The sequence below is a fragment of the Mesorhizobium sp. WSM4833 genome, from assembly GCF_055811095.1.
This window is the reverse complement of record NZ_JBVVQG010000004.1, coordinates 230,851-341,104: the sequence shown is the minus strand read 5'-3', so window position 1 is coordinate 341,104 and position 110,254 is coordinate 230,851. Positions and strand designations below refer to the sequence as shown.

Annotated in this window: 110 protein-coding genes (2 of these 110 running past the window's edge); 56 read left to right on the top strand and 54 right to left on the bottom strand. The window is 63.5% G+C overall.

Going from position 1 to position 110,254, the window contains the following annotated elements:
- The 6 genes in view from AC0L2D_RS10045 to deoA are tightly spaced (at most 55 nt apart) and all read left to right on the top strand, a layout consistent with a single transcriptional unit that may run on beyond the window.
- Window positions 1-187: the 3' end of an ABC transporter ATP-binding protein gene (locus AC0L2D_RS10045; RefSeq protein WP_473540938.1), read on the top strand. It extends 1,346 nt beyond the left edge of the window; the window shows 187 of its 1,533 coding nt (coding positions 1,347-1,533); the start codon falls outside the window, past its left edge; it ends in the stop codon at window positions 185-187.
- The gene (locus tag AC0L2D_RS10040) at window positions 184-1,323 is read left to right on the top strand and encodes an ABC transporter permease (protein WP_024502793.1); all 1,140 of its coding nucleotides are present in this window, start codon (window positions 184-186) and stop codon (window positions 1,321-1,323) included. Before AC0L2D_RS10045 ends, AC0L2D_RS10040 begins: the two co-directional genes overlap by 4 nt.
- Before the next feature lies 1 nt (window position 1,324).
- Window positions 1,325-2,296, top strand: a complete 972-nt coding sequence (locus AC0L2D_RS10035) for an ABC transporter permease (protein ID WP_013529631.1) — start codon at window positions 1,325-1,327, stop codon at window positions 2,294-2,296.
- A gap of 55 nt (window positions 2,297-2,351) precedes the next feature.
- Window positions 2,352-2,744 (top strand): cytidine deaminase, encoded by a 393-nt coding sequence (gene cdd, locus AC0L2D_RS10030; protein ID WP_013529630.1) that lies wholly within the window; start codon window positions 2,352-2,354, stop codon window positions 2,742-2,744.
- 30 nt (window positions 2,745-2,774) lie between these two features.
- Window positions 2,775-3,584, top strand: a complete 810-nt coding sequence (locus AC0L2D_RS10025; RefSeq protein WP_024502795.1) for a purine-nucleoside phosphorylase — start codon at window positions 2,775-2,777, stop codon at window positions 3,582-3,584.
- The gene (deoA, locus tag AC0L2D_RS10020; protein WP_275954499.1) at window positions 3,584-4,903 is read left to right on the top strand and encodes a thymidine phosphorylase; all 1,320 of its coding nucleotides are present in this window, start codon (window positions 3,584-3,586) and stop codon (window positions 4,901-4,903) included. The genes AC0L2D_RS10025 and deoA overlap by 1 nt, the downstream gene beginning before the upstream one ends.
- Before the next feature lie 84 nt (window positions 4,904-4,987).
- On the opposite strand, the gene AC0L2D_RS10015 is transcribed toward deoA, so the two are convergent.
- From AC0L2D_RS10015 to AC0L2D_RS10005, 3 genes are all read right to left on the bottom strand, one after another.
- Window positions 4,988-5,551, bottom strand: a complete 564-nt coding sequence (locus AC0L2D_RS10015) for a TIGR02281 family clan AA aspartic protease (RefSeq protein ID WP_024502797.1) — start codon at window positions 5,549-5,551, stop codon at window positions 4,988-4,990.
- 224 nt (window positions 5,552-5,775) lie between these two features.
- Window positions 5,776-6,405 carry a uracil phosphoribosyltransferase gene (upp, locus tag AC0L2D_RS10010; RefSeq protein ID WP_013529626.1) on the bottom strand — a complete coding sequence of 210 codons (630 nt, stop codon included), beginning with the start codon at window positions 6,403-6,405 and terminating at the stop codon, window positions 5,776-5,778.
- 146 nt (window positions 6,406-6,551) lie between these two features.
- Window positions 6,552-7,526: an adenosine deaminase gene (locus AC0L2D_RS10005; protein ID WP_064995582.1), complete on the bottom strand. Its 975-nt coding sequence runs from the start codon at window positions 7,524-7,526 to the stop codon at window positions 6,552-6,554.
- Window positions 7,527-7,660: 134 nt separating this feature from the next.
- Between AC0L2D_RS10005 and ubiE the strand changes: the two genes are divergently transcribed.
- From ubiE to coaBC, 4 genes are all read left to right on the top strand, one after another.
- Window positions 7,661-8,437 carry a bifunctional demethylmenaquinone methyltransferase/2-methoxy-6-polyprenyl-1,4-benzoquinol methylase UbiE gene (ubiE, locus tag AC0L2D_RS10000; protein ID WP_013529624.1) on the top strand — a complete coding sequence of 259 codons (777 nt, stop codon included), beginning with the start codon at window positions 7,661-7,663 and terminating at the stop codon, window positions 8,435-8,437.
- Window positions 8,438-8,507: 70 nt separating this feature from the next.
- Window positions 8,508-10,082 (top strand): 2-polyprenylphenol 6-hydroxylase, encoded by a 1,575-nt coding sequence (ubiB, locus tag AC0L2D_RS09995; RefSeq protein ID WP_473540934.1) that lies wholly within the window; start codon window positions 8,508-8,510, stop codon window positions 10,080-10,082.
- 81 nt (window positions 10,083-10,163) lie between these two features.
- Entirely contained in the window at window positions 10,164-10,421 is a 258-nt protein-coding gene (locus AC0L2D_RS09990) for a FitA-like ribbon-helix-helix domain-containing protein (protein ID WP_013529622.1), read from the top strand.
- Window positions 10,422-10,841: 420 nt separating this feature from the next.
- Window positions 10,842-12,074 (top strand): bifunctional phosphopantothenoylcysteine decarboxylase/phosphopantothenate--cysteine ligase CoaBC, encoded by a 1,233-nt coding sequence (gene coaBC, locus AC0L2D_RS09985; RefSeq protein ID WP_473540933.1) that lies wholly within the window; start codon window positions 10,842-10,844, stop codon window positions 12,072-12,074.
- A gap of 85 nt (window positions 12,075-12,159) precedes the next feature.
- On the opposite strand, the gene AC0L2D_RS09980 is transcribed toward coaBC, so the two are convergent.
- From AC0L2D_RS09980 to AC0L2D_RS09970, 3 genes are read right to left on the bottom strand one after another with little or no spacing between them, the layout of a single operon-like run.
- Entirely contained in the window at window positions 12,160-12,738 is a 579-nt protein-coding gene (locus AC0L2D_RS09980; RefSeq protein WP_024502803.1) for an invasion associated locus B family protein, read from the bottom strand.
- 35 nt (window positions 12,739-12,773) lie between these two features.
- Window positions 12,774-14,552: an autotransporter outer membrane beta-barrel domain-containing protein gene (locus AC0L2D_RS09975; RefSeq protein ID WP_473540932.1), complete on the bottom strand. Its 1,779-nt coding sequence runs from the start codon at window positions 14,550-14,552 to the stop codon at window positions 12,774-12,776.
- The gene (locus AC0L2D_RS09970) at window positions 14,461-20,403 is read right to left on the bottom strand and encodes a beta strand repeat-containing protein (RefSeq protein WP_473540930.1); all 5,943 of its coding nucleotides are present in this window, start codon (window positions 20,401-20,403) and stop codon (window positions 14,461-14,463) included. The genes AC0L2D_RS09975 and AC0L2D_RS09970 overlap by 92 nt, the downstream gene beginning before the upstream one ends.
- Here AC0L2D_RS09970 and AC0L2D_RS09965 point away from each other — a divergent pair.
- The 3 genes from AC0L2D_RS09965 (at window position 20,368) to AC0L2D_RS09955 (ending at window position 22,382) form a co-directional block, all read left to right on the top strand.
- Window positions 20,368-21,021: a hypothetical protein gene (locus AC0L2D_RS09965; protein ID WP_473540929.1), complete on the top strand. Its 654-nt coding sequence runs from the start codon at window positions 20,368-20,370 to the stop codon at window positions 21,019-21,021. The two genes, AC0L2D_RS09970 and AC0L2D_RS09965, sit on opposite strands and share 36 nt — an antisense overlap.
- A 455-nt stretch (window positions 21,022-21,476) precedes the next feature.
- On the top strand, window positions 21,477-21,785 hold the full coding sequence (locus AC0L2D_RS09960) for a hypothetical protein (RefSeq protein ID WP_013529617.1): 309 nt from the start codon (window positions 21,477-21,479) through the stop codon (window positions 21,783-21,785).
- Window positions 21,786-21,911: 126 nt separating this feature from the next.
- Complete coding sequence (locus tag AC0L2D_RS09955; protein ID WP_013529616.1) at window positions 21,912-22,382, top strand: NUDIX hydrolase; 471 nt, start codon at window positions 21,912-21,914, stop codon at window positions 22,380-22,382.
- A gap of 4 nt (window positions 22,383-22,386) precedes the next feature.
- Here the strand turns inward: AC0L2D_RS09955 and AC0L2D_RS09950 are convergent, their stop codons facing one another.
- The 5 genes from AC0L2D_RS09950 to AC0L2D_RS09930 all read right to left on the bottom strand — a co-directional run bounded on the left by AC0L2D_RS09950 (window position 22,387) and on the right by AC0L2D_RS09930 (window position 27,613).
- On the bottom strand, window positions 22,387-23,238 hold the full coding sequence (locus AC0L2D_RS09950; RefSeq protein ID WP_473540927.1) for a citryl-CoA lyase: 852 nt from the start codon (window positions 23,236-23,238) through the stop codon (window positions 22,387-22,389).
- Window positions 23,235-24,419, bottom strand: coding sequence for a CaiB/BaiF CoA transferase family protein (locus tag AC0L2D_RS09945; protein ID WP_224621328.1), 1,185 nt, complete (start codon window positions 24,417-24,419; stop codon window positions 23,235-23,237). Before AC0L2D_RS09945 ends, AC0L2D_RS09950 begins: the two co-directional genes overlap by 4 nt.
- 15 nt (window positions 24,420-24,434) lie before the next feature.
- Window positions 24,435-25,958: a tripartite tricarboxylate transporter permease gene (locus AC0L2D_RS09940; protein WP_013529613.1), complete on the bottom strand. Its 1,524-nt coding sequence runs from the start codon at window positions 25,956-25,958 to the stop codon at window positions 24,435-24,437.
- Window positions 25,959-25,962: 4 nt separating this feature from the next.
- A complete protein-coding gene (locus AC0L2D_RS09935) occupies window positions 25,963-26,499 on the bottom strand; it encodes a tripartite tricarboxylate transporter TctB family protein (RefSeq protein WP_064995576.1) in 537 nt (178 codons plus the stop codon).
- Between the two features lie 139 nt (window positions 26,500-26,638).
- Window positions 26,639-27,613: a Bug family tripartite tricarboxylate transporter substrate binding protein gene (locus tag AC0L2D_RS09930; protein ID WP_013529611.1), complete on the bottom strand. Its 975-nt coding sequence runs from the start codon at window positions 27,611-27,613 to the stop codon at window positions 26,639-26,641.
- Between the two features lie 183 nt (window positions 27,614-27,796).
- Between AC0L2D_RS09930 and AC0L2D_RS09925 the strand changes: the two genes are divergently transcribed.
- Window positions 27,797-28,561: an IclR family transcriptional regulator gene (locus tag AC0L2D_RS09925; RefSeq protein WP_013529610.1), complete on the top strand. Its 765-nt coding sequence runs from the start codon at window positions 27,797-27,799 to the stop codon at window positions 28,559-28,561.
- Between the two features lie 141 nt (window positions 28,562-28,702).
- Here AC0L2D_RS09925 and AC0L2D_RS09920 read toward each other — a convergent pair whose 3' ends face one another.
- Window positions 28,703-29,236: a GNAT family N-acetyltransferase gene (locus AC0L2D_RS09920; RefSeq protein ID WP_063173086.1), complete on the bottom strand. Its 534-nt coding sequence runs from the start codon at window positions 29,234-29,236 to the stop codon at window positions 28,703-28,705.
- A 202-nt stretch (window positions 29,237-29,438) separates the two neighbouring features.
- Here AC0L2D_RS09920 and AC0L2D_RS09915 point away from each other — a divergent pair, with 202 nt between their 5' ends.
- The 4 genes from AC0L2D_RS09915 (at window position 29,439) to AC0L2D_RS09900 (ending at window position 33,114) form a co-directional block, all read left to right on the top strand.
- The gene (locus tag AC0L2D_RS09915) at window positions 29,439-29,894 is read left to right on the top strand and encodes a DUF2214 family protein (RefSeq protein WP_024502811.1); all 456 of its coding nucleotides are present in this window, start codon (window positions 29,439-29,441) and stop codon (window positions 29,892-29,894) included.
- Window positions 29,895-30,069: 175 nt separating this feature from the next.
- Window positions 30,070-31,047: a tripartite tricarboxylate transporter substrate-binding protein gene (locus AC0L2D_RS09910; protein WP_013529607.1), complete on the top strand. Its 978-nt coding sequence runs from the start codon at window positions 30,070-30,072 to the stop codon at window positions 31,045-31,047.
- A gap of 74 nt (window positions 31,048-31,121) precedes the next feature.
- Window positions 31,122-31,595, top strand: a complete 474-nt coding sequence (locus AC0L2D_RS09905; RefSeq protein ID WP_473540925.1) for a tripartite tricarboxylate transporter TctB family protein — start codon at window positions 31,122-31,124, stop codon at window positions 31,593-31,595.
- A 10-nt stretch (window positions 31,596-31,605) separates the two neighbouring features.
- The gene (locus tag AC0L2D_RS09900) at window positions 31,606-33,114 is read left to right on the top strand and encodes a tripartite tricarboxylate transporter permease (RefSeq protein WP_473540923.1); all 1,509 of its coding nucleotides are present in this window, start codon (window positions 31,606-31,608) and stop codon (window positions 33,112-33,114) included.
- A gap of 1 nt (window position 33,115) precedes the next feature.
- On the opposite strand, the gene nth is transcribed toward AC0L2D_RS09900, so the two are convergent.
- On the bottom strand, window positions 33,116-33,940 hold the full coding sequence (gene nth, locus AC0L2D_RS09895; RefSeq protein WP_473540922.1) for an endonuclease III: 825 nt from the start codon (window positions 33,938-33,940) through the stop codon (window positions 33,116-33,118).
- Between the two features lie 22 nt (window positions 33,941-33,962).
- On the opposite strand from nth, the gene AC0L2D_RS09890 reads away from it, so the two are divergent.
- The 11 genes from AC0L2D_RS09890 to AC0L2D_RS09840 all read left to right on the top strand — a co-directional run bounded on the left by AC0L2D_RS09890 (window position 33,963) and on the right by AC0L2D_RS09840 (window position 41,536).
- Complete coding sequence (locus AC0L2D_RS09890; RefSeq protein ID WP_013529603.1) at window positions 33,963-34,457, top strand: DUF2244 domain-containing protein; 495 nt, start codon at window positions 33,963-33,965, stop codon at window positions 34,455-34,457.
- 124 nt (window positions 34,458-34,581) lie between these two features.
- Window positions 34,582-35,457 (top strand): methylated-DNA--[protein]-cysteine S-methyltransferase, encoded by an 876-nt coding sequence (locus AC0L2D_RS09885; protein ID WP_127365990.1) that lies wholly within the window; start codon window positions 34,582-34,584, stop codon window positions 35,455-35,457.
- A 220-nt stretch (window positions 35,458-35,677) separates the two neighbouring features.
- Window positions 35,678-36,148 carry a hypothetical protein gene (locus AC0L2D_RS09880; RefSeq protein WP_027161336.1) on the top strand — a complete coding sequence of 157 codons (471 nt, stop codon included), beginning with the start codon at window positions 35,678-35,680 and terminating at the stop codon, window positions 36,146-36,148.
- Window positions 36,149-36,167: 19 nt separating this feature from the next.
- Window positions 36,168-36,560: a hypothetical protein gene (locus AC0L2D_RS09875; RefSeq protein WP_027161335.1), complete on the top strand. Its 393-nt coding sequence runs from the start codon at window positions 36,168-36,170 to the stop codon at window positions 36,558-36,560.
- Window positions 36,527-37,039 carry a hypothetical protein gene (locus tag AC0L2D_RS09870; RefSeq protein ID WP_027161334.1) on the top strand — a complete coding sequence of 171 codons (513 nt, stop codon included), beginning with the start codon at window positions 36,527-36,529 and terminating at the stop codon, window positions 37,037-37,039. The genes AC0L2D_RS09875 and AC0L2D_RS09870 overlap by 34 nt, the downstream gene beginning before the upstream one ends.
- Window positions 37,014-37,496, top strand: a complete 483-nt coding sequence (locus tag AC0L2D_RS09865) for a hypothetical protein (RefSeq protein ID WP_027161333.1) — start codon at window positions 37,014-37,016, stop codon at window positions 37,494-37,496. Before AC0L2D_RS09870 ends, AC0L2D_RS09865 begins: the two co-directional genes overlap by 26 nt.
- 153 nt (window positions 37,497-37,649) lie before the next feature.
- The gene (locus tag AC0L2D_RS09860; protein WP_027161332.1) at window positions 37,650-38,555 is read left to right on the top strand and encodes a ribokinase; all 906 of its coding nucleotides are present in this window, start codon (window positions 37,650-37,652) and stop codon (window positions 38,553-38,555) included.
- A 1-nt stretch (window position 38,556) separates the two neighbouring features.
- Window positions 38,557-40,005: an amidase gene (locus AC0L2D_RS09855; protein WP_027161331.1), complete on the top strand. Its 1,449-nt coding sequence runs from the start codon at window positions 38,557-38,559 to the stop codon at window positions 40,003-40,005.
- A gap of 113 nt (window positions 40,006-40,118) precedes the next feature.
- Window positions 40,119-40,733 (top strand): LysE family translocator, encoded by a 615-nt coding sequence (locus AC0L2D_RS09850; protein WP_013529595.1) that lies wholly within the window; start codon window positions 40,119-40,121, stop codon window positions 40,731-40,733.
- A gap of 101 nt (window positions 40,734-40,834) precedes the next feature.
- The gene (locus AC0L2D_RS09845) at window positions 40,835-41,155 is read left to right on the top strand and encodes a hypothetical protein (RefSeq protein WP_013529594.1); all 321 of its coding nucleotides are present in this window, start codon (window positions 40,835-40,837) and stop codon (window positions 41,153-41,155) included.
- A 3-nt stretch (window positions 41,156-41,158) separates the two neighbouring features.
- Complete coding sequence (locus AC0L2D_RS09840; protein WP_063169006.1) at window positions 41,159-41,536, top strand: hypothetical protein; 378 nt, start codon at window positions 41,159-41,161, stop codon at window positions 41,534-41,536.
- A 36-nt stretch (window positions 41,537-41,572) separates the two neighbouring features.
- Here the strand turns inward: AC0L2D_RS09840 and AC0L2D_RS09835 are convergent, their stop codons facing one another.
- Window positions 41,573-42,517, bottom strand: coding sequence for a nucleoside hydrolase (locus AC0L2D_RS09835; protein ID WP_024502823.1), 945 nt, complete (start codon window positions 42,515-42,517; stop codon window positions 41,573-41,575).
- A 315-nt stretch (window positions 42,518-42,832) separates the two neighbouring features.
- Here AC0L2D_RS09835 and AC0L2D_RS09830 point away from each other — a divergent pair, with 315 nt between their 5' ends.
- Complete coding sequence (locus AC0L2D_RS09830) at window positions 42,833-43,258, top strand: Hsp20 family protein (protein WP_013529591.1); 426 nt, start codon at window positions 42,833-42,835, stop codon at window positions 43,256-43,258.
- A gap of 65 nt (window positions 43,259-43,323) precedes the next feature.
- Window positions 43,324-43,578 carry a BQ00720 family protein gene (locus AC0L2D_RS09825; protein WP_023760740.1) on the top strand — a complete coding sequence of 85 codons (255 nt, stop codon included), beginning with the start codon at window positions 43,324-43,326 and terminating at the stop codon, window positions 43,576-43,578.
- Between the two features lie 92 nt (window positions 43,579-43,670).
- Here the strand turns inward: AC0L2D_RS09825 and ptsN are convergent, their stop codons facing one another.
- From ptsN to lptC, 6 genes are all read right to left on the bottom strand, one after another.
- Window positions 43,671-44,135: a PTS IIA-like nitrogen regulatory protein PtsN gene (ptsN, locus tag AC0L2D_RS09820; RefSeq protein WP_013529589.1), complete on the bottom strand. Its 465-nt coding sequence runs from the start codon at window positions 44,133-44,135 to the stop codon at window positions 43,671-43,673.
- A gap of 121 nt (window positions 44,136-44,256) precedes the next feature.
- Window positions 44,257-44,841: a ribosome hibernation-promoting factor, HPF/YfiA family gene (gene hpf / locus AC0L2D_RS09815; RefSeq protein WP_013529588.1), complete on the bottom strand. Its 585-nt coding sequence runs from the start codon at window positions 44,839-44,841 to the stop codon at window positions 44,257-44,259.
- A gap of 265 nt (window positions 44,842-45,106) precedes the next feature.
- The gene (rpoN, locus tag AC0L2D_RS09810) at window positions 45,107-46,633 is read right to left on the bottom strand and encodes an RNA polymerase factor sigma-54 (protein WP_473540921.1); all 1,527 of its coding nucleotides are present in this window, start codon (window positions 46,631-46,633) and stop codon (window positions 45,107-45,109) included.
- A gap of 199 nt (window positions 46,634-46,832) precedes the next feature.
- Complete coding sequence (gene lptB / locus AC0L2D_RS09805; protein WP_013529586.1) at window positions 46,833-47,651, bottom strand: LPS export ABC transporter ATP-binding protein; 819 nt, start codon at window positions 47,649-47,651, stop codon at window positions 46,833-46,835.
- The gene (locus tag AC0L2D_RS09800) at window positions 47,651-48,232 is read right to left on the bottom strand and encodes an LptA/OstA family protein (RefSeq protein ID WP_013529585.1); all 582 of its coding nucleotides are present in this window, start codon (window positions 48,230-48,232) and stop codon (window positions 47,651-47,653) included. Before AC0L2D_RS09800 ends, lptB begins: the two co-directional genes overlap by 1 nt.
- Complete coding sequence (lptC, locus tag AC0L2D_RS09795; RefSeq protein WP_064995567.1) at window positions 48,219-48,932, bottom strand: LPS export ABC transporter periplasmic protein LptC; 714 nt, start codon at window positions 48,930-48,932, stop codon at window positions 48,219-48,221. The genes AC0L2D_RS09800 and lptC overlap by 14 nt, the downstream gene beginning before the upstream one ends.
- Window positions 48,933-49,336: 404 nt before the next feature.
- Here lptC and sppA point away from each other — a divergent pair, with 404 nt between their 5' ends.
- The 4 genes from sppA to lhpI all read left to right on the top strand — a co-directional run bounded on the left by sppA (window position 49,337) and on the right by lhpI (window position 52,077).
- On the top strand, window positions 49,337-50,293 hold the full coding sequence (sppA, locus tag AC0L2D_RS09790; protein WP_027161328.1) for a signal peptide peptidase SppA: 957 nt from the start codon (window positions 49,337-49,339) through the stop codon (window positions 50,291-50,293).
- A gap of 82 nt (window positions 50,294-50,375) precedes the next feature.
- Window positions 50,376-50,660 carry an integration host factor subunit beta gene (locus AC0L2D_RS09785; RefSeq protein WP_006200394.1) on the top strand — a complete coding sequence of 95 codons (285 nt, stop codon included), beginning with the start codon at window positions 50,376-50,378 and terminating at the stop codon, window positions 50,658-50,660.
- A 57-nt stretch (window positions 50,661-50,717) separates the two neighbouring features.
- Complete coding sequence (locus AC0L2D_RS09780) at window positions 50,718-51,074, top strand: DUF1049 domain-containing protein (RefSeq protein ID WP_064995565.1); 357 nt, start codon at window positions 50,718-50,720, stop codon at window positions 51,072-51,074.
- Window positions 51,075-51,111: 37 nt separating this feature from the next.
- Window positions 51,112-52,077, top strand: coding sequence for a bifunctional Delta(1)-pyrroline-2-carboxylate/Delta(1)-piperideine-2-carboxylate reductase (gene lhpI, locus AC0L2D_RS09775; RefSeq protein ID WP_275954514.1), 966 nt, complete (start codon window positions 51,112-51,114; stop codon window positions 52,075-52,077).
- On the opposite strand, the gene AC0L2D_RS09770 is transcribed toward lhpI, so the two are convergent.
- The 3 genes from AC0L2D_RS09770 to AC0L2D_RS09760 form a co-directional block, all read right to left on the bottom strand.
- A complete protein-coding gene (locus AC0L2D_RS09770) occupies window positions 52,074-52,511 on the bottom strand; it encodes an EVE domain-containing protein (RefSeq protein ID WP_013529580.1) in 438 nt (145 codons plus the stop codon). The genes lhpI and AC0L2D_RS09770 overlap by 4 nt on opposite strands.
- Window positions 52,508-52,903, bottom strand: coding sequence for a VOC family protein (locus AC0L2D_RS09765; RefSeq protein WP_013529579.1), 396 nt, complete (start codon window positions 52,901-52,903; stop codon window positions 52,508-52,510). The genes AC0L2D_RS09770 and AC0L2D_RS09765 overlap by 4 nt, the downstream gene beginning before the upstream one ends.
- Before the next feature lie 71 nt (window positions 52,904-52,974).
- Window positions 52,975-53,667: a helix-turn-helix transcriptional regulator gene (locus AC0L2D_RS09760; RefSeq protein ID WP_473540920.1), complete on the bottom strand. Its 693-nt coding sequence runs from the start codon at window positions 53,665-53,667 to the stop codon at window positions 52,975-52,977.
- Between the two features lie 136 nt (window positions 53,668-53,803).
- Here AC0L2D_RS09760 and AC0L2D_RS09755 point away from each other — a divergent pair, with 136 nt between their 5' ends.
- The 6 genes from AC0L2D_RS09755 (at window position 53,804) to olsB (ending at window position 60,788) form a co-directional block, all read left to right on the top strand.
- Entirely contained in the window at window positions 53,804-54,898 is a 1,095-nt protein-coding gene (locus tag AC0L2D_RS09755) for an RsmD family RNA methyltransferase (RefSeq protein WP_063169011.1), read from the top strand.
- Window positions 54,895-55,752, top strand: a complete 858-nt coding sequence (locus AC0L2D_RS09750) for a TrmH family RNA methyltransferase (RefSeq protein ID WP_013529576.1) — start codon at window positions 54,895-54,897, stop codon at window positions 55,750-55,752. Before AC0L2D_RS09755 ends, AC0L2D_RS09750 begins: the two co-directional genes overlap by 4 nt.
- A 13-nt stretch (window positions 55,753-55,765) precedes the next feature.
- The gene (lspA, locus tag AC0L2D_RS09745) at window positions 55,766-56,254 is read left to right on the top strand and encodes a signal peptidase II (protein WP_013529575.1); all 489 of its coding nucleotides are present in this window, start codon (window positions 55,766-55,768) and stop codon (window positions 56,252-56,254) included.
- A 53-nt stretch (window positions 56,255-56,307) separates the two neighbouring features.
- Window positions 56,308-57,297, top strand: coding sequence for an acrylyl-CoA reductase (NADPH) (gene acuI / locus AC0L2D_RS09740; RefSeq protein ID WP_473540918.1), 990 nt, complete (start codon window positions 56,308-56,310; stop codon window positions 57,295-57,297).
- 141 nt (window positions 57,298-57,438) lie between these two features.
- A complete protein-coding gene (locus AC0L2D_RS09735; RefSeq protein ID WP_027161326.1) occupies window positions 57,439-59,730 on the top strand; it encodes a PAS domain-containing hybrid sensor histidine kinase/response regulator in 2,292 nt (763 codons plus the stop codon).
- Window positions 59,731-59,912: 182 nt separating this feature from the next.
- On the top strand, window positions 59,913-60,788 hold the full coding sequence (gene olsB / locus AC0L2D_RS09730; protein WP_023812526.1) for a l-ornithine N(alpha)-acyltransferase: 876 nt from the start codon (window positions 59,913-59,915) through the stop codon (window positions 60,786-60,788).
- Window positions 60,789-60,852: 64 nt separating this feature from the next.
- Here the strand turns inward: olsB and AC0L2D_RS09725 are convergent, their stop codons facing one another.
- Both AC0L2D_RS09725 and grpE read right to left on the bottom strand, forming a co-directional pair.
- Window positions 60,853-61,485, bottom strand: coding sequence for a trimeric intracellular cation channel family protein (locus tag AC0L2D_RS09725; RefSeq protein WP_275954517.1), 633 nt, complete (start codon window positions 61,483-61,485; stop codon window positions 60,853-60,855).
- A gap of 120 nt (window positions 61,486-61,605) precedes the next feature.
- Complete coding sequence (grpE, locus tag AC0L2D_RS09720; RefSeq protein ID WP_013529570.1) at window positions 61,606-62,241, bottom strand: nucleotide exchange factor GrpE; 636 nt, start codon at window positions 62,239-62,241, stop codon at window positions 61,606-61,608.
- A 239-nt stretch (window positions 62,242-62,480) separates the two neighbouring features.
- Here grpE and AC0L2D_RS09715 point away from each other — a divergent pair, with 239 nt between their 5' ends.
- The 3 genes from AC0L2D_RS09715 to AC0L2D_RS09705 all read left to right on the top strand — a co-directional run bounded on the left by AC0L2D_RS09715 (window position 62,481) and on the right by AC0L2D_RS09705 (window position 64,334).
- Complete coding sequence (locus tag AC0L2D_RS09715; RefSeq protein WP_473540916.1) at window positions 62,481-62,681, top strand: hypothetical protein; 201 nt, start codon at window positions 62,481-62,483, stop codon at window positions 62,679-62,681.
- Window positions 62,656-63,159 (top strand): hypothetical protein, encoded by a 504-nt coding sequence (locus AC0L2D_RS09710; RefSeq protein WP_318014183.1) that lies wholly within the window; start codon window positions 62,656-62,658, stop codon window positions 63,157-63,159. Before AC0L2D_RS09715 ends, AC0L2D_RS09710 begins: the two co-directional genes overlap by 26 nt.
- Before the next feature lie 152 nt (window positions 63,160-63,311).
- A complete protein-coding gene (locus AC0L2D_RS09705; RefSeq protein ID WP_013529567.1) occupies window positions 63,312-64,334 on the top strand; it encodes a fatty acid desaturase in 1,023 nt (340 codons plus the stop codon).
- Window positions 64,335-64,459: 125 nt separating this feature from the next.
- Here AC0L2D_RS09705 and AC0L2D_RS09700 read toward each other — a convergent pair whose 3' ends face one another.
- The 6 genes from AC0L2D_RS09700 to cysG all read right to left on the bottom strand — a co-directional run bounded on the left by AC0L2D_RS09700 (window position 64,460) and on the right by cysG (window position 71,061).
- Complete coding sequence (locus AC0L2D_RS09700; RefSeq protein WP_473540914.1) at window positions 64,460-66,064, bottom strand: GMC family oxidoreductase; 1,605 nt, start codon at window positions 66,062-66,064, stop codon at window positions 64,460-64,462.
- A gap of 97 nt (window positions 66,065-66,161) precedes the next feature.
- Window positions 66,162-66,695: a DUF934 domain-containing protein gene (locus AC0L2D_RS09695; RefSeq protein ID WP_473540913.1), complete on the bottom strand. Its 534-nt coding sequence runs from the start codon at window positions 66,693-66,695 to the stop codon at window positions 66,162-66,164.
- 171 nt (window positions 66,696-66,866) lie between these two features.
- Window positions 66,867-67,631, bottom strand: coding sequence for a phosphoadenylyl-sulfate reductase (locus AC0L2D_RS09690; RefSeq protein ID WP_013529564.1), 765 nt, complete (start codon window positions 67,629-67,631; stop codon window positions 66,867-66,869).
- The gene (locus tag AC0L2D_RS09685) at window positions 67,606-69,276 is read right to left on the bottom strand and encodes a nitrite/sulfite reductase (protein ID WP_013529563.1); all 1,671 of its coding nucleotides are present in this window, start codon (window positions 69,274-69,276) and stop codon (window positions 67,606-67,608) included. Before AC0L2D_RS09685 ends, AC0L2D_RS09690 begins: the two co-directional genes overlap by 26 nt.
- 43 nt (window positions 69,277-69,319) lie before the next feature.
- The gene (locus AC0L2D_RS09680; RefSeq protein ID WP_473540912.1) at window positions 69,320-69,613 is read right to left on the bottom strand and encodes a DUF2849 domain-containing protein; all 294 of its coding nucleotides are present in this window, start codon (window positions 69,611-69,613) and stop codon (window positions 69,320-69,322) included.
- Window positions 69,610-71,061: a siroheme synthase CysG gene (gene cysG / locus AC0L2D_RS09675; protein WP_473540911.1), complete on the bottom strand. Its 1,452-nt coding sequence runs from the start codon at window positions 71,059-71,061 to the stop codon at window positions 69,610-69,612. Before cysG ends, AC0L2D_RS09680 begins: the two co-directional genes overlap by 4 nt.
- A gap of 421 nt (window positions 71,062-71,482) precedes the next feature.
- On the opposite strand from cysG, the gene AC0L2D_RS09670 reads away from it, so the two are divergent.
- The gene (locus tag AC0L2D_RS09670) at window positions 71,483-71,932 is read left to right on the top strand and encodes a baeRF12 domain-containing protein (protein WP_013529560.1); all 450 of its coding nucleotides are present in this window, start codon (window positions 71,483-71,485) and stop codon (window positions 71,930-71,932) included.
- Window positions 71,933-72,151: 219 nt separating this feature from the next.
- Window positions 72,152-73,948 carry a cation:proton antiporter domain-containing protein gene (locus AC0L2D_RS09665; protein ID WP_063169018.1) on the top strand — a complete coding sequence of 599 codons (1,797 nt, stop codon included), beginning with the start codon at window positions 72,152-72,154 and terminating at the stop codon, window positions 73,946-73,948.
- Between the two features lie 70 nt (window positions 73,949-74,018).
- Here AC0L2D_RS09665 and AC0L2D_RS09660 read toward each other — a convergent pair whose 3' ends face one another.
- Window positions 74,019-74,828 (bottom strand): AraC family transcriptional regulator, encoded by an 810-nt coding sequence (locus AC0L2D_RS09660; RefSeq protein WP_224621316.1) that lies wholly within the window; start codon window positions 74,826-74,828, stop codon window positions 74,019-74,021.
- A gap of 137 nt (window positions 74,829-74,965) precedes the next feature.
- Here AC0L2D_RS09660 and AC0L2D_RS09655 point away from each other — a divergent pair, with 137 nt between their 5' ends.
- The gene (locus AC0L2D_RS09655; protein ID WP_473540910.1) at window positions 74,966-75,886 is read left to right on the top strand and encodes a zinc-binding dehydrogenase; all 921 of its coding nucleotides are present in this window, start codon (window positions 74,966-74,968) and stop codon (window positions 75,884-75,886) included.
- A gap of 13 nt (window positions 75,887-75,899) precedes the next feature.
- On the opposite strand, the gene AC0L2D_RS09650 is transcribed toward AC0L2D_RS09655, so the two are convergent.
- Window positions 75,900-76,652, bottom strand: a complete 753-nt coding sequence (locus tag AC0L2D_RS09650; protein WP_013529556.1) for an SDR family NAD(P)-dependent oxidoreductase — start codon at window positions 76,650-76,652, stop codon at window positions 75,900-75,902.
- A 161-nt stretch (window positions 76,653-76,813) separates the two neighbouring features.
- On the opposite strand from AC0L2D_RS09650, the gene AC0L2D_RS09645 reads away from it, so the two are divergent.
- Window positions 76,814-77,179 carry a nuclear transport factor 2 family protein gene (locus AC0L2D_RS09645; protein WP_027161316.1) on the top strand — a complete coding sequence of 122 codons (366 nt, stop codon included), beginning with the start codon at window positions 76,814-76,816 and terminating at the stop codon, window positions 77,177-77,179.
- 9 nt (window positions 77,180-77,188) lie between these two features.
- On the opposite strand, the gene AC0L2D_RS09640 is transcribed toward AC0L2D_RS09645, so the two are convergent.
- The 7 genes from AC0L2D_RS09640 to AC0L2D_RS09610 all read right to left on the bottom strand — a co-directional run bounded on the left by AC0L2D_RS09640 (window position 77,189) and on the right by AC0L2D_RS09610 (window position 83,529).
- Window positions 77,189-79,456, bottom strand: coding sequence for a transglycosylase domain-containing protein (locus AC0L2D_RS09640; RefSeq protein WP_127368519.1), 2,268 nt, complete (start codon window positions 79,454-79,456; stop codon window positions 77,189-77,191).
- Between the two features lie 169 nt (window positions 79,457-79,625).
- Window positions 79,626-80,540 carry a hypothetical protein gene (locus tag AC0L2D_RS09635; RefSeq protein ID WP_473540908.1) on the bottom strand — a complete coding sequence of 305 codons (915 nt, stop codon included), beginning with the start codon at window positions 80,538-80,540 and terminating at the stop codon, window positions 79,626-79,628.
- 18 nt (window positions 80,541-80,558) lie between these two features.
- The gene (locus AC0L2D_RS09630) at window positions 80,559-80,705 is read right to left on the bottom strand and encodes a hypothetical protein (protein WP_013529552.1); all 147 of its coding nucleotides are present in this window, start codon (window positions 80,703-80,705) and stop codon (window positions 80,559-80,561) included.
- Window positions 80,706-80,730: 25 nt separating this feature from the next.
- Window positions 80,731-80,985 (bottom strand): GlsB/YeaQ/YmgE family stress response membrane protein, encoded by a 255-nt coding sequence (locus AC0L2D_RS09625; RefSeq protein ID WP_013529551.1) that lies wholly within the window; start codon window positions 80,983-80,985, stop codon window positions 80,731-80,733.
- Window positions 80,986-81,095: 110 nt separating this feature from the next.
- Window positions 81,096-81,299, bottom strand: a complete 204-nt coding sequence (locus tag AC0L2D_RS09620; RefSeq protein WP_013529550.1) for a hypothetical protein — start codon at window positions 81,297-81,299, stop codon at window positions 81,096-81,098.
- A gap of 100 nt (window positions 81,300-81,399) precedes the next feature.
- Window positions 81,400-82,020 (bottom strand): ribonuclease D, encoded by a 621-nt coding sequence (locus AC0L2D_RS09615; protein WP_013529549.1) that lies wholly within the window; start codon window positions 82,018-82,020, stop codon window positions 81,400-81,402.
- A gap of 123 nt (window positions 82,021-82,143) precedes the next feature.
- Window positions 82,144-83,529 (bottom strand): M20/M25/M40 family metallo-hydrolase, encoded by a 1,386-nt coding sequence (locus AC0L2D_RS09610; RefSeq protein WP_473540907.1) that lies wholly within the window; start codon window positions 83,527-83,529, stop codon window positions 82,144-82,146.
- 416 nt (window positions 83,530-83,945) lie between these two features.
- On the opposite strand from AC0L2D_RS09610, the gene polA reads away from it, so the two are divergent.
- Window positions 83,946-86,897 carry a DNA polymerase I gene (gene polA, locus AC0L2D_RS09605; protein WP_164767692.1) on the top strand — a complete coding sequence of 984 codons (2,952 nt, stop codon included), beginning with the start codon at window positions 83,946-83,948 and terminating at the stop codon, window positions 86,895-86,897.
- A 151-nt stretch (window positions 86,898-87,048) separates the two neighbouring features.
- On the opposite strand, the gene AC0L2D_RS09600 is transcribed toward polA, so the two are convergent.
- The 8 genes from AC0L2D_RS09600 to AC0L2D_RS09565 all read right to left on the bottom strand — a co-directional run bounded on the left by AC0L2D_RS09600 (window position 87,049) and on the right by AC0L2D_RS09565 (window position 95,013).
- Window positions 87,049-87,453 (bottom strand): Fur family transcriptional regulator, encoded by a 405-nt coding sequence (locus AC0L2D_RS09600; protein WP_109658718.1) that lies wholly within the window; start codon window positions 87,451-87,453, stop codon window positions 87,049-87,051.
- 193 nt (window positions 87,454-87,646) lie between these two features.
- Complete coding sequence (gene mgrA, locus AC0L2D_RS09595; RefSeq protein ID WP_473540905.1) at window positions 87,647-88,693, bottom strand: L-glyceraldehyde 3-phosphate reductase; 1,047 nt, start codon at window positions 88,691-88,693, stop codon at window positions 87,647-87,649.
- Between the two features lie 120 nt (window positions 88,694-88,813).
- Window positions 88,814-89,956, bottom strand: a complete 1,143-nt coding sequence (locus tag AC0L2D_RS09590) for a Gfo/Idh/MocA family protein (RefSeq protein ID WP_473540904.1) — start codon at window positions 89,954-89,956, stop codon at window positions 88,814-88,816.
- 11 nt (window positions 89,957-89,967) lie between these two features.
- Window positions 89,968-90,714, bottom strand: a complete 747-nt coding sequence (locus AC0L2D_RS09585; RefSeq protein WP_473540902.1) for a sugar phosphate isomerase/epimerase family protein — start codon at window positions 90,712-90,714, stop codon at window positions 89,968-89,970.
- 53 nt (window positions 90,715-90,767) lie between these two features.
- Window positions 90,768-91,865, bottom strand: coding sequence for an ABC transporter ATP-binding protein (locus AC0L2D_RS09580; RefSeq protein WP_224675239.1), 1,098 nt, complete (start codon window positions 91,863-91,865; stop codon window positions 90,768-90,770).
- Between the two features lie 5 nt (window positions 91,866-91,870).
- A complete protein-coding gene (locus AC0L2D_RS09575) occupies window positions 91,871-92,809 on the bottom strand; it encodes a carbohydrate ABC transporter permease (protein ID WP_473540900.1) in 939 nt (312 codons plus the stop codon).
- Window positions 92,806-93,693: a carbohydrate ABC transporter permease gene (locus AC0L2D_RS09570; RefSeq protein WP_127322195.1), complete on the bottom strand. Its 888-nt coding sequence runs from the start codon at window positions 93,691-93,693 to the stop codon at window positions 92,806-92,808. Before AC0L2D_RS09570 ends, AC0L2D_RS09575 begins: the two co-directional genes overlap by 4 nt.
- A gap of 81 nt (window positions 93,694-93,774) precedes the next feature.
- Entirely contained in the window at window positions 93,775-95,013 is a 1,239-nt protein-coding gene (locus AC0L2D_RS09565) for an ABC transporter substrate-binding protein (RefSeq protein WP_473540899.1), read from the bottom strand.
- 404 nt (window positions 95,014-95,417) lie between these two features.
- Between AC0L2D_RS09565 and AC0L2D_RS09560 the strand changes: the two genes are divergently transcribed.
- Window positions 95,418-96,473, top strand: coding sequence for a LacI family DNA-binding transcriptional regulator (locus AC0L2D_RS09560; protein ID WP_473540898.1), 1,056 nt, complete (start codon window positions 95,418-95,420; stop codon window positions 96,471-96,473).
- Between the two features lie 9 nt (window positions 96,474-96,482).
- Here the strand turns inward: AC0L2D_RS09560 and gndA are convergent, their stop codons facing one another.
- From gndA to AC0L2D_RS09530, 6 genes are all read right to left on the bottom strand, one after another.
- Window positions 96,483-97,910 carry an NADP-dependent phosphogluconate dehydrogenase gene (gene gndA / locus AC0L2D_RS09555; protein WP_473540896.1) on the bottom strand — a complete coding sequence of 476 codons (1,428 nt, stop codon included), beginning with the start codon at window positions 97,908-97,910 and terminating at the stop codon, window positions 96,483-96,485.
- 139 nt (window positions 97,911-98,049) lie between these two features.
- Window positions 98,050-99,687, bottom strand: coding sequence for a copper resistance CopC/CopD family protein (locus AC0L2D_RS09550; protein WP_473540895.1), 1,638 nt, complete (start codon window positions 99,685-99,687; stop codon window positions 98,050-98,052).
- Between the two features lie 53 nt (window positions 99,688-99,740).
- A complete protein-coding gene (locus AC0L2D_RS09545; protein WP_013529535.1) occupies window positions 99,741-100,259 on the bottom strand; it encodes a YcnI family copper-binding membrane protein in 519 nt (172 codons plus the stop codon).
- 41 nt (window positions 100,260-100,300) lie between these two features.
- Window positions 100,301-100,840, bottom strand: coding sequence for a copper chaperone PCu(A)C (locus AC0L2D_RS09540; RefSeq protein WP_224675235.1), 540 nt, complete (start codon window positions 100,838-100,840; stop codon window positions 100,301-100,303).
- 97 nt (window positions 100,841-100,937) lie between these two features.
- Window positions 100,938-101,294 (bottom strand): DUF2946 family protein, encoded by a 357-nt coding sequence (locus AC0L2D_RS09535; RefSeq protein ID WP_063169028.1) that lies wholly within the window; start codon window positions 101,292-101,294, stop codon window positions 100,938-100,940.
- A 197-nt stretch (window positions 101,295-101,491) separates the two neighbouring features.
- Window positions 101,492-102,394: a GntR family transcriptional regulator gene (locus AC0L2D_RS09530; protein WP_013529532.1), complete on the bottom strand. Its 903-nt coding sequence runs from the start codon at window positions 102,392-102,394 to the stop codon at window positions 101,492-101,494.
- Window positions 102,395-102,623: 229 nt separating this feature from the next.
- Here AC0L2D_RS09530 and AC0L2D_RS09525 point away from each other — a divergent pair, with 229 nt between their 5' ends.
- From AC0L2D_RS09525 to AC0L2D_RS09500, 6 genes are all read left to right on the top strand, one after another.
- On the top strand, window positions 102,624-104,129 hold the full coding sequence (locus tag AC0L2D_RS09525) for a UxaA family hydrolase (protein ID WP_473540893.1): 1,506 nt from the start codon (window positions 102,624-102,626) through the stop codon (window positions 104,127-104,129).
- A gap of 60 nt (window positions 104,130-104,189) precedes the next feature.
- A complete protein-coding gene (locus AC0L2D_RS09520; RefSeq protein WP_473540892.1) occupies window positions 104,190-105,188 on the top strand; it encodes an aldo/keto reductase in 999 nt (332 codons plus the stop codon).
- 300 nt (window positions 105,189-105,488) lie between these two features.
- Window positions 105,489-106,481, top strand: coding sequence for a substrate-binding domain-containing protein (locus AC0L2D_RS09515; RefSeq protein WP_473540891.1), 993 nt, complete (start codon window positions 105,489-105,491; stop codon window positions 106,479-106,481).
- 196 nt (window positions 106,482-106,677) lie between these two features.
- Window positions 106,678-108,231 carry a sugar ABC transporter ATP-binding protein gene (locus AC0L2D_RS09510; RefSeq protein WP_473540890.1) on the top strand — a complete coding sequence of 518 codons (1,554 nt, stop codon included), beginning with the start codon at window positions 106,678-106,680 and terminating at the stop codon, window positions 108,229-108,231.
- On the top strand, window positions 108,228-109,193 hold the full coding sequence (locus AC0L2D_RS09505; protein WP_013529527.1) for an ABC transporter permease: 966 nt from the start codon (window positions 108,228-108,230) through the stop codon (window positions 109,191-109,193). The genes AC0L2D_RS09510 and AC0L2D_RS09505 overlap by 4 nt, the downstream gene beginning before the upstream one ends.
- 66 nt (window positions 109,194-109,259) lie before the next feature.
- Window positions 109,260-110,254, top strand: partial view of a zinc-binding alcohol dehydrogenase family protein gene (locus tag AC0L2D_RS09500; RefSeq protein WP_127368882.1) — the 5' portion only. It continues 25 nt past the right edge of the window; 995 of the gene's 1,020 nt are visible here — the first part of the coding sequence; its start codon is at window positions 109,260-109,262; its stop codon lies off the right edge, out of view.

Here is a 110,254-nt window from a genome sequence, read left to right as displayed (position 1 = left end):
CGCCATGCGCGATCAGGGCAAGGCGGTGCTGGTGGTGTCGGTCGAGCTGGACGAGATCCGTTCGCTGTCCGACCGTATCCTGGTGATGTTTGCCGGCCGCATCGTCGGCGAGCGCGGTCCGGAAGCCACCGAAGGCGAGCTCGGCCTGCTGATGGCCGGCGTCGAGCACCAGGAGGCAGCACTTTGAGCACGCCTTACGCCAAACTGCCGGCCTGGGCCGACTATGGCCTGATCCCGCTGATCAATCTGTTCGTCGCCTTCGTCGTCGCCGGCTTCGTCGTGCTTCTGGTCGGCGAGAATCCGTTGCGCGCCGCCGTCATCCTGGTCGAAGGCGCCTTCGGCAAAGGCACAGGCATCGCCTTCACCCTGTTTTATGCCACCACCTTCATCTTCACCGGGCTTTCGGTGGCGGTTGCCGCGCATTGCGGCCTGTTCAACATCGGCACCGAGGGGCAGGCCTACATCGCCGGCCTTGGCATCGCCATCGTCTGCCTGAGCTTCGACAGTACACTGCCATGGTGGCTGACCTTCCCGCTGGCGATCATTGCGGCGGCGGCGGTGGGCGCATTGTGGGCGCTTATCCCGGCCTATCTGCAGGCCAAGCGTGGCTCGCACATCGTCATCACCACCATCATGTTCAACTTCATCGCCGCCTCGATCATGGTTTACCTGCTGGTCGGCCCGTTGAAGCCAGCCGCCTCGCAAGCGCCGCAGACGCGCAACTTCCTCGCCGGCGCGGAACTGCCCAAACTCAACTGGATCATCGAGCTGTTCGGCGCCAAGATCCGTTCGGCGCCGCTCAACGTCACCTTCCTGCTGGCGCTGGTCATGGCCTTCCTGGTCTGGCTGCTGATCTGGCGCACCAAGCTCGGCTACGAGATGCGCACCTACGGTCACAGCCCGAAGGCGGCACGCTATGCCGGCATTTCCGAGACCCGCATCATCATCACCGCCATGATGATCTCGGGCGCACTGGCCGGCATGATGGCGCTCAATCCGGTGATGGGCGATCAGCACAATGTCGCCATCGACTTCGTTTCCGGCGCCGGCTTCGTCGGCATCGCCGTGGCGCTGATGGGCCGCCTGCACCCTGTCGGCATCGTATTGGCGGCGGTCCTGTTCGGCATGCTCTACCAGGGCGGCGCCGAACTCGCCTTCGAGATGCCGGCAATCAGCCGCGACATGATCGTCATCATTCAAGGCCTGGTGATCCTGTTTGCCGGTGCCCTCGAGCACATGTTCCGGCCCTACATCCAGGCGCTGTTTGCCTCGTTCAGTCCGCGATCGGTCGGCATGGAAGCGGTCAAGGGGAAAGGTGCCTGAGATGGATGTGTTCAACGCGATCATCCAGACACTGGACTCCACCATCCGCCTCTCGGTGCCGCTGCTGCTTGCTTGCCTCGCCGGGCTCTATTCGGAACGCGCCGGCATCTTCGACATCGGCCTCGAAGGCAAGATGCTTGTCGGCGCCTTCGCCGGAGCGGCCGCAGCTTCCGTGTTCCATTCGGCCTTTCTCGGCCTCGGCATGGCGGTCGTGATCTCGGTCGCCTTCGCCATGATCCACGGCTTTGCCTCGATCACTCATCGCGGCAACCAGATCGTCTCCGGCGTGGCGATCAATTTCATCGCCGCCGGCTCAACCATCATCCTCGGCCAGGCCTGGTTCCAGCAGGGCGGGCGCACGCCGGCGCTGCAACCGGGCGAGCGCTTCGAGGCCATCACCCTGCCGGGCGCCGAGGCCATCCGCGACGTGCCGATCATCGGACCGATCTATGCCGAACTCCTGTCGGGCCACTCGATCCTGGTCTATCTTGCCTTCCTGATGGTGCCGTTCACCTGGTGGGTGCTGTTTCGCACCCGCTTCGGCCTGCGCCTTCGCGCCGTCGGCGAGAACCCGGCCGCCGTCGACACCGCCGGCATCTCGGTCGCCTGGCTGCGCTACCGGGCGCTGATCTGCACCGGCATCCTCACCGGCATTGCCGGCGCCTACCTGTCGATGGTGCAAAATGGCGGCTTCGTGAAGGACATGACTGCCGGCAAGGGCTATATCGCGCTGGCAGCCTTGATCTTCGCCAAGTGGAAGCCGGTCAACGCCATGTTCGCCTGCCTGCTGTTTGGCTTCCTGGACGCGGCGTCGATCCGCCTGCAGGGATCCCCGCTGCCCATCATCGGCAAGGTGCCGGCGCAGTTCATGCAGGCGCTGCCCTACATCCTCACCGTCATCCTTCTCGCCGGCTTCATCGGCAAGGCAATCCCGCCACGCGCCGGCGGCGTGCCTTATGTCAAGGAACGTTGAGCGACGGGTCGGCTTTGCGCCGGGTTTTGAACACGATCATCGGAGAAAACGCTGAATGTCGCATGATCTGTTCGAGGCCGCCAAGGCCGCCATGGCCAAGGCCTACGCGCCCTATTCTAAGTTTCCGGTCGGCGCTGCCCTGCGCACCGAGGACGGTCGCGTCTTTACCGGCGCCAACATCGAAGTCGCCTCCTATCCGGAAGGCTGGTGCGCCGAGACCACGGCGCTCGGCCACTACATCATGGGCGGCGGCGGCAAGATCGTGGAAATCGCCGTGCTTGCCGAACGCATGGCCAAATGCTCGCCTTGCGGCGGCTGCCGCCAGCGGCTTGCCGAATTCTGCCGGCCGGAAACAAAGCTCTATCTCTGCGACAATGCGGGTGTGGCCGAAACCGTGACCATGGGCGACATGCTGCCTTACGGCTTCCGCGGCGATATTTTGAAATGAGCAACAGGCTCAAATGAACAGCTGGCAACGATGACGGAAAAAGCCCTGGATCATCTCGTCGAAAGGCTGGACGGCCTGGCGCCGGCCACGGCACTGGTGCTCGGCTCGGGCCTCGGCGGTCTGGTCGACCAGATCGAGGACCCGATCCGCATCTCCTATGCCGACCTGCCCGGCTTTCCCAGAAGCGGTGTCACCGGGCACGCCGGCGAAGTGGTGGCAGGGCTGTTTGCCGGCGTGCCGGTGCTGCTGCTGTCGGGCCGTGCCCATTACTATGAGCACGGCAACGCCGCGGCGATGCGGCCGGTGCTGGAAGTGCTTGCCGGCATCGGCATCACGAAACTGATCCTCACCAATGCCGCCGGCTCGGTCGATCCGGACATGCCGCCGGGCTCGGTGATGCTGATATCGGACCACATCAATTTCTCGGGCACCAATCCGCTGATCGGCGAACCAAGCGACCGGCGTTTCGTCGGCCTGACCGAAGCCTATGATGCCGGCATCCGCCAGGCCATCGAGCGGGCGGCAAAAGCGACCGGCACCACCCTGCACAAGGGCGTATATATGTGGTTCTCCGGCCCATGCTTCGAAACGCCGGCCGAAATCCGCATGGCGCGCATCATGGGCGCCAATGCGGTCGGCATGTCGACCGTACCGGAGGTCATTCTCGCCCGCTTCCTCGGACTGCGCGTCGCCGCCTGTTCGGTCATCACCAATCTGGCGGCCGGCATGACCGGGGCCGAGCTTTCGCACCAGGAGACCAAGGACATGGCGCCGGTCGGCGGCGCGCGGCTGGCGACGATCCTGCAGCGCGTGTTCCGCGACGGACTGCTGGAGATCTGATGCTTCCCCAGGAAATCATCCGCCGCAAGCGCGATGGCCTCAGGCTGTCGGAGGAGGAGATCGCCGGCTTCGTCGCGGGCGTGACGTCAGGCGCCGTTACCGACGGCCAGGCCGGCGCCTTCGCCATGGCGGTGTTCTTCAACGGCATGAACCGCGACGAGGCCGTGGCGCTGACGCTGGCGATGCGCGATTCCGGCGATGTGCTCGACTGGTCGGACCTGCCAGGCCCGGTCACCGACAAGCATTCGACCGGCGGCGTCGGTGACAATGTCTCGCTGATGCTGGCGCCGATCGTCGCCGCCTGCGGCGCCTATGTGCCGATGATCTCAGGCCGTGGCCTTGGCCACACCGGCGGTACGCTGGACAAGATGGATGCCATCCCGGGCTACATCAGCCAGCCCGATGTCGCGCTGTTTCGCAAGGCGGTGCTCGAAACAGGCTGTGCCATCATCGGCCAGACCGCCGACCTCGCGCCCGCCGATCGACGACTCTATGCGATCCGCGACGTCTCCGGCACGGTCGAATCGGTGCCGCTGATCACCGCTTCGATCCTGTCGAAGAAGCTGGCGGCCGGGCTGCAATCGCTGGTGCTCGACGTCAAGGTCGGCAACGGCGCCTTCATGGAAAAATCGCGCGACGCCACCGCACTCGCCAACAGCCTGGTTGAGATCGCCAACGGCGCCGGACTGAAGGCCTCGGCGTTGATCACCGGCATGAACGAGCCGCTGGCGTCGGCCGCCGGCAACGCAGTCGAGGTGCGCAACGCCGTCGATTTCCTCACCGGCCGGTATCGTGACCGTCGGCTTGAAGATGTGACGCTGGCGCTGGCCGCCGAAATGCTGCAGTCGGCCGGGCTGGTGTCGTCCAACCAGGATGGCATGCGGCGCGCCACCGAGACGCTCGCCAGCGGCCGCGCCGCCGCCACTTTCGCACGCATGGTGGCCGCGCTTGGCGGCCCCGCCGATTTCATCGAGAAACCGGAAAAATATCTGCCTGCGGCGGCGATCGAACTTGCCGTCAAGGCGACCGCAAATGGCTTCGTCACCGGCATCGCCACCCGCGATATCGGGCTCGCCGTGGTCGGCCTGGGAGGTGGACGCACGCGGCCGGACGACCAGATCGACCCTGCGGTCGGCATCACCAGACTATTGCCGGTCGGTGCGGAGGTTGGGATCGGCGAGCCGCTGGCGCTGATCCATGCCCGCTCATCGGCCGATGCCGAGGCCGCCGCGGCAACCGTGCTTTCGGCCTATATGGTCGGCGCCTCGAAGCCGCCCGCCGACAAGTCGGTCATCCGGCGGATTCTGCCGCGCGGCTAGAGCAATTCCAGGAAAAGTGTGAAACGGTTCTCCCCGGGAAAGCGCATAGCGCTTTCCCTTGGGAATTTGGGAAAACGAATAGCCTTACTGGACGAGCAGCAGCGTGCCGTTCTCGACCTGGTATTTGTCGAGCCGGTTGAGGAAGCTCATGCCGATCAGATTGGTGCGCAGCGCCCTGTCGTCGAGCACGATGGTCTGGACGTCATTGACGGTGATGCTGCCGATCTGCAGGCGGTCGATCATGGCCACGGCCGCCTTGATGGTGCCGTTGGCGGTGTTGACCTCGCGGTTGAAGTCGGAAGCGTTCAGCGACAGGCCGATCCTGCGTGCCGTCGAAATGTTGATGGCGACCAATGTAGCGCCAGTGTCGATCATGCCGTCGACCTGACGTCCGTTGAGCTTGAAGGGTGACGAGAAATGCCCGCGTTCGTCTGCCGCGACGAGGACCTTGCGGCCCATCGGCAGCGGTGCCGCGGGCTTGTTGGGCACCGATGCCAGATTGACGTTCGGCTGGGCTTCGACCGCTTGTTTGCCCGGCACCGCCGACCTCAGCAGGTTTTCGACGAGTTGCGGATTCGACTGATACACAATCGGTATCGATGCCGATGTACCGGCGAAAACGGCGAGGATCAGAAGTTTGCGCAGCATGGATCGGCCTCGCCGCATGACCCCGAAAATCGGGAACGATTTTCGGAAAGGCTCATGCACAAAATCAAAGTGCTACAGCGTCCTTTGCGCGTCCGAAACGGACGCGCGGCGCTGTAGTGACAGCCGATCGTTAAGCCCGGATGGTGTTTGCCGCTTTAACGCGCGCCAAAACCGCGCCTTTGCGTAAATATTTGGTAAATCGTACCAGGCGACTTGGTCTGATATTACTTGGTCCCATACATGCGGTCGCCGGCGTCGCCGAGGCCGGGCATGATGTAGCCCTTCTCGTTGAGCTGGCGGTCGATCGAAGCGGTGAAGACGGGAACGTCCGGATGCGCCTTGATGAAGCGCTCGATGCCTTCGGGCGCCGCCAGCAGGCAAAGGAAACGGATGTTGGTGGCGCCGCGCTCTTTCAGCTTGTCGATCGCCGCGATCGCCGAATTGGCGGTGGCCAGCATCGGATCGACGACGATCACCAGCCGGTCGGCGAGGTCGCTCGGCGCCTTGAAGAAATATTCGACCGCTTCCAGCGTTTCGTGATCGCGGTAGAGACCGACATGGGCGACGCGCGCCGCCGGCACCAGGTCGAGCAGGCCTTCCAGCAAGCCGTTGCCGGCGCGCAGCACCGAGGCAAAGACCAGTTTCTTGCCCTCGAGCGTCGGCGCTTCCATCGTTTCCATCGGCGTTTCGATGGTCGTCGTCGTCAGTTCGAGATTGCGGGTGACCTCGTAGCCGAGCAGCAGCGAGATTTCGCGCAGCAGCCGGCGGAAGCCCGCCGTCGAGGTTTCCTTCTTGCGCATGATGGTCAGCTTGTGCTGGACAAGCGGGTGGTCGACGACGGTGACGCCCTGCATGGTGTTCTCCTGATGCCTGCGCCCGAAAATGCGCGCATCGCCCTTTCGGACGCGCCGCGCTTCAAGCTGCCTGGGCGAACCCTAGCGGCAATGCGCCGGCCAAGGAACCGCTTGGCCCGCACCGACCACAGCTTTGTCGGCGGAAATCAGCGTGCCGCGCTGTTCAACCGGGCAAGAAGTGCCGTCTTTGTCTTTCTATCGACGAAAGCGGCCTCGATGGCCGTTCTGGTGACGGCGGTCAGCGCCTTGTCGTTCATCGAGAAATGCTCGGCAGCGATGTCGTATTCACGCTTGAGCGAGGTCCAGAAATAGGGCGGATCGTCGGAATTGAGCGTCACCTTGCAGCCTGCCGCCTGCAGGGCCGGAAACGGATGATCGGCGAAACTGTCGAACACCTTGAGCGCGATGTTGGAACCGGGGCAGCATTCCAGCACGATGCCCTCGTCGGCGATGCGCCGGACGAGGTCCAGGTTCTCGATGGCGCGCACGCCATGGCCGATGCGGGACGGACGGATATGATCGAGCGCCGCCTGGACGGTCTCCCAGCCCGTCAGTTCGCCGGCATGGATGGTGATGCCGAGCCCGGCTTCGCGAGCGATCTCGAAAGCCCTGACATAGTCCTCCATATCACCGATCCGCTCATCGCCGGCAACGCCGAAACCGGTGACCAGCGGATGCCCGCAGCGCGCCGCGAAGCGCGCCGCCTGCTCGATCGACTCGACGCCGACATGGCGCACGCCGGTGACGATCATGCGGCCCTCGATGCCGGTCTTGGCCTTGGCGCGCGCCATGCCCTCGCCGAGCGCGTCGGTATAGGCCTTGGGCGACAGACCGGCCTTTTTAGCGTGGTCCGGCGAGGTGAACACCTCGGAATAGATGGCGCCATCGCGGGCAAGGCTGGTCAGATAGTGGTCGGCCAGCCGCGCATAGTCCTCCTCGGTCCGGAACAGATCGGCGGAAAAATCATAAGCCGCCAGGAAGGAGGTGAAATCGTGCCAGACGAAGGAACCGTTCTGGATATAGGGCGAGGTGTCCTTGCCGTATTTCTGCGCCTGGCGGATGACGAGTTCGGGCGCCGCTGCCCCTTCGATGTGGCAGTGCAGTTCCGCTTTCAAAGGCATTCAATCATCCCGTCGGTCCGTCCAGGTCTCGAAAACCCGCCACCTGGAAGCGCGGCTGAACACCGCGCCTTAAACAATAGCGCCCGCACCATCGATCGGCTATGGTCCCGCCGGTTTTATGACGGATCAAAAAAATGTCAGTTGAGAGAACCACGGCCGCGGGCGGCATGGAAACCTCCTATGGTTTCAAGCGTGTAGGGGCTGGCGACAAGCAGTCCCTGGTCAACGATGTTTTCCACAAGGTCGCCAACCGCTACGACCTGATGAACGATCTGATGTCGGCCGGCCTGCACCGGCTGTGGAAGGACGCCATGGTCACCTGGCTCAATCCGCCTAAACGGGCGGGCTGGAAGGTGCTCGACGTTGCCGGAGGCACCGGCGACATTGCCTTTCGCATCGTCGATGCCAGCCACGGCAATGCCCATGCCACCGTGCTCGACATCAATGGCTCGATGCTGGCTGTCGGCCGCGACCGGGCCGAAAAGAAGGGCCTGTCCGGCAACACCGATTTCGTCGAGGCCAATGCCGAGGAACTGCCCTTCCCTGATGCCACATTCGATGCCTATACCATCGCTTTCGGCATCCGCAACGTACCGCGCATCGAGGTGGCCTTGGGCGAAGCGTTTCGCGTGCTGAAGCCCGGTGGGCGCTTCCTGTGCCTGGAATTTTCCGAGGTCGAGATGCCGCTGCTCGACAAGGCTTATGAAGCCTGGTCGTTCAACGCCATTCCAAAGATCGGCAAGATGGTCACCGGCGACGGCGAGCCCTATTCCTATCTGGTCGAATCGATCGCCAGGTTTCCCAACCAGCAGAATTTCGCGACGATGATTTCCCGCGCCGGCTTCGACCGCGTTTCCTTCCGCAACTATTCCGGCGGTATTGCAGCACTTCATTCGGGCTGGAAGCTTTGAGGCCGGACCGCATTTCTCACAATCGACGCGTGCTATGCCGGTTCAAAGAGCCGGCAGGGTTGGCGCTGCCATGAGCAATGTCAGTGCAGGATTCCGGCTCGTAAGGGCCGGCTGGGTGCTGGTCCGCGAGGGTGTCGTCGCCGCTCTGCCGGGTGAGGAACTGTCCGGCCTGCCGAAGTTCGGCTGGCGGATGGCACGGCTGTTCACGCGCCGCCGCGCGCTGGACTATGAGCGCAGCGACCGGCTGGCCAAGGCGGTCGTCCGGCTCGGTCCCTCCTATGTAAAGCTCGGCCAGTTCCTGGCGACACGGCCCGACGTCGTCGGCAACGACATGGCGCTCGATCTCGCCATGTTGCAGGACAAGATGCACACCTTTCCGAAGGCCGAAGCCATAGCGGCCATCGAAGCCTCGCTCGGGCGCAAAGTCGGCGATCTCTACGCGCAATTCGGCGATCCGGTCGCCGCCGCCTCCATCGCCCAGGTCCATGCCGCCGATGCCATGCATGACGGCGTTGCCACCAAGGTGGCGGTCAAGGTGATCCGGCCCGGCGTGCGCCGCCGCTTCTTCCAGGATCTCGAAAGCTATTTCCTTGCCGCTCGCCTGCAGGAGAAATACATCCCCTCGTCCCGCCGGCTGCGGCCGGTCGAGGTCACCCAGACGCTGGCGCAGACCACCAAGATCGAGATGGATCTTCGCCTCGAGGCGGCGGCCCTCTCGGAGCTCGGCGAAAGCACCAGGCACGACCCCGGCTTTCGCGTGCCGTCCGTCGACTGGGAGCGTACCGGCCGCGACGTGTTGACCATGGAATGGGTCGACGGCGTCAAGATGAACGACATTGCCGGACTGGTCGCGGCGGGCCACGATCTGAAAACCATCGCCACCAACCTGATCCAGTCGTTCCTGCGCCACACGCTGCGCGACGGATTTTTCCACGCCGACATGCATCCGGGCAATTTGTTCGTCGAGGCGAACGGCACCATCGTCGCCGTCGATCTCGGCATTGCCGGCCGGCTCGGCAAGAAGGAGCGCCGCTTCCTCGCCGAAATCCTCTACGGCTTCATCACGCGCGACTATCTGCGCGTCGCTGAGGTCCATTTCGAGGCCGGCTATGTGCCGCGCCAGCACAATGTCGCGGCCTTCGCGCAGGCGATCCGGGCGATCGGCGAGCCGATCCATGGCCAGCCGGCCGAGACCATCTCGATGGCCAAGCTTCTGACGCTGCTGTTCGAGGTTACCGAGCTCTTCGACATGGCGACGCGGCCCGAACTGATCCTGCTGCAGAAGACCATGGTGGTGGTCGAGGGCGTGGCGCGCACGCTCGACCCGGCCTTCAACATGTGGAAGACTGCCGAGCCGGTGGTCGGCGACTGGATATCAGGCAATCTTGGGCCGCGTGGCATGATGATGGATGCGCGCGATGGCGCCAAGGCGCTGCTGACGCTGGCCCGCCAGGTGCCCGAGCTTGCGGCGCGCACTGACCGGCTGTCGCGCGAGATCGACCTGATGGCCGAGCATGGCCTGCGCTTCGACGAGACCACTGCCCACGCCATCGGCAAGGCCGAAGCGCGCTACAGCCGCTCCGGCCGCTGGGCACTCTGGGTGATCGCGCTGACGCTGGTCTATATCGCCTGGAAGATGATCTGAGTTCTCGGTGACAGCAGTGCCGGCATTGCTATCATTGAAAGCAACGCTTTCATGGACTAGGTTGAGGTAAGGAGCAAAAACATGAGCACACTTACCATCCGCAATCTCGACACCAACGTGAAGCAGAAACTGCGTGAGCGAGCTGCCGTGAGGGGAGTCTCCATGGAAGAGGAAGCGCGTAGCGTTCTTGCCAAGAGTGTTCTTTCGGACGGTGTGGACCAAGACCCTCGGGGAGAGTCACTCTATGCCGCGATTCGTAGGCTGGTTGAGCCCCATGGCGGTTTCGATGTCGAGTTGCCGGAGCGCGGCCCTACGCGCGAGCCACTGAAATTTGACTAACCATGTTCGTGCTGGATACGAATGTTATCTCGGAAACCTTCAAACCACGGCCGGATGCAGGGGTGGCTACCTGGATGGATAGCTCGCTCGCAACCCGCTCATATGTCACGGCGATGACTAAGGCAGAGCTGCTCGTTGGGCTTGCGAACATGCCGGACGGAACGCGTAAGGCTGCACTGGGTAGTGTCATCGGGGCCTTTTCACCAAATGGCTCAAGACCCCAGTGCTCGCGTTCGGTGACCGCGAAGCCGAAGCATACGCGGAGATTGTTTCGAACAGACGATTTCTGGGACGTCCTATACGCGAATTTGACGCACAGATCGCCTCGGTTGCTCGCTCGCGGGGCTTTGCGATGGTGACTAGAAATGTTGCTGACTTTTCCGATTGCGGTATCAGCATAGTCAATCCTTGGGAGGGTGCATGAGCCTCTCCGGCAAGCGCATCCTGCTCATCATCGGCGGCGGCATCGCCGCCTACAAAGCGCTGGATCTGATCCGCCGGCTGCGCGAGCGCGGGGCCGCGGTTCGGGTGGTCATGACATCGGCCGCGCAGGAATTCGTCACCACGCTGTCGGTCGGCGCGCTCTCCGCCGACCATGTTTTCACCGAGTTGTTCGACCGCAATGACGAACACGATGTCGGCCATATCAGGCTGTCGCGCGAGGCCGATCTGCTGGTGGTGGCGCCCGCCACCGCCGACCTGATGGCGAAGCTCGCAAACGGCCACGCCAACGATCTGGCCTCCACCGTGCTTGTCGCCACCGACAAGCCGGTGCTGATGGCGCCGGCCATGAACCCCAGAATGTGGGCGCATCCGGCCACCCGCCGCAACCGCGCGACGCTGCAGAAGGACGGCGTCACCTTCGTCGGTCCGGCCAGGGGCGAGATGGCCGAAAGCAATGAGGCGGGCGAAGGCCGCATGGCCGAGCCGCTGGAGATCGTTGCCGCGGTCGAGGCGCTGCTCGATGTCGGCCCGAAGCCGCTGTCGGGGCGCAAGATCATCGTCACCTCCGGCCCGACCCATGAGCCGATCGACCCGGTGCGCTACATCGCCAACCGCTCGTCCGGCAAGCAGGGCCATGCCATCGCGGCAGCACTGGCCAGGCTCGGCGCCGATGTGCGCCTCGTCTCCGGCCCTGTCGGCATCGCCGATCCCCCCGGAGTGAAGACCATTCACGTCGAGCGGGCGCAGGAGATGCGCGACGCGGTGGAACGGCTCTTGCCCGCAGATGCGGCGGTGTTCGTCGCCGCCGTGGCCGACTGGCGCACCGAGAACTCGGCCGGTGAGAAGATCAAGAAGGTCGCGGGCGAAGGGCCGCCGGTGCTGCGCATGGTCGAGAATCCCGACATCCTCGCCGGCGTCGGCCATCACAGCCAGCGACCCGACCTGGTTATCGGCTTCGCCGCCGAGACACAGGATCTCCTGCGCAACGCCGAGGCCAAGCTCAAGAAGAAAGGCGCCGATCTCATCGTTGCCAACGACGTGTCGCAGGGAAGCGGCGTCGGCTCTTCGGGCGTGATGGGCGGCGATCGCAACCGGGTGCGGATCGTGTCAAAGGCCGGTGTCGAGGAATGGCCGGAGATGAGCAAGGACGAAGTGGCGGCTCGGCTTGCCGCCCTGATCGCCGAACGGCTTAAAACAATCGTCGTTTGACTGAAAAATGTTCTGCTGCAGTGACGCACCGCCCTGCCGCGAGACTGCGTTCAGGCGGCGCGCGCTTTAAGTCCTGCGGCTCACATCAATTGGTCAAAAGCTCCGCGGTTCGGGCAAGTGCGCCGGCGAAGCCGTTGAGCGGAATGGAAAAGCTCACCGCTTGTCCGGTGTCTGCCGCGAAAGCGTCGATCTTCAGCGTGGTGCCTGATTTCAGCAGCGGCGTGACAGTCGCATCGAACACCACCGGCACCAGACAGCCGACGACCTGGCAGGTGTTGAACGCCAGGCTGCCGTCCAGCTTCTGATCGTCGATGGTCAGGCTCACCCCCTTGGCCAGCGCCAGGCCGAACGGCAGCGCAAGCGTTCCCGTGGCATCCTCGCCGGTCTTGCTCGACAGCTCGATCGCCAGCAGGCGCTGATTGTTTTGCTTGTTGAATTGCTGATGCGACAGGCTGCAGGTTTTGGTCGCGCCTGATATCTGGCAATTGACCGTCCAGTCGCCGTGGGTTTCGGACAGTGCCGACGCGCCACCGGGCAACTGCGGCGCATCGGCGGCAGCCGGTGCCGCGACCGCCTTGTCGCTCTTGGTTTGCGCCGCCACGGCCGGCACACCGACGGTGCAGGCAACACCCAGCATCGCCACGAAATACGCGAACTTCCTCATCAAGATCCCTCCCGCCCGGCTCCGCCTCGGGCCAGCTAGAAGCTAACCTTGAGAGACGCGCTGATCGCGTTCTGTTTAACCGTTTCGCCGAAGGCGCCATTATATCTGACGGACATGCCGACGCCATTGACGCCATTCAGTTCAAGGCCGGCGCCGACCCGATAGAGCGGCGAATCGACGGCCTCCGTCAAGTGCAATGCGGGGTTGCCGAGCAGATTCTCCGCCGCCGCGAAGCGACCTTCGATTTCCCACTCCTTGTTGGAAAACTCCGCCCCGGCCTTGCCGTAGACGCGAAGGCTGGCAATGTCGCTGAGCGCGATGTCGGTGCCGATCTCGATTGCAGGGGTTGCAGAATAGTAGGTGTTGGCCGAGCCATCGAAGTTGAAGGCGGCGACCGAACCCTCCTCCGTGCCTGAGACACGCAGCCAGCGCGCGTCGAACTGCACTGTCGGCTGCAGATAGAAGGCGCCCATCTCCCGGGTGAAACCCAACCGCGCCGAGCCGCCGAACATCGCGGTCTTCTGTGTGTAGGTGACGCTGCTGCCGATGCCAGGCAGCATTACCTCGTCGAGATAATCACCCGCCAACGTTTCGCCCGGAATGTAGAATGCCGGGTCGATATGGGTGTCGCGTTCGCCCTTGAACGAGCCCGTGCCGCCACCGAGTGCAAAGTCCACGAAGTAATTCTTGTTGGTATATTTGGCCAGCGCATAGGCCTGCCAGGCCTCACCGGTGGTCTCCGACAGCAGGTCTCCATTGAAGCCGATCTTGGAATCGAACTCTGTGCGGCCGATCGTGGCACCAAGCGACCAGTTCTGGCCGATCTCGCCAATGCCGCCAAGCGACATCGTCTTCAGGACGTCGTCGCGGCTTGTAGTGCCAGCACCCGCGTCGCGGCCGTACTCGGCCTGCGGGCTGATCGTTGCCCAGACGCAGCGGCCGTCGGGATTCTTGTAGGCAGGCACGCCAGTACACTCACGCCCCGCTTCCAGCATCATGTCGGCTTCGCGGTTGATCATGTCGAACGTATGCACGGCATAATGCGGTGTGAGCCGGGTCAATGCTGCACCCAGTTCCTCTTCATTGGGCAGGAAGCGCAGCATGTTGATCAGCCTGGCCATCGGGTTGTCCGGGGTCGATGCTGCCTCGACATCGTCAAGGTACTGCGCCATCTGGAACACGCCGGGATCGGTGGTGCCGGATCCCGGATCCTGCGCCAGTTCCAGGAATGTCGGGTTGTCGGCGTAAAGAACGAGATCGGTGCCGCCATCCACCCGGAACTGGAAGTTGAAGCCCACTGCCGGATGCAAGGTCTTCGCTGCTATGCCGGAGTCGGTCATCCCCGAGCCATTGGCGACCACATATTCCGTGAACAGCTTATCGATCGACAGGAAATTCAGCGGCGCTTCGCCGTTGAAGTCACCGGCCGCCGTTAGTGCCAGGGCATCCGTGATCTGGTTGTTGAGATCCACATCGGTGACGAAATCGCCGGAGAGGTTTTGTTTGAAGCCGCCGCCGACATCCACCTTCGCCACCACGCCGATGCCCTGGTTGGTATAAATCCCGTCATTGGTGAACAGCCCGCCGCCGAGATCGATGGTTTTCAGTCCGACCATCGAGGCATCCGCAAAATTGTGGAAGCTGTTGTTGCCGCCGCCGAGATCGATGTTGCCGATGACGCGTCCCAGCGTGTCGCCCAGCGGCGAATTGTCGACATGGTCATCACCCGACGTGCCGGTAATGGCCAGCGGACTGAAATCGTCGAGCAGCGATTCCAGGATCGCATTGGTCGGCACGACGGGACCGGGCGCCAACAGGAAGGTCTGGAATGCCTGGATATCCGCTCTGGATCTCGAATGTCGGCGTCGCTCCCATTGCGTAGAGCAGGCTGTGGTTGGTCAGCGCGTTGTTGGCGCCGCCGACGAGCATGGCGGCAACGCCGGTTCCGGCGCCGCCAATCGTGTAATGACCGTTGAGATTGATGGTGATGTTGCCTTTCGCGCCGTTGGCTGTGCTTTCGCCGTAGGCGGCCACGGAACCAGCACCCTGCGCGAACAGGCTGTCGCCCGCGGTCAGCGTAACCGCGTGCGCGTCGCCGATGCCGGTCGCGCTCTGTCCGAACATGGCATACGAGCTCGCACCCTTGACCCAGACCTGGCTCATGGCCGTCGCCGTCGCCGCCGCGGCATCGCCGATGCCACCGCCGGAACCGGCAGCGCCGGTGGAGAGCGTGCCGGCCAGGCCGCCGCCGCCGCCCACCGCCTGGGCCACGATGCCGTGCGCCCGCTCGCCATCGGTGACGATCTCGCCGTCCTGCTGGATGGTCACCGTGCCGCCATTGCCCTTGGCACCCGCAAATGTGTTGAAGCCGATGGTGTTGTTGTCGATGCCGCTGCCGCCATCGGCCGTGGCGCCGAAGCGCCCGAAGCCGGCGCCGCCGATGCCGCCGCCGCCGCCGACCGACTGAGCGATGATGGCGACCGCATCGACACCATGCGTGGTGATGGTGCCGGTGCGGATCACGGTCACGTCGCCGCCATCGCCGCCATTGCCGCCAAGGCCGCCGATGCCGAGCGCGTTCGAGGTTTTACCTTTTGCGTCGCCGCCGACACCGCCGCCGCCGCCCACCGACTGCGCCACGACGCCATGCGCGCGGGCGCCGAAGGTTTCGATCGATCCGGAAACCTCAACCCTCACATCTCCGCCATCGCCGCCGTTGCCGCCCTTGCCGCCCAGGCTGAGAGCAAAGGAATCGGACCCGGCGAAGTCGGACGAAACCGTGCCGCCATATCCTCCACCGCCGCCGATGGACTGGGCGAAGATGCCGTATGACCCATCCTTGTGTGTGATGATCTCGCCATCGTTGGTGACGGTGACCTTGCCACCATCGGCCTCGTTGTCGGGGTCGTTGGGGTCGCCGACCACCGGGATCGGAATCCCGTTGGGTATGCTGGCACCGCCACCGATTGTCATGTCTGCTTCCGATGCGCCGGTCGCGGCACCCGAGGCACCACCGCCACCGCCGATCGACTGCGCAAAAATGCCGTGCGAGATATAGCCCAGTGTTTCAATCTTGCCGAAGTTGTTGACCTCGACCTCACCGCCGATGCTGCCACTGCCGCCTTGGCCGCCAATATACATGGTAACCGCCGTCTCGGCCTTACCGGTCTCCGTCGAGCCAGCGCCACCCGCACCACCGCCGCCGCCCACCGACTGTGCGAAGATGCCGTGCGAGTTGTCGTCCTGCGTCAGGATCGAACCGCTCTGGAAGTTCTGGACGTGAACCTTGTCGCTGATACCGCCAGCGCCGCCGGCGCCGCCGAGGCTCAGCGTGATGGCGATCTTCGAGTCGGTGGATGACGTGCCGGACGCCCCGCCGACGCCACCGGAGCCGCCGATCGACTGCGCCAGGATGCCGTGGGAATTGGCCTTGTCGGTCTGGACTATGCCGCTGTTTTCGACATTGACCTTGCCGCCGTTGCCGCCGACCTCACCCGAGCCGCCAAGCGACAGGTTTACCGCGACTTCACCGCCATCGCTCTTGCCCTTGCTTTCGCCGGCACCACCTGCGCCGCCGCCGCCACCGACCGACTGCGCGAAGATGCCTATCGAGCGCTCCTGCTTGGTCCATATCGTTGCGCCGGCCATATTGACGACATCGACCTGGTTGCCATTGCCGCCCTTGCCACCCGCACCGCCAAGCGAGCCGCCGATTGCGTAAGTGCCAAGCACGCCAGAGCTGGACGAGCCGCCGACACCGCCGCCGCCACCGATCGAATTGGCGCTGATGCCATAGGAATCGGCGCCGTCCGTGACGATCAGATTGCGGTTGGTCACCGAAACCGTGCCGCCATTGCCGGCGCCGCCGGCACCGAGGGCGATCGCCGCGCCGATACCGACCGAAGTCTCGCCAGCATCGCCTGGGCCGACGATATCCTCTTTGGTCGAAGCCGAGCCGCCGCCGCCGCCACCGCCGCCGATGGACATGGCGAGGATGCCGACCGAGTTGAACCCGCTTGTGCGGATCTCGCCCGAATTATCGACTGCGACACCGACCTTGCCATCGAAACAAGTGGCATTGCCACCTGCGTCCGCGGCACAGGCGGCATCGTTGCCTTCGCCGCCATTGCCGCCGATGCTGACATTTGCGGTAACGCTCGTGCCGGCGGTGCCGCCGACATGGAAGGCCTGCGTGTTTGTCGCACCGCCCATGCCGCCACCGCCGCCGATCGATTGGGCAACAATGCCGGACGAATAGTCGCCGTCGGTGGTCAAATTGGCGGAATTCGTAACATCCACGGCACCGGACTTGTTGCCTGTGCCACCCGCCCCGCCAACACCAACGTTGACGGCGACGTTGACGCCGTTTTCTGTACCGAGATCGGCCGTCGCGCCATTGGTCGCTCCGCCGTTGCCGCCGCCGCCGCCGATCGACTGGGCAACGATCGCGGCGCTCATGTCCCCACCCGTCTTGATCGTCATGGCGTTGTGAACGGCGACATCGCCGCTGATGTTGCCCTTGCCGCCGCCGCCACCGATGGTGACCGTCGCATTGATGCTGGCGTTGACCCCGAAGCCGCCTGCAGCTCCCCAGGAATCGCCGCCATTGCCGCCGCTACCGGCCACCGATTGCGCGAGGATGCCGATCGCGTTGGCGCCTTTGGTAACGATGCTGCCGCCGCCATTCATGCCGCTGTCGACGATGACGAGGTCGCTCTTGCCACCGTCGCCACCCCAGCCACCAACAGTGACACCGAGTGAAACGCTGACTCCCGTGCTGGCTGCACCCGAAATCGTGACAGCGCGGCCGCCATTGCCGCCGCCGCCGCCGATGGACTGGGCAACGATGCCGCCGGAACCGGCTGCGTCGGTGTCGGCAATCAGGTTGCCATCAGCCCGAACCGTTACCTTTCCACCATTGCCTCCGTTGCCGCCCTCGCCACCCACGGCAACCCCGACCGAAGCGGACACGTAGAGACCAGCGCTGACCGCGCCTGAATAAGCCGAACCGCCGTTGCCGCCACTGCCACCGACCGATTGCGCAAGGATGGCCTTCGAGCCCATGCCGCCGACATGAATGTCACCTTTGTGGGTGACCGTGACCTGGTTGCTGAGATTGCCATCGCCGCCACCGCCGCCGATCGCCACGGAAGCGGCGCCGAACAGACCGACGGCAAACGTTCCGACAGATCCGCCATTGCCGCCACCGCCGCCGACCGACTGGGCGAGAATGCCGTGTGAGAGGGAGCCCACCGTCGTGATGTTGGTGGTGTTCTTGACCTCTACCTCGCCGGCCGCGCCGCCGGCCCCGCCTTTGCCACCGATGCCGACCGCGGCAAAGGCGCCGGCCGCCATCGCAAACCCGCCGTCGCCGCCCGAGCCGCCGACCGACTGCGCGAAGATGCCGATCGACATATCCTTGTCCGTGCTGATCAGGCCTGTGTTTTCGACATAGACCTTCTTGCTCCCGCCGCCCGACGCGCCATCGCCGCCAAGCGAGAAGGACGGCCCGCCAACCGAGACGGCAAATCCGCCTGAGCCGCCACCGCCGCCGATCGACTGCGCCAGGATGCCATGAGACTGGACACCTTCGGTGTGTACCGCCGCGCCATTGGTGACATCGACGGTCCAGCCCGTGCCGCCGCCACCTCCCTTGCCACCGATTGTGACGTTGGCGCCGAGGCCGGCGGAAGCCGTGCCGCCGCCATTGCCGCCGCCGATCGACTGGGCGATGATACCCGTGGAGCGGTCGCCAAGCGTGTGAATCAGCCCTGAATTGATGCCGACCGTCACTGCCTTGGCGTCGCTGGCAGTGCCGGCCTTGCCGCCGATGCTGACAGCAGCCACAAGACCCGCGCCGTTCAACGAGAAGCCGCCGTTGCCACCGCCGCCGCCGACCGACTGCACGATGACGCCGGCCGAGTCCGACTGATGGGTCGTGACGTCAAGTGTTGTCGTCGAGAAGAACTTTGCCGTCCCGGCTTCGCCGCCCCCCGCGCCCGAACCACCGATGCCCACGCTTGCGTTGACGCTCAGGCCGAACTGGCCGCCGCCATTTCCGCCACCGCCACCGATTGATTGCACGATGATACCGGCCGACCTTTCGCGGAAAGTCTCGACCGAACCATTATAGGTGGCTTCCGTCGCCACGCCCTTGCCGGCCGCGCCGCCTCTTCCCCCCATACCGAAGCCGGCAATCGCCGACAGTGTACCGGAAAAGCCGCCATTGCCGCCGCCGCCGCCGACCGACTGCACGATCAGGCCGGCCGAATCCGCGCCGTCCGTGGTGATCGATTGCATCGCGCCATCAGCCGTGCGCAGCGTGACGGCATCGGCATCGCCGCCGCCTGCGCCACTGCCGCCGACACCCACACTGGCGCCGAAGCTGGCAGCGCCGGAAAAGCCGCCATTGCCGCCGCCGCCGCCGATCGATTGGGCAACGATGCCGGTCGACCGATCCCCGGAGGTGTTGACGGTGCCGCCGACGGTCGCGTCGACCACGCCGCCTTTACCCGCCTTGCCGCCACTGCCGCCGACGCCCACTGCTGCGACGGTCGAGCCGGAAAGTGCAAACCCGCCATTGCCGCCGCCGCCGCCCACCGACTGCATAAGCACGCCGATGGAATCGTCCCCGAGCGTGGTGACCTTGGCGTTCGCAACGTTGTAATTCACCTTGTCGCCGTCACCCGCCGCATCGCCTGATCCGCCTACCGACACACCCACCAGGCCGCCAATGGCAATGGCGCCGCCGCCATTGCCGCCGCCGCCGCCGACCGACTGTGCGATGATGCCGCTAGCGGAACGGCCGTTCGTCTCGACGGTCACACCGTTGCCGGCCTGATTGACGTTGACCACGCCACCCTTGCCGCCAGTGCCGCCGCCACCGCCGATGGCGACCGAAATTGCAGGCGCTACGCCGATGGCGTAGCCGCCATTGCCGCCGCCACCGCCGACCGACTGGATCAGAATGCCATGCGCGCCGTCGCCGCCGTTTCCATCGACGCCGGTCTTGATCACGCCGCCAATATTGCCGGTCGCCGTATCGCCCTGGCCGCCACCGCTTGCCTTGCCACCGATCGACACGAGACCTATAGCGCCGCCGCCATCGCCGCCGCCGCCGCCCACCGACTCGACCAGCATGCCGATGGCGCCCAGGCCACTGGTGGTGATGTTGCCGGTGTTGGTCCCCGTGGCTGCCCGGCCGTCATTGCCATCCGTACCCGCGCCGCCACCGCCGAACAGACCTAGACCGCCACCGCCGTCGCCGCCGCCACCGCCCACCGACTGCACGACCATGCCGCTGGCAAAATCTCCCCGAGTTGTGATGGTCCCGGAATTTATCCCCTCGGCATTGCCGCCGATTGTCGGCACGCCCCCATTGCCGCCGTTACCCACGATACCGAAACCACTTGCACCATCACCGGCAACGCCGCCCGCCGACCGCACAAGCATACCCTTCGAGAAAGCCCCGTCCGTGGAAATGGAGCCGGCATTATCGCCTTTCGCGTCACCGCCGAAACCGCCATTGCCGCCATTGCCACCCTTGCCGGCACCGATCGCAGCGCCCAAGCCGCCATTGCCGCCGCGCCCTCCGCTGGAATTGACGGTGATGCCGTTCGAATTGACCCCGTGCGTGATGATATTGCTTTCGATCGTAGTGGTCACGGTCGCCGTGCCGCCATCGCCACCCCGCCCGCCAACGCCGCCCTTACCGCCTACCGCGATGGCGAATGCCCATGCGCCGTTACCACCATCCCCACCGCCGGCGTCGCCCGATATGCCGGGAGCATTGTCCCCCGATGTTTCGAGGGCGCCAGATGCGTTGTTTGTTATATCGACGGTTCCGCCTTTGGCGCCATCGCCGCCTTTACCACCCTTGATCTCCACAAAAGGCGGGACGGCTGTTGCATGGACAGCCGAGCCGCCATCGCCGCCGCGCCCACCCCGGGCGCTGCCAACGAAAGCGGCCTCCCCGGAGGTCGTGCGGCCGACACTATTCGTTCCCGTAGCCGGCGCCACCGGCGAATGGCCATCTCCGGCGTCAGCAGTACCGATTCCGTCATCACCATTGTCGCCCGGTGCACCATCCGTATTGATGGACAATTGCTGCGCATGGGCCGGAGATTGAGCGTAAGGAAAGACCAGCCCCACCAGTGCCGTAGCGCAAAGCAATCGAGCTATCCGTTTGGGCAGAGTGGCGAGACATTGATTCGGCCGGCCGGGCAAACCCTTCTGAGTCGCCGCGGCATCACGAAGAACTTCCTCAGAACATGCCTTGGCTGAACCGTCGTCGGCCGATGCGCACGACAATACGGCAACGCGCTCTGTGAACAAAGCCATGCACTTACCCCCCATTTTACGGGGGCGCGCCTCAATGCCTGCTTGAGTCCGACGCCACCGCTATGCTCTGCTCATGCAATTGCAATAAGGATGCCGGCACTGTGCAATAAGGTTCAATGCATTAAAACAGGGCATCCGTATTCCCACTTGCGGAGCTCTGACTCAATTAGAATACATTAACTTATGCCGGATGAAACCAAAAATTTACGTGGGGAACACTGACCAAAGCAACCGACGTTTCATAGTCATCATATGATGACTATCTGCCGTTTCGCGGCCGAAATCGCAGAACAAAGCGATTGGACCGCCCGATTTCGTGATACTCGACCCGCTGGCCATGGCATCGACGCGCAAACGCCCTATATCAAAGGACAGAGTTTTTGCGCGGGAATGAACGGATGTCGGCACTTCGGCCATCAACGATCTTCACAGTGGCAATGCTGGCCACGGCAGTGCTGGCGGGCGTTTGCCTGCCGGCTTCCGCGCAAGCGCTCAATCCCGCTACCGGCAACAATGCGCTGATCCGGCAGAACGACCTGCAAATCCTGCAAAACAGGATACAGCGGCAGCAATATCAACAGCAACAGCAGCAGAATCGCGCCCAGGACCGCCAGATCTTTCAGCAACCGCCACCGGTCGTGCAGCAGCTCAAGCCAAGCTGCCAGACCCAGATAATCGGCACCACCGCCGTGAGCAATTGCCGCTGACATCAAGGCCTTTTTCGTTTATTTAGCCGACTTATGTATTTCCAGTGTCGTTGGCACATGCGAAAGTTTTGGTTTTGCAACGACGCCTTGTCGCGCTATGCGGCATTGCATCGACTGGATTGACGAATGGCAGCCACCAAGAAAAAGGCCGTACGCAAGGCAAAGAAGGGCGAGAGAATCCGCCAGGTGGCGGCTATTCCCTTCCGGCTGACCGCGCGTGGCGATATCGAGGTGATGCTGGTCACGTCGCGTACCACCAGGCGCTTCATCGTCCCCAAGGGCTGGCCGATGAAGGGCAAGAGCGGACGCAAGGCGGCCACCATCGAGGCGCAGGAGGAAGCCGGCGTGCTCGGCAAGACGCTGAAGCAGCCGGCGGGCACCTATTCCTACTGGAAGCGGCTGGCCAATCGCTTTGTCCGCGTCGACGTCATCGTCTACCTGCTCGAGGTGAGCGAGGAACTGGCCGACTGGCAGGAAGCCAAACGACGCCAGCGGGCCTGGCTGGCGCCAGCCGATGCGGCCATGCTCATCGACGAGCCGGATCTTTCAACGTTGGTGAAGACGCTGAAGATCCCTGTGCAGGTGGACCAGGCGTAGAGCCTCACTCGCCGGGGTCATCGCTTTCGGGAAACGGCCGCACCGGCGTGCCGGTATAGGCCCACAGCCACTCGCGCGGCAGCGGCCCCTTGTTTCGCTCGGCCTGCTGCGACTGCTCCCAGGCATGCGCCAGGATGCCGACCGAGCGTGACAGCACGAAAAGCCCTCGCGTCAGCGGCGGCGGAAAACCGAGTTCGCCATAGATGACGGCGGTGGCGCCATCGATGTTGAGGGGTATTTTTTTCCCCTTGCGGCGTTCGACATCCGCCTCGACCGCTTCGGCGATATCGGCGAAACGCCCATTGACGGCACCGCGTGCGGCAAATTCGCGGGTCAGTTCCAGCAAGCGCGGCGCGCGCGGGTCGACGGGATGGAAGCGATGCCCGAGCCCCGGCACATAGCCATTCTCCTCGGCGAAGAACCGGTCGAGCCGCGCCGAGACCGCCTCATTCAGCGTCATCCCGGCATCGATCGCCACGGCAATGTCACCATAGAAGGAAAGCGCCTGCTCGCCGGCGCCTCCATGCACGTCGCCGAGAACGTTGATGGCCGAGGCCATGGCGCTGTTGAAACCGACGCCGCAGGTTGCAGCCATGCGCGCGATGGCGATCGATGGCGCCTGAGGTCCATGGTCGACGGCGGCAGCCAAGGCAATGCCGAGCAATTCTGCCTGGTCCTCGCTGGGCAGTTCGCCGCGCAGCATCAGCCAGATGACAGCCGGAAAGCTGACGCGGCCGATCAGATCCTGGATCTCGTAGCCGCGCAGCCGGATGACACCAGGCCGCATCTCGATGATATCGGTCTGCCACCATTCCTCGCCGCGCTCACGGCCCGTCTTCTTCTCCGTGCCGCTCATGCGCGTGCCTTTGTCCTGGCGTGGGGCGGCAGGTCGGCGAACACCTCACCCATATGTTCGCCGAGCGCCGGCGGCGGCTTTGTCGGCAAGGGCGCCTCGCCATCGACCATGAAGCCGCCGCGCAAAACGGTCAGCGGCTTGTCCATGCCAGCCACATCGTCGAAATGCGCGGTCACCTGGCGCTCGAGGACTTGGGGCTCGGCCAGCACTTGCGGGATCGTCAGCACCCTGCCGGCAGGCACGCCGGCGCGATTGAGCGTCTCTTCCCAGGCCGCCGCCGAGGCGCCCGCCAGGGCGTCCTCGATCTCGACTTTAAGCGCCGCACGGTTGCGCTTGCGCGTCTCGCGCTCTGCATAGCGGACATCGGAAGCCAATTCCGGCCGGCCGATCAGCCGGCACAGCGCCACGAACTGCTCCTGCTTGTTAGCGGCGATGTTGATGAGCCCGTCGCCGGTGCGAAACGCACCGGAGGGTGCCGCCGTCATGTTCTCGTTGCCCATCGGCATGGGGTCGATACCTGCGGTCAGATAGTTGGAAACCGGCCAGCCAAGTGCGGAAAGTGTGCATTCGAGCATCGAAACGTCGAGAAAGGCACCCTCGCCGCTCGTCTTCTGCCGCACCAGCGCCGAGGCGATGGCGAACGCGCCGACCAGTCCGCCAAGCGTATCGGCGACGGGATAGCCGACCCGCAGCGGCGCCGTTTCCGGTGTGCCGGTGATGCTCATGATCCCAGACAGGCCCTGGATGATCTGGTCATAGGCGGGATTATCGCGCATTGGCCCGGTCTGGCCGAAACCCGATATCGCGCAATAGACGAGGCCCGGACGGACCGTCTTCAGTGCCTCGTAGCCAAGCCCCAGCCGATCCATCACGCCGGGGCGGAAATTCTCCACCAGTGCGTCGGCGCTGGCCACCAGATCGAAAAAGCGCTCGCGATCGGCTTGCTTCTTGAGGTCGAGCACAACCGACCGTTTGCCGGCGTTCTGAGCCAGGAACGAGGCGCCCATGCCGGCGCTGTTCAGCTTCGGCGAGCCGCCGAGCTGGCGGGCGAGGTCGCCGCCTTGCGGCGCCTCGACCTTGATCACGTCGGCGCCCAGCAGCGCCAGCTGATAGGCACAGTAGGGACCGGCCAGGACATTGGTCAGGTCGAGGACGCGAATACCGGAAAGCAGTTCTGTCATGGCATCATGGATCGATCAGGCATCGCCGGGCACATGCTCCGGTCCGCGCCGACGACGATGCTCGATGAAGGCCCAGATATGCGGGCCGGCGAGGCCGATGAAGGCGAGCGTCAGCAGTGTCAGCGACAGTTTGTGGGTGTAGAACACGGACCAGTCGCCATTCGAGATGGTCATCGCCCGGCGGAACTGGGTTTCGGCGAGCGGCCCAAGGATCATGCCGATGATGACAGGCGCGGTCGGAAAATCGAACCGCCGCATCAGGAAACCGGCGGCCCCCAGCAGATAGAGGATGACGAGGTCGATGGGCGATTGCGAAATGCCATAGGTGCCGACCGTGGCGAACACCAGGATGCCGGCATAGAGCTGCGGCGCCGGGATTTTCAGCAGCCGCACCCACAGCCCGATCAGCGGCAGGTTGAGGATGACCAGGATGACGTTGGCGATGAACAGGCTGGCGATCAGCCCCCAGACGAGGTCGCCCTGGGTCGTCAAAAGCAGTGGTCCGGGATTGATGCCGTAGCTCTGGAACGCCGACAGCATGATCGCCGCCGTCGCCGAGGTCGGCAGGCCAAGCGTCAGCATCGGCACCAGCACGCCGGCTGCGGACGCATTGTTGGCGGCCTCGGGGCCGGCAACGCCTTCGATGGCCCCGACCGTGCCGAACTCCTGCTTGTGCTTCGACAGCTTCTTTTCGATGGCATAGGACAGGAAAGTCGGGATTTCGGCGCCGCCGGCCGGCATGGCGCCGATCGGGAAGCCGATCGCGGCGCCGCGTAGCCAGGGTTTCCACGAACGCCCCCACTCGGCCGCCGTCATGTAGAGCGAGCCCTTCAGCGGCACGATCTCGTCCTTGCCGGCATAGCGGCGCGAGGCCATGTACAGCGTCTCGCCGACGGCAAACAGGCCAACGGCGGCGATGATGACGTCGACGCCGTCGAGCAGTTCGGTCATGCCGAAGGTGAAGCGCGGCTGGCCGGTCTGCAGGTCGACGCCGATCATGCCGATGACGAAGCCTGCGAACAGGCTGGTCAGGCCGCGAACGGAAGACGAGCCGAGCACCGCCGAGACGGTGATGAAGGCCAGCACCATCAGCGAGAAATATTCGGCCGGACCGAAGGCCAGCGCGAATTTGACCACCACCGGCGCCAGGAAAGCGACGCCCATCGTGCCGATCGTGCCGGCTACGAATGAGCCGATCGCCGAAGTGGCGAGGGCTGCACCGCCGCGGCCGGAACGCGCCATCCTGTTGCCTTCCAGCGCGGTGACGATGGTGGCGCTTTCGCCGGGCGTGTTGAGCAGGATCGACGTCGTCGAGCCGCCGTACATGGCGCCGTAATAGATGCCGGCAAACAGGATGAAGGATGCCTCCGGCGCCACCTGATAGGTGATCGGCAAAAGCAGCGCGATGGTCAGCGCCGGCCCAAGACCGGGCAGCACACCGATGGCGGTGCCAAGCGTGGTGCCGAGCAGGCACCACAGAAGGTTGACCGGGGTGAAGGCGACCGAGAAGCCGTGTGCGAGATGTCCGAGCGTTTCCATGGCGTCAGCCCCTCAACATGGTGATGAACGCATCGATGACCGCGTTCAGCTGGTTCTCGATGAAACCGGCACCGATGTTGACGCCGAGCGCCCTGGCGAAGCCGAAATAGGCGGCCAGCGCCAGGATAAGGCCGAGCACGACGTCCCGCAGCGTACGCTTGCTGCCGAAGCCGTAGCAGACGAGCACGAACATGATGACGGATGCCGCCGTGAAGCCGAGCGGTTGGATGAGCAGCAGATTGGCGATCAGGCCGATGACGACGAAGCCCATTGCCTTCCAGTCGGTCGGCGTCTCCTTTTCCTCCTCCGGCTGCCAGCCGCCGCGAAGCGCGGCAAGGATGAGCAACAGCGAAAGTACCACCAGGCCAACCATGGTAAGGTAGGGAAAGACGGTCGGGCCGACCTTGGAGTAGAGCGGCGACACCGGGATCGCCAGCGTCTGCCAGGCAACGGCGCCGGCGCAGGCCAGGAGCCCGATGCCTATCAACAATTCCGGCACGGCAAGCCGCGACGGCGCCGGCTGCTGGTCGCTGGTGCTCATGATTGTCCTCCCCAGGAGAGCTGGCCAAGTATGGTTGGCGAAAATGCCCGGCGCCGCATGCTTGCTCCCCACCGCAGGGTCATGCCGGCTTGCATTTCATGCGAGAAGGGGCGACCTGCGCCGCCCCTATGACGATGGATCAGGCGAGCCCGAGATCCTTCAGGATCGCCTCGATGCGGGCTGAATCCTCGGTGACGAACTTCGCATAGTCGTCGCCGGTGAGCAGGATCGGCGTCCAGTTGCGGTTCTTGCATTCGGTCGCCCACGCGTCGCTCTTGGCCATGGTCTCGATCAGGGTGATCATCGCTGCCTTGTCGGCGTCGGAAATACCCGGCGGTGCGAAGACGCCGCGCCAGTTGAACAGTTCGACATCGATGCCGGCCTCCTTCAGCGTCGGCGCATCGATGCCGTCCTGGCGCTTGTCTGCCGAGATGGCGAGCAGCCGCAGCGCGCCCGCCTTGACCTGCTCGGAGAACTCGCCAAAGCCGGAGATGCCGGCCGCGACCTGGTTGCCGAGCAGCGCCGACAACGCCTCACCGCCGCCGGCGAACGGCACGTAGGACAGGTTTGTCGCCGGCACGCCGACGGTCTTGGCAATCAGGCCGAACAGGATGTGATCGGAACCGCCTGCGGAGCCGCCGGCGACAGGAACCTTTGTCGGATCGGCCTTGAGCGCGGCGACGAAATCAGCGGCCGTCTTGAACGGCGACTCCGCCGGCACGACCAAGGCCTCGAACTCGCCGGTAAGGCGGGCGATCGGGGTGACCTGCGTCAGATTGTTGGCGGCCTTGTTGGCAATGATGGCGCCAACCATGACCATGCCGGCAACCATCAGGGAATTGCCTTTGCCGTTCCACTGGCTGATGAATTGCGGCAGCCCGACAGTCCCGCCGGCGCCGCCGACATTGGTGATCTGCGAACCCGAGATGAGCTTTTCACTGCGCAGCACCTGGTCGATCGTGCGCGCCGTCTGGTCCCAGCCGCCACCCGGTGCGGCAGGCACGAAGAGCTGTATCTGGGGCGCGCCTTCGGCCAAAGCGGGAGAAAGATGCGACGTCATCAGCCCGGCACCCACGGCTGCGGTGCTCATCAAAAATCTGCGTCTGTCCAGCATGGGATTCCTCCAAATCACGACACCTCCTCCGGTGCCCGCCAAAACGCGCCTGCATCCAGACCCGTCATCGATTTCAAGCAGATGTTACGGAGTTCTGTCAACGGAAACGATATTCTGCTGGACAGAACGATTTGGCGGCGCGACACAGTCGCGTCACTCGGCTTTCTTCAAACTGGAACCGCCATGGACTCGCCAAGCAAATCGGCAGATGCGGAAATCGACCGCGCCGAAGGTGTTGCAGCACTCGATCGGGCGATTGCCATCCTCGATGCCTTCAGCACGGAGGACCGGTCGCTCAGCCTGGCCGAAATCGCGGCGCGCACCGGCCTCTACAAGAGCACCATCCTGCGGCTTGCGAATTCCCTTTTGCGCGGGCGATTGCTCGAGCGCCTCGACAATGGGCGCTACCGCGTCGGACCCGCGACGTTTCGGCTCGGTGCGCTCTACCAGCGTTCGGTCGTGGCGGTCGACATCCTGCTGCCGATCATGCGCGATCTTTCCGAGCGAAGCTGGGAAAGCGTTGCCTTCTACGTTCGCTCGGGCGATGTCCGCACCTGTCTTTACCGCGTCGAATCCAAGCACCCGATCCGCTACACGATACGCGAAGGCGACGTATTGCCTTTGCTGCTCGGCTCGGGCGGCCGCGTGCTCGCAGCGTTTTCGGGCCAGCAGGGCGAACCCTACGAGACCATCCGCAAGACCTGCAACTGTCTCGCCGTCGGCGACCGCGACCCCGAGACCGGGGGCGTGTCGGCGCCGGTATTCGGGCCAGGGGGCGTCCTGCTCGGCGCCTTGACCCTGGCTGGACCAAGCACGCGCGTCGACGCGGCCTTTCTGCAGCGCATGAAGCGTCCGCTGCTCGAGGCAGCGGCCCGCGCCACCCGCGCCTTCGGCGAGGACGCCTCCATGCTCGAGCAGGCAAGCCTGGCAGCGGACGCCCTGCCGTAGAATGCGGCCTGATTGGAAGGCTCGCCCAGTTCAACTTGACCAGAACCACACGGCGGTTCTTGGCGCGGCCCGTTTCGTCATCGTTGCTGGCGACAGGTGCCATCATGCCGGCGCCCGCAGCGGTCAGCCGCGCCGCTCAGGTCACCGCGCCAGCAGGATGGTCGGAGCGTCGTGATAGGTGGTCTTTACCACTTCCCGGTAACCGCACTTGGCAGCCACCCTCAGCGAAGCGCCATTTTCCGGATCGATGATACAGACGGTCTTCTCGCGCCCGAAAATCACTTCGCCCCATGCCAGGACGCGGCCAACCACCTCGGTGGCGAAGCCCGCCCCGTGCACGGCCGGAACCAGCGCCCACCCGGCCTCGGGAATGCCTTCGATCGATGGTTCCATGTCGCGCTTCAGATCGTGAAACCCGGCCTCGCCGATGAAGCGCCCGGTCGCCTTCTCCTCGATCGCCCAGAAGCCATAGCCAAGCAACGACCACAGGCCGGCGTGACGCAGGAAGCGCATCCAGCTTTCTTCGCGCGTGCGCGGCTTGCCGCCGATGAAGCGGGTGACGAGGGGATCGGTCCACATCGCGGCATAGGTGTCGAAATCATCCAGGCGGTGTGCCCGCAGGATGGTTCGCTTCGTTTCGATGACAGGAGCACTGGTCGCTTGCGGATTGTTCATGGGATCTGCCTCGCACGGATCGCCAGCGCTTAGCAAATCGCCGGTGCTGCGCAAGGGGCCAGGGCAACACGGCCCATCATCCAGGCGCCGCTATGGGAATTTTGCGCGACGATGTTATTTTTCACCGCAGGCTGATTCAACACCCGCCAGCGCGACCTTTTTTCAGGCGCGCATTGGTGGCGTCAAACCCAGGGAAAAGAGCATGGATACCACCGATCTTGTGCTTGCGATCTTCCATCATCTGCTGGTGTTTTCGCTGGCGGGGATCATCGGCGCCGAATTCGTCCTGATCCGCGGCGATCTGGGTGCTGCGACGCTCAAGAGGCTCGCCGGCATCGACCGCCATTACGGCGTCATCGCCGCGCTGATCATCGTCGTCGGCATCGGCCGCGTCTTCTATGGCCTCAAGGGCTGGGAATTCTACGTCTACAACTGGGTGTTCTGGGCCAAGATAGCGGCGTTCGGCGCTGTCGGCCTGCTGTCGATCATCCCGACCGTCCGCTTCATATCCTGGAACAGGCAGGCGAGCGGCAATGCCTCGTTCCAGGTGCCGGCGACCGAACTTGCGTCCGTGAAGACCTATATCCGCGCCGAAGCTTTCATCTTCCTGCTCATCCCGGTCTTCGCCGCGGCGATGGCGCGCGGCTACGGCTACTAGGGTGGCGATCACCCTCCGACATTATCCACCCATCGAGTGCGGATGTTTGCGGATATCGGCAGTTTGCCGCCCAGTTGCTATTTGCTAGCTTGCCCTAGTTGTTGCTTCATGCGCAGCCGGTGTTGAGAGGAGTTCCGCGCGGCGTTGGAGATTCATATCCCGGGAGGAGATCACGATGAGAAGATTTGTCGCCACTCTGGCTGCTGCCGCGGCCGTCACGCTTTATGGGTTCGCGGCCAGCGCGCAGACCTATCCTGAACGCACCATCACCGTTGTGGTGCCGTTTGCGGCCGGCGGGCCGACCGACACGGTCACGCGCCTCGTCGCCGAAGCGATGTCGAAGGATCTCGGCCAGCAGGTCATCGTCGAGAATGTCGGCGGCGCCGGCGGCACGCTGGGTGCCGGCCGCGTCGCCAACGCCGAGCCTGACGGCTATACGCTGCTGCTCCATCATATCGGCATGGCGACAAGTGCGACGCTGTACAGAAAGCTCGCCTACGACACGCTGAACGCCTTCGAATATGTCGGCCTCGTCACCGAGGTGCCGATGACCATCGTCGGCCGCAAGGACCTGGAGCCGGCCGATCTCAAGGGATTGGTGGAGTACGCCAAGGCCAACAAGGATTCCATAACCGTCGCCAATGCCGGCATCGGTGCGGCCTCGCATCTGTGCGGCATGCTGTTCATGAGCGCCATCAAGACGCCGCTGGTCACCGTGCCCTACAAGGGCACCGGCCCGGCCATGACCGATCTCCTCGGCGGTCAGGTCGACATCATGTGCGACCAGACGACCAACACCACCAAGCAGATCCAGGGCGGCACCATCAAGGCCTATGCCGTCACCTCGCCGGAGCGCCTCGATGTGCTGAAAGACGTGCCGACGACGGTGGAAGGCGGCCTTCCCGAAGTGCAGGTCGGCATCTGGCACGGTCTCTATGCACCCAAGGGCACACCGGCCGGGATCACCGAACGCCTGTCGAAATCGCTTCAGGTCGCGCTGAAGGACCAGAACGTCGCGGCTCGCTTCGCCGAACTCGGCACCAAGCCATCGCCCGAGGCCGATGCGACGCCCGCCGCACTGAAGGCCAAGCTGGAAAGTGAGATCGCGCGCTGGAAGCCGATCATCGAAGCCGCCGGCCAGTATGCCGACTGAGGTTTGAACAGGGGCGCCACCGGCGCCCCTGTTCGCTCGGCATCCGCTACCCACTCGGGCTTGGGAGAACCACCATGAAACCTTTCGCGATCGACAGGGCCAACGGCCTGTGCGCCGCCCTGTTCATCGGCTTCGGCGCATGGTTCGCGCTGCAATCGGTCGGCCTCGAAATCGGCACAGCGTTGCGCATGGGGCCAGGCTATTTTCCGCTGGTCCTGGCGATCGTGCTGGTCCTGCTTGGCGCCGTCATTCTCGTCCAGGCTGTACGCGTCGAGGGCGAAGCGGTCGGGCATATTGCGTGGCGCGGCATGCTGCTCATCCTGCCTGCTCCGATCTTCTTCGGCCTGACGGTGCGCGGCCTCGGATTCATCCCGTCGATCTTCCTGACGGCGCTGATCGCGTCGTTTGCCAGCCGCCGCATGAAGCCGTTGACCGCGCTCGTGCTGTCGGCCGGCCTGACATTGTTTGCATTCCTTGTCTTCAGCTACGCGCTCGGCCTGCCGTTCCGCCGCTTCGGCCCGTGGCTGGCCCCGTGGTTGGTATCGTAAGGCGATGAGCATGGATCTGCTCGACAACCTTGCGCTCGGCTTTTCGACGGCGACGTCGCTGACCAACCTCGGTTTCTGCCTGATCGGCGTCCTTCTCGGCACGCTGATCGGCGTCCTGCCCGGCATCGGCGCCACCGCGACCATCGCCATGCTTTTGCCCATCACCTTCCAGATCGGCGACCCGGTTTCCTCCCTCATCATGCTCGCCGGCATCTATTACGGTGCGCAATATGGCGGCTCGACTACCGCCATTCTCATCAACATGCCCGGCGAATCCTCGTCCGCCGTCACCGCGATCGACGGCTACCAGATGGCTAGGAACGGCCGCGCCGGGGCGGCCCTCGCGATCGCGGCCATCGGCTCGTTCTTTGCCGGAACCGTGTCGACGTTCCTCGTCGCCATCTTTGCCCCGCCGCTGACGGCGATCGCGCTGAAATTCGGCGCGGCCGAGTATTTTTCGCTGATGATCGTCGGCTTGGTTTCGTCCGTCGCGCTCGCCCACGGATCGATCGTCAAGGCGCTGGCCATGGTCGTGCTCGGCCTGCTGCTCGGCATTGTCGGCACCGACATTTACACCGGCACGCCGCGCTTCACGCTTGGAATCCGGGAATATGCCGACGGGTTGAATTTCGTTGCGGTGGCGGTCGGCGTCTTTGGCATCGCCGAGATCCTGCGCAACCTCGAAAACGAGGATGAGCGCTCCGTGATGATCCGCAAGGTCACCGGCCTTATGCCGACCCGCGAGGACTTTCGGCGCATGGCAGCGCCCATCGTGCGCGGAACGATCATCGGTTCGGCGCTCGGCATCCTGCCGGGAGGCGGCGCGATCCTGGCAGCCTTTGCCTCCTACACGGTCGAAAAACGCGTCTCGAAAAACCCGAAGGAGTTCGGCAAGGGCGCCATCGAAGGCGTCGCCGGACCGGAATCGGCCAACAATGCCGGTGCGCAGACTTCCTTCATCCCGATGCTGACGCTGGGCATTCCGGCCAACCCGGTCATGGCTCTGATGATCGGCGCCATGATCATCCAGGGCATCGTGCCCGGCCCCAATGTCGCGACCGAACAGCCGGCGCTGTTCTGGGGCATCATCGCCTCGATGTGGATCGGCAATCTGATGCTGATCATCCTCAACCTGCCGCTGATCGGGCTTTGGGTGAAGCTGCTGACGATCCCCTATTACGTGCTTTTCCCGATCATCATGGCGTTCTGCTCGATCGGCGTCTACAGCGTCAACAGCAACGTCTACGACCTCCACGCCGTCGCCTTTTTCGGCTTCCTCGGCTACCTCCTGACCAAGCTGCGCTGCGAACCGGCACCGCTGCTGCTCGGCTTCGTGCTCGGCCCGCTGCTCGAGGAAAACCTGCGCCGCGCCATGATCCTCTCGCGCGGCGACCCGAGCACCTTCGTGACCAGACCGATCAGCGCCGGCCTGCTGCTCATAGCGCTCGCCGTGCTCGCCGTCGTCTTCCTGCCGGCGGTCAAGAAAAAGCGCGAAGAGGTGTTTGTGGAGGAGAGTTGAATTACGCCGCCGTTCCGCCTCGGTCCTGAACCTCTTCGACCGGGTCGAGCGGTGCGATCGGCACCAGCGGTGCCGGCACATCGGTCGTCTTGACCTCGGCCTTGCAGATGTCGGCGATGACACAGGCCGGGCAATCCGGCTTGCGCGCCTTGCAGACGTAGCGGCCATGCAGGATCAGCCAGTGATGTGCATGGCGCATATATTCGTCCGGAATGATCTTCAACAATCCCTGCTCGACCTGTTCCGGCGTCTTGCCGGGCGCCAGCCCGAGCCGGTTGCCGATGCGCAGAATGTGCGTGTCGACCGCCATCGTGTGCTGGCCGAAGGCCATGTTGAGCACGACATTGGCGGTCTTGCGCCCGACCCCGGGCAGCTTGACCAATTCATCACGATTATCGGGTACCTCGCCGCCATGGTCGCGGATCAGCGCCTGCGACAGCGCAATCACATTCTTCGCCTTGTTGCGCCACAGCCCGATGGTGCGGATATATTCGCCGACCCTTGCTTCCCCCAGCGCCAGCATCTTGTGCGGCGTATCGGCGGCCCTGAACAGCGCCCGCGTCGCCTTGTTGACGCCTACATCCGTCGCTTGCGCCGACAGCACCACCGCGACCAGCAGCGTGAAGGCGTTGACATGTTCGAGTTCGCCTTTCGGCTCAGGCCGCTGGACGGAAAAGCGCCGGAATATCTCGTTAACTTCGGCCGGGCTGTAGCGTAACGCGCGTCGCACCGGCCGCGGGCGCGGCTTTGCGTTCGAACCATCGCGTCGTGCGGGCAACAGCTCTTTTTTGGACAGGGAAGAATCTTTGGACTTGGGGCTTGCCATTTCCCTCCTATAATATCCCCTCATGAGCGACACAAACGCCTCGTTTCAGGCCGACGAGCCATTCTTTCAGGCGCTACTGACCCCGCACCGGTCTCTGGGCCGGACAGGCTTCTTCGTCCTGATGGGCGCGCTGCTGTTCGGCTGGCTGGTGACAGGCGCGTTTTTCCTGTCGCGCGGCGCCTGGCCGGTGTTCGGCTTCTTCGGCCTCGACGTGGCCGCCGTCTACATCGCCTTTCGCATCAACTATCGTGCCGCTCGCGCACGCGAAGAAGTCTCGGTCTCGCGCACCAGCCTCGACATCCGCAAGACAGCCCCCTCGGGGAAATCGGAAGCGCATCGCTTCAATCCGTTCTGGGCGCGGTTTTCGGTGGCCCGTCACGCCGAGATCGGCATCACAGGCATGACGGTGCAAGGTGAAGGCCAGAACGTGCCGATCGGATCGTTCCTGGACCCCGATTCCCGCGAGAGTTTTGCCACCGCCTTTTCGCGCGCGCTGGCGACCGCCAAGACACGCTGAGGCAGCCGCGAGCGATTCCTGGACTCGAATCCGGTGCCTATCTGGGTATGCGCCGCAAGAAGGCAAGTTTCGGGTGGCGATCGACGCCCCGAGGGGCGATATTCCGGCTCAAGGAGACAGTTCCATGAGCACACACACCGCAGTCCTCAAAAAGGACATCACGCCTGAAGGCAGCGATTATGAGATCGTGCGCCGTGCCATCGAGAAGATCAGTCTCGACTATCGCGACCAGCCTTCCCTCGAAGAGCTGGCCGAGGAGGTCGGCGAGACGCCGACCGGCCTGCAAAAACTCTTCACCCGCTGGGCCGGCCTGTCGCCCAAGGCCTTCCTGCAGGCGGTGACACTGGACCATGCGCGCAGGCTGCTCGATTCCGGCATGCCGCTGCTCGAGACCTCATTCGAACTGGGCATGTCCGGCCCCGGCCGGCTGCATGACCTGTTCGTCACGCACGAGGCGATGTCGCCGGGCGACTACAAGACACGCGGCGCCGGGCTCACCATCCGCTACGGCTTCCATTCCTCGCCGTTCGGCACCGCCCTGATCATGGCCACCGAGCGCGGGCTCGCCGGCCTCGCCTTCAGCGACCCCGGCGAGGAACGCGCCGCCTTCGCCGACATGTCCAGCCGCTGGCCGAACGCCATCTACGTCGAGGACATGACTGCCACCGGCCCCTATGCCGCCCGTATCTTCGACCCGACGCTGTGGCGCCCCGACCAGCCGCTGCATGTCGTCATGATCGGCACCGACTTCCAGGTTCGCGTCTGGGAGGCGCTGCTCAAGATCCCGATGGGCAAGGCCCGCACCTATTCCTCGATTGCGGCCAGCATCGGCGCTCCGTCCGCCAGCCGTGCGGTCGGTGCGGCCAACGGCGCCAATCCGCTCTCTTTCGTGGTGCCTTGTCACCGCGCCATCGGCAAATCAGGCGACCTCACCGGTTATCATTGGGGCCTGACCCGCAAGCGCGCCATTCTGGGTTGGGAAGCCGGGCAGATATCGTAATATCGATTTTTCTCGATATTGCGAAGAAAAACATGGTTATATCGGCGCTATCAAGTATAAGCGCTATTTACGCTGTGGTTCCGCTTTTGCAACCGAGGGCAACCTCCGGTTCCTGTAGTTGTTATTTTGAGGCGTTATTTTAGGTAACTCTAAATTAACCACGATAAAGTGATGATGCTCTCATATTAATCCGGACGATCCGGCTTGATAGGAGGTCTCGATGACATTGTTTCGCGCCGCCTGCGGCGCAGCTCTGCTGGTTGCCAGCGTCGACGAGGCCGCGTTGGCCACGACGCAGAATGTCATCTTCAACGGCACGATCGCGCCCACCTGCACGCTGGTCGTTGCCACCAACGGTACGATGACGGCCAGTCCCGATCTCCAGTCCCTGAGCTCCCACAACAGCGGCGGCTCGGCTGGAACCGTGACGCTGACGACGACCGGAGGTGTGTCGCTGAGCGTCGACCCGGTCACCACCATGACGGTGCCATCCGCCGACAGCACGTCGACGACCTGGACACCCACCTACTCCGCCGCCGGCGCGCATTCCATCGTCGAGACCGGCTCGACAACCAGCATCACCACCCCCGGCGCAGATCTCGTCTCGGTTCACCTTGCCGGAACCAAGGGCGGCAGCAATCGCTTCGCCAACGGCAATTATCAGGCAACGGTAACGCTGCGCTGCGAATGACGCGAGCGAAGGAGGGGTCGTGAAACATGCTCGAATCCTGGCGACGGCGTTGGCCGTCGGATTGGCGCCCGTTGCCGCCAAGGCTCAGTCGATGTCGCCGATGCGTGGCGAGATCAACAGCTTCACCGACGTCTTTGCGGTTCGCGTCTTCCCCGCCAATCCCTACGACCGCAACATCCGGGTCGAAATTCACGTCTACGATCAGGATTTCCAGCCGGTAGATGCCAGGGTCTCTCCAAATGTCTTCCAACTGGCCTCCCAGGCCTCCCGTTCTGTCCTTGTGGTTGTGCCTTTCGGCGGCGCTGCCGAGCGTAAAGTGCGTATCTGTACCGAAAGCATCCCCTTTCCCAATCAACAGACGCAGATAAGGGCACAGATATGCGGAAAGTTTTTTGGGCGCCGCAAGTCCTGACACTGGCGCTCGCGGCTGTTTGGGCGGGTGCCTCGCCGGCCGGGGCCGAGGACGTCTACAACCTCAACCAGAACGAAAGCGGCTTCAACCTGCCCGGCGTCACCTTGCCCCAGGGCCAGGACGAGGTCCATGCCGCGGATGGCACCACTTGCCGTTCCGCCGTCTCCGGCTCCGGCGCCTATGTCGATCTCGGCGTCATCAGAGGCAACAGCCAGTCCGACAATGATGTCGCCACTTACGGCCGGGTGGTGATCCCCATCGGGCGTACGCCCAAGCGCGTCGATTGCAGCCGTCTCTACGAGCTTGAGGTCGAGCGCCTTCAGCTGGAGCTGAAGCTCCTCAAAATGGGCCTCGGCACCGACGGCCAGACGGCGAGTATTGCCGCCACCGCTCCCGCGACCGCATCACCGGGGTGGGCCAACGAAGGCTGGAGCATCAGAACCGGAAATGGCGATGGCAAGAAAAAGAAGAAGCAGTAGCCGCGCGCTGTTTGCGATGGCGGCACTTGCCGGTTCCTGCCTTCCGATGCAGGCGGCGATCATCGGCACCTGCACCATCATGGTCGGGGCGTCCGGAACGATGAAGGCCAGTCCCGCCATCAGCATACTGGGCTCCAAACAGGCAGGCGGATCGAGCGCCAGCGCCACCGTGGTGGCAAGCTCCCTGTTATGCTCAATACTCAACCTGCTTGACTGCTATTCGGTTTCGGCGCCGGCGCCTGCCGCATTCTCGTCCGCGCCGAGCGGCGGTGGCACCAACGTGACGTTCGCTTCGGTCTTCCGCCTCGATGGCTCGGGGGCCGATGTCAACGGAAGTGTGCCGCAGAGGGTTGCCAACGGCACCCACGCCATGCAGGTCGACCTCACCGCCACCAAGTCGAGCGGTATCTTTCCCGCCGGCAACTATCAGGGCACGGTCACCGTGCGCTGCGAATAAGGCCGCGACAACTCAAATCGGGCTGGACCATGCGCGTGGTCTGGCAAGCCGCGGCCTTACAGGTTAGCTTCCACGCAATCGGAACGATCTGCGTTCGCCCGGACGCACGAAGACGCTCCGGCATTTTGAATTTGCGTTGCCAGGAGGCCCTGCTTGATTATCGTCATCGGCTCGATCAACCTCGACCTTATCGCCAAGGTCGACCGCTTGCCGAGCCCCGGCGAGACGGTGGGCGGCTCGGCCTTCACCACCGCGCCTGGTGGCAAGGGCGCCAACCAGGCCCTGGCCGCCGCACGCGCCGGCGCCTCGGTGCGCATGGTCGGCGCCGTCGGCAGGGACAGCTTCGCCGCCGAGGCACTGGCATTGCTGCGCGACGGCAAGGTCGACCTGTCCGGCGTTGCCGAGACTCACGCCTCGACCGGCACGGCACTGATCATGGTCGCCGACGACGGCGAGAACATCATCGCCGTGGTGCCGGGCGCCAACGCTTCCGTGGTGCCCGGCGATCTCTCCAAGGCCTTTCTGAAAAAAGGCGACGTCGTGCTGCTGCAAAATGAGATTCCGCTGGCCACCGTCGATGCCGCCCTCGACCAGGCAAGGGCGGCCGGCGCCATCGCGGTGCTCAACACAGCACCTTTCCAAGCGCAAGCAGCCGGCTTTCTCGGCAAGGCCGACTATGTCGTCGCCAACGAAACCGAGTTCGACCTGTATGGCGAAGCGCTGTCGCTGCAAGGCCGCGATCGGGCGGCGCGCATGCGGGACTTTGCCGGAAAGACCGGCCGCACCGTCGTCGTCACGCTCGGCGGCGATGGCGTGATGGCGGCGACACCGACCGAGTTCCTGGCCGTTGCTGCGCGCAAGATCGTCCCCGTCGACACGGTCGGCGCCGGCGATACGTTCTGCGGCTATTTCGCCGCCAGCCTGTCGTCGGGCCTCACGCTCGAACAGGCGCTGGCGCGCGCCGGCGCGGCCGGCTCGCTGGCCTGCCTGAAGCCTGGCGCCCAACCGGCGATCCCGCTCGCCAAAGACGTCGATCAGGCGCTGCAGGAAACCCGTTAAAATGCTGCGTCCTCAAACAAAACATGCCGTGCCGCCGGCAGGCGACATCTGCCGCCTGTCCGCAGTCGAACTCGCCGGCGCGATCCGGGAGAGAGAGCTTTCCGTGCACGAGGTGGTGGCGGCATTCCTCGACCGCATCGAGGCGGTCAATCCGCTGGTGAACGCCATCGTCTCCTTGCGCGATCGCGCCGATATCCTGCGCGAAGCCGATGCGGCCGATGCCAGCCCGACGCGAGCCAAAACCAACCCGCTCTTCGGCCTGCCGATGGCCATCAAGGACCTCGCCTCGACCACGGGCCTCAGGACCTCTTTCGGCTCGCCGATCTTCGCCGATTTCGTGCCGCAGGAGGACGATTTCTTCGTCGAGCGCATCCGCAATGCCGGCGCCATTATCATCGGCAAGACCAACGTCCCCGAATTCGGGCTTGGTTCCAACACCTACAACGCCGTGTTCGGGCCGACGCTGAACGCCTTCGATCCGGCCCTGACCGCCGGAGGCTCGAGCGGCGGCGCGGCCGTTGCCCTGGCGCTCGACATGGTGCCCGTCGCCGATGGCAGCGACTTTGGCGGCTCGCTGCGCAACCCGGCCGCCTGGAACAATGTTTTTGGCTTCCGCCCGTCGCAAGGACTTGTTCCCGGTGGACCCGATTTCGAAGTCTTCCATGCGCAGATGGGCGTCGACGGGCCGATGGGCCGCAACGTCCGTGACATGGCGCTGCTGCTCGATGTGCAGGCCGGTTACCACCCGCACGCGCCATTGTCCTACGACAAACCCGGCTCGTTCCTCGAAGGGCTTGGAATACCCGCAACTGGTGGCCGCATCGCCTGGCTCGGTGACCTCGGCGGTCATCTGCCGGTTGAAACAGGCATTCTCGGCCTGTGCGAGGCGGCACTTGGCCGCTTTGCGGAGGCGTCCTTCGCGACCGAGCCCCTGCTGCCGGATTTCGATTTCGAAGCGCTGTGGCAGGCCTTCGTGACGCTGCGCCAGGCCAGCAGCGGCTGCGCGCTCAAAACCCACTATGACGATCCCGCAAAGCGCCGCCTGCTCAAGCCGGAAGCCATCTGGGAAGTGGAGAACGCAACGCGGCTGACGGCGCCGCAGATCCGCGCCGCTTCGGTCATCCGCACGTCCTGGCATCGCACGCTTCTGTCGATCTTCGCCCGCTATGATCTGATTGCGCTGCCGACAGCACAGGTCTTCCCCTTCGACATCGATACGCATTGGCCGCGTGAGGTCGCCGGACGCACAATGGACAGCTATCACCGCTGGATGCAGGTTTCCGCCTTCGCGACCTTGGGCGGCTGCCCGGCGGCCAATGTGCCGGTCGGCTTCGACGATAGAGGGCGGCCGATGGGCATGCAGCTGATCGGCCGGCCACGCGGCGACCTTGCCGTGCTCAAGGCGGCGGCCGCCTATGAGGCAACGCTGCCCTGGCCGGTCGGCGCCTGAATCGCACGCGTTGGCGTGCCGCGGCGCTTCGCGCACCGGCTTGCATCGCTATCGCCGCCATGCATTGATTATCCTCAGCCGCGCCGCCTCGGCGGTATTCCTGGGGAAAAAGCATGTCGCTCGAACTCTACGCCGCCTATGTCCTCGCTTGCATCGTCATTATCCTGGTGCCCGGTCCGACGGTCACGCTGATCATTGCCAACAGCATCCGCCATGGCTCGCGCGCCGGCCTCGCCAACGTCGCCGGCACGCAGGCCGGGCTTGCCGTGATGATCGCCATCGTCGGCATCGGCCTCAACACGCTGATCGCAGGCATGGGCCACTGGTTCGAATGGGTACGGCTGATCGGTGCCGCCTATCTGATCTGGATGGGTGTGCAGATGTTCCGTTCCAAGGGCACGTTGAATGCCGATGGAACAGCGAGAAAGCCGCGCGGCGGCTTCTTCCTGCAGGGCCTGCTGGTGGCGCTGAGCAACCCCAAGACGCTGATTTTCTTCGGCGCCTTCTTTCCGCAGTTCATTTCGCCGCAAGGCAACTACTCGCTGCAGATCGCCGTCATGGGTCTGACCGCCATGATCTTCGCCGCCTTCTCGGATTCGACTTACGCGCTGGCCGCCGGCCGCGCCGGGCGCCTGCTGTCGGCCGGCCGCATCAAGCTTTTGTCGAGGATCAGCGGCAGCTTCATGGTCGGCGGCGGCCTGTGGCTGGCGTTTTCGCGGTCGAAGTAAAGGCGGCCGAGCCGGCGCCGCAAGGAGTTGCAGCACCCTGGAATGGCAACAGATTGAAAGTGTGCTGTCCCACCACCACATGAATCTGGCTTGAGGGATTCATGTCTGTCTTTTGGACTTGGGATGGTTTGAAGAGGAACGCGCCTGGCGTGATCCTCTTTATTGGTGCGTTTGCGGTTATGATCATGTTGGCGGCAAACAAATGGATCAACGACGCCAGCCCGATCCGATCGGTCGACACAGTCGAGGCAAACGTCGAAAGTGTCCGGTTGGACCATGGCCGCGGCATATATCTGGTTTCTATCGAGAACGGTTCGTCTGTCCTTATCGATGACGATCACCCGCATCTGATCGGCTCGCGCACAAACATCGAACGCGTCACGCGCGACAATGGCTTCGTCTTCTACCGATTCGTGAATTGAATCATGGCAACAGTATCTTCTCTCAGAAACCGCCTGCTTCTGTTTCAGGCAGAATACCGAGACGCAGTCATTGGTGTCGTATTCTTCTGCGCACTGCCCCTGGCGGCGCTGATCCCGATTGCGATGAACCAGGACAATCCGGTTGTGGCAACTCAGAGTGTGATGGGCACTATCGAGTATGTGAGGTTAATGCCCATCAATCCGAAGATGGCTGCCGGGCGCGGGCTGTATTACACATACGATGTCCGCCTTGATGGCAACAGCGCGGTGACATCCATCGATGATGAAGTGGGGATGCCGCACCTTGTCGGTTCGGTCATCCCCATCGAGCGGCAACATCATAAGCGCGGCGGAGACACCTATCGGTTTCTCAATGAGTGAAGACGCGTGCTCACAAGTTCAGTTCTGTTCTGACGGTCAGTTAAGCCGCCCCAGCCTCTCCACCAGCAAGGCGAAAAACGCATCATGGTCGATGTCGCGCATCACCATGGCGTTCTTCGGCCGTTTGGTGACGCCCCACCAGTCGATCACGGTCATGCCCATGGTCAGTTCCGAGGCGGTTTCCACGCTGACGTTGCAGTTGCGGCCCTTGAACAGGTCCGGCTTCAACAGATAGGCGATGACGCAAGGATCGTGCAGCGGGCCACCGTCGGTGCCGTATTTCTCTTCATCGAAGCGCTCGAAGAACTCCAGCATCTCCGCGGTGGCGGTGCCGACCCTGGTGCCCAGCGCGCGGAAGGCCTGCGTGCGCTTGGCGGTGGTCAGCGCCTTGTGGGTGACGTCGAGAGGCATCATGACGATCGGAATGCCGGATTTGAGCACGACATCTGCGGCCTGCGGGTCGACATAGATGTTGAATTCGGCGGTCGGGGTGACATTGCCGCCTTCGAAGAAGCCGCCGCCCATCAGCACGATTTCCTTGATGCGCGGTGCAATGCGCGGCTCGCGGATCAGCGCCAGCGCAATGTTGGTGAGCGGGCCGAGCGCGCAAAGCGTGATCGTGCCGCTTTCTTCGCTCATCAGCGTCTGGACGATGAAATCGACCGCGTACTGGTCCTGCAGCTTCATCGTCGGTTCGGGCAATTGCGGACCGTTGAGGCCGGTCTTGCCATGCACTTCCTCGGCGGTGACCAGTTCGCGCGTCAGGGGCCGGATGGCACCGGCATAGACCTTGATGTCCGGGCGGCCGGCCAGCTCGCAGATCTTGCGGGCATTCTTTTCGGTAAGCTTCAGCGGCACGTTGCCGGCAACGGCTGATATGCCGACGATCTCCAGTTCGGAGCTGCCGAGCGCCAGCAATATGGCGACGGCATCATCCTGGCCGGGATCCGTGTCGATGATGATCTTGCGTGACTGGGGCATTTCAATTCCTTGTTTGGCGAGGTCGTGGACTTGCGTCGATCCGATCGGAACATCCAAATGACGCCGAAGCGGCCGCGAGCTGCCAGGCCGAACCGCTCGACCAGGGAAGACAATCCCGACCCGCGCGCTTTTCCTTGCATCTGCTCGCCGTTTCAAGCGCCATGTCTGTCATTCCTGTGAGTCCACGGCCTGGTCTTTCTGGGCGGGTCTGTTGACGGCTTGAACTTGGTCGCGGGGCGGACCATATCAAGGCCATCGGGAAAAATGCCATCTGGGTTTTTCCACTTTATGTCGCTCTTGAGAGGACAGTGTAACATGAGCCGAATGACGCCCTTTTCCAGCCCGCTTCTGCTTGGTTTCGACGCCATGGAAAAGACCCTGGAACGCCTGGCGAAGTCCGGTGACAGCTATCCTCCCTACAACATCGAACGCCTCAGCGGCGCCGACGGCAAAACCGAAAGGTTGCGCATCACATTGGCGGTCGCCGGTTTCGCCGAAAGCGATCTCGATGTCACCACGGAGGAAAACCAGTTGGTCGTGCGCGGCCGTCAGACCGACGACACCGAGCGCGAATTTCTTCATCGCGGCATCGCCGCGCGCCAGTTCCAGCGCTGTTTCGTGCTGGCCGACGGCATGCGGGTGATCGCAGCGGAGTTGAAGAACGGCCTTTTGGCGATCGACCTCGATCGGCCGGAGTCCGAACGGCTGGTACGGAAAATAAACATATCGGTGAAAGACTGATCTTTACCGATGGCTCTCATGCGGGATGGCCTTGAGCGGCGTCCTCGCGCGAAGGAGGCTTTGAAATGACCAGAACTGAAAATATCACCATGACCAATGGCGAATTCGCTCATCTCGGCGAGGGCTCGGTCGCTTATCTCAGAAAGGTCTCGAGCGACGAATTGCTCGGCCGTTTCCCCAATCTCGGCGAAATCGCTCCCGGCATGGAACTGTGGGCGCTGTTTGCCGCCAATGGCCAGCCGATCCTGCTTTCCGACGCGCGTGACCGCGCACTGGCCGGTGCCATGGAAAACGACCTGACCACGGTCGCCATCCACTAAGACCCAGCGCGCCGCCCTGTTAGGCGCGACCAGCAGGCTCAAACGCGTAGGGCCGCCCGTGGCGGCCCTTGAATGTCGTCTCACCAGAAAAATCAGGCCGCGTGCGAGGCCTGGGTGTCCGATAAAAGCGCGTGGATAGCCGCGGCGTCGCGCGTACCCCTGATCTTGGCCACCGTGTCGGCGTCACGCAGCACTCGCGCGATGCGCGACAGTGCCTTGAGGTGATCGGCGCCCGCCCCTTCCGGCGCCAGCAGCAGAAACACCAGATCGACGGGCTGATCGTCCAGCGATTCGAAATCGACAGGCGTCTCCAGCCGGGCGAAAACACCTGCGATGCGCTTCACGCCGGCTAGCTTGCCGTGCGGGATGGCGATGCCGTTGCCGACGCCGGTCGAACCCAGCCGCTCACGCTGCAGGATGGTGTCGAACACCTCCCGCTCCGGAATGCCGGAAATCGCCGCGGCCCGTTCGGACAGCAATTGCAGCAGCTGCTTCTTGGAGTTCGCCTTCAACGCCGGCAATATCGCCGGAACGTTGATAAGATCGCTCAGATCCATGCTTGAAAATCCCTTGTTCGCCTGCCGTCACCAGTCCTCACCCCTCGTGCGGCCGGCTCTTATCCCAGTGCGACCTCGTCGTCACCGTGCGACCCTTGTCGTCACCGTGCGACCGTTGTCGTCACGCTTGTGCGACCTTGGTCGTCGACGGGTCGATCCAACCGATATTTCCATCGGGTCGGCGATAGACGATGTTGAGATGGTCGGTTCCCGCGTTGCGGAAGACGAAGACCGGGCTGTCCTTGGTGTCGAGCTCGATGACCGCCGACGCCACCGACATGGTCTTCAGCGTCATGGTTGATTCGGCGACGATGGCCGGCGCGAAATTCTCCGGAATGTCCTCGTCGTCATCGGCAAGCGGCGCCATCACCGTGTAGGCTATGTCGGTCGGCTGGCCGTTGGCGGCGCCCGAATTGTGCGATTTCAGCCGGCGCTTGTAGCGCCTCAGGCGGGTTTCCAGACGGTCCGCCGCCGCCTCGAAGGCAAGCGTCGGATCCTGGGCATCGCCGGTGGCCTGCAGCGAAGCGCCGGAATCCAGTCGGATCATGCAATCCGCCGAATAGCGCGAACCCGATTTGATGACCGTGACATGTCCGGCAAAGCCGCGATCGAAATATTTGCCGATCGCTTCGCCGACACGATCGTTGATGCGTGTCCGAAACGCATCGCCGATGTCCATGTGTTTTCCCGATATGCGCAGATTCATCTGAAAACTGACCTTCCTTGCTCAGGCTTCAAACTGGCCCGAGTTTATACTCGTGATCCGTGCGCACAAGCTTTGCGGCGTCACTTGCGCCGATTTTAAATCCAGACTTTCCGGTTGATCACAAGCCGCCCTTTGACCGTCCCGAGGCCAACGTCGTGACGGACCATCCGCATGCGGGCATCTAGCCCGTCTCATGCGGGCGGGCTTCTAGCCAGTTCACCGCGGCTTGTCAATGAAGTGCTGGCTTGTGGAAAATCGACCCGCCTCAGCGCCCGGCGCTGGCCATCGCACGTTTCTCGCGCCGGCGCTGCACCGAGGAGGGGATATTCATGCCTTCCCGGTACTTGGCGACCGTACGCCTTGCAATGTCGACGCCACTTTCGCGCAACATGTCGACGATTGCATCGTCGGAAAGCACGTCGACGGGCTTCTCCTCGTCGATCAACTGCTTGATGCGGTCACGCACGGCTTCCGAGGAGTGCGCATCGCCGCCGCCCGATGCGGCGATCGAGGCGGTGAAGAAGTAGCGAAGCTCGAACACGCCGCGCGGCGTCAGCATGTATTTATTGGCTGTGACCCGGCTGACGGTCGATTCGTGCATGCCGATGGCGTCGGCCACCGTGCGCAGATTGAGCGGCTTCAGCTGCCGCACGCCATGGACGAGGAAGGCGTCCTGCTGACGAACGATTTCCGAGGCGACCTTGAGGATGGTCTTTGCCCGCTGGTCGAGGCTGCGCGTCAGCCAGTTGGCGTTCTGCAGGCATTCGGCCAGAAAATCCTTTTCCGCCTGGTTCTTGGCCTGCGGAGAGACCTGGGCGAAATAGATATGGTCGACCAACACCCGCGGCAGCGTTTCGGCATTGAGTTCGACCAACCAGCTGCCGTCATTGGCCGCGCGCACCTCGACATCGGCGACGATCGCGTCGCTGGCGCCGCCCGAAAACGCCATGCCCGGCCGGGGATCGAGCGCCCGGATTTCGGCCAGCATGTCGAGCAGATCCTCCTCGTCGACACCGCAGATCCGTTTCAATGCGTGAAAATCGCGCCGTGCCAGGAGTTCGAGATTGGCGACCAGCGCCTTCATCGCCGGATCGAGCCGGCTCCGCACGGCAAGCTGCAGCGACAGGCATTCGGCCAGGTCGCGGGCAAACAGGCCCGCCGGCTCGAAGGTCTGACACACCGCCAGCACCTTCGCCACGGCGACGGCATCCGCACCGAGACGAGCGGCGATCTCGGCCAGATCGGCACGCAGATAGCCGGTCTCGTCAAGGCCGTCGGCGAGGTCGGCGGCGATCAGACGTGCAGCCGGATCGGCGAAGGTTAGCGCTACCTGTTCACCGACATGGTCGCGCAGCGTGATCGCAGCAGTCGCCATATCGCCGGCGTCAAACCACTCGGATGAGGAACCCGCGCCATTGCCGGAAGCCGATTTCCATTGTGCCGTCAGGTCGGGACCGAGCCGCTCGCTGGTGCCCGGGTCGTCGGGAAACAGGTTTTCCAGCGACGTGTCGAGCTTGTCCGAGATCGCCTCGGCGCTCCACTGCGTCTCGTTTTCGAACCAGTCGCCTTCGGTGGCGGCTTGCGGCTCCGCCTCGATCTTCTGCGCCTGGTCGCTGGCGGCATCGTCCTGCGGCTCGGCGCGCTCCAGCAGTGGATTGCGCTCGATTTCCTCGTCGATGAAATGCCCGAGCTCGACATGGGTGAACTGCAGCAGCCGAATCGACTGCATCAGTTGCGGCGTCATCACCAGCGACTGCGATTGTCGTAGCTGTAGTTTGGCCGCCAACGCCATGGTTCGGTTTCAAACGCCTCGTCTACGCATCCGGACTTCCGGAAAGGAATTTTGCAGCCGGCCATAGAAACTGGCCCGGCTTTTGCTTGTCAAGGCAATTGGTAGCAAAACTCGCTTACCGGAGCGTTATCTCGGAGCAAAATCGACGAAAAAGCGCCGCGCGAGCCGCAAAAATCGTGTCAGGAAACAAATTTCACGCTCAGAGGGTGAAACCCTCGCCGAGGTAAAGTCGCCGCACATCCGGGTTTGCCACCACTTCGTCGGCCCTTCCATGGGTCAGCACCTGGCCGGCATGGATGATGTAGGCGCGGTCGATGAGGCCGAGCGTTTCGCGCACATTGTGATCGGTGATGAGGACGCCGATGCCGCGCGCCGTGAGGTGGCGCACCAGTTGTTGAATATCCGCGACGGCGATCGGATCGATGCCGGCGAAAGGCTCGTCGAGCAGCATGTAGGCCGGACGCGTCGCCAGCGCTCGCGCGATTTCCAAGCGTCGCCGCTCGCCGCCCGAAAGCGACATGGATGGCGCCTTGCGCAGATGGCTGATGTGGAATTCCTCGAGCAGTTCGTCGAGATTGCGCTCGCGCACCTTGCGGTCCTTTTCGACCACTTCCAGCACGGCGCGGATATTCTGCTCGACATTGAGGCCGCGGAAGATCGATGCTTCCTGCGGCAGATAGCCGATGCCGAGGCGTGCGCGACGGTACATCGGCATCGACGTGACATCGAAGCCGTCGATCTCGATCGTGCCTTCATCCACCGGCACCAGGCCGGTAACCATATAGAAACAGGTCGTTTTGCCGGCGCCGTTGGGGCCGAGCAGTCCAACGGCCTCTCCGGCGCGCACGCCGATGGTGACGCCGCTGACGACCTTGCGGCCCTTGTAGCTCTTGGTCAGCCCCTTGGCGATCAGGGTTCCCTTGAACTTTCCCGCATCGACGGTCACCGTGGCCGGCGCCGAAAGCTTGCCGGCGGCCCGTCCCGGAAGACGCGCCGTCAGCGACGACAGGCTGGCCATCAGGGGTTCGTCGCTCCCGATTTCGGCGGCGGTGTGATCGACATCTGGACGCGTTGCCCAGCGCATGGATCCACCTGAGCCAGCCCGCTTTTCATCTGCACGGTAAGTTTGCAGCCCACCAGAACGTTGTCGTTTTGCGACAGAACGACCTTTTTGCCCGAAAGCACCAGCACCTGGCTCTTCATATCGAAGCTGCCTTGATCGCCGGTCGCGATCTGCGCATCCGACTTGATATAGACCTTGTCGGAGATCTCCAGGTGGTCGATGTTGGCCGAGCCCGTCATCGCCGCACCCGCGGCCTCCGTGCCCTTGGCAGCGGCGTTGGGGTCCTTGACGTAGTAGACCGTCATCTTGCCGGCCTTCATCAATGTCGGCCCCTGGACGACGCTGACATTGCCCGTGAAGATCGCGACACTGTCGGCCTGGCGGACTTCCAGCTTGTCGCTCTCGATCTGGATCGGCTTGTCGCCGGACAGTTTGAGGCCTGATTGACTGGTCGTCTGCGCCCATGACGGCACGAGTCCGAGCAGCAGCAACGCTGAAGTTGCAGCCGCGAGCCGCGTCGAACTACTGAGCCGCATTGGTTTCTCCGCTGTTTCCCTGTGCCGCCTTCAGGGCGGCGGAATCGATGTTGACGCGCACTTTGTTCTCGAAAACCAGAATCTTGCCATTGTCCTGAACCGACATCGTATCCGCCGTGATCCGCGACCCGCCACGGCTGACATCGACGGGATCTCCTGTCTTCATAGTGCCTTTGCCCATGTCGAGGAAGACCGATTTGAACTTGGCCTGCATGCCGTCGGTCGTGGTGATCGTCACGTCGCTGGTCAGGTTCATCGTATTGCCGTCGCGATCGTAGGTGCCGTGCGAGGCCTTGACCGCCGCCACATTGTCGGACGCGATCGGCACCTTGGCGTCGATGCCTTCCAGCTCGATGATACCTTGCGTGCTGACATCCTGAATGGCACGCAGCGCCGTCATCGAATAAGGCTGCTTCTGCTTGGTGAAACCGTTGAGCTTGGGATTGGCCATCACCAGCTTGCCGTTGGAAAAGGCAGTGCCTTCCGCCTGAATCTTCACCGAGACGGGTGCGGCGAGATAGGAGTAGACCGGGAAAGCGACCGCTATCAGTGCTGCGGCCACCGGCACGGCAAATTTGAGAACGCGCACGCGGCGCGAATGACGCTGCGCACGGTCGAAAGCATCGCCGCGCGTCCGGACGTCCGCCGGGGGAGCCAACACCGCCTCGGCGTCGGTCGGTTCAATCGGTCGCGCTAACATTCACTGCTTTCTTCTAATCCTGCCCGCCCTCGGGCACCGCCTATAGGTGGGACGCCGGCGCTTTCAAGCAAGCACAAGCCCACGAAAACTGCAAAAATGTGACAGCCGCCTTTGTACAGACGAAAACGAAGTCCGCACAACTGCGTGTTCTCCATAGCAGAAACAGACACGCGGCGTAAAATTTATCAGCCATCGGTCTCGTCGCCCGACCTGGTGGCGATTGCACGAATATGTGAGCAGACCGAGGCCTGGAGAGGGCCCGACCCGGCCCCGTCGACTGTCGACCCGGATAGCCACCTCACGTCCAGGCGCCGACTTGTCTCGCCATGCGCAAAAGAGAACTGCTTCCAGATGGGAGGATCATGGTCTAAAAGCGTCTCCTCCCGCCGACTGAAAGGCTGACCATGGCACTGAGAGCCGACGACCTGATCGACCGCCGCCGTTTGCGGCGCAAGCTGACATTCTGGCGCGTCGTCGCCATAGGCATCATAGCCCTTGGGGTGATTGCGCTTTCAACCTGGTTTTATGGCGACGATTTCGGCGGCTCGACAGTCGACCATATTGCCAAGGTCAAGATCGAAGGCACGATCACCGAGGACGAGGAACTGATCAAGCGGCTGGAAACCATCCGTCTTTCATCGAAGGTGAAAGGCGTGATCCTGTCGATCGATTCGCCTGGCGGCACCACCGTTGGCGGTGAATCGATCTATGAAGAAGTGCGCAAGCTGGCCGCCGACAAGCCGGTGGTGGCGGAAGTCGGCACGCTCGCCGCATCGGCGGGCTATATGATCGCCAGTGCCGCCGATCACATCGTTGCCCGCAAGACCTCGATCGTCGGCTCGATCGGCGTGCTGATCCAGTATCCCGACGTCAGCGGCCTGATGGACAAACTCGGCGTCAAGCTGGAGGAGGTGAAATCCTCGCCGCTGAAAGCCGCGCCCTCTCCCTTCAAGCCGACCAATGACGACGAGCGCGCCATGGTTCGCAAGCTCATCCTCGACAGTTACAACTGGTTCGTCGACATCGTCGCCGAACGCCGCAAGATGAGCCGCGAACAAGCGCTGGTGCTTGCCGACGGCTCGATATTCACCGGTCGCCAGGGCGTTGCCAACGGGCTGATCGACGCCGTCGGCGGCGAGACCGTGGCGGTCGACTGGCTGGCGACCAAGGGCGTCGATGCCAAGCTCAAGGTCGTCGAGTGGAAGGATACCGAACGGCGCAGCGGCTTCCTGTTCTCGAAAGCGATGGCGCAAACGATCGGCAGTGCGCTCGGCCTGCCCGCCTACAGCAGCGACGTCATCCATGAACTCGGAGCCGACCGCTTGTTTCTTGACGGTCTCGTTTCCGTCTGGCACCCTTGAGAAGCCGTTTGGGGCAAGTGAAAAAAGCAAATAAAATCATCCTCATAATTTTGACCGCACTGCTTTCACGGGGACCCGTCTCATGATCAAGTCCGAACTTGTGCAGATTATTGCCACGCGCAATCCGCATCTTTTCCTGCGCGACGTCGAAAACATCGTCGGCGCGATCTTTGATGAAATCACCGACGCCCTTGCCGAAGGCAACCGGGTCGAGTTGCGTGGCTTCGGCGCTTTTTCGGTGAAAAATCGTCCCGCCCGCACCGGACGCAATCCGCGCACCGGCGAATCCGTCGAGGTCGAGGAGAAATGGGTGCCGTTCTTCAAGACCGGCAAGGAACTGCGTGAAAGGCTGAACGGCGGCAAGTAGGCGCGACGCCAGCGCCTGACGGCCTTTCGGACAGGCCAGCTTCCGACGGAAAACATCATGTTCAATCGCTTCATCCTTATCGCGATCTTCGTGCCCCTGGCGATCATCCTGATCGCACTCGCTGTCGCCAACCGCGAACTGGTCGCCTTCACGCTGGACCCGTTCAATCCCGGCAATCCGAAGCTGACCCTGACTTTGCCGCTGTTCATCTTCCTGTTCCTGGCGCTCGCCATCGGCATGATCGTCGGCAGTCTGGCTACGTGGGTCAAACAGGGTCGCTATCGCAAGCTGGCGCGCCAGCGCGGCGTCGAAGCCGAGAACCTGCGCCAGGCGGTCAGCCGTGCGCCGGCGGTATCACAAAGCCAGGCACCGGGGTCCGCCCAAGAGGCAGCATTGCCGAAGCCGACCGCTTGAGCCGCCAATCGGCGGTTTTGTCCTCACGGAGTTTTTCATGCTGACCATTTCGGCCGCAGAGGTCGACCATGCGCTGACCTTTCCCCGGCTGGTCGAGACGCTGCGCATGGCGTTTCGCGACGGCGCGGTGCAGCCTGTCAGGCATCATCATACGATCGAGCGGCCCGATGGTGCCGCCTCCACACTGCTTTTGATGCCGGCCTGGACCGATCTCAACGCGGCCGGCACGTCGGCCGGCGGTCACGTCGGCGTCAAGATCGTCACCGTGTCGCCCGACAACAATGCCATCGGCAAGCCCGCGGTGATGGGGCTCTATCTTCTGCTCAACGGCGCCACCGGCGAACCCGAGGCCCTGATCGACGGCCAGCGGCTGACACAATGGCGCACCGCCTGTGCTTCGGCGCTTGCGGCCTCCTATCTCGCCCGCGACGATGCCTCGCGGCTGCTTGTGGTCGGCGCCGGCGCGCTGTCGCCCTTCCTCGCCAAGGCGCACTCGGCCGTGCGGCCCATCAAGACCATCCGCATCTGGAACCGCACCCCGGCCAATGCCGAGAAAGTCGCGGCCGATCTGTGCGCCCAGGGCTTCGCGGCCAGTGCGGCAAGCGATCTCGATACGGAGCTTGGGCAGGCCGACATCGTCTCCTCGGCGACGATCACGACCACGCCGTTGATCAAGGGCGCATTGTTGCGGCCGGGAACCCATGTCGACCTGGTCGGCGGCTTTACGCCGACGATGCGCGAGAGCGATGACGATGCGATCAGGCTTGCCCGCGTCTATGTCGACACCCGCGCCGGCGCCACCAAGGAAGCCGGCGACATCGTCCAACCGCTGACCTCCGGCGTGCTGAAACCGGAAGCCATCGTCGCCGATCTGCACGAATTGGCGCGCGGCCGGAAGAAGGGCCGCGAGAGCGCCGGTGAGATCACGCTGTTCAAGTCGGTCGGAGCGGCGCTCGAGGATCTTGCCGCCGGCATTGCCGTCTACAAGGCGCTCACGGCCTAGTTTACCGTTGCACCCATTTCGGCGCCCATCGCCTCGGCGATCACACGAAAATCGTGATCCCCGATTTCAAAAAGGCCAAAGCGAAGCTGATAACCCCAGTTCGACTTGGCCACGGTGAAGTCCAGCCTGTCGAGCAGCGGCTTGATCGGCGCTTCCTCGGCCTTGGCCCACGCCACATCGCGGCGGAACGGCGTGAAGCCGGCGCCCATATCCCCCTGATAGGGCTCGCCTTCCCGCACGATGCCTATCGCCGTGAAAGCCTGGAGGCCGTCTTTCTCGCCCAAAACAGTGGTCGGCGAATAGTAGACGACGCCGTCACCCGGCTTGACGCGACGCAGCGGTGCCGCCTTGCCGTGGTTGACCTGCATGAAGCCGGCTGTGCGACCACGCCGGACATGTTCGGCCGACGCCACCGCGATCCAATACGCGCTCATTTCTGTTCCCCATTGGCCTGTTCCCCGTCGGACAGCCAGTAGACGCGCAGGCGATGATTATCGGGATCGAGCGCGACAAAAGTACGGCCGAAATCCATGTCGGTCGGCGTCTGCAGGATCTTCAGCCCGCGCCCGGACCAGTCGGCATGGGCGGCATCGACCGCATCGGGCGTATCCAGCGCAAACACGATTTCGGCGCCACCGCCTGACGTGGCGGCTGCCGGCTCCACCGTGTGGCGCGACCACAGGCCGAGCTTGAAGCCGGCATCGAGCACGAACAGCACGAAGGTCGGCGAACTTTCGACCGGCTCACGACCGAGCAGCGCGCTGTAGAAGGCACCGCTCTGCTGCGGCTGGTCGACATAGAGGATGACGAAATTCGGGGTGGCCATATCTGCTCTCCAAGGTTCGGTGTTTCGACTTGGCGAACATAAGATAGGCTGCTGTCAGAATATGGCAGCAGTCATCGCGAACCACGCGGCTTGTCGAGCGTCGTCCGCCATTCCTTGAGCAGCGCCTGGCGACGACGCGGATAGCGCGTGTCCATTGCTTGGAGTTCGGCGATGCGATCGGCGCGAAAATGCCGGAAATCCTGCCGCATCTCGCACCACGCCACCACCACCCGCACCTTGTCGAAGAAGCCCAGCGCAAATGGCCAGACGACGCGCTGGGACACGGCCCCGCCGGCATCGCGGTAGAGAAAGCCGAGCTTGCGCTCGTTGCGGATGGCCTGCCGCACCATACCAAGATCGATGCCCTCGGTGGCCGCGGCAGGAGGCCCGACCAGCAGTGTGCTCGCGTCAAGATCCTCGCGCAGATCGTCGGGCAGCACGGCTGCGATCTTGGCCAACGCGTTGGCGGCGGCGGCCGAGAGACGCTGGTCCGGCTGCCTGGCGACCCAGCGCGAGCCGAGCACAATGGCCTCGATCTCCTCGTCGCTGAACATCAGCGGCGGCAGCATGAAGCCGGGCTTGAGCACATAACCCAACCCCGCCTCACCCTCGATCGGCGCGCCCTGGCCCTGCAGCGTGGCGATGTCGCGGTAGAGCGTGCGGATCGAAACGCCCGTCTCGTCGGCAAGCATGTGCCCGCTCACCGGCCGGCGATGCCGGCGCAAGCACTGTATGAGGTCGAGCAGGCGTTCGGAGCGGGACATCGAGCAGATTTGCCTGTTTCTTTGACATTGGTCCATCGCCGGCAGACATAAACCGGAGAGGCCGACCTGTGGGACTTGGTTGCGAAGCCGGTTGCCCTATGTCAAAAGCGGCCACGCCGTTCGGAGTTGCCCCCGCTTGAAGTCTTTTCGCGACAAACGCCGCGACAACCGTCCACATCCATCCGCCAAGAGTGCGGCGGACGTGTCACGCCCGCGTCCCGGCCAGGCTCCTGCCAGACCGGAAGCGCCACCGCGCGAGCGCCATGAGGCGAAGACGGAAAATCGTTCCGAACCGAACTCGGCGCCGCGCATCCTGGCCCGCCGCGAAGGCGCTCTGCCCGCCGAACATCTTCCCGTGATCCTGGAAGTGGCGCCCAATGCCGATTATGCGCTGCTCGACAGCGGCACCGGCCAGAAGCTCGAACAATATGGCCCCTACCGGATCGTGCGGCCAGAGGGTCAGGCGATCTGGCAAAAGGCATTGCCGGCAAAGGAATGGGAGCGCGCCGACGCCGTCTTCACCGGAGACACCGACGAGGAGGGGATCGGCCGCTGGCGTTTCCCGAAGCTGCCGCTCGGCGAGACCTGGCCGATGAAGCATGACGGCATCGACTATCTCGGCCGTTTCACCTCGTTTCGTCATGTCGGCGTCTTTCCCGAGCAGGCCTCCCACTGGGACCACATGGCCGGGCTGATCGCGGCGGCGAAGCGGCCGGTCAAGGTTCTGAACCTGTTCGGCTATACCGGTCTCGCTTCCTTGGTGGCGGCTCGCGCCGGTGCCGAGGTCACCCATGTCGATGCCTCGAAGAAGGCGATCGGCTGGGCCCGCGAAAACCAGGAGATGGCCGGCCTCGGCAGCAAGCCGATCCGCTGGATCGTCGACGACGCGGTGAAATTCGCCGAGCGCGAGGAGCGCCGCGGCAGCCGCTACGATATCATTCTGTTCGACCCGCCGGCCTATGGCCGTGGCCCCAAGGGCGAGGTCTGGCAATTGTTCGAGGACCTGCCCGATTTGACCGACCTCTGCCGAGCGATCCTGACGCCGAAGCCGCTTGCCGTGGTGCTGACCGCCTACTCGATCCGCGCCTCCTTCTTCGCCATCCACGCCCTGATGCGCGATACCTTTGCCGGCATGGGCGGCAAGGTTGAATCGGGTGAGCTGATCATCCGCGAAAAGTCCGCCGGCCGGGCGCTATCGACCTCATTGTTTTCGCGTTGGGTGGCTGAATGAACGAGCGGCATGCAGGCGCACCCGGCCAGGTGAAGGAGGTCACCAGCCTCGCCAATCCGCTGGTCAAGGACATCAAGGCGCTCGCTCAGAAGAAATTCCGCGACCAGCAGAACGCCTTCATGGCCGAGGGGTTGAAGCTGGTCATCGATGCGCTCGATCTCGGCTGGCAGATCAGGACATTGGTTTTCGCCAAGGCCGGGCGCGGCAACGCTGCCGTGGAGAAGGTGGCCGCACGCACGGTTGCGGCAGGCGGCATGGTGCTCGAAGTGTCGGAGAAGGTGCTGGTCGCTATCACCCGTCGCGACAACCCGCAAATGGTGGTCGGCGTCTTTTCGCAAAAATTCCTCGCCTTGAAGGATGTCCGCGCTGACAATGGCGACGTCTGGGTGGCGCTCGACCGGGTGCGCGACCCCGGCAATCTCGGCACTGTCATCCGCACCGTCGATGCCGTCGGCGCCAAAGGCGTCATCCTGGTCGGCGATACCACTGATCCATTCTCCGTGGAGACGGTGCGTGCCACCATGGGTTCGATCTTTGCCGTGCCGGTGGCGAAGGCGACAACCGAGGCTTTCCTCGCCTGGCGAGGCGGGTTTTCAGGCCTCGTCGCCGGAACCCACCTGAAAGGCGCCGTCGACTACCGCTCGGTCGATTTTTCCCGCGGGCCCGTGCTGCTGATGATGGGCAACGAGCAGCAGGGACTGCCCGAAAGCCTGGCTGCGAGTTGCGACAGGCTGCTCAGGATTCCGCAAGCGGGCCGTGCCGATTCGCTCAATCTGGCCGTTGCCACCGGCATCATGCTGTTCGAGATCCGGCGCGGCGCGCTGAAGCTCGAGCCAATCCTGGACCAGCAATGAAGGTTGCCTGCCCGTGAGATCATGGTCTCCCTACGCATTGCTCGTCGTCGCGGCCATCGCGCTCGACCAGTGGATAAAATATCTGGTCGAGGCCGATCTGCCTTTTCAGGAGAAGGTTGATCTGCTGCCCTTCCTGGCGCTGTTTCGCACCTACAATACCGGCATCGCCTTCTCGATGTTCTCGTCCTTCGGCGACACCGGGCTGATCGTCATTTCGCTCGCCGTCGTTGCCTTCGTGCTGTTCCTGGCGACCCGGATCGCGCCGTCCCAGATCCTTGCCCGCACCGGCTTTGCGCTGATCGTCGGCGGCGCGCTCGGCAATCTGATCGACCGCGCCGTCTACGGCCACGTCATCGACTACATCCTGTTCCACACGCCGGTCTGGTCCTTCGCCGTCTTCAACCTTGCCGACGCCTTCATTTCGGTTGGTGCGGCACTGGTCGTCTTCGACGAGCTGGTCGGCTGGCGGCGCGAACCCAAAGCCAGTCCTTCCAAGGATTGACCCCGTGCGGCCATCGCCGCACAGTTCATGTCGTCAAGATCGCGGAGAAAGACATGTCCGAAACCTTCAAAGCCATCCTCGTTTCGCGCGACGCCGAGAAAAAGCAGTCGGTCGCCGTGACCGATCTCACCGAGGCCGACCTGATGGAAGGCGATGTCACCGTCGCGGTCGAGGCAACGACGGTGAACTACAAGGATGGCTTGGCGATCACAGGCAAGGCGCCGGTGATCCGCCGCTGGCCGCTGGTGCCGGGCATCGATTTCGCCGGCACCGTCATTTCGTCCTCGCATCCCGACTGGCGCGCCGGAGACAAGGTCGTGCTGAATGGCTGGGGCGTCGGCGAAACCCATTTCGGTGCCTATGCAGGCCGTGCCCGCGTCAAGGGCGACTGGCTGGTGCCGCTGCCGCAAGGCATCAACCCGCATGACGCGATGGCCGTCGGCACCGCAGGATATACCGCCATGCTCTGTGTCATGGCCCTGGAGCGGCACGGCATCCTGCCCGATCGCGGCCCGGTGGTGGTGACGGGGGCAGCCGGCGGCGTCGGCTCGGTCGCGGTCTCCATCCTGTCCAGCCTCGGCTACCATGTCATTGCTTCCACCGGCCGCAATGCCGAAAGCCCCTTTCTGATGGACCTTGGCGCCGCCGAGGTGATCTCGCGCGAGGAGCTTGCCCAGCCGGCCAAGCCGCTGGCCAAGGAGCGCTGGGCGGGCGGCATCGACGCTGTCGGCAGCCACACGCTGGCCAATGTGCTCTCGATGACCTCCTATGGCGGCGCGGTCGCCGCCTGCGGCCTGGCCGGCGGCATGGACCTGCCGGCCAGCGTCGCGCCCTTCATCCTGCGCGGTGTCTCATTGCTCGGCATCGATTCAGTGATGGCGCCGAAAGCAGTCCGCCTCGAGGCATGGCGCCGCATCGGCACCGACCTCGATCTGCAGAAGCTCGCCAGCCTGTCCAGCACCATCGGGTTCGACGGCATCGTCGATGCCGCGCGCGATATCGTCGAGGGCAAGATCCGCGGCCGCGTCGTCGTGGATATGTGACTCCGCCCAACTGCCGGAAGGGCGGATGCAATCGCCAGATCTGGTGGCAAACCCGCCGCGCCTCGGCAAAAAGCGCTCATCCGCTAAAATTGGAACGATCTGCCGCAATTTTCCATAAGCTCTGTCTGGCAAGAATTTCGCATGATCGCGCAATCCGGCAGCCAACAGGCGGACACTGGCGACGATGTCGATGCGGTGCTCCCGCCGGCGTCGACGCGGCGCTTCGTCGCCGCGCCGCCGCTGGTGCCCGAGCCGGAATTCTCCAGGCGCGAAGGCCTGTCCTTTCTGACATTCGTCGCCATCGTGGTGATGGCCGGGCTGGCGCACCTGACCGGGGCACCGATGTTCATCAGCGTTGCATTGCTCGCAACCGGCCTTGCCGGCCTTGCCATGCATCTGCGCGCCAGGCGGAGCGAACATCGCACCGCCGCCCTTCTTGACGAAACCACGGCCCGCAGCCGCGCCGAGATCGAGACGCTGGCCGACCGCATGTGGGAGATGCAGGAGAGCGATGAGCGCTTTCGCGGCCTGATCGACGCGCTTGGCGATCTCGTCATCCATCGCGACCGCGATGGCTACATCGTCTATGCCAACAAGGTCTTCGCCGATCTCGTCGAGATCGACCAGCGCGATCTTGCCGGCAAGACCCTGGCGGAACTCGGCATCGAGGTCGGCATGGTTCCCGATGCCGCCTTTTCCGACCATGAGTGCCTGAGTTCCACCGATGTCTCTATCAGCACGCCGAGCGGGCAGCGCTGGTTCTCCTGGATCGAACTGTCGGTGCGCGACAAGGACAGCGGCGCGGTTTCGCACCGCGCCATCGCCCGCGACATCACCGCCCGCAAACGCGCCGAGTCCTCGCTGATCACCGCACGCGAACGGGCCGAATATGCCAGCCAGGCCAAATCGCGTTTCCTCGCCACCGTCAGCCATGAAATCCGCACCCCGATGAACGGCATCATGGGCATGGCCAGGTTGCTCGCCGACACCAGCCTGTCGCCGGAGCAGCAGACCTATGTCGGCGCCGTCTCGACCTCAGCCAGCGCATTGCTTGCCCTGATCGAGGATCTTCTCGATTATTCCAAGATCGAAGCCGGGCGTTTCGACCCGGAGCCGCAGCCGATGTCGGTGCGCGAGATCGCCGACAACATCATCGAATTGCTGGCGGCGCGCGCCTTCGCCAAGGATATCGGGCTGGGTTGTCATGTCGAACCCGACGTGCCGCAATTGATCACCGCCGATCCAGGCAAGGTCAGGCAGGTGCTTCTCAACCTCATCGGCAACGCCATCAAGTTCACCGACAGCGGCGGCGTGCTGGTGAGCATTGCACGCGCACGCACCGAAACCAGCGACCGCATATGCTTTACCATCGCCGATACCGGTCCGGGCCTGCATGATGCCGACCTGGAGCGCATTTTCGAGGAGTTCGAGCAGGCCGACGGCACGTCGACACGCACACATGGCGGGGCCGGCCTCGGCCTTGCCATCTCCAGGCGCCTGGTGGCCGCCATGGGTGGCACGATCTCGGTATCCAGCCGGCTCGGCCAGGGATCCGAGTTCGTCTTCGAAGTCCCTGCGACAGCGGCCACCGAAGCGCCGCAGGGCCGCCAGAATGCTCTCTCGGGCAGACGCGTGGTGATCCTGTCGAAGAACGCCGTCGAGGCCGACGCCATCGCCCGCACCATCCGTGCCAACGGTGGCGCGGTCGACATCGCCACCACCGCCGCACAGGCCGCGCCTTTCGCCGCCGGCTGCGACGCGATCCTGGTCGATGCCGCGATGGAGGAAGGCGACGGAAGGCTGCTCAAGCGCCTGCGCCAGAGCGGTTTCTCCGACTGTGAGGCGATCACGCTGATCGCGCCGACAGATCGCGGCATGCTTGGCGAGTTCCGCGCCAGCGGCTACGCAACCTTCCTGGCCAGGCCGGTGCGCGGCGGAACACTTTTGCGTGTACTGTTGAGCAGCCATGCTCCGAGCCTCGGCCCGCCGCAGCCGGAAAAGCGCGGCGCGCCGACACTGCGCGCCGTCGGCAACCGCCAGCGCGGCCTGTCGGTGCTGATCGCCGAGGACAATGACATCAATGCCATGCTGGCCCGCGCCACGCTGCTGAAGGCCGGGCATCGCGTCAGGGTGGTCGGCAACGGCAAGGCGGCCGTCGAGGCTGTCACCGGCGCCGCGCACAAGGACCGCTTCGACGTGGTCTTGATGGATCTGCACATGCCGGTCATGGACGGGCTGGACGCGATTGCCGCCATCCGCCGCCATGAGGAAGAAAGTGCCGTGCGGCCGGTGCCGATCATGGTGCTGTCGGCCGACAGCCAGGAAAAGACCCGCCATGCGGTGTTGGCCCATGGAGCCAGCGGCTTTGTCACCAAGCCGCTCGACCCCGAGGCGCTGGTCAATGCCGTCGAGGGCCAGGTCGTCGCGGCCTGAGCTTTCCACCGCCCATTCCGCACCGGGCGATCACTTAAACGTAGCCGGTTGATCGTATTCGCCAGCCGACGAAGTATTGCCCACGACGTCGTATCACGGTACTGTCACAATCCTGTTGCACCTACACCGTATCCCCGTGCCAAGAGGGATGGCTCGAAGGAGAATCACTCGTGCATACAGTTATGCCGGAATGTGACACTCGGCCGAACGCCAGCAGCGCCTTGCTTGCCGGACGTAACGTCGATTCCGTCATAAAGGGCGCGGCACTGGGCCGCATAGGCAATCTTGAAGTGCGGCTCGCTCGCAACGAGGCCGAGATCGCGGCCGCGCAGGAAGTGCGCTACCGGGTGTTCTACGACGAACTTGGCGCCAGGAAGGACCTGTTCCAGGCCCATGACCGCCGTGACGCCGACCGGTTCGATCCACTCTGCGACCATCTGCTGGTTTTGGACACCACGCTTTCCGGTCCCGAACATCGCCGTATCGTCGGCACATATCGGCTTCTGCGGCAAGAAATCGCGGCCACGGCCGGCGGTTTCTATTCCGAAGGTGAATTCGAGCTGACCAAGCTCATTGCCCGTCACCCCGGCCAGCGTTTCCTTGAACTCGGCCGCTCCTGCGTTTTGCCGGAATACCGCTCGAAGCGCACCATCGAAGCGTTGTGGCAAGGCATCTGGGCTTACATCAACCATTACGAAATCGGTGTGATGACCGGTTGCGCTTCTTTTCACGGCACCGTGCCGGCGGCGCATGCCGAGGCGCTCACCTACCTCGCCCACCACTGCCGCACAAATTCGGCCTGGGACGTGCGCGCGGTCTCCGGGCGCTACTGCTCGATGGACCTGATGCCGATCGAGGCGGTCAATGCCAAGGCGGCGATCGCCGCGATGCCGCCTCTGGTCAAGGGCTATCTGCGCGTCGGCGCCCGCATCGGCGATGGCTGCGTCATCGATCGCGAATTCTCGACGGTCGATGTGTTCGTTGTGATGCCGGTCAAGGAAATCGGCGCCCGCTACGTCAACTATTATGGCGGCGAAGCCCAGCGCTTCGCTGCGTGAGCCTGGCGAATAGAAAGTAGCGGGAGCTATCTCGTTCAACCCCTATTCGCTATTCGCTTCCTTTTCACAAAATATCTTCCGGCCGCCTGCCGGGCCGGCTCTTGTAGGACGGAAACGACCAGCCGAATTTGAGCGCACCACCGCGCACGACGAACGCCGCCGCAAAACCGGCAAGGTCCGAGGCGAGCGGCGGCAATCCGGCAAGATCGCCAAGTGTGTAAAGGCCGGCACCTGCAAGGGCCGCCGTGACGTAGATTTCGGGCCTGAGCAGCACCGATGGCTCGCCGGCAAGGAGATCGCGCAGAATGCCGCCGAAAGTGGCGGTGAGCACGCCGGTGATGACTGAGACGACCGGCGAGCCGGTAATCGCAAGCCCCTTGGCCGCGCCCATCACCGAAAAAGCGGCGAGCCCGATGGCGTCGAGCCAGAGCAGCCATTTCCAGCGCGATTCGACACGATGCGCGCTGAAGAAGACCAGCACCGCAACCGCGGCGCAGATCAGCACATAGCCGGAGTTGGCGACCCAGAAAACCGGCAGGTTGAGGATGACGTCGCGAAGCGTGCCGCCGCCTATCCCGGTGACGCTGGCCAGGAACAGGAAGCCGATAATGTCGAGCTGCTTACGCGAAGCCGCAAGCGCCCCCGTCGCCGCGAAGACGGCGACACCGGCATAGTCGAGAAGCGCGATGGGGTTCATTGCAGGCCAGGGGAGTAAGGGAATAGGGGAATACGGGAGTATGTTTATCACGAAACCGCACTGCTGGTACGCTCCCCTACTCCCCTACTCCCCTACTCCCCTATTCCCTTACTGCCTTAACTATGCATCTTTCTCAGCCTGCTCGTTCACCGGCCCCGGCTCGACCGGCGCTTCAGCGGCGGCAAGCTTCGGACCGCCTTTGGCGACGCCGACCATGGCCGGGCGCAGCACGCGGTCGCCGATCGAATAGCCCGGCTGCACGACCTGGACCACGGTGTTGGCCGGAACGTCCGGATTGGGCACTTCGAACATCGCCTGGTGGAAATTGGGATCGAACTTCTCGCCTTCCGGCGCGAGCTTCTTGACCCCATGCCGTTCCAGCGCCGACAGCATGGCGCGCTCGGTGAGGTCGACGCCTTCGATCAGCGCCTTGAAGCCGGCGTCACCCGATGCCTTGGCCTCGGCGGGAATCGCATCCAGCGCGCGGCGCAGATTGTCCGACACCGAAAGCATGTCGCGGGCGAAATTCGCGACCGCGTAGGTGCGCGCATCGTGCACATCGCGCGCCGTGCGGCGACGCAGGTTTTCCATCTCGGCCGCCACGCGCAGCGCGCGGTCCTTCAGCTCTTCATTTTCCTTCAGCAGCCGGACAAGGGCTTCATAGTCGCCGTCGGTGCTGCCTTCCGTGCGCTCGGCTGCGGGCTCGGTCGCCTCGACTTCATCGGGCGCGCGTTCGTCTTTTGCCTGGTCGCTCATCGCCGTTTCCCGTCAATCTCGAATGATGTGGATTTTGTGCCCGATATCGATGTTTGGCAGCCAAAAATCAAGGGGTAAGCGATTATGGAAGCCACCGGCCAAGGCCGGACAATGACGGGCAAGACATTTCGATTTTAATTCAAATTTTACCTTAACTGCCGGCTTTGCTTGCCCCACAGGCAGGATGGGGGAACCATTCCCTTGCTGGAGGAGTTTCGAAGCCGACACAGGATTTTAAGATGATGACCCGCAACACGGGCGAAAAGGCAGAAGGGCTGGCCATCGAGGTCAGGCGCCAGTTGGGTGCCGAGGCGGTGACCCGCTTTCTACGCACCTTGCCGGCCTTCCGCACCGAGGCCGACATTCCCGACCGGCTCCGAGAACTGCTCGACCGCCTCGATGGGACGGAGCGCGGTGACATCGGCTGGCGCCGGCGTTAACGCAACAATCGATCTTGGCAGCAAACCTCCTATCGGCAATAGCCGGGGAGAGCCGAACCATCTAAGGATAGATGTGTTGTGGTTCAAAATGGAGGACGTAGTGCGCAAGGTTTCGATCACCTCATCGCTGATGGCGCTTGTCGGCCTCGGCGCCATCACCTTGGCGGCTTTTCCGGCACAAGCAGACAATCTGCAGCTGCAATTGGGCAAACATGGCCCGCGGCTGAAGCTCATGGAAGATTGCGACCCCGCCTATGACGATTGCGAAGGCCCCCGTCGCGACGACCGGCGTGACCGCCGTCAACGAGGCTGCACGGAGGACCGGGCCCTCGACAAGGCAGACCGAATGGGCATCCGCCGCGCAAGGATAGAGTCCGTCGGCCGCCGGGAGATCACAGTCCGCGGCAGACAGGGTGGCGACCGCGTGCGCGTGACTTTTGGCACCGAGCGCGGCTGTCCCATCCTCGATCGCGAATAGCGATCGACCCCAGCGGAAAACCGACGCTCAGAATCATCAGCAGGTCGAACCGGCGGTTGGCTGGCTCGACCGCCAGGCCACGCGACAATTACGCACAGTAATTTTGCGTGATGTCGCCTTGCGGCGGCGAGGCACCCCGCCTATGCTTCCTGATGAACATGATTTCCCCTGAGACGGTCGCCAACAGCAAGCGCGCCTGGCTGAAGATTCTCGCCCGCTACAAGAAGCCTGACAGGCGGCGCAGCACCGTCGAACTCGCCATCACCCTCATTCCATTCGCCATACTCTGGGGCCTGTCCTCGGCGGCCTATGCCTATGGCCATTGGTGGGGACTGATCCTCATCCTTCCCGCGGCCGGGTTTCTGGTGCGCATCTTCATGATCCAGCACGATTGCGGCCACGGCTCCTTCTTCGCCAATCGCTACGCGGACGACTGGATCGGCCGCGCGCTCGGCATCCTGACGCTGACACCCTACGATTGCTGGCGGCGCGCCCACGCGACGCACCACGCCAGCGCCGGCAATCTTGACGAACGCGGCATGGGCGACATCCGGACGCTGACCGTTGCAGAATACCGGCAGATGTCGTGGCGAGGCCGCCTTGCCTATCGTCTCTATCGCCACCCGCTGGTGATGTTCGGGCTCGGTCCGATCTGGCTGTTCATCTTCGAGCAAAGGCTGCCCGTCGGCATGATGCGCGGCGGCCTGACCCCTTGGGTGTCGTCGATGACCACCAATCTTGGCATCGCGGTCGCAGCAGCCATCCTCATTTGGTTCGTCGGTCCCGGCGCGTTCCTGGTGGTCCACCTGCCGATCGTCATCCTCGCCGGTTCGGCCGGCATCTGGCTGTTCTATGTCCAGCACCAGTTCGAGGAAACGGAATGGGCGAAGGATGTCGACTGGGAATTCCAGCACGCTGCCTTGCACGGATCGTCCTATTACGACCTCCCGCCGGTGCTGAACTGGTTCACCGGCAACATCGGTGTCCATCACGTCCATCACCTCTCCGCCAAGGTGCCGTGCTACCGGTTGCAGGAAGTGCTGCGGGATTATCCCGAACTGCGCGACATCGGCCGTGTCACGCTGCTGGAAAGCCTGCGCTGCGTTAAACTGGCGTTGTGGGACGAGAACCGCCGCAAGCTGGTGTCGTTCCGCGAGGCACGGGCGGCGGCTTAAGCAATTCCAGCAGAAGTGGTGAACGGTTTCCAGGGAAAGCGCGTAGCGTTTCCCTGGGCAATTGCGTCAAACCAAGAAAAATAAAACGACCGCCAGTCTATAGGCACCGCGGCCTGGAGCTCCTATCAGGCAGCCCTGATCATGTCGGCGGCCTTTTCGGCGATCATGATGGTTGGCGCATTGGTGTTGCCACCAATCAGTGTCGGCATCACCGAGGCGTCCACGACACGCAAGGCTTCAAGCCCGCGCACCTTGAGTTGCGGATCGACCACCGCCATCTCGTCGACCCCCATCCGACAGGAGCCGACCGGGTGATAGACCGTGTCGGCGCGGGTACGGATATGGGTCATCAGATCGGCATCGCTCGGCTCGCCGGCGATGTGCATTTCCTTGTGCCGGTAGCGCGTCAGCGCCGGCGAAGCCAGCACCTGCCGGGTGATCCTCACGCCTTTCAACAGCAGCTCCGCATCGCGCTGGTCGCCGAGAAAGCGCGGATCGATGCGCGGCGCGGCAAGTGGATCGGCACTGGCCAGCCCAACCTCGCCACGCGAGTGCGGCCGCAATATGCAGACATGACAGGAGAAGCCGAAGCCGTAGTGCAGCGTGCGCGCATGGTTTTCGACCAGCCCGATGACGAATTGCAGCTGCAGGTCAGGGCGCTCAAGCGCCGGGTCGGATTTGACGAAAGCGCCGCTCTCGGCCGCCGGCGAGGCGACCAGCCCGGTCCCATCCCGCCGCCACTGCGCGATATGCCGTAGGAAACCCAACGCGCCGCGCGGGCTCATGCCAAGCATATCGGTGTCCTTCGATCTCCAGCCGACGATGAAATCGAGGTGGTCCTGCAGGTTCTTGCCGACGCCCGGCAATTCGTGGACGACGGGAATGCCATGCACGGCAAGTTCGGCCGCCGGGCCGATACCCGACAGCAACAGAAGCTGCGGCGAACCGAAGGCACCGCCACACAGGATCACCTCGCACGACGCCTGCGCCACTGCCTCGCCTTTGCGTGTCCGGTAGCGGATACCGGTGGCCCGCTTGCCGTCAAGGACGATGCCTGTGGCGTGCGCCCGCGTGATCACGGTCAGATTGGCCCGCTGCATCACCGGATGGAGATAGGCGGCGGCAGTCGAACAGCGCTCGCCATTACGGGCGCCACCGGCAAATTGGGTCACCTGGAAATAGCCGGCGCCCTCTTGTTCCGGTCCGTTGAAATCGTCCGAGGCGCGAATCTGGTTTTCGGCACAAGCCTCTATGAAGGCCTTGGCGATTGGCCTCGGCGAGCGCTGGTTCGACACTTTCAGCGGGCCGTCCCCGCCATGCAGGGCATCAGTGCCGCGCTCATTGCCTTCGGCGCGCCGGAAATAGGGCAGCACCTCATCCCACGACCAGCCCTCACAGCCCAGATCGGCCCATTCGTCATAGTCGCTGCGATGGCCTCTGACATAGAGCATCGCATTGATGGCGCTGGAGCCGCCCAGCGCCTTGCCGCGCGGCTGGTAGCTCTTGCGGCCGCCAAGACCTTGCTGCGGCACGGTTTCGAAGGCCCAGTTGTTGATCCTGGGCCGGCCGGAAAGCATACCGATAATGCCAGCCGGAGCGCGGATCAGCATATCCCTGCCCTCGCCGCCAGCTTCGATCAGGCAGACCGTTTTCGAGGGATCTTCCGAAAGCCGTGCGGCAAGCGCACAGCCGGCGGACCCACCGCCGGCTATGACATAGTCGTAACGCATGAAGACCCCTCCCCGATCATTCCGGATTTTCCATCCGGAAGCTCAAGAGAAGGCTTGAACAGGGGGCGTTGTAAAGACGCGCGGAATTACCGCAACGTCAGCCGCTGCGAACGCGCCGCCAGGAGTATTTCGGGCCTTTTGGTTCCGGCACGGCGGCTGGCTGGTAGTAGAGCCCCAATCCGCCGATGCGGCCCTCCTCCAGGCGCTTCAACAGCACGGGGTTCGATATCTCGAACTCGTCGAAGCCCAGGCGCAGCATATGCGGCAGTTGGTCGACCAGTACCTGGCCCGTGGCGCGAACGGCACCTTCGAAATGGTAGCGGCCGCGCAGCAGTTCTCCCTTGGAGAAGGAGCGGCCGTCGCTGAAGGCCGGAAAGGCCAGCGCCACCAGCGACAGCTGGTCGAGCAGGTCGGCGATCTTCTCGAGTGGATCACCCGGCTGCAGCAGGACGCCGAGCCGTTCCTTGGCCGAGCGGCGCACCTCCGGATCGAGATCGAGGAAGACTTGCAACGGCAGGATGAAGCGGCCGTTGCCGGACAGCGCATCGGCGCTTTCGGCATGCGTCCACTCATCCTCCTGAAAACCCGCGGGGGTCCAGAGCCGGGTCTCCGGTGTCGTCGGTCCAGTCATCAAAAAGTTCCTAAACAGTCAAACGAACCAGGATGTGTTGAGATTCAGGTCAGGCTGCGCCGAAAATGGCGGCTTCCGAGAACCGGAGCGGAGCGTACTTGAAGTACGTGAGCACCGGAAGCGCAGGAAGCCGCCGTTTGCAGGCCAGCCTTACCTGAATATCAGCATATCCTAAAGGGATGCGTCGGTCAGCGACTTCTCCAGCCCCGACAGGTGAATGCCGCACTCGGTCTTGGCATGACCGGCCCAGCGGCCGCTGCGCGCGTCCTCGCCCGGCTGCACCGGCTGCGTGCACGGGAAGCAGCCGATCGACAGATAGCCATAAGCGACCAGCGGATTTTCGCGCAGCGCATGCGCGCGCATATAGTCGGCCTGGTCCGATGTCGTCCAATGCGCCAGCGGATTGATGCGGATGCGCGGCCCGACCGCCTCGAACACCGGCAGCGCTGCCCGCGTCTCGGCCTGAAAACGCTTGCGGCCAGTGAGCCAGGCACGAAATGGCGCGACACCGCGCGCCAGCGGCTCCACCTTGCGCACGTCGCAGCAGGCATCGGTATCGCTTTGGTGCAGATTGCCCGTCGGATCGATCCGTTCGAGTGCTGCTTCCTCGGGTTTGATCACCCTTATGTTGGTCAGCCCGAAATCGGCGGCGAGCGCATCGCGATAGCCGAGCGTCTCCTCGAAATGCTTGCCGGTGTCGAGGAAGATGACCGGCAGCGTCCGGTCGATCTTGGCGATCATGTGCAGCAGCACGGCCGAATCCGCGCCGAACGACGACACCGCCGCGATCTCGTCGAGGAACAATTCGCGGGCCGAGCGTTCGATGATCTCGAGCGGCTTCAGATGACCATAGAGCGCATCGAGCCCCGCCGCTTTGGCGGCGATGCCGTCATCGACGTCTCCAATACGGTCAAGCGGCCTTGGCTTCGCCAGCATAGAGCGCCTCCTTGAACGGCGCGGGACCGACTCGGCGGTAGGCGTCGATGAATTTCTCTTGTGGGTCGAGCCGAAGGCCGAGATAGGTCTCGACGATCTGTTCGATGGCGTCGGTGATCTCTTCCGAAGAGAAGCCGCGGCCGATGATCTCGCCGACCGAGGTGTTCTCGTCGGCCGAGCCGCCCAGCGTCACCTGATAGAGTTCGGAGCCCTTCTTCTCGACGCCGAGGATGCCGATGTGGCCGACATGGTGATGACCGCAGGCGTTGATGCAGCCGGAGATCTTCAGCTTCAGTTCGCCGATCTCGCGCTGCCGCTCAAGCGAGGCGAAGCGGCGCGAGATTTCCTGCGCGATCGGGATCGAGCGCGCCGTGGCCAGCGCGCAGTAGTCGAGGCCCGGGCAAGCGATGATGTCCGATATCAGGTTGGAATTGGCCGTCGCCAGGCCGATGCCGACCAGCGCATCATAGACCGCCTTGAGGTCGGCGCGGGCCACATGCGGCAGGATCAGGTTCTGCTCATGGCTGACACGCAGCTCGTCAAAGCCATATGTCTCGGCGATGTCGGCGATTGCGTCCATCTGGCTGTCCGAGGCGTCGCCGGGCACCTCGCCGATGCCCTTCAGCGAGATCGTCACAGCCGCATAATCGGGATGGCGGTGCGTCACGACATTCTGGTCGAGCCACTCCGAGAACCCCTTGGAATCGAGCCGCGCCAGCTTGACCGCCTGGTCGCCTTCCGGCCGCTCAGCGAGTGCCGGTGGCGCGAAATAGGCCTCGATGGCGCGGATATCGGCTTCCGGCAGCTTCAGCTGGGCGTCTTTCAACTCTTGCCACTCGGCCTCGATTTGGCGGGTGATCTCCTCGACCCCGGTCTCATGGACGAGGATCTTGATGCGCGCCTTGTACTTGTTGTCGCGGCGGCCATAGAGGTTGTAAACGCGCAGGATCGCCGTGCAGTAGGACAAAAGGTCGGCTTCCGGCAGGAAGTCGCGGATTTTGCGGGCAACCATTGGCGTGCGGCCCTGGCCGCCGCCGATATAGACGGCGAAACCGAGTTCGCCGGCGGCGTTCTTCTTCAGGTGCAGGCCGATGTCGTGGGTCTGGATGGCGGCGCGGTCGCGCTCGGCCCCCGTCACCGCGATCTTGAACTTGCGCGGCAGGAACGAGAATTCCGGATGCACCGACGACCACTGGCGCAGGATTTCCGCGTAGGGACGCGGATCGGCGACCTCGTCGGCGGCAGCGCCGGCGAAATGGTCGGCGGTGACGTTGCGGATGCAATTGCCGCTGGTCTGGATGGCATGCATCTCGACGCTTGCGAGATCCGCCAGGATCGCCGGAATGTCCGACAGCGCCGGCCAGTTGAACTGGATGTTCTGGCGCGTGGTGAAATGGCCGTAGCCCTTGTCGTATTTGCGGGCGATGTGGCCGAGCATGCGCAGCTGCTTGCCGTTCAGCGTGCCATAGGGCACCGCGATGCGCAGCATGTAGGCATGCAGCTGCAGATAGACGCCGTTCATCAGCCTCAATGGCCGGAACTGGTCCTCGGTGATCTCGCCGGCAAGACGGCGCTGCACCTGGTCGCTGAACTCGGCGACGCGGGCCTGGACAAAATCGTGGTCGAACTCATCGTAACGGTACATGCTTGGTCTTTCGGGGCGCGTCCGCCCATGCCTGGTGTCTTGGTTATGCTGCCCGCGCAGCCTGCTTGCAGAGATCGTTGCGGATGGTCGGGCCGGCGGCGCGGATCTTCTCGCGCAGCCGCACCGGTTGGACGACGCCGTTGACGACTTCAGCGTCGATCAAATTGACGTCGACCACTTCGTTGGCGGCATAGGCCTTGGCGCCGATCGCCTCGAGCCTGTCATCGGCTGCCTTGTCATGGGCGAGGTCGGCATGATCCACCGTCTCGGCCCAGCCGCCATCGGCGTACCAGACGGCGATGCCGTCGGTGAGGCGGTTGGCGGTCAGTATCTTCATTGCTGAACTCCTTCGGCGACCGAACTGGACGCGCCTTCATGCCTGTGTGCCGCCAGCGGCTCGGACCGTTCAAAGTTGGCGCCGGCGACCGCATCGCCGATGATGGTCATGACCGGGCCGGAAAGATCGGCGCGCGCTTCCAGCGACGGCAGGTCGGCAAGCGTGCCGTGAAAGCGCCGCCGGTTGGCGAGGCTGGCATTCTCGACCACGGCCACCGCAGTGTCCGGCGACAGGCCGGCCTCGATCAGCCGTCCGGCAACCTCGGCCGCCACCGAGCGGCCCATATAGACGGCGACGGTGGCGCCCGAAATCGCGAGCTTGGCCCAGTCGGGCAGCGAATTGCCCTTGAGGTCGTGGCCGGTGGTGAACACCATCGACGAGGAGACACCGCGCAAGGTCAGCGGCAGTTCGAAATCGGCGGCGGCGGCAAAGGCCGCGGTGACGCCCGGGACCACCTCATAGGCGATGCCGGTGTCGCGAAGTGCCGCCATCTCTTCGCCGGCCCGGCCGAACACCAGCGGATCGCCAGACTTCAGCCGCACGACACGCTTGCCTTCACGGCCAAGCTCGACCAGCAGCGCATTGATCTCAGCCTGGCTCTTGGTGTGGCAGCCCTTGCGCTTTCCGACCGGCAGGCGCTCGGCATCGCGGCGACCCATGGCAACGACCGCCTCGGGCACAAGGGCGTCATGGACGATGACATCGGCTTCCATCAGCAGACGATGGGCTCGCAAGGTCAATAGATCCTCGGCGCCCGGACCGGCGCCAACCAGCGCGATGTGACCGCAAGCGGGCGTGTTCGACAGCAGAAGATCGACGGCGGCGTCATGCGCCTGCGAAAGCTGGCCGGCTTCAGCCGCGCGCGCAGGAGCGCCAGCGAAGAAATCATTCCAGAAGCGGCGGCGGGCATTGCCTCTCGGCAGCAGCTTCTCGGCAGCCCCGCGAAACGAAGCCGCAAGAATTGCCAGCGGCCCGAGCGACGGCGACAGCATGCGGTCGATGCGGCCGCGCAACATCTGGGCAAGCACCGGGCCTGCACCCTCGGTGCCGATGGCGATGGCCACCGGCGCACGGTTGACCAGCGCCGGGGTGAAGAAATCGCAAAGCTCAGGCCGATCGACGGCATTGACCGGAATGCCTAGGCGGCGCGCATCCGCGGCCACCCGGCGGTCGAGTTCCTCGTCGCCGCTGGCGGCAAACACCATGACCGCGCCTTCGAGCTGCGACGCGTCGTAAGCCGCGGCAAAATGAGTCGCGCCGGCCTGGGCGACGAAGGCGAGCAGGTCGGGCTCGGCGTGTTCCGCGACGATCCGCAGGAGCGCGCTCGACTGTCCGATCAGCCGCGCCTTGGCCAGCGCCTCTTCGCCGCCCCCGACGATGGCCACAGCTTCGCCCTCAACCCGCATGAACACGGGGAAGGCGTTGAGCTTGGGAGCAGTGTGCGACATGGACGCGAGCGGAATCCTCAATGAGCTTGCAGTTCTACGCGCGAGCGCGAGAAACCAGAAGGAACGCACTCGCGCATCCCTTATCGGGATGCAATTGCTTTTCTGAAAGCATCCCGGCCAAGAGAAAAATATTTCTCATTTACAGATAGAGCGGATTCAAGCTGCTGTCGCAGGCCTTGATTTGTGGCTCTTTTAGCGCCCGGCGAGAAAAGCCGCAAAACTGTTTTTTCTAAATTCTACCAAGTTAGTAGATTAAAGTCGCGACCTCGGGATAGCCAGAATGTCCAACGCCGACTTGGCTGCCGACTGGAACATTACCGGCTCGAGGTGCGTTCTCAAAAGGCCCGTCATGTCGGATCGAAATCCGGCTGCGGAATGCCAACTAAAGGTCGCCACGCGGCTAAAAAGGAGCCCTGTCATCATGAACACAATCATACTCAAGCACGGTATCTGGGTGATCGTGGCCGATGGCGAGAAGGCGCTTTTCCTCAGGAACGCCGGTGACAACAAATATCCGAATCTCGAGGTGGTGCAGGAAATGCAGCAGGACAACCCGCCCACCCGCGAGCAAGGCAGTGACAGCCCCGGCCGATACAGTGATGGTCCCTCCGTACACCGCAGCGCAGTCGAGGATACGGACTGGCACCGCATCGGCAAGGAGCGTTTTGCCGATGAAATCGCCGCCCGGCTCTACAAGCTCGCGCATGACGGCGAGTTCAGCGAGATCGTGCTCGTCGCGCCGCCGGTGGTGCTTGGGACAATGCGCAAAAAGCTGCACAAGGAGGTCGGGGACAAGGTGACCGCCGAAATTCCCAAGACATTGACCAACCATGCCATACCGGAAATCGAGGCCTTGCTGCGGGCAGCCTGATCATCGATCGGCCCTGACGAATCGAGACGAATAGCTCCGCACAAATTCCGATCCGGCCGGCAGCTTTCTCAGCTGCCGGTCAAATTTTCGCGGCAGCGCCGTCGATTTCACGGCTTTGCGGGTTGCATCGCCGACATACCATCCACCATATTGCAAACAGGCGGCGGCCTTGGGCGGCGCTCATCCAACATCGCTGACTTGAAAGGCGCTCCATAGACAATGCCGCATGACACGCCCCTTATCGCCACCATCGTCGCCGGTCTGGGGCTGGCTTTCGTCTTCGGGGCTCTCGCCAACCGCTTCCGCATTCCGCCCCTGGTCGGTTATCTCATAGCCGGCGTGCTGGTCGGGCCGAACACGCCCGGCTTCGTCGCCGATGCCGGGCTTGCCAACGAACTGGCCGAAATCGGCGTCATCTTGCTGATGTTCGGCGTCGGGCTGCACTTCTCGCTCAAGGATCTGCTGTCGGTGCGTGCCATCGCCGTGCCGGGCGCCATCGTCCAGATCGGCTTTGCCACCGCGCTTGGCGCTGGTCTTGCCTGGATGCTCGGCTGGTCGATGGGCGCGGGGCTGGTGTTCGGCCTGGCGTTGTCGGTCGCCTCGACCGTGGTGCTGCTGCGTGCCCTGCAGGAACGGCGGATGATCGAGACCGAGCGCGGCCGCATCGCCGTCGGCTGGCTGATCGTCGAGGATCTGGCCATGGTGCTGGCGCTGGTGCTGCTGCCGGCGCTCGCTGGCGTGCTCGGCGGCCAGGAGCAGGCCGACGCCCATGCCAGCGGCCTGCTGTCGCTGCCGGCCAGCTACGGCATCTGGGGCGTCGTCGGCATCACGCTGGCCAAGGTCGCCGCCTTCGTCATCGTCATGCTGGTGGTCGGCCGCCGGGTCATTCCCTGGATCCTGCACTATGTCGCCCATACCGGCTCGCGCGAACTGTTCCGGCTGGCGGTTCTGGCCATCGCGCTCGGCGTCGCCTTCGGTGCGGCCAAACTGTTCGGTGTCTCGCTGGCGCTGGGCGCCTTCTTCGCCGGCATGATCATGAGCGAATCCGAACTCAGCCACCGCGCGGCGGAAGAATCGCTGCCGCTGCGCGATGCCTTCTCCGTGCTGTTCTTCGTCTCGGTCGGCATGCTGTTCGACCCGTTCAGCCTGATCAGCAATGGTTGGCCAATCCTGGCGACGCTCGCCATCATCGTCATCGGCAAATCACTGGCCGCGTTCGCCATCGTTGTTGCCTTCGGCTATCCCATCGCCACGGCGCTGATAATCTCGGCAAGCCTCGCCCAGATCGGCGAGTTCTCCTTCATCCTGGCTGAACTCGGCGTCGGGCTGAAGCTGCTGCCGGAACAGGGCCGCGACCTCATTCTGGCCGGTGCGATCCTGTCGATTGTCCTCAACCCGCTGATGTTCCTGGCCATCGACTGGATGAAGCCGTGGCTGGAACGGCGCGCCGCCAGGACGGCACCACCGGTCGAGGCAAAACCGGTTGGTCCGGCGACGGAGCCGGGCCAGGTGGCCTCTGTCGCGGCAGCGGCGAAAAAGGAGGACGGGCCGCCGCCAAAGACGGCACTCACCGGCCATGCCATCCTGATCGGCTACGGCCGTGTCGGTGGCCTGGTCGGCTCGGCCCTGAAAGGCGCGGCAATGCCCTTCCTGGTCATCGAGGACGCCGACAAGACGCTGGCGAAGCTGAAAGCGGACAGCGTCGAGACCGTCGCCGGCAATGCGGCCAATGCCGAAGTGTTCGCCGCCGCCAATCCCGAGGGCGCCAGCCGGCTGATCCTTGCGATCCCCAATGCCTTCGAAGCCGGCCAGATCGTGCTCCGCGCCCGCGCCGCCAATCCCGCTATCAACGTCATCGCCCGTGCCCATTCCGATGCCGAGGTCGAACATCTCAAGGGTTTGGGCGCCGATACGGTGATCATGGGCGAGCGCGAGATTGCGCGCGGGATTGTGGAAGAAGTTCTCGGTTCCAAACCGGAGTTGAGGCGCGAAACCGCCGAGCCGTCGGTGGCCTGAGTCCCAAAGCCCAAGCTGCACTCTCGCACGCTGGCAACGTGATCGGCTCGACCACCCTTTCAAGCGAGCATCACGCCACGAATGCAGAGCCGCCATTTTGCGCGATACCGCTGAGGTATTTGGCCGGCGGCTTCCCAAGCGCCTTCTTGAACATGGTGATGAAGGCCGTAACGGAACCATAGCCGAGATCGCCCGAGACCTGCTGGACACTCTTGCCGGAAGCCAGTTCCCGAATTGCAACGATCAAGTGCAATTGCTGGCGCCAGCGCCCGAAACTCAGCCCCGTCTCCTTTGCTACAAGGCGGGCGAGGCTGCTCTCGCTGAGCGCGATGCGGTTGGCCCATTCCGCCAGTGTGCTGCGGTCGGCAGGGTCTTGCGCCAACGCTTCGGCGATCCTGTTCAAGCGTGGCTCGGACGAGATCGGCAGGTGCAATTGCTGGACAGGCATGCGTGGCAATTCGGTGAGCAGCATCTTGGTCAAGAGTTCGCCCCTCGCCCCATCACCCTCCACCCGATCGGAAAGCTCGATGATCAATTCGCGCAGCAGGGGCGAGATTGAAAACGTGCAGCACCGCTCCGGCAGATCGGCGGCTCCCGGCTCTATGTAGACGAAAAAAATCCTGGCGTTGGCGGTTGCGACATTGCTGTGCTCCATGCCGCCGGGGATCCACACCCCGCAATGCGGCGGCACCATCCATAGACCGCTTGGAACGCGGCATGTGACGCCACCGCCGAGTGCGAAGACGAGTTGGCCTTTGCGGTGCCGATGGGCGGGGACTTCCGCTCTGGTCTCGGGGATGTCGACGCGCACGACAATCGCCGGCGCGGCAGGGTCATCCACATCGAGATCGAGCCAGGGGTAGCTGAGGGGTTGTCTCATGGTTGACTGTTATTAGCGATTAAACGCCACGATAGCTAAATTCTTTAACAGCGAAAGTCGATAAGCTCCGGCTCGTACTCAGTTTGCCGTGCTTTCCACAGCAAGCTGGCACCGACAAGCCAGCAACAAGGTACGCCATGCTCGCCCTGGTCATCTCTCCCGAAAGCGCGACCGGGTTGAGGCTCGTCGACATCGCCGAGCCTCAACCGGCTTCGAACGAAGCGCTTGTCTCTGTCCACGCAACTTCGTTGAACCGGGGCGAACTGCGCCTGCTTGCCATACGCCCCGAGGGCTGGATACCCGGCCAGGACATCGCGGGGATTGTCGAACGAAGAGCAGCCGATGGTTCTGGGCCAGCCGTCGGCGCCCGGGTTGTTGCTTTGGTCGATGAGGCCGGTTGGGCCGAACGCATCGCAGTCCCAATCGACCGTCTCGCCGTCCTGCCGGATGACGTCAGTTTCGTTTCCGCAGCCACGCTTCCTGTCGCCGGTACGACGGCACTAAGGACTCTACGCCATGGCGGCGACCTCGCCGGCCAGCAGGTCTTGATCACCGGTGCAAGCGGAGCGGTCGGCCGTTTTCAGATCCAGATCGCCCGCGAGCAAGGCGCCTCGGTGACGGCAATCGCCGCGGCCCGGCATGCCGACGATCTCCGCGGCCTCGGAGCCCGGCAGGTTGTCGAAGCGATCGATCTGGCCGAGGGGCCGTTCTCGCTGATCACCGAGTCGGTCGGCGGCCAAAGCCTCGCACGCGCGATCGAACGTATCGCACCTGGCGGGACCATCGTCATGTTCGGTTCGAGCAGCGGCGAGCTGACGCCCGTCGGATTCCGCCAGTTCGTTCCGGATCATGAAGGGGCAAGGCTTCAGACTTTTGCGTACTACACGTCTGGTCCAGGCATCGGCGAGGACATCGCCTCACTGCTCGCTCTGGTCGTAGCCGGCCGGCTCGAAACGCGCGTGGCCTTGACGGCGCCGTGGACAGACGTCGCTCAAGCGCTGGACGCACTGCGACAGCGCAGCTTCAGCGGCAAGGCTGTTCTCACCATAACAGGATGAGCATCCTGTTTTGTCACACGTGCTGGCCGCCATTGATGTGGATTTCCGAGCCAGTCACATACGACGCCTGCTGCGAGCACAGGAAAAAGATGATGTCGGCGACTTCGGCCGTGGTGCCAAGGCGCCTGAGAGGAATGGTCTCGACGATCTTGTCCGTGCCCGGCGACAGGATCGCGGTATCGATTTCGCCCGGCGCAATCGCGTTGACGCGGATGCCGTGCGGACCGAAATCATGCGCCATCTCGCGCGTCAGCGACCCGAGTGCCGCCTTCGATGTCGCGTAGGCCGTGCCGGCGAAAGGATGCACGCGGGTTCCGGCGATCGAGGTTACGTTGACGATCGAGCCCTTGGCCGCCGCCAGTTCCTTGAACAGCCCGCGCGCCAGCATGATCGGCGCGAAGAAATTGACCTGGAACACGTCGCGCCAGACATGCATCGGCGTGTCGATCGAATTCATGCGGCTGTTGCCGTCCTTGAGCTTCGGCGAAATGCCGGCATTGTTGACCAGCGCATGCAACTGGCCGCCATGCGCTTCCAGCCGGTGGCGAATTTCGGAGACGGCGATGCCGACATCCTCCTGATCGGCGAGATCGACCTTGATGTGGTCTTCCGGCCCGGCCGGCCACGGGCAGTCCTCGGCGAAAGCCTGCCTGGAGCAGGTGATGACGCGCCAGCCCTCGCGCGAAAAACGCTTGACGGTGGCGTGGCCGATGCCGCGGCTGGCGCCGGTCAGCACGATGGTCTTTCGGGTGTCGAGTTCAGTCATTTCAGGTCTCCAGCCGGCAGATGTAGCCGAACGCCGCCGAGGTGGCGAGAGGCCGAAATGTCACCATTCACCTCAAAGGAGGAACCGGGAAGCTGGCTCGCCGTTGGTCCTTGAATGCGGAAAGGGCGCGGGGTTCTGAATCAATCTATCAGGACAAAGCCATGACACAGACAGCACCCCTCGACATCGCCACTGCCTTCACCAAAGCGTGGACAGGACACGACCTCGAAAAGGCAGCATCCTATGTCGCCGACGACGTCGTTTTTGATGGGCCGATGCAACAGTCGACTGGCAAGGCCCCCTACCTCGAGGGCCTGACCAAACTTTCACAGGATGTGACCGGTGTGCGCATGATCGCGGCCTTCGGAGACGACCACCAGGCGCTGCTTATGTATGACTTGATGACAGAGTCGTCCGGCGCGCTTTCCTGCGCCAAGCACCTCACCATCAGCGACGGCAAGATTCACAGCGACAAACTGACCTTTGACAGCAAGAAGCTGGGCAGCGCCAAACCAAAGGCGAATTAGCGGGTCTACTCAGCCGCCAAGGAGGTCGAGGATCGAGGTCTGCCGCTTCTTGCGCGGGCCGCCGACGTCGCCTGGCGGCACCGGGTGCTTGATCGACGCGGTGGCGCCGTCATCCCCCGGCATGGAAAGGCCATCGGCATCGACGGTTTGGGCGGGACGGGCCGCGCGGACCGGCGCTGGCGCTTGGGCAACCGGCGCTGCTGGCCGCGCTGGTGCCTGCTGGCCGACCGACGTCGACGGAACCGGCGCCGTGTTGTTCGCCGAGGGTATCTCGTCGGGGACGATTGTGTCGGCCGGCGTCGATTTCCAGGTGCCGGGCAGCGGCCGCACCGGCACACCCTCGTGGGCCGCAACCATGAACTCGTGCCAGGCCTGCGCCGGCAGTGCACCGCCGGTGACCTTCTTCATCGGGCTGCCATCATCATTGCCGAACCACACACCGGTGGTGAGGTTGGCGGTGTAGCCGACGAACCAGGCGTCGCGCGAATTCTGACTGGTGCCGGTCTTGCCGGCCGATGGCCAGGCGAAAGCCGCTTTCCGGGCAGTGCCGATCTCAACCGTGCCCGTCATCATCGAGTTCATCATGCCGACGATCTCAGGCTTGACGACGCGCGGCGCGCTGCCGCCGCCGCTGTCGTAAAGCACTTTGCCCTCGGTGGTCGTCACGCGCCGGATGAAATGGATGTCGGGCTTGTAGCCGCCATTGGCAAAGGGGACATAGGCCGATGTCAACTCCAGCGGCGTCACTTCCGAAGTGCCGAGCGCGATCGAGGTGTTGGCTGTCAGGTCGGACTGGATGCCCATGCGATGCGCCGCCTCGACAACCGCGTTCGGCCCGACCTCCATGGTCAGCTGCGCTGCCACCGAATTCAAAGACTTGGCCAGCGCGGTGGCCAGCGTCACCTTGCCGAAATACTTGCCGCCGTAATTGTCGGGCGTCCAGTTGCCGATCTTGATCGGCGCATCGTTGCGGATGCTGTCGGGCGTGCGGCCGGCTTCAAGAGCGGCCATATAGACGAACGGCTTGAATGCCGAGCCCGGCTGGCGACGTGCCTCCGAAGCACGGTCGAACTGGCTGGTCGAATAGTCGTAGCCGCCGACCATGGCGCGCACCGCACCGGAATCGTCGATCGACACCAGGGCGCCCTGGCTGACGTTGAGTTTCTTGCCGCTGTCGTCGATCAGCCTGCGGATCGATTGCTCGGCGAGCTTCTGCAGGTTCAGGTCGACGGTGCTGTCGATGACGATATCGCCGCGTACGTCGCCGATCAGGTCGGGCAGTTCCTCCATGATGGTATCGGCGACGTAATTCTCCGAGCCGGTCCAATAGGAAGGCGCACGCGTTGCCGGCGCGCTCATCGCCGAGGTCAGTTCCTTGGCGCTGATCTTGCCCTCGTCGCGCATGGCGGCAAGCACCAGCTGTGAGCGTTCCTCGGCGGCCTTGGGATCGCGTGCCGGCGACAGCCGCGACGGCGCCTTCAGCAGGCCGGCAAGCAATGCGGCTTCCGACAGGGTGACGTCGCGCGCGCTCTTGCCGAAATAGCGGCGCGAGGCGGCTTCGACGCCATAGGCGCCAGAGCCGAAATAGACCCGGTTCAGATACATTTCGAGGATCTGGTCCTTGGTGTGCTTGTGCTCCAGCCATAGCGCCAGCAGCACTTCCTGCACCTTGCGCTCCAGCGTGCGGTCGGGTGTCAGGAACAGGTTCTTGGCCAATTGCTGGGTCAGCGTCGAGCCACCCTGCGAGAAATGCCCGCCAAGCACATTGGTGACCATCGCGCGGGAAAGCCCGATCGGGTCGATGCCGAAATGCGAGTAGAAGCGCCGATCTTCGATGGCGATGACGGCTTCCGGGATATAGGGCGACATTTCGTGCAGGCCGACCGCCTCGCCGCCGCTCATGCCGCGATTGGCGAGCAATTGGCCATCTGCCGAGACGATCTTGATGTTGGGGGCGCGGTCGGGAATCGACCAGGTCGTCGCCGCCGGCATCTTGGCACCGTAGTAGATGACGATGCCGGCCACGGCGATGCCGCCCCAGATGGCGAGCACGAAGCACCAGTAGAATAGCCGGCCGAGCACGCCGAACAGGCCGCGCCGGCTTCTGCCGCGCTTGACCCGCGACGATTTCCCTTTGGCCGGCTTGCGTTTTGCGGAGGCTTTGCGATTGCTCGGCACGACGCGATCCTCCTCGTTCACCGAAAGACCCGCCGAGGACCGCGCCTGCGGCGGCCCCTCGAAACTGGGTTCGATGCGACTGTCTCTGCGGTTCGCCATGCGCTGTGCTTGATGTCCCCGATGCCTATGGCGTTCGGGTTGAAGAGTAGATGCGGCGATTTAAGGGCGGGTTAAGTCGTGTTCGAATGCCGGCCTTGGGGTTGGGCAGCCAAAAACGCCAGCGTCTGCTCTTTGCAGGTTACTGACACCACGCTATTCGCTGTCTCGTTCAGATGGGCTCGAACTTCACATCCGGCTGGTCGGGACCGCCGGCTTGCCGCAACAGCGCGACAATGTGTTCGCCCCTGTCGACCGGCTGTCGCCTCCAGTTCGAGGCGTTCGTGACGTGCAGCCAGCCATCGACCATCATGAAAAAATCCTCGGATTGATCATGTCCGGCGCCGAAGCGAAGCGATTTGTTTTCAGCGAATCGAACCAGCGCCGGATCGATCGACCTGTAGAGCACAGGCCAGTTGCCGCCGCCGGAATCCATATGAAACTTGTAGCTCGGGGCGAAATCCAGTCGTCGCCGCAACAGGCTTCCGTCGAAAAAACAGAAGCCGGGCCACAGGAACCAGCCGCCTGGCGTCGGCGTATCGCGCCGCACGCTGCCGTAGAGGCTTTTGCCCTCCATCCGGGCGCGGATCGAAAACGGTTCAGTCGGAAAGATGTCATGATCGATGAAGCCGAACAGCTTCGGCCCGAACCTGGGCAAGAAATTCCGCACGATCCAGTTGAGCGCTTGACCGTGCGATCTGCTGACGACCAGCCTGTTCTTCGGCAATGCGACATAGGGGACATGCTGGCGACGGCAGAGATCGCGGATTGCTTCCCTTGCCTCGCCCTTGTTGCTGTTGTCGAAAACGATGTAGCTTTCGTGCTCGGCCAGGTATCGGCGTACCAGGTGGATCTGCCATTCGATCATTTCGGGCCGGTTGAAGGCCACGGTGGCGACGACCGCATCGCGGAATACCTGCTCTTGCCCCTGCAATTCGCTGACCGGTGCGGATGTCCTCAGAAAGCGAAACACCCGCCAACGATAGCGCAGCAGCGCCTCGCGCCTTGGCGGCCTGTTCAGCCTCTCCCATTCCGCCGCGGTGATCGGGGGCTGATCGACGTCTTCCGGGGCGTCAGAAGCAACCATGTCGCGCCCCCGCATAGCTTAGTTCTGCTGGATCGAAATGCCCTTGTCGTCGATCTTGAGCTCGACGCCCTTGGGTTTGGTCTGCTCGCGATAGACATAGATGCCGAGCGCGATGACCACGACGACGAGCGCGCCGATGACGAGATAGAGCGTATTCTGTTTCATGGCGCGCTCTTTGCGTTGTCGAGCCTCAGGCTCGTTTCAGAACCTTGACCAGCACCAGCAGGATGATGGCGCCGATCGTGGCATGGATGATCGCGGCGAGAGTGCCGCCGCCGATGGAAAAGCCGATCCGCGGAAACAGCCAGCCGGCGATGAACGCACCGACGATGCCCACGATGATGTTGCCGATCAGGCCGAAGCCGAAGCCGGAAACGATGAGACCGGCGAGCCAGCCGGCGATGGCACCGATGATGATGAAGACGAGCAGGCTTTCGACACCCATAGCGATTTCCTCCGAGCAAGAGGGCGACCGCGGACCGGAAAGCCCCGAATCGGCCTCGATATCAACGGCTTCAGGCTATTCGAAAGCAGCCGGTCTCACCAGCGGCGCGCTCATTGATCGTCGTCGTCGCTTGCGGCAGGGCGCCAGCTGGTCGGCTCGACCTTCTTTTGCGTGTGACTGTCGATATAGACCCACCAGCCGTCGTCGCGATATTGCGCGATGGATTCGTTGATGACGCCGTCGCTGTCCTTCCAGGTCACGGAGACCTTGGAGCCGTCTGTCGGCGCGGTCGCAATCGGCTTTCTGTCCGCCATGTCATTATCCCCAATTGCACCGACAAACTGAGCCGACAGAACGCGACGGCCTGTATCCGGTTCCAAACGGTCACCGGCCCGCGGAGCGCGCCCACGGCCCTCAGCTATGGGCGAAGATATCCTCTTCGTCCCAGCCCATCAGGTCAAGCTTGGCACGCGTCGGCAGGAAGCGGAAGCAGGCATCGGCCTCCTTGGTCCGCCCATCGCGCGCCAGCCGTCCGGCCAGTACATCGCGCAACCGGTGCAGATAGAGCACGTCGGAAGCCGCATATTCGAGCTGCTCGGGCGACAGCGTCTCGGCCGCCCAGTCCGACGATTGCTGCGCCTTGGACAGCCCGACGCCGAGAAGCTCGAAGCAGATGTCCTTGAGCCCGTGGCGGTCGGTATAGGTGCGGGTCAGCCGCGAGGCGATCTTGGTGCAGAACACCGGCTCCGGCATGACGCCGAACGCATTGTAGAGAACGGCAAGATCGAAGCGGCCGTAGTGGAACAGCTTGGTTACGCCGCGGTTCCTCAGCAGGCTGACGAGGTTCGGCGCCTTCTTCTGGCCGGGCGCGATCTGGATGACGTCGGCGCTGCCGTCGCCAGGCGAAATCTGCACCACGCACAGCCGGTCGCGATGCGGATTGAGCCCGAGCGTTTCGGTGTCGATGGCCACTGCCCCGACATTGTAGTGCGAGAGGTCGGGCAGGTCGTTTTTATGGAAACGGATATCGGCCATTGTCTTCTCCGGTCGAGCCCTACAGTGCCCCTGACCCGCAGGGGGTGCTGCAGCGCTTTATCTTGTGGCCCGTCCTCGCCGCGATCGGCTGAAAAATCAACAAGAAAACAGGGGTTCCGCTGCTCAGCGCGTCAAGGCATCGAGAATCCGCGCCCAGGAGCGCTGGCCCTTGTGGAAGGAGCTGAGCTCGTATTTCTCGTTGGGCGAGTGGATGCGGTCGTCGTCGAGGCCGAACCCGACCAGCAGCGATTCCATGCCGAGATAGGTCTGGAAATCGCCGACAACCGGAATGGAGCCGCCGCTGCCCGTCGTAACCGCCGGCTTCGGCCATTCGTCGGACAGCGCATTCTTGGCCTTGGCCAGGAAGGGCGAGTCGTAGGAAAGCTGGATTGCCGGCGAGCCGCCATGCGGATGGAATTCGACGGAACAGTCGGCCGGAATGCGCTCCTTGACGAACTTCTGGAACGCGGCCCGGATTTTTTTCGGGTCCTGCTTGTGGACGAGGCGAAACGAGACCTTCGCCGAGGCTTCGGCCGCGATCACCGTCTTGAAGCCCTTACCGGTATAGCCGCCGATGATGCCGTTGAACTCGGCCGTCGGCCGCGCCCAGGTCAATTCCAGCACGGAGCGGCCCTTTTCGCCCGACGGGATCGACAGGCCGACCGGTCCCAGGAACGTCTCGGCAGTCTCGCCGAGCGTCTCCCATGATTTCAGGATCTGCGACGGCGTTTCCTCGACGCCATCATAGAAGCCGGGAATGGTGATGTGGCCGTCCTTGTCGTGGATATCGGCCAGCACCCTGGCCAGGATGCGGATCGGGTTGGCGGCGGCACCACCATAGAGGCCCGAATGCAGGTCGCGGTCGGCGGCCTTCACCGTGATCTCCTCACCCACCAGCCCGCGCAATCCGACGCAGATCGACGGCGTGTCGCGATCCCACATGCCGGTATCGCAGACCAGCGCGAAATCGGCCTTGAGTTCGTCGGCATTGGCCTCGAGGAACGGCTTCAGCGAAGGCGAACCGGATTCCTCCTCGCCCTCGAACAGGATGGTGATGCGGCAAGGCAGATTGCCATGCACCTGTTTCCAGGCGCGGCAAGCCTCGACGAAGGTCATCAACTGGCCCTTGTCGTCGGCCGACCCCCGACCGACGATCACCTTGTGGTCCGGCCCGACCTCCTTGACAGCAGGCGCGAACGGATCGCTTTCCCACAATTCGATCGGGTCGACCGGCTGAACGTCATAATGGCCGTAAAACAGCACATGCGGCGAACCGGCCGGGCCGTCATGGTGCGCAACCACCATCGGGTGGCCGGGCGTGTCGCGAACGCTGGCGTCGAAGCCGATCAGCTCGAGTTCGGCCACCAGCCATTCCGCCGCCTTGCGGCAGTCGGCGGCATAGGCTGGATCGGTGGAGATGGACTTGATCCTGAGCAAGCCGAACAGGCGCTCGAGGCTCTGGTCGAGATTCTTGACGAGACGGTCGAGGACGGGGGAAACTGCGGACATATGTGAAGCCTTTCGATTCAGAACCGGAACCGTAAAGGCATGACGGGAAAACGAAAAGCCCGCGATCATTGGACCACGGGCTGCAAACGTCTCTGCGAGGCAAAAAAAGACCGCCGTGGTGGAGGGGGAACCACGGCGGCCTTCTACTCGAAACGATGCGGCAGCCCGGAGAGGGGGGATAGGCTGCCGCAGGTGTCCGGGATAGGCGGGGGACGGGCCTTGCTCCGGACTCGGCGAAAACTGCCGATGACGTGTATTTGGGTCTCTGAACGTGGCGATTCAAGGGCACGAAAATTACAGTTTTGTAACATGGGCGTGAGCAGGGTGACGGCGATCTGTCAGGGTGTTGCCGGAACCGATAGTCGAGGCTGCCTTTGGCATGGACCAAGCCGCCGCGCCGCGCTATCCCTGCCGGCATGAAAAAAGGCGATCATCTCTTCCTTGTCGACGGCTCCGGCTACATCTTCCGTGCCTATCACGCGCTGCCGCCGCTGACCCGCAAATCCGACGGCCTGCCGGTCGGCGCCGTTTCCGGCTTCTGCAACATGCTGTGGAAGCTGATGCTCGACGCCCGCAATACCGATGTAGGCATCGTGCCGACGCATTTCGCCGTCATTTTCGACTATTCGTCAAAAACCTTCCGCAACGATCTCTACCCCGAATACAAGGCCAACCGCTCGGCACCGCCGGAAGATTTGATCCCGCAATTCGGCCTGATCCGCCAGGCGACCAGGGCGTTCAACCTGCCCTGCGTCGAGATCGAAGGCTACGAGGCTGACGATCTGATCGCCACCTATGCGAGGCTCGCCTGCGAAGCCGGCGGCGATACCACCATCATCTCCTCCGATAAGGATTTGATGCAACTGGTTGGCGATACGGTCGCCATGTACGACCCGATGAAGGACCGCCAGATCGGAATTCCGGAGGTCATCGAGAAATGGGGCGTGCCGCCGGAGAAGATGGTCGACCTGCAGGCACTGACCGGCGATTCGGTCGACAATGTGCCTGGTGTGCCCGGCATCGGGCCGAAGACGGCGGCGCAACTGCTCGAACAGTTCGGTGACCTCGACACGCTGCTGGCCCGGGCCGGCGAGATCAAGCAGGACAAGCGCCGGGAATCGATCATCGCCAACGCCGACAAGGCGCGCATTTCTCGTCAGCTGGTGACGCTAATGAACGACGTACCGGTGACCGAGGGTCTGGAGGATTTCGTCCTGCACGCGCCCGACGGCCCGAAGCTGATCGGTTTCCTCAAGACCATGGAATTCACCTCGCTGACCCGCCGTGTCGCGGAAGCGACCAGCACCGAGGCCGGCGACGTCCAGGCCGTCGCGGTCACCGTCGAACGCGCCGATCATGCCCATGGCCCAGACGTTGGCGCCGGTTTGCCGCCGGTTGCCCGGAACGCGCCTGGCACTGAACCGGACGAAGCCGGCGGGACGGCGGAGACGTCAAAACAAGGCGATACCCCCTCCCTGCTCGCGGCACTAAGGCTGGAGCGCGCGGCCACCGGCAAGATCGACATTTCGGCCTATCACTGCATCCGCGATATCTCGACCCTGAAAGCCTGGGTCGCCGAGGCACGGGAGGCTGGCATCGCCGCCTTCGACGTCAGGGCGACATCCGCCGATCCGATGCAGGCGGAACTGATCGGCATGGCCATCGCCACGGCTCCCGGACGCGCCGCCTACATTCCCTTCGCCCATATGAGCGGCAATGGCGACCTGCTCGGTGGTGGCGCGCTCGAAAACCAGATTCCGCTGCGCGAGGCGCTGGCGGTGCTGAAACCGCTGCTCGAAGACAGATCGGTTCTCAAGATCGCGCAGAACCTAAAATACGATCTTGTCATCATGAGCCGCTACGGCGTCGATGTCGCACCGTTCGACGACACCATGCTGATCTCCTACGTGCTCGATGCCGGTACGCCCCATGGTCACGGCATGGATGCGCTTGCCGAAAAGTGGCTCGGTCATACTCCTCTTCAGCTCAAGGACGTGACCGGCTCGGGCAAAAGCTCGGTCGGTTTCGATCAGGTCGACATCGACAAGGCGACCGCTCATGCCGCCGAAGACGCCGATGTCACGCTGCGGCTCTGGCTGGTGCTGAAACCGCGGCTTGCCGCCAAGGGCCTGGTGTCTGTCTATGAGCGGCTGGAGCGGCCGCTGGTGCCGGTGCTGGCGCGCATGGAACAGCGCGGCATCTCGGTCGACCGGCAGATCCTGTCGCGGCTCTCCGGCGAACTGGCGCAGGGTGCCGCTCGCCTCGAAGAAGAAATCTACCAGCTCATCGGCGAACGCATCAACATCGGCTCGCCCAAGCAGCTCGGCGACATCCTGTTCGGGCGCATGGGCCTGCCCGGCGGTTCGAAGACCAAGACCGGCCAGTGGTCGACCTCGGCGCAGCTTCTCGAAGATCTCGCCGCCGAAGGTCACGAACTGCCGCGCAAGATCGTCGACTGGCGCCAGCTGACCAAGCTGAAATCGACCTACACCGATGCGCTGCCCGGCTTCATCCACCCCGACACCAAGCGCGTCCACACCTCCTACGCGTTGGCCGCGACGACGACGGGCCGCCTGTCATCCTCCGATCCGAACCTGCAGAACATCCCGGTGCGCACCGCCGAGGGCCGCAAGATCAGGACCGCCTTCATCACCGACAAGAGCCATCGGCTGGTCTCGGCCGACTACAGCCAGATCGAATTGCGGGTGCTCGCCCATGTCGCCGAGATCCCGCAACTGCGGCAGGCTTTCGCCGACGGCGCCGACATCCACGCCATCACCGCGTCGGAGATGTTCAACGTGCCGGTCGAAGGCATGCCGTCGGAGGTTCGCCGCCGCGCCAAGGCGATCAATTTCGGCATCATCTACGGCATTTCGGCCTTCGGTCTCGCCAACCAGCTGTCGATCCCGCGCGAGGAGGCCGGCAACTACATCAAGAAATATTTCGAACGCTTCCCCGGCATCCGCGATTACATCGAGGAGACCAAGGCCTATGCCCGCGAGCACGGCTTTGTCGAAACGATCTTCGGCCGCCGCATCCATTACCCCGACATAAGATCGTCCAACCCCTCGCTCCGCGCCTTCAACGAACGCGCCTCGATCAATGCCCGCCTGCAAGGCACCGCCGCCGACATCATCCGTCGTGCCATGATCCGCATGGAGGAGGCGCTGGAAAAAGCAGGCCTTTCGGCACGCATGCTGCTGCAGGTGCATGACGAACTGATCTTCGAGACCGTCGAGGCGGAAGTCGAGGCGACGATCCCGGTCGTGCGTCATGTCATGGAAAACGCGGCGATGCCGGCGGTCTCGATGTCGGTGCCGCTGCATGTCGACGCGCGCGCCGCCAACAACTGGGACGAGGCGCATTAGCACCAACGCAAGTTGTGTTGAGATTCAGATCAGGCCGAGCCGAAAATGGTGGATTCCGAGAACCGGAGCGGAGCGTACTTTTCGTACGTGAGCACCGGAAGCGCAGGAAGCCGCCATTTGCAGGCCGGCATCATCTGAATATCAACTCACCTCAAGCCGCCTCAGCCAAACACTTGGCACACGTCCCGCGAAACTCGATCACCGCCTTCTTGGCGGCGAAGCCGGTGGAGCGCACCCATTCGTCCAACTGGTGGCCGACATCGTGGTCGGACATTTCGGTGACCTGCCCGCATGTGTCGCAAATGGCGAAGGCAGTCATCGAATGGCTGTGGTCATGCGGCTCGGCGCAGGCGACGAAGGAATTGATGCTTTCAAGCCGATGCACGAAACCTGACTTCACCAGCGTGTCGAGCGCGCGATAGACCTGGAGCGGTGCGCGAAAACCGCGCTCGCGCAATTGGTCGAGCAAGGTGTAGGCACTGAGCGGTCCGCTGGCGGTCTCGAGTTTCTCGAGCACGCACAGCTGGTTTTTCGTCAGCACATCCCTTGCCGCCATGATCCTGTTCCAACTCGCCTTGCGTCGCTTGCGCCGCGCACAAACGATCCATGTCCCACCCAGATAGCGACGAACAGGCATTTTTGCTACTGTTTCCAGCATTCTGCCCGCAAGGCGGCCGAGAACATCGATCGGAGCGGGGCAACAGGCAGGTTGCCCGCCGTTTTTCGCTTTGCCGGCTTATCGAGCGGACCTATTTCCTCGGCGGGCCTTTGCGCTCGGCAGAAGCCGCCCACAGATTGATGTCGGATTCGCGCGCGTAGGTGTCGATCTCGGCGAGTTCGGCATCGCTGAAGTCGAGCGCCTTGAGCGCGCCGACGCTGTCCTCGACCTGCTCCGGCCGGCTGGCGCCGATCAGTGCCGAGGTCACCCTCCCCTTGCGCAGCACCCAGGCCAGCGCCATCTGCGCCAGCGTCTGTCCGCGCCTGCCGGCGATGGCGTCGAGCGCCTTGATGTTGGCGATGGTCTTGTCGTTGATGAAGGCTGTCTTCAGCGACTTGCCCTGCGACGCACGGCTGCCGTCCGGAATGCCGCCGAGATACTTGTCCGTCAGCATGCCTTGCGCCAGCGGCGAGAACACGATGGAGCCAACGCCGAGCCCTTCGAGCGTGTCGAGCAAGCCGTCTTCCTCCACCCAGCGGTTCAGCATCGAATAGCTCGGCTGGTGGATGACGCAAGGCGTGCCAAGCTGCTTCAAGATATCGGCCGCCTCGCGCGTGCGCTGCGAATTGTAGGACGAGATGCCGGCATAGAGCGCCTTGCCCGAGCGCACGGCATGGTCGAGCGCACCCATCGTTTCTTCCAGCGGCGTGTCGGGATCGAAACGGTGCGAATAGAAGATATCGACATAGTCGAGCCCCATCCGCTTGAGGCTCTGGTCGAGGCTGGCCAGAATGTATTTGCGCCCACCCCATTCGCCGTAGGGCCCGGCCCACATCTGGTAACCGGCCTTGGTCGAGATGATCAGTTCGTCGCGGTAGGCAGCGAAGTCGGTGCGCAGGATCTCACCGAAGGCGGTTTCGGCAGAACCGGGCGGCGGACCGTAATTGTTGGCGAGGTCGAAATGCGTGATGCCGAGGTCGAAGGCCTTGCGCGCGATCGCCTGCTTGGTCTTGTGCGGCGTGTCGTTGCCGAAATTGTGCCACAGGCCCAGCGAGATCGCCGGCAGCTTCAGGCCGGAGTGGCCACAGCGGTTGTAGACCATTTTCTCGTAACGGTTTTCGGCGGGCGTGTAGGGCATCGGAAAATCCTCGAATGGAAACGAGCCGGTCGGCTGCATCGTCACAACGCGGCGAGTTGGCTCTGCCCCCACCCTTACCCTCTCTCCGTCGAAACGGGGAGAGGGTTGAGGTGTGCTGCCCTATTTCTTCTTCGGCAAAAGCGCCTTGGCTTCCTTGACGCCAAGTGCGGCCGGCCGTTCGCAGGTGGTCTGCATGGCGACGAACTTGCCGGTTTCGCCGGAACGCAGCAGGCCGGTCATCACGTCGACGGCGTGCAGCGCCAGCTCCATCGAACAGCGGTGCGGCCGACCTTCCGCGATCGCCACCGCCATATCGGCAAGGCCTGACGTGCGGTAGTTGGCCATCATGCCTTGCGAATGCATCTCGTTGGGCACGCCGAACGGATGCGGCCAGTTCGGCAGCTTCTTGACCGGCTTGGCCGCGACGGTGAAGCGAACGTCACCACCGAAGAAGTTCGGGTCCGGCACAAACACCGTACCCGCCTCGCCATAAAGCTCCATCGGCGCGTGGCCGTGGGCCCAGACGTCCCAGCTGGTGTTGAGCGTGATAACGGCGCCGTTCTCGAACTCCAGCAGCCCGTGGATGGTTGTCGGCGTGTTGACCGGTATCTTTTCACCCGCGCGCGGCTTTGAACTGATCGTGCGCTCCTTGGCCGGCGTCGTCGCGAAGGCCGCGACCTGCTTCACCGGCCCGATCAACTGGATCAGATTGGTGATGTAATATGGTCCGATGTCGAGCACCGGCCCCGCGCCTGGCTGGAAGAAGAAATCCGGATTGGGGTGCCAGTGCTCCATGCCGTGGCCCATGACATGGCACGTGCCACTCGTGATCTTGCCAAGCTTGCCGGTGTCGATCAGGCTGCGCACCAATTGATGCGCGCCGCCGAGGAAAGTGTCTGGCGCCGAGCCGATGCGCAGGCCCTTTTTCTCCGCCCGCTTCTTAAGGTCGAGCCCTTCCTTGACCGACAGCACGAACGGCTTTTCCGAATAGACGTGCTTGCCGGCGTCGAGGATCTGCTTCGAGACCTCGTAGTGCACCGCCGGGATGGTCAGGTTGACGATGATGTCGATGTCGTCGGCCTTGAGCAGGTCTTCGACGGTGTCGGCGCGCAGCTTGAACTCCTTCGCCCGAGCCTTGGCCGCCTCCATGTTGATGTCGGCGCAGGCACGCATTTCAATGCCGCGAAACAGCGGCGCCAGCGAAAAATACGCCTTCGAGATGTTGCCGCAGCCGATGACGCCGATGCCAAGTTTCTTTGCCATGCTGATTGCTCCTAATAGGTTTTGGCGGCTGCAATGGAGCGGCGGGCGAAACGCTCGATGTCGTTGGGGTTGTCCTGTTCCATGACGTAGTATTGGGCAGCACTCCTGGCACGCAACACGTTGATCAGGCCGGCCCAGTCGATGGTGCCATGGCCGACATCCGACCAGCCATCCTCATCCAGCCCCTCGCCGGGCTTGGCCATGTCCTTGACGTGGACGGCGCTGATGCGCTTGCCGTGTTTCTCGATCCACGGCAGCGGATCATCGCCGCCGCGCACCACCCAGGCAACGTCCATCTCCCAGCTGACATCGGGCGCGGATGACAGGATGTGGTCCTGCGGCACCGATCCGTCGGCAAGTTTCTTGAACTCGAAATCATGATTGTGCCAGGCAAAGCCGTAGCCGGCCTTTTTCGCGGCATCACCGACCTTGGCCAGGCGTTCGCCGAAACCACGCCAGCCGGCCACGTCGGATGGCCGCTGGTCGGGCATCAGGAAAGGGCAGATGAGCAGCGTGATACCGAGTGCGTCGGCGGTTCTGCGCACGCCGTCAAAATCGTTCTCGAGCGCGTCGATCGAGAAATGCCCAGTCGGCATGGCAAGCCCGTTCCTGTCGAGCTCGGCACGGAATGCCTGGGGATCATCATAGACGCCGCCGAAACCTTCGACCTGGGCGTAGCCGAGCTTGCCGAGCATGGCGAGCACACCGTCCCAGGGTTGGAAATTGCGGGCGCTGTAAAGTTGGAATGACCAATTCATCGTCTCTGTCCGTTTTGCTTGGGGATCGTCGTTGGAAGGTTGGTTCTCGGAAGCTAGATGCGTGTGCCGGTTGCGGTGTCGAAAAGCGAGGCGCGCATCGGATCGAAGCCAAGCGTCACCGCCTCGTCGTTCTTGGGCGTGCGTTCCGAGGTCACTCGGACGCTGAAATTCTGCTGGGCAAGCTTCAGCCAGACCAGCGTGTCGGAGCCCATGGGTTCGACCACCTCGACATTGGCGGCTATCGAGAACGGCCAGCCGGTGCCGCTGTTCAGGCTGACATGCTCGGGCCTGATACCGAATGTGACGGGGCCGGGAGCCGGAGGCTTGGCAAAGTCGTAAGTGCCGAGCGGGATCTTGATATCCCCGGCCGCGAACCGCCAGCCGCCGTCGGCGTCTTCCAGGTGGCCATCGACGAAGTTCATTGCGGGCGAACCGAGAAAGCCGGCGACGAAGCGGTTGACCGGACGGTTGTAGATGGTCTGCGGCGCATCGAGCTGCTGGATGACGCCGCCCTTCATCACCGCGATGCGGTCGGCCAGCGTCATCGCCTCGATCTGGTCGTGGGTGACGTAGATCATGGTGTTCTGCAGCTTGCGATGCAGCAGCTTGATCTCGACGCGCAGTTCGGCGCGCAGCTTGGCGTCGAGATTGGATAGCGGCTCGTCGAACAGGAACACGTCGACATCGCGCACCAGCGCCCGTCCGATGGCGACGCGCTGGCGCTGGCCGCCGGAAAGTGCGGCCGGCTTACGCTGCAGCAGCGGTTCGATCTGCAGGATTTCAGCCGCCCGCGTGATCCGCTTGGCGATCTCTTCTTTTGGCGTGCCGGCGACACGCAGCCCGAAGGACAGGTTCTTCTCCACCGTCATTTGCGGATAGAGCGCATAGGACTGGAACACCATGCCGATGCCGCGGTCCTTGGGCTCTTCCCAGGTGACGTTCTTGCCCTTGATGAAGATGCGGCCTTCGGAAACGTCGAGCAGGCCGGCAATGCAATTGAGCAAGGTCGACTTGCCGCAGCCGGACGGCCCGAGCAGCACGATGAACTCGCCATCGGCGACATCCAGATTGAGCGTCTCCAGGACGGTCACCGCGCCGAAATTCAGCGACAGGTCCTGGATCGAAACGCTGGTATCGTTGGCTGCCGTCATCGCCATCACCCCTTCACCGCGCCGGCGGCGATGCCGCGTACGAAAAGCTTGCCGGAGATGAAGTAGACGATGAGCGGCACAAGCCCGGTCAGGATGGTTGCGGCCATATTGACGTTGTACTCCTTCACGCCTTGCACCGAATTGACGATGTTGTTGAGCTGCACCGTCATCGGATAGGTGTCGGGGCGGGTGTAGACGACGCCGAACAGGAAGTCGTTCCAGATGCCGGTCACCTGCAGGATGATGGCGACGACGAAGATCGGCAGCGACATCGGCAGCATGATGCGCAGGAAGATGCCCCAGAAGCCGGCGCCATCGACGCGTGCCGCCCGGAACAGCTCTTCCGGCATCGAGGCGAAATAATTGCGGAACAGCAGCGTCAGGATCGGCATGCCGAAAATGGAATGGACGATCACCAGCCCGCTGAGGCTGCCATAGAGGCCGATTTCGCGCAGGATGATGACGATCGGATAGATCATCACCTGGTAGGGAATGAAGGCGCCGACGATCAGGATGATGAAGAACGTATCGGCGCCCTTGAAGCGCCAATTGGCCAGTGCATAACCATTCACCGAGGCGATGGCGATCGACAGCAGCACCGACGGCACGGTGATGCGCACCGAATTCCAGAAGCCGCGCGAGAGCCCGTCGCAGTTGAGGCCGGTGCAGGCCGTCGACCACGCCTTGACCCACGGTTCGAAGGTGATCTCGAGCGGCGGTGAGAAGATGTTGCCGAGCCGGATCTCCGGCATGCCCTTGAGCGAGGTGACGATCATGACATAGAGCGGCAAGAGGTAGTAGACCGCCATGACGAACAATGTGCCGTAGAGGAAGACGTTGCGGCGCGAAATCATGCGGCGCGGCTTTGGACCGTAGGGCCCTGCGATGTCCTGGCGCGCGCCGGCGGCAACGCTTGCTTGAGCGGTGATGCCTGCAATGCTCATTTGCGTCGCCCGAACTCGAGATAGGCCCAAGGCACGATGACGATCACCACCGAGAGCAGCATCATGGTCGAGGCGGCAAAACCCTGGCCGAGGTTCTGGGCGAAGAACATATAGTCGTAGACGTATTTGGCCGGCACTTCGGAGGCGATGCCCGGGCCGCCGCTGGTCTGGGCCACGACCAGGTCATAGACCTTGACGATGCCGGAAGCGATGATGACGAGTGTGGTGATGAAGACCGGCCGCATCATCGGGATGACGATGAACAGATAGGTCTTCCACATCGGGATCCCATCCACCCGCGCCGCCTTCCAGATGTCCTCGTCGATGCCGCGCAGGCCGGCCAGCATCAGGCACATGATGAGCCCGGTGCCTTGCCACAGCGCAGCGATCGATATGCCGTAGATGACGATGCTGGAATTATAGAGCGGGTCGAAGCTGAAGCTCGTCCAGCCTAAGTCCCGCACCACATGCTGGATGCCGAAATCCGGATTGAGCAACCACTGCCAGACCAGGCCGGTGACGATGAAGGAGAGCGCGAACGGATAGAGGAAGATGGTGCGGAACGTGTCCTCGAAGCGGATCTTCTGATCGAGCAGTGCTGCAAGCAGAAAACCGATGACCAGCGAGAACACCAGCGAGATCGCGCCGTAGATCAACAGGTTCTCGATCGAGATCAGCCAGCGCGGCGCCGCCCACAGGCGGTAATACTGATCGAGCCCGACGAAATTCAGCCGCGGCAGGAGCTTCGAATTGGTGAAGGAATAGAGCACCGTCCAGACGGTGCCGCCGACGAAAACCACCATGGCGGTGAGGATCATCGGGATCGAGGCGACCTTCGCATTGAGGTTGCGGAACAGAAGGTTGGGGCGTGCGCTCTTGCTCATCTCGTCAGCCGGCTGGGTAAGGGCGGTGCATTCCCGGCCCCGCATTCGCAAGGCCGGGAGCGAGGTGGGTTGCCTCCAGCGTCAGTCCGCCGAAGCGATGAGGTCGGCGAAGCGCTTCTGCGCGTCTTCGACGGTCAGTTCCGGCTTGGCGAAGAATTCGGCGAAAAGGTCTTCCTTCTGCTTCTGGGTGTCCTGCGAAAGCAGCTGGTCCGTCCACGGAATGACGGCGCCCTTGGCGAGGATGGCGAGGCCCTTCTTCATGCAGTCGTTGGCCGCATTGAGATCGACGTCGCCGCGCACCGGCAGGGATCCCTTCTTCAGATTGAAGGCAACCTGCGTCTTGGGATCGAGCAGCGTCTCGGCCAGCACCTCCTGCGCCTTGCTCTTGTCGCCATCCTTGAGCAGCGGGAAGTAGAAGGCGTCGCCGCCCGTGGCTATCACCTCGTTCAGCCCAAGGCCTGGCAGGCAGGTGTAATCCTTGCCGGCGGTCTTGCCGGCAACCTGGAACTCGCCCTGTGCCCAGTCGCCCATGATCTGGCCGCCGGCCTTGCCGGTGATGACCAGGTTGGTCGCCTGGTTCCAGTCCTGCACATTGGTGTTCTTCGCCATCTTGCGGGCATCGTCCGCGGCCTTGAAGACCTTGGCGACTTCGGGCCCGGCGGCGAACTTGGCATCCTTGTCCTTGTAGACCTTGAGGAACGTGTCCGTGCCGCCCACAGCCGCAAGCAGCACGTCGAAGGCACCGGAAGATTGCCAGGCCTGTCCGCCGACGGCGAGCGGGATGATGCCGGCCTTTTCCAGCGCCGGCGCTGCCGCGACGAATTCATTCCAGTCCTTCGGCAACGGCACGCCGGCCTTCGCGAAGGCTTCGTTGGACAGCCACAGCCACTGCCAGGAATGGATGTTGACGGGCACGCAGTAGATCTTGCCGTCGATGGTGCAGCCGTCGAGCAGGCTCTTCGGCCGGACGACATCAGTCCACTTGCCCTTGGTGGCGACGTCGGTGAGGTCGCGCATCAGGCCGGCCTGCACCAGCTCTTCCGCCTGCCGGCCATGGTTGAATTGCGTGGCGCCCATCGGATCGCCACCGGTGATGCGGCTGATCATGATTGGCCGCGCCGTGCCGCCGGAGCCGGCAATGGCGCCGTCCACCCAGTGGTTGCCGGTCGCATCGAATGCCTTGGCAAGTTCCGCAACCGCCGCCGCCTCGCCGCCCGACGTCCACCAATGAGTGACTTCCAGGTCCGTCGCGGCCGCCTGGCCGGCAAACTGCAACGCGGCCGTCGCTGCCAGCGCAGCGGTCAAAAATCTGTATCGCATTTCGGCTCCTCCCAGAATCTGAAACGTTACAGATTTTCGATACGGCAATTGCGCGGGCTGTGCAACCCATCAACGAAGCGCCCTGGATATTTTTTCGGGCCGCGAACAAATTCGCATGAATGATCGCGCTTCTCATGCACTGCAGCATGATTTGCTGCGACGCAAACACCGAAATACCGCCTGATACGAGCAAAAGGCGGCGGCAGAGGCGATTTCTCCTGGAATCCCAATACGTTTCGCAAAAGAACCATCCACCTCGTGGGCGAGGGACATGTAACTCGATATGGCAATCTGTAACGTTTCAGTATATTGAGACTTTACCGGGGCTGGAACGCATATCGTCTCGCCATGACGGCGATTGCCGACATGGCCCGCGGCTGCTATGCGCCTGACGGGCGGGACGAATGGACAGACAGCGTACGGACAAGAACGGGGAGACCTCGGCACAGGCACGGCCGACGTTGAAGACGCTTGCCTTCATGACCGGGCTCGGCGTCACCACCGTGTCACGCGCCTTGAAGGATGCCCCGGAAATCGGCGCCGAAACCAGGCGCCGCGTCCAGCTCGTCGCCAAGCAGATCGGCTACCGGCCGAACCGCGCCGGCGTGCGTCTGCGCACCGGCAGGACCAATGTCATCAGCCTCGTCCTCAACACCGACCGCGAGATCATGAGCTTCGTCTCGGACATCATCTACGGCGTTTCGGAAGTGCTCGCCGAAACGCCCTATCACCTGATCGTCACGCCCTATTCCCGCTCGCAGGATCCGATGGAGCCGATCCGCTATCTCGTCGAGACCGGCTCGGCCGACGGCGTCATCATCTCGCGCACCCAACCGAACGATCCGCGCGCCAGCTACATGCTCGAGCACGGCATGCCCTTTGCCACGCATGGCCGCACCGACATGGGCCTCGTCCATCCCTACCATGACTTCGACAACCATTTATTCGCGATGGAAGCCGTCCGCCGCCTGGCGGGCATGGGCAGGCACAAGCTGGCGCTTCTGTCACCGCCGCCCGGGCTGACCTATTATGGCCACACGCTGAACGGCTTTGCCGATGCGCTGAGCGAGGTCGGCGCCAGCGAAATTCCGTTCAACACCGTTTCCATCGATCACACGATCGAGCAGATCAGGACCAGGACCGCGCAGGTGATGCGCCGCGAGAACAGGCCGGACGGCTTCGTCAGCAGCGGCGCTGCCGCGACGCTTGCGCTCGTCGCCGGCATCGAGGATGCCGGCCTCAAGCTCGGCCGCGACGTCGATGTCGTGTCCAAGCAGTCGTCGGACCTGTTGCACCTGTTCCGGCCGGAGTTGCTCGTCGTCAACGAGAACTTCCGCCTGGCCGGCTCCGATCTCGCCCGCTCCGTGCTCGGCTGGATCGGCGGCGCCGCACCCGGCTCGCTGCAGCGCCTGGTCGCCACCAGCGAGGTTCAGGCGTTCAGCCCGCCGGTTTCCGTTTAGGCCCTTGGGCTAGCCAGCCGCACCGCTTCCCCACGGCCCATGGAACGCGCCTTTGTCGTCGATGCGCTCGAAGCCGTGCGCGCCGAAGAAGTCGCGCTGCGCCTGGATCAGGTTCGAGGTGCCGCGGCCCTGGCGGTAGCTGTCGAAATAGGCAAGTGCGGAAGACAGCGCCGGCACCGGCGAGCCGGCCTCCGAAGCCCTCGCCACGATGCGGCGCAGCGACGGATGCGCTTCCTGCATCAGCGCGATGAAGGCCGGGGCCATCAGGAGGTTGGTCGAGGCGCCGCCCTTGCTGAAGGCTTCCGCCATGGTGTCGAGCATCTGCGAGCGGATGATGCAGCCGGCGCGCCAGATCCTGGCGATGGTCGGCATCGGCAGGTTCCAGTTGAATTCCTTGGAGGCGCCGCTCATCACCGCGAATCCTTGGGCGTAGGCGGCGATCTTGCCGGCGAACAGCGCCAGCTCCAGATCTTTCAGCAAGGCGTCCTTGTCACCGGAAATCTTCGTCACGCCGATGTTGCCATAGGCCTTTTCCGCCGCCAGCCGCTCGTCCTTGATCGATGACAGAACGCGCGCCGCCACCGCCGCCTCGATCGCCGTCGCCGGAATGCCGAGTTGCTGCGCCTCGATGACCGACCATTTGCCGGTGCCCTTCTGGCCGGCGCGGTCGAGGATGATGTCGACCACCGGTTTGCCGGTCTTCGGATCGTCAGTGGCCAGCACCTTGGCGGTTATCTCGATCAGGTAGGAGTTGAGCCGGCCCTTGTTCCAGTTGGCAAACACCGTGCCGATCTCTTTCGGGCCTATGCCCAGGCCGTCGCGCAGGATGCCGTAGATCTCCGCGATCATCTGCATGTCGGCATATTCGATGCCGTTATGGATGGTCTTGACGAAATGCCCGGCGCCGTCGGTGCCGAGCCATGCCGCGCAGGGTTCGTCCTTGAACTTGGCGGAGATCGCCGTCAGCACCTTCTCGACGCGCTTCCACGAGTCCTCCGTGCCGCCGACCATGATCGACGGCCCGTGGCGCGCGCCCTCCTCGCCGCCGGACACGCCCATGCCGATGAAGGTGAGACCCGAGCCGGAAAGCTCGGAGAAGCGCCGCATCGTGTCGCGGAAATTGGCGTTGCCGGCGTCGATGACGATGTCGTTGGCCGACAGCACGCCACGCAAAGCCGCGATCTGTTCGTCGACCGGCTTGCCGGCCAGCACCATGATGATGATCGGGCGCGGCGGCCGGATCGCGGCGGCAAGCTCTTCCAGGCTGTAGCAGGGCACGACCATGTCCCTGAGCGCGCCGGCATTCTCGACGAAAGCGTCGGTGCGCGCCCTGGTGCGGTTGAAGACGGCGATGCGGTGCCCGTGCTCGGCGATGTTGAGCGCCAGGTTGGAGCCCATCGTGCCAAGGCCGATCAGGCCGATTTCGGCTTTTTCCATCGTTTCTTCCCTGCTTTCGGATCTTGTTGGTTGAAGCCCGCGATTTTGCCGGGATGATTGACGGGCCTTTTGGGCCACGTCAACCGCCTCGCCGAATTGTGTTGCACGGATGCCTAGCCAAGCTCGTGTCGGCCCGGCCTTACGGCCTGATATCGACGGGCGCCTCGATCTTCACCATCTGAAAATCCGAGACCAGTATGTCGATGCGCACCGTCCACCGGCCCGGCACCGGGATGACGAGGTTGTCGACGCGCCAGCTGCCGTCACCGGGCTTGCTCGCAGCGCGCTTCAGCGGCTCGATGCCGGAATCGGGTTTTGACAGCACAAGCGTCACCTCCTTGGCGTCGAGCGGGCCGAAATCGCCGCTCATGATGACCATCGAAGCAACGACCGGGCCGGCATGGCCGGGAGTGATGCTGAGATCGGCCATCGCTTGCGGCGCGTGGATATGGACCGACACCGGTTGCGCTGCCGCAATCGCGAGCGCTCGTGGCGGCGGTGTGAAGCGCCAGCCCGCGGCAACGCCGAAAATAGCCAACACGATCAGCAGTTCGACGCCGATCGAGCGGACCAGCCTGCGTTGAACTTCCGTCGATCCCGCCTCGGCCGACGCGGTGAGTTTCCAGCGATTGACGGCGGCGAGCGTGAACAGAAAGACCAGCAGCCCGAGTTTGATCAGCAGCAGCCTTCCATAGGCGGTGTTGATCAGCGCCGCCGGTGTCTGCACCTGGATGACGGCAAGCACGATGCCGGCGGCGGCAAGCACGGCCACCACGGGCAGGATCGCCCAAGAAAACCGCCGCAGGAATGGCGTGGCCTCCGCCGATTGCCCCTTCAGCGCCAGCCCGAGTGGGGCCAATGCGCCGGCCCACAACGCGATGCCGACGCCATGCAGGAACACCATCGGCCGCGTCAGCCATTGCGGTTCGGCGGCACTGGCATGGCCGCTGGCGGCAAGGGCAATCCCCACCCCGGCCAGGCCGGCCAGCGCCAATGGCTTGGCGGTGGCACGGGGACCGGCCAGCGACAGCAGGCCAAGCCCCAGCGCGATCAGCGCGACCAGCACCGTCCAGCCGAAGCTGGTGCCGAGCCCGGTCCGCCAGATGACCGATTGTGCCAGATGGGAGAGCGGCGCCCCGAGTGCATCAAGCCCCTGCAATCCGAGCGACAGGGACGACGCGACCAGCCCGCTCAGGATTGCAGCTGCAACGAAGCGTTGCCCGGCACGGGCACTTCCGGCCAACCAGGCAAGCGCGAAGGCGCCGCCAACGCCGAGGAAGAGGCCGACGTAGAGAAAGATTTTGCTCGCCCAGATAGCCGACCGCAACGGCCAGTCGACGGCTTCGGATACGGCCGGCGGTTCGCTGGGCGCGCCGATGGAAAACAGCAGCGATCCGCCGACGGGATGACCGTCTGCGGAGATGACGCGCCAGCTCAAGACATGCGTGCCGGACTTGAGCGGCTGCGGATTGTCGATCTCGACGGTCTGGTCGCTGAGACGAAAAGCGGTCAGTGGAACCGGCTTGCCGTCGGGCTTCACCAGCGTCAGCACCAGAGGCGAGACCGGCTCGCTGAAGGTCAGCGAGAACTGCGCCGGCCCCTGTGCCAGCACCGCGCCGTCGGCCGGGTCGGTCTTGATCAGCGCGGCATGGGCAAAGGCCTGATCTGACACGGCAAGGCTGGCAAGAAACACGATCACAGCCAACAGGCCGACGGCAAGCCGGCCGGTGCGTTTGCCGGTCATGCAAGCCGTTTGCAGGAGGGAGGTCGTGCTCATGTCACCGCCACGAAAAAGAGCGGCGCACTCGAAAGAGCGCGCCGCCTGGGAGATCATTTCTTCGGCAGCAGCTTGATGCCGGGTGCCGGGCTTTCCAGTGCGTCTTCATCCTGCCCTGCCGCTGGAATCTCGATCCAGCGATCGGCTGCACCGTCGCATTCCTGCACGACCGGGAAATAGAGTTTTTGGCCGACGGGGAGGTCCGCCGTCAGCGTCGCGCGGAAAACGAACTCGTCATAGAATTCATCGGGCAGGTTGCCGCCGCTCCAGTCGACCTCCTTGACCCCATCGGTCACCGCCTGACCGTAGAGCTGGTAGGATTTCTCGTACTTGCCCTTCTTGGTCTGCAGCGTCCAGCCGGGCTTCGGCATCGGCTTGATCGCGATCACCCCTTCCGGAATCTGCACGCGCACGGCGGTCGTCGCCTTGCCGTCGCAGCCATGCGGCACGCGCAAAACGGCCTTGTAGGTCGAGCCGACCGCCGCCTCCTGGGTTTCGAACGTGATATGCGCGAAGGCGGCGCTGGTTCCGAGCGCGAGAAGTGCGCCGGCCGACAAAAGATATTTGTTCATGATGGTCCCTCGGATTTTCAAGATTTGTCGAGCTGGCGCGGTCAATTGGCGTGATCGTCCACGGCGCCGCCGCCCATGCCTTCGACGGCGAAATCGACGCTGACGGCGCCGGCCTTTTCGAAGGTCAGGGTGGCGGAGAACTTTTCGCCCTGTTTGGGTTGCCGCTTCAGGCCCATGAACATCAAATGATAGCCGCCAGGTGCAAGGGCTACCTTGCCGCCGGCCGGAATTTCCAGGCCGCCGGCAACCGGCCGCATGGTCATGACGCCGTCCTTGACGCCCATCTCATGCAGCTCGGCCTTTTCGGAGACATCGGAGGAAATCGACACCAGCCGATCCGGCGCACTGCCCTTGTTGGTGATGGTGAAATAACCGCCGGCCACTTTGGCGCCGGCCGGCGTGGCGCGCGACCAGGGGTGGCCGATCTCAAGATCGCCAACCTTGAACTCATGCGCGAGGACGGACTGGGCGCCTGTGAACAGCAGCGCAAGAGCCAGCACGGCAATGCCGACACGCTCTTCGATGCCGCGTAGAATGCTGCCGGCCATAGGACGCGCGGCGTCAGGGAAAAAATAGGACATGGTTGCTCCATGAAGTGAAGGTCGCGCCGTTGCCGGTCGCGAGCAGTTAGATCTTTGGATGGGTACGCCCACGAAAGGTTCCGCCGGGCAAACAGGCTCAGGCCGTCAGCGGCGGCGCGCGCGGGTTCGACGGCGAGCGCTCACGCGCAAAGTCGAGATGGATGGCCGCCGGGAAGACAAAGGCGACCGTTTCAAAGGAAAGGCTGCCCGGCGCCAGACCGGCATTGGGCGGCGGCGCAAAGGCCGCCGAAACCATGCTGCAGCCGAGCACGCAGCATGCCGGCAGATGGGACGGCGGCTGGTTGCCGCCCGGAAGCTGGGTTGCGCCTTCATGGGTACAGATGACGTTGCCGAAAGCGTCGAGTTGCGATGCATTGGGACCGGCGCCGAAGGCGAATGCACCAAGCGTCGACTGGAGCAACAGCAGATAGGCCGCGACAAGCGCGACCGGCATGCTCCATCGTCTCCTCGATACGCCCAAAGCCCTGCCTCTTCGCAGCAACCAACCATATCTAGCACGGGGCCGGCGGGTGGAAAATCGCCAAATCGCCGCGGCGGCAACGCGGCAGACCCAAGGCATGTCGCCCAGAAGTGTATAGCGGTTTTGGGACAACGACATGCATGAAACAAGGCTCCGAGCCGCGATGCGGCTCAGTGTTTTTGCAGCGACCGGCTCTCCGGGATCGAGGTCAGCAATGTCTGGCGCGCCGATTTCAAATGCTTGCGGCAAGCGGCGTCGACCTTGCCGAGATCGCGTGATTTCAGCGCTTCTATGTAGACCAGATGCTCGCCGATCGCGACTTCGTTGCGCTCGCGTTCCTGCGCCTTGTTCCACTGGTAATGGTAGTGGAAGATCATGGCGATGACATCGTAGAAATCGACGATGAAGCGATTGCGCGATGCCCGGTGGATCAGCCGGTGGAAGCGCTCGTCGAGTTCGGAGAACTCCGTGAAGCGGGCGGCAATGTCGTTTGCCAACTGGCGATGCTCGTCTTCCAGGCGGTCGAGATCGGTCCAGACCGCGCTGTCCTGCGGTAAAGCGGCAAAGGCGGCCGCCGAGCGCAGTTCGAACATCTCGCGGATTTCGGTCAGCTCCAGCGCGAAGGCGCGCGTAAAGCCCTTCAGCACCCAATGACTGTTGCGACGTTTCTCGATCAGGCCGAAGCGGGAGAAGCGGATCAGGAACTCGCGCACGCTGGTGGTGCCGACGCCGATCTCACGCGCCAGTTCGAGTTCGTTGATCTGCATGCCGGCTTCGGCGCCGCCGGCGAGCAGCCGACGCATGAACGACCGTTCGATGATCTCGGCCAGCGTGTCTGTCTCTTCCTCGGGGAAGAAATCATCGGGAAGCGGTTCGCGCAGCACCGTCTTGGCGCGCTTGTTCCAGGCGATCAGCCCGGTCTCTTCCATGCGCGCGAGAATGGTGCGCACCGTGGTACGGCTGACGCCAAGCAAGGTGCCCAGTTCCGGCTCCGAAGGCAGGCTGCGCGTTTCGTCGAGCAGCCGCAGGCAGCGGTTGTAGGCATCCTTGTAGACGTTGTTGCTCTTCGACATCCCTGACCCGTTGCACGCCGTCGCTTGCAGCGGACGGTTTGAAGCGCAATATGACGTTCGCATGGCTCTGAGAAGCGAAATTGCTTCCCGGAACAACCCGGAGACATGCGGAACTCCCCACGAAAAAACAATTGACGCAAAACTGTTTTTTCACGATAAAAGACAATATCTCTAAACAGGCGCGTGTCAATCCGCCCCGCGCAACCCAGGATCACCCAGGAAACCGCCCGTGAACGCCTCCAACTGCATTCTTCTGTCCCCCGCCGACAATGTCGCCGTCGCCAACGGCCGCATTGAGATCGGCACCGCGCTGCCGGGCGGTGCCGTCGCCAGTGCGCTGATCGAGCCCGGCCACAAGGTGGCGATCAAGCCGATCGCCGCCGGCGAGGCCGTGGTGAAATACGCCCAGGCGATCGGTCGCGCGACACAGGACATCGCGCCGGGCGAGCACGTGCATTCGCACAATCTGGTTTTCGAATCCGGCCGCTTGCCGGTCGTGCCCCCGAGCGAGGCCGAGCACGCGACGGAGGCCGACCGTATCAGAACCTTCATGGGCTATCGCCGCGCCGATGGCCGCGCCGGCACGCGCAACTTCATCGGCATCGTCGCCAGCGTCAATTGCTCGGCCACCGTCTGCCATTCCATCGCCGACACCGCCAACCGCACGCTTTTGCCGAAATATCCCGGCATCGACGGCTTCGTGCCGATCGTGCACGGCCAGGGCTGCGGCATGAGCGGCACCGGCGACGGCATGATGGTGCTGCACCGTACGCTCGCCGGCTACGCCCGCCACCCGAATTTCGGCGGTGTGCTGATGGTTGGCCTCGGCTGCGAGGTCAACCAGCTCACCCTCTACGGCCAGAAGGGCGTCGCTGCCGGTAAGCGCCACTTCAACATCCAGGACGCCGGCGGTTCACGCAAATCGGTGGAAAAAGCAATGGGCGTGCTGGCCGAGATCGCCGAGGAAGTCGGTCAGCTGAAGCGTGAGCCGATCCCGGTCAGCGAGATCGTCGTCGGGCTGCAATGCGGCGGGTCCGACGGCATGTCGGGCATCACGGCCAATCCGGCGCTGGGCGCGGCTGTCGACATCCTGGCCGGCGTTGGCGGTATCGGCATCCTCTCCGAGACCACGGAAATCTACGGCGCCGAGCATCTGCTTGCCTACCGCGCGGCAACGCCGGAGATCGCGCAGAAGCTCGACGGCTTCGTGAAGTGGTGGGAGGACCACGTCGCCAAGCATGGCGCCTCGATCGACAACAATCCCTCGCCCGGCAACAAGCGCGGCGGCCTCACCACCATCCTGGAGAAGTCCCTCGGTGCGGTCGCCAAGGGCGGCCAGACGCCGCTCAACGGCGTCTTCGGTTACGCCGAAAAAGTCACCGGCAGTGGCCTGGTGTTCATGGATACGCCTGGCTACGACCCGGTTTCGGCGACCGGCCAGGTGGCGGGCGGCGCCAACGTCATCGTCTTCACCACCGGCCGCGGCTCCTGCTTCGGCTGCCGTCCGACGCCGTCGATCAAGGTCGCCACCAACTCGACCATGTACCACCAGATGGAAGAGGACATGGACGTCAATTGCGGCGTCATCGCCTCGGGTGAAAAGACCATCGCCGGCATGGGCCGCGAGATCTTCGAACTGATCGTCGAAACGGCTTCCGGCCGCAAGACCAAGAGCGAGGACTTCGGCTACGGCGACAACGAGTTCGTGCCCTGGCATCTGGGCGCAACACTTTAGATTTTACTGATATAAAGTAGACTGCGCGCCGGTCAGCGGCGGGCAACGGGGAGGTTTTGCATGGAAAAACGCCGTATCGGTCGGACAGCTCTGGAGGTCACCGAAGTCAGTTTCGGCGGCGCCGCACTTGGCGGCCTTTACCGCGCCTGTTCGCGCGAAGCGGCGATGGAGACGCTGCAGGGCGCCTGGGATGCCGGCCTGCGCTATTTCGACACCGCACCCTTCTACGGTTTCGGACTGTCGGAGCGCCGCTTCGGCGACTTCCTGCGTTACAAGCCGCGCGATTCCTATGTGCTGTCGACCAAGGTCGGCCGGCTGTTTCGCCCGGTGCCGGACGATCAGGTTCCCGATCACTCCTATGTCGATCCGCTGCCCTTCGCGTTCGACTACGACTATTCCTATGACGGCATTATGCGGTCGGTCGAGTTCAGCTATGCGCGGCTTGGCCTAAACAGGATAGACATCCTGTTTGTCCACGACATCGGCGCCTACACCCATGGTATCGAGAAGACCAAGCTGCATTTTCGCGACCTGATGGATGGCGGCCTCAAGGCACTCGAAGAGCTGAAACGGACTGGCGTCATTTCCGCCTATGGGCTTGGCGTCAACGAGGTGCAGATCTGCCTGGATGTGATGCGCCGGGCGCCGCTCGACTGCATCCTGCTTGCCAGCCGCTATTCCTTGCTCGACCGCAGTGCCGAAGCGGAGTTGCTGCCGCTATGCCGGGCACAGCAGACCTCCTTGGTCATTGGCGGCGTGTTCAACTCCGGCATCCTGGCAACCGGCCCGGTGCAAGGCGCACATTTCGACTACCGCCCCGCCAGCCATGACGTGCTCGACCGCGTCGGCGCAATGGAGAGGATCGCCGCCGAGGGTGGCTATCCGCTCGCCGCCGCAGCGTTCCAATTCCCCTTGCATGAAGCTGCCGTCGCCACCGTACTGACCGGCACCGCCAAGCTGGCAAATCTGACGCGCAACCTCGAGCTGCTCGACATCGACGTACCGGAAACGGAATACGCCAAATATCGTCCCTACACGCTGGTGCAGGAGCTGGTGTGAAACTTCATGTTCCTGCGGCACATGGAGGAATGGATATTCCATATTGACGAATTGGTGGAATTAATATTCCATACATTCCCAGAACGGAACGGAAGCGTGACGGCGCCAATGGGAGAACAGGGCTGGGGATCTGCCTCTGCCAGACCTCGCAACGACTGATCAAACACCGCTTGCATCGATCTGTTCGATGCACTATCAAAACAGGGCAACTGTTTTTTATTGATAAAGTTCTGTTTGGGACCGCGCCTATCCGAACGGAGCTTCCGTATCGTTCACCGGGCGACTTAGGGAGGAAACCTCATGAAATTCGTGACCAACATTCTCAACCGCCGCGCCGTCATGGCGCTGGCAGCAGCTTCAATGCTCGCCGGCGTCATGCATCCGGCGCCGGTTTCGGCGGCGGACGTCACCATTCCGATCATCGTCAAGGACACCACGTCCTTCTACTGGCAGATCGTTCTGGCCGGCGCCCGCAAGGCCGGCAAGGATCTCGGCGTCAACGTGCCGGAACTCGGCGCCCAGGCTGAAACCGACGTCAACGGCCAGGTCTCGATCCTCGAGAACGCCGTTGCCAGCAACCCGGCGGCCATCGTCATTGCGCCGACCGAGTTCAAGGCGCTCGGCAAGCCGATCGATGAAGCCGCTGCCAAGGTGAAGGTCATCGGCATCGACTCCGGTGCCGACTCCAAGGCCTTCACCTCGTTCCTGACCACCGACAACGTCCAGGGCGGCCGCGTCGCTGCCGACGGCCTCGCAGCCGCCATCGGCGCCGCCAACGGCGGCAAGATCGAGGGCGACGTCGCCCTGATCACCAACGCACCTGGCGCCGGCTCGCTTGAGCAGCGCAAGCAGGGCTTCACCGAACAGCTGGCCGCCAAATATCCGGGCCTCAAGCTGGTTGCCGACAAATATGCCGACGGCCAGGCCACCACCGGCCTCAACATCGCCACCGACCTGATCACCGCCGACCCGAACCTCAAAGGCATCTTCGCTTCCAACCTGATCATGGCGCAGGGCGTCGGCCAGGCCGTCGCGGAAAACAACCTTGGCGGCAAGCTGGCGCTGGTCGGTTTCGACAGCGACGAGAAGCTGATCAAGTTCCTCAACGACGGCGTCATTTCCGCCCTCGTCGTCCAGGATCCGTACCGGATGGGCTATGACGGCATCAAGACCGCGCTCGCCGCCTCCAAGGGCGAGAAGGTCGAAGCCAATGTCGACACCGGCGCCAATCTGGTGACCAAGGACAACATGAAAGACCCCAAGATCGACGCGCTGCTCAATCCGAAGCTCTGAGCCGTCGCATCCGCAATCGTCTCCGGGGCACCTCGCCCCGGAGACACAAACTGCCGCACAAACGGCTTGGCAATCCGCACGCCTGAGCCAGGCTGTTTTCGAGGCATATCCCTGCCTCGCCGCGTGCCAATCGTGAGGCCAGCCTGGGAAGCCAACCCGGGAGGCCAATCTGGGAGGCCAATCTGGGAGGATTGTCATGATTTCGACGGCGCAGGAACTGCATCCCGCACCCGTTCTGGAACAGGGGCGGACTATCCTCGAATTGCGTGGGCTGGAGAAGCGCTATCCCGGCACCCACGCGCTGAAACCGGTCGACCTCACCTTCAAGTCCGGTGAGATCCACGCCATCGTCGGCGAAAACGGCGCCGGCAAATCCACGCTCATCAAGCTTCTGACCGGCGTCATGCCGCGCACCTCCGGAGAGATTGTCTGGGAGGGCCAGCCGGCCGCCCTGGCGACGCCGCACGAGGCGATGGCGCTCGGCATCAATGCCGTGCACCAGGAAGTCGTGCTGTGCCGTCACCTGACGGTCGCCGCCAACATGTTCCTCGGCGAGGAGAATTCGCGCTTCGGCATCCTGCAGCAGCGCGCCATGGTCAGGCAGGCGCAGACGATCATCGACGACCTCGGCTTCGACCTGCCGGCGCATGTCACGCTCGGCGACCTGACCATCGGCCAGCAGCAGCTGATAGCCGCCGCCCGCGCCACCGTGCGCGGCACCAAATTCCTGATCTTCGACGAGCCGACCGCCTACCTCACCCGCAAGGAAGCCGACCAGCTCTTCACGCTGATCCGCCGTCTGAAGGGCGAAGGCGTGACGATCATCTACATCAGCCACCGCATGGAGGAAGTGTTCGAACTCGCCGACCGGGTATCCGTGCTGCGCGACGGCACGCTGGTCGGCACCCGCAATATCGCAGAGACCAACGATGCCGAACTGGTCAAGATGATGATCAACCGCTCGATCGAGCAGGTCTATCACAAGGAGCATTTCACGCCGGGCGCCGCCATCATCGAGGCGAAAAACCTGTCCGGCAAGGGCTTCGAAAATGTCTCGATGACGGTCCGCGCCGGCGAGATCGTCGGACTCTATGGGCTGATCGGCGCCGGACGCAGCGAGTTCGTCACCACGCTCTACGGCCGCCACCGCAAATCCGCCGGCCAGATCCTCTGGCAAGGCAAGGAGGTACAGGTCAATTCCGAACATGACGCGATCAAGCTCGGCATGGCGCTGGCGCCGGAGAGCCGCCGCGACCAGGGCCTCTGCCTCAACCTGCCGGTCGGCTTCAACCTCAGCCTGCCGATCTACAAGCGCATCTCGAACAATCTGCTGATTTCGAGCACGCAGGAGAAGACGCAGGCCGATCGCCAGATCGCCGATCTGCGCATCAAGACACCGACACGTGGCGCGCTGGCATCCAGCCTGTCGGGCGGCAACCAGCAGAAGATCGTCATCGGCAAATGGCTGGCGCACGGCGCCAAGCTGTTCATCTTCGACGAACCGACCGTCGGCGTCGATGTCGGCACCAAGGCCGAGATCTACCGCCTGTTCGGCGCGCTTTTGTCAAAGGGCGCCGGCATCATCCTGATCTCGTCCTATCTGCCGGAAGTCTATGAACTCGCCGATACGCTGCATGTGTTCCGGCGCGGCAAACTGGTGGCGACGCACGGTTTTCACGCCGCCAGCCACGAGGATATTCTCACTCAGGCGCTCGCCGAGAAACAAGAAAAGCTGGGAGGACAGATATGAGCACCGAGGCGATCGCCGTCGAAAAACCGAAGCGCAACTATAATGTCCTGTTCGGGCTGACGCTATTGGCGCTGCTGGTTCTGCTCTGGATCCTCCTCTCCGTGACGACGACGAGCTTCGCCTCGGCCAACAACATAGCCAATCTCCTGCGCCAGGGCTCGATGATCGCCATCATGGCGGTCGGCCAGACCTTCGTCATCATCACCGGCGGCATCGATCTGTCGGTCGGCGCCGTGGTCGGCTTCGCCACCGTGGTCGTGGCCATGATGATCAATGCCGGCTTCCCCATCTGGCTCGCCATTCTGGTGACGCTGCTGGTCGGTGTCGCCATCGGCATGTTCCACGGCTTCGGTATCGTCAAGATGGGCCTGCCGCCCTTCATCATCACGCTGGCGACGTTGACCTCGCTGCGCGGCATCGGCCTTTTGATGACCAACGGCAATTCGATCAACATCAACAGCGACACCTTCACCGCCTTCTCGCGCAATTCCTTCATCGGCATCCCCAACCTGTTCTGGATGGTGATCCTGGTCGGCATTCCGGCCTATATCTTCCTGCACCACAGCCGCTGGGGCAGATACTTGTTTTCGGTCGGCTCCAACGCCGAGGCCTCGCGCCTGTCCGGCGTCAATGTCCAGCGCACCATCTACATGGCCTACACGCTGTCGGGCCTGTGCGCCGCCTTCGTCGGCGTGCTGCTGGCCGCCCGCATCGGCATCGGCAACCCGACGCAGGCCGAGGGCTGGGAACTGCAGGCGATCGCGTCGTCGGTCATCGGCGGCACCTCGCTGTTCGGCGCCGTCGGCTCGGTGCATGGGCCGCTGCTCGGCGCCTTCATCCTGGCCACCATCAACAACGGCGCCAACCTGCTCAACGTCAATTCGTTCTGGCAGCGCATCATCACCGGCGCGCTGATCATCATCATCGTCTACTTCGACGGCCTGCGCCGCCGCGGCAAGTAGCGACCCCGCAATCAACCGCCGGTCCGCCACACCAACGGGCCGGCGATTTCATGACTGGATTAGCGCATGAAAGCCGTCCTCTGCCGTTCGCCCGGCGATCTTGTCCTTGAAGACCGGCCCGCACCCGAGACACCGCCTCCCGGCTGGGCGCTGGTGGCGGTCAGCCATGTCGGCATCTGCGGCACCGACTACCACATTTTCGAGGGCAAGCACCCGTTCCTCGCCTATCCCCGCATCATGGGTCATGAGGTCTCGGGTACCGTGATGGAGACCGGCGAAGGCGTCGAACTGGCCATTGGTGAGCCCGTCGTCGTCAACCCCTATCTTTCCTGCGGCAAGTGCATCGCCTGCCGGCACGGCAAGCCCAATTGCTGTGTCAGGATCGAGGTGCTTGGCGTGCATCGCGACGGCGCCATGTGCGAACGCATCCTGGTGCCGGCGCAAAATCTCTATCCGGCCAACGGCCTTTCGCTGGCCGACGCCGCTGCCGTCGAGTTCCTGGCCATCGGCGCGCATGCCGTGCGGCGCGCCCGCGCCGACCCCGGCGCCCACACGCTGGTCATCGGCGCCGGCCCGATCGGGCTCGGCACCGCCATCTTCGCCCGCATCGCCGGGCTCGACGTGACGCTGCTCGACATGAGCAGTGAAAGGCTCGCCTTCGCTGGAAACGAGCTTGGTTTCCAGACCCTAGACGGCTCGCGCGGCGCGGTGCCCGATCTGATCAGGGAAGCGACATCAGGCGAAGGCTTCGATGTGGTCTTCGACGCCACCGGCAACACCCAGTCGGTGCAGTCGGCCTTCGCCCATGTCGCGCATGGCGGAACGCTGGTGCTGGTCTCCGTCGTCAAGGACGACATCAGCTTTTCCGATCCGGAATTCCACAAGCGCGAGATGACGCTGATCGGCAGCCGCAACGCGCTGCGCGCCGACTTCGACCATGTCGCCGCCTCGATCCGCAACGGGGCCGTACCACTGGCCAAGCTCGTCACACACCGCACCACACTCGCCGCCACGCCGCGCGATCTGGCTCGTTGGGCGCATGAGAAATCCGGCCTGATCAA

What these genes read in the sequence shown, in the direction of transcription:
- AC0L2D_RS09785 (WP_006200394.1), top strand. Translation starts at nt 50,376, where the DNA reads ATGATCAAGTCCGAACTTGTGCAGATTATTGCCACGCGCAATCCGCAT.
- AC0L2D_RS09700 (WP_473540914.1), bottom strand. Translation starts at nt 66,064, where the DNA reads ATGCGTTACGACTATGTCATAGCCGGCGGTGGGTCCGCCGGCTGTGCG.
- AC0L2D_RS09990 (WP_013529622.1), top strand. Translation starts at nt 10,164, where the DNA reads ATGAGCACACTTACCATCCGCAATCTCGACACCAACGTGAAGCAGAAA.
- AC0L2D_RS09600 (WP_109658718.1), bottom strand. Translation starts at nt 87,453, where the DNA reads ATGGCGGCAAGGGATGTGCTGACGAAAAACCAGCTGTGCGTGCTCGAG.
- AC0L2D_RS09765 (WP_013529579.1), bottom strand. Translation starts at nt 52,903, where the DNA reads ATGGCCACCCCGAATTTCGTCATCCTCTATGTCGACCAGCCGCAGCAG.
- AC0L2D_RS09760 (WP_473540920.1), bottom strand. Translation starts at nt 53,667, where the DNA reads ATGTCCCGCTCCGAACGCCTGCTCGACCTCATACAGTGCTTGCGCCGG.
- AC0L2D_RS09845 (WP_013529594.1), top strand. Translation starts at nt 40,835, where the DNA reads ATGTCTGTCTTTTGGACTTGGGATGGTTTGAAGAGGAACGCGCCTGGC.
- AC0L2D_RS09770 (WP_013529580.1), bottom strand. Translation starts at nt 52,511, where the DNA reads ATGAGCGCGTATTGGATCGCGGTGGCGTCGGCCGAACATGTCCGGCGT.
- AC0L2D_RS09880 (WP_027161336.1), top strand. Translation starts at nt 35,678, where the DNA reads ATGACATTGTTTCGCGCCGCCTGCGGCGCAGCTCTGCTGGTTGCCAGC.
- AC0L2D_RS09665 (WP_063169018.1), top strand. Translation starts at nt 72,152, where the DNA reads ATGCCGCATGACACGCCCCTTATCGCCACCATCGTCGCCGGTCTGGGG.
- AC0L2D_RS10025 (WP_024502795.1), top strand. Translation starts at nt 2,775, where the DNA reads ATGACGGAAAAAGCCCTGGATCATCTCGTCGAAAGGCTGGACGGCCTG.
- cdd (WP_013529630.1), top strand. Translation starts at nt 2,352, where the DNA reads ATGTCGCATGATCTGTTCGAGGCCGCCAAGGCCGCCATGGCCAAGGCC.
- AC0L2D_RS09800 (WP_013529585.1), bottom strand. Translation starts at nt 48,232, where the DNA reads ATGCGGCTCAGTAGTTCGACGCGGCTCGCGGCTGCAACTTCAGCGTTG.
- AC0L2D_RS09615 (WP_013529549.1), bottom strand. Translation starts at nt 82,020, where the DNA reads ATGGCCGATATCCGTTTCCATAAAAACGACCTGCCCGACCTCTCGCAC.
- AC0L2D_RS09715 (WP_473540916.1), top strand. Translation starts at nt 62,481, where the DNA reads ATGATGACCCGCAACACGGGCGAAAAGGCAGAAGGGCTGGCCATCGAG.
- AC0L2D_RS09645 (WP_027161316.1), top strand. Translation starts at nt 76,814, where the DNA reads ATGACACAGACAGCACCCCTCGACATCGCCACTGCCTTCACCAAAGCG.
- AC0L2D_RS09505 (WP_013529527.1), top strand. Translation starts at nt 108,228, where the DNA reads ATGAGCACCGAGGCGATCGCCGTCGAAAAACCGAAGCGCAACTATAAT.
- AC0L2D_RS09565 (WP_473540899.1), bottom strand. Translation starts at nt 95,013, where the DNA reads ATGCGATACAGATTTTTGACCGCTGCGCTGGCAGCGACGGCCGCGTTG.
- upp (WP_013529626.1), bottom strand. Translation starts at nt 6,405, where the DNA reads ATGCAGGGCGTCACCGTCGTCGACCACCCGCTTGTCCAGCACAAGCTG.
- AC0L2D_RS09580 (WP_224675239.1), bottom strand. Translation starts at nt 91,865, where the DNA reads ATGACGGCAGCCAACGATACCAGCGTTTCGATCCAGGACCTGTCGCTG.
- AC0L2D_RS09635 (WP_473540908.1), bottom strand. Translation starts at nt 80,540, where the DNA reads ATGGTTGCTTCTGACGCCCCGGAAGACGTCGATCAGCCCCCGATCACC.
- AC0L2D_RS09560 (WP_473540898.1), top strand. Translation starts at nt 95,418, where the DNA reads ATGGACAGACAGCGTACGGACAAGAACGGGGAGACCTCGGCACAGGCA.
- AC0L2D_RS09650 (WP_013529556.1), bottom strand. Translation starts at nt 76,652, where the DNA reads ATGACTGAACTCGACACCCGAAAGACCATCGTGCTGACCGGCGCCAGC.
- sppA (WP_027161328.1), top strand. Translation starts at nt 49,337, where the DNA reads ATGGCACTGAGAGCCGACGACCTGATCGACCGCCGCCGTTTGCGGCGC.
- mgrA (WP_473540905.1), bottom strand. Translation starts at nt 88,693, where the DNA reads ATGCCCTACACGCCCGCCGAAAACCGTTACGAGAAAATGGTCTACAAC.
- AC0L2D_RS09535 (WP_063169028.1), bottom strand. Translation starts at nt 101,294, where the DNA reads ATGCCGGTCGCGCTTGTCGCGGCCTATCTGCTGTTGCTCCAGTCGACG.
- lptB (WP_013529586.1), bottom strand. Translation starts at nt 47,651, where the DNA reads ATGGCCAGCCTGTCGTCGCTGACGGCGCGTCTTCCGGGACGGGCCGCC.
- AC0L2D_RS09920 (WP_063173086.1), bottom strand. Translation starts at nt 29,236, where the DNA reads ATGAACAATCCGCAAGCGACCAGTGCTCCTGTCATCGAAACGAAGCGA.
- AC0L2D_RS09945 (WP_224621328.1), bottom strand. Translation starts at nt 24,419, where the DNA reads ATGACAGAACTGCTTTCCGGTATTCGCGTCCTCGACCTGACCAATGTC.
- AC0L2D_RS09520 (WP_473540892.1), top strand. Translation starts at nt 104,190, where the DNA reads ATGGAAAAACGCCGTATCGGTCGGACAGCTCTGGAGGTCACCGAAGTC.
- AC0L2D_RS09980 (WP_024502803.1), bottom strand. Translation starts at nt 12,738, where the DNA reads ATGAGGAAGTTCGCGTATTTCGTGGCGATGCTGGGTGTTGCCTGCACC.
- nth (WP_473540922.1), bottom strand. Translation starts at nt 33,940, where the DNA reads ATGGCAAGCCCCAAGTCCAAAGATTCTTCCCTGTCCAAAAAAGAGCTG.
- AC0L2D_RS09620 (WP_013529550.1), bottom strand. Translation starts at nt 81,299, where the DNA reads ATGGCGGACAGAAAGCCGATTGCGACCGCGCCGACAGACGGCTCCAAG.
- AC0L2D_RS09735 (WP_027161326.1), top strand. Translation starts at nt 57,439, where the DNA reads ATGATCGCGCAATCCGGCAGCCAACAGGCGGACACTGGCGACGATGTC.
- AC0L2D_RS09865 (WP_027161333.1), top strand. Translation starts at nt 37,014, where the DNA reads ATGGCAAGAAAAAGAAGAAGCAGTAGCCGCGCGCTGTTTGCGATGGCG.
- AC0L2D_RS10015 (WP_024502797.1), bottom strand. Translation starts at nt 5,551, where the DNA reads ATGCTGCGCAAACTTCTGATCCTCGCCGTTTTCGCCGGTACATCGGCA.
- lptC (WP_064995567.1), bottom strand. Translation starts at nt 48,932, where the DNA reads ATGTTAGCGCGACCGATTGAACCGACCGACGCCGAGGCGGTGTTGGCT.
- rpoN (WP_473540921.1), bottom strand. Translation starts at nt 46,633, where the DNA reads ATGGCGTTGGCGGCCAAACTACAGCTACGACAATCGCAGTCGCTGGTG.
- AC0L2D_RS09900 (WP_473540923.1), top strand. Translation starts at nt 31,606, where the DNA reads ATGGATCTGCTCGACAACCTTGCGCTCGGCTTTTCGACGGCGACGTCG.
- AC0L2D_RS09575 (WP_473540900.1), bottom strand. Translation starts at nt 92,809, where the DNA reads ATGAGCATTGCAGGCATCACCGCTCAAGCAAGCGTTGCCGCCGGCGCG.
- AC0L2D_RS09750 (WP_013529576.1), top strand. Translation starts at nt 54,895, where the DNA reads ATGAACGAGCGGCATGCAGGCGCACCCGGCCAGGTGAAGGAGGTCACC.
- AC0L2D_RS09850 (WP_013529595.1), top strand. Translation starts at nt 40,119, where the DNA reads ATGTCGCTCGAACTCTACGCCGCCTATGTCCTCGCTTGCATCGTCATT.
- coaBC (WP_473540933.1), top strand. Translation starts at nt 10,842, where the DNA reads ATGAGCCTCTCCGGCAAGCGCATCCTGCTCATCATCGGCGGCGGCATC.
- AC0L2D_RS09890 (WP_013529603.1), top strand. Translation starts at nt 33,963, where the DNA reads ATGAGCGACACAAACGCCTCGTTTCAGGCCGACGAGCCATTCTTTCAG.
- AC0L2D_RS09935 (WP_064995576.1), bottom strand. Translation starts at nt 26,499, where the DNA reads ATGAGCACCAGCGACCAGCAGCCGGCGCCGTCGCGGCTTGCCGTGCCG.
- AC0L2D_RS09830 (WP_013529591.1), top strand. Translation starts at nt 42,833, where the DNA reads ATGAGCCGAATGACGCCCTTTTCCAGCCCGCTTCTGCTTGGTTTCGAC.
- AC0L2D_RS09655 (WP_473540910.1), top strand. Translation starts at nt 74,966, where the DNA reads ATGCTCGCCCTGGTCATCTCTCCCGAAAGCGCGACCGGGTTGAGGCTC.
- AC0L2D_RS09695 (WP_473540913.1), bottom strand. Translation starts at nt 66,695, where the DNA reads ATGACTGGACCGACGACACCGGAGACCCGGCTCTGGACCCCCGCGGGT.
- AC0L2D_RS09690 (WP_013529564.1), bottom strand. Translation starts at nt 67,631, where the DNA reads ATGCTGGCGAAGCCAAGGCCGCTTGACCGTATTGGAGACGTCGATGAC.
- AC0L2D_RS09905 (WP_473540925.1), top strand. Translation starts at nt 31,122, where the DNA reads ATGAAACCTTTCGCGATCGACAGGGCCAACGGCCTGTGCGCCGCCCTG.
- AC0L2D_RS09825 (WP_023760740.1), top strand. Translation starts at nt 43,324, where the DNA reads ATGACCAGAACTGAAAATATCACCATGACCAATGGCGAATTCGCTCAT.
- AC0L2D_RS09870 (WP_027161334.1), top strand. Translation starts at nt 36,527, where the DNA reads ATGCGGAAAGTTTTTTGGGCGCCGCAAGTCCTGACACTGGCGCTCGCG.
- cysG (WP_473540911.1), bottom strand. Translation starts at nt 71,061, where the DNA reads ATGTCGCACACTGCTCCCAAGCTCAACGCCTTCCCCGTGTTCATGCGG.
- AC0L2D_RS09910 (WP_013529607.1), top strand. Translation starts at nt 30,070, where the DNA reads ATGAGAAGATTTGTCGCCACTCTGGCTGCTGCCGCGGCCGTCACGCTT.
- lhpI (WP_275954514.1), top strand. Translation starts at nt 51,112, where the DNA reads ATGCTGACCATTTCGGCCGCAGAGGTCGACCATGCGCTGACCTTTCCC.
- AC0L2D_RS09940 (WP_013529613.1), bottom strand. Translation starts at nt 25,958, where the DNA reads ATGGAAACGCTCGGACATCTCGCACACGGCTTCTCGGTCGCCTTCACC.
- AC0L2D_RS09545 (WP_013529535.1), bottom strand. Translation starts at nt 100,259, where the DNA reads ATGAACAAATATCTTTTGTCGGCCGGCGCACTTCTCGCGCTCGGAACC.
- AC0L2D_RS09705 (WP_013529567.1), top strand. Translation starts at nt 63,312, where the DNA reads ATGAACATGATTTCCCCTGAGACGGTCGCCAACAGCAAGCGCGCCTGG.
- AC0L2D_RS09510 (WP_473540890.1), top strand. Translation starts at nt 106,678, where the DNA reads ATGATTTCGACGGCGCAGGAACTGCATCCCGCACCCGTTCTGGAACAG.
- AC0L2D_RS09950 (WP_473540927.1), bottom strand. Translation starts at nt 23,238, where the DNA reads ATGAGCGGCACGGAGAAGAAGACGGGCCGTGAGCGCGGCGAGGAATGG.
- AC0L2D_RS09835 (WP_024502823.1), bottom strand. Translation starts at nt 42,517, where the DNA reads ATGCCCCAGTCACGCAAGATCATCATCGACACGGATCCCGGCCAGGAT.
- AC0L2D_RS09540 (WP_224675235.1), bottom strand. Translation starts at nt 100,840, where the DNA reads ATGTCCTATTTTTTCCCTGACGCCGCGCGTCCTATGGCCGGCAGCATT.
- AC0L2D_RS09610 (WP_473540907.1), bottom strand. Translation starts at nt 83,529, where the DNA reads ATGTCCGCAGTTTCCCCCGTCCTCGACCGTCTCGTCAAGAATCTCGAC.
- deoA (WP_275954499.1), top strand. Translation starts at nt 3,584, where the DNA reads ATGCTTCCCCAGGAAATCATCCGCCGCAAGCGCGATGGCCTCAGGCTG.
- AC0L2D_RS09855 (WP_027161331.1), top strand. Translation starts at nt 38,557, where the DNA reads ATGCTGCGTCCTCAAACAAAACATGCCGTGCCGCCGGCAGGCGACATC.
- hpf (WP_013529588.1), bottom strand. Translation starts at nt 44,841, where the DNA reads ATGAATCTGCGCATATCGGGAAAACACATGGACATCGGCGATGCGTTT.
- polA (WP_164767692.1), top strand. Translation starts at nt 83,946, where the DNA reads ATGAAAAAAGGCGATCATCTCTTCCTTGTCGACGGCTCCGGCTACATC.
- AC0L2D_RS09960 (WP_013529617.1), top strand. Translation starts at nt 21,477, where the DNA reads ATGTCGGCACTTCGGCCATCAACGATCTTCACAGTGGCAATGCTGGCC.
- AC0L2D_RS09885 (WP_127365990.1), top strand. Translation starts at nt 34,582, where the DNA reads ATGAGCACACACACCGCAGTCCTCAAAAAGGACATCACGCCTGAAGGC.
- AC0L2D_RS09670 (WP_013529560.1), top strand. Translation starts at nt 71,483, where the DNA reads ATGAACACAATCATACTCAAGCACGGTATCTGGGTGATCGTGGCCGAT.
- AC0L2D_RS09680 (WP_473540912.1), bottom strand. Translation starts at nt 69,613, where the DNA reads ATGAAGATACTGACCGCCAACCGCCTCACCGACGGCATCGCCGTCTGG.
- AC0L2D_RS09550 (WP_473540895.1), bottom strand. Translation starts at nt 99,687, where the DNA reads ATGAGCACGACCTCCCTCCTGCAAACGGCTTGCATGACCGGCAAACGC.
- AC0L2D_RS09590 (WP_473540904.1), bottom strand. Translation starts at nt 89,956, where the DNA reads ATGGCAAAGAAACTTGGCATCGGCGTCATCGGCTGCGGCAACATCTCG.
- AC0L2D_RS09570 (WP_127322195.1), bottom strand. Translation starts at nt 93,693, where the DNA reads ATGAGCAAGAGCGCACGCCCCAACCTTCTGTTCCGCAACCTCAATGCG.
- acuI (WP_473540918.1), top strand. Translation starts at nt 56,308, where the DNA reads ATGTCCGAAACCTTCAAAGCCATCCTCGTTTCGCGCGACGCCGAGAAA.
- AC0L2D_RS09840 (WP_063169006.1), top strand. Translation starts at nt 41,159, where the DNA reads ATGGCAACAGTATCTTCTCTCAGAAACCGCCTGCTTCTGTTTCAGGCA.
- AC0L2D_RS09780 (WP_064995565.1), top strand. Translation starts at nt 50,718, where the DNA reads ATGTTCAATCGCTTCATCCTTATCGCGATCTTCGTGCCCCTGGCGATC.
- AC0L2D_RS09915 (WP_024502811.1), top strand. Translation starts at nt 29,439, where the DNA reads ATGGATACCACCGATCTTGTGCTTGCGATCTTCCATCATCTGCTGGTG.
- ubiE (WP_013529624.1), top strand. Translation starts at nt 7,661, where the DNA reads ATGTCAGTTGAGAGAACCACGGCCGCGGGCGGCATGGAAACCTCCTAT.
- olsB (WP_023812526.1), top strand. Translation starts at nt 59,913, where the DNA reads ATGCCGGAATGTGACACTCGGCCGAACGCCAGCAGCGCCTTGCTTGCC.
- AC0L2D_RS09685 (WP_013529563.1), bottom strand. Translation starts at nt 69,276, where the DNA reads ATGTACCGTTACGATGAGTTCGACCACGATTTTGTCCAGGCCCGCGTC.
- AC0L2D_RS09585 (WP_473540902.1), bottom strand. Translation starts at nt 90,714, where the DNA reads ATGAATTGGTCATTCCAACTTTACAGCGCCCGCAATTTCCAACCCTGG.
- AC0L2D_RS10005 (WP_064995582.1), bottom strand. Translation starts at nt 7,526, where the DNA reads ATGCCTTTGAAAGCGGAACTGCACTGCCACATCGAAGGGGCAGCGGCG.
- AC0L2D_RS10035 (WP_013529631.1), top strand. Translation starts at nt 1,325, where the DNA reads ATGGATGTGTTCAACGCGATCATCCAGACACTGGACTCCACCATCCGC.
- grpE (WP_013529570.1), bottom strand. Translation starts at nt 62,241, where the DNA reads ATGAGCGACCAGGCAAAAGACGAACGCGCGCCCGATGAAGTCGAGGCG.
- AC0L2D_RS09640 (WP_127368519.1), bottom strand. Translation starts at nt 79,456, where the DNA reads ATGGCGAACCGCAGAGACAGTCGCATCGAACCCAGTTTCGAGGGGCCG.
- AC0L2D_RS09530 (WP_013529532.1), bottom strand. Translation starts at nt 102,394, where the DNA reads ATGTCGAAGAGCAACAACGTCTACAAGGATGCCTACAACCGCTGCCTG.
- AC0L2D_RS09630 (WP_013529552.1), bottom strand. Translation starts at nt 80,705, where the DNA reads ATGAAACAGAATACGCTCTATCTCGTCATCGGCGCGCTCGTCGTCGTG.
- AC0L2D_RS09925 (WP_013529610.1), top strand. Translation starts at nt 27,797, where the DNA reads ATGGACTCGCCAAGCAAATCGGCAGATGCGGAAATCGACCGCGCCGAA.
- ptsN (WP_013529589.1), bottom strand. Translation starts at nt 44,135, where the DNA reads ATGGATCTGAGCGATCTTATCAACGTTCCGGCGATATTGCCGGCGTTG.
- AC0L2D_RS09930 (WP_013529611.1), bottom strand. Translation starts at nt 27,613, where the DNA reads ATGCTGGACAGACGCAGATTTTTGATGAGCACCGCAGCCGTGGGTGCC.
- ubiB (WP_473540934.1), top strand. Translation starts at nt 8,508, where the DNA reads ATGAGCAATGTCAGTGCAGGATTCCGGCTCGTAAGGGCCGGCTGGGTG.
- AC0L2D_RS09660 (WP_224621316.1), bottom strand. Translation starts at nt 74,828, where the DNA reads ATGAGACAACCCCTCAGCTACCCCTGGCTCGATCTCGATGTGGATGAC.
- AC0L2D_RS09725 (WP_275954517.1), bottom strand. Translation starts at nt 61,485, where the DNA reads ATGAACCCCATCGCGCTTCTCGACTATGCCGGTGTCGCCGTCTTCGCG.
- AC0L2D_RS09955 (WP_013529616.1), top strand. Translation starts at nt 21,912, where the DNA reads ATGGCAGCCACCAAGAAAAAGGCCGTACGCAAGGCAAAGAAGGGCGAG.
- AC0L2D_RS09625 (WP_013529551.1), bottom strand. Translation starts at nt 80,985, where the DNA reads ATGGGTGTCGAAAGCCTGCTCGTCTTCATCATCATCGGTGCCATCGCC.
- AC0L2D_RS09515 (WP_473540891.1), top strand. Translation starts at nt 105,489, where the DNA reads ATGAAATTCGTGACCAACATTCTCAACCGCCGCGCCGTCATGGCGCTG.
- gndA (WP_473540896.1), bottom strand. Translation starts at nt 97,910, where the DNA reads ATGGAAAAAGCCGAAATCGGCCTGATCGGCCTTGGCACGATGGGCTCC.